This is a genomic window from Giesbergeria giesbergeri, from assembly GCF_054779375.1.
This window is the reverse complement of sequence record NZ_BAAGYJ010000008.1, coordinates 1-115,343: the sequence shown is the minus strand read 5'-3', so window position 1 is coordinate 115,343 and position 115,343 is coordinate 1. Positions and strand designations below refer to the sequence as shown.

The following is a 115,343-nucleotide window of genomic DNA, read 5'->3' as shown; positions in this document are numbered from 1 at the left end:
CCCCCGGCCACTCCTGTAAAAACCATGCGGGTAACACCAAAGCGTTCAATCAGAGCTGTGGCGGTGGTAGCTGCTGCCACCTTGCCAATGCCTGACAAGGCCAACACCACCGGCTGCCCATAAAGATAGCCCTGCCAAAAAGTCCGGCCTGCATGGGTCAGGCGCACTGGCTGCTCCAGGGTATGGTGCAGGCCTGATTGCTCTTCAGGCAGTGCGCTGAGAATCGCGGTGGTCATGGTGCAGTGGGTTCAACGGGCGGGGAGGGCTAACGGAAAGGCAGGAAACACCAACCGCTGATCCACCCTGGCTACGGCCTGGCGCACGGCCATACGCAACTGCTTGGCCCAAGCACGGCCCAATTCACCCGAGCGCAAATAGTCGGCATTGTTGCCCCGATTGGGCAAGAGCAAGCGTTCGTCTACTAGCGCGGTGACTTGTACATAAGCCCCGCCCGCCGTGGCATAACGGTAGCTGATATGGGCGTAAGGCTGTGGCAGTCCAGGCTGTACGGTCTGTAACCACTGTTGCAATGCGGGATGGTTCTGCGCCATCCAATGTTCGCTGCGGTTGGCCGCACGTTTGAAGCGGAGGCAATCGATGCGCACTGGGCTGCCCGCCGCATCGTCTTGCACCCATACATCGGGCTGTGTGGGGCAGGGGTCTGTCCAAAGGGTGGGGTCTAGTGCAGGGGGGCTACGATGGTGGGTGGTTTGCAACCAAACCACCGCCTGCCAAGTGTTGTCGTGGCGCAGCGCCAGCGTGCGGGTTTGCAACGGCAGGGTGGCACCCAGGTCAGGTAACAAAGGCCAGCTTTGTGCAGACGGCCCCAGATCTTGCCAATCACCCCATGGCAGGGCCAATTGCATATCACCCACAGCATGCCCACTCTGGCCGGGCTGCAAAGGAGCACAGGCAGCCAAAGTGACCGACAGCCCCAAACAACCAGCCCACCCCCACCAGGGGCGGGCCACAGTGGACTGGCCTTTGGTGGAACACACCACAGGCACCGCTAGGGTGGGGGTAGTCTCAGGCAATCAGTTCACCACTTGGGCCAGTTCACCAGCGGCGTAGCGGGCGGCCATCACTTGCAGGTTGTGGCCCTTGATCTTCGCGCCTTGGCCTTCGCATCCAAATTCCAGATAGCGTTGCTTGCAGATTTGTTTAGCCGCTTCACGGGCAGGCTTGAGCCACTCGCGGGCATCAAACTTGTCGGGGTTCTCGGCCATGAACTTGCGCACCGCGCCCGTCATGGCCAAACGGATGTCCGTGTCGATATTGATCTTGCGCACACCAAACTGGATGGCCTTCTGGATTTCTTCCACGGGCACGCCGTAGGTCTCTTTCATCTTGCCACCATACTGGTTGATGATAGCCAGCAGGTCTTGTGGCACGCTGGAGGAGCCATGCATCACCAAATGGGTGTTGGGGATACGGGCATTGATCGCCTGCACACGGCTGATAGCCAGAATGTCGCCTGTGGGCTTGCGCGTGAACTTGTAAGCGCCGTGGCTTGTACCAATAGCAATAGCCAGTGCGTCCAGTTGCGTGGCCTTGACAAAGGCTGCGGCCTCTTCAGGGTCGGTCAGCATTTGGCTGTGGTCGAGCTTGCCCACAGCACCCACACCGTCTTCTTCACCAGCTTCGCCCGTTTCCAGCGATCCTAGGCAGCCCAGTTCGCCCTCTACGGTAGCGCCAATTTGGTGGGCCATTGCCACCACTTGGCGTGTCACTTCGACGTTGTAGTCAAACGAGGCAGGGGTTTTCCCATCTTCACGCAAGGAGCCATCCATCATCACCGAGCCAAAGCCCAGATCCAAAGCGCCTTGGCAGATGGCAGGAGAGGTGCCGTGGTCTTGGTGCATCACCAGCGGGATGTGTGGGTACATCTCGGCAGCCGCTTGGATCAGGTGCTTGATGAAGGACTCCCCTGCGTACTTGCGGGCACCAGCACTGGCTTGCAAGATAACGGGCGCGCCTACTTCATCGGCGGCAGCCATCACGGCCTGCACCTGCTCCAGGTTGTTGACGTTGAAAGCGGGAATGCCATAGCGGTTTTCAGCAGCATGGTCGAGCAGTTCGCGCATCGAGACGAGGGGCATGGTCGTAGTCCGTTCTGAGGATAGAAGAGGGGCCGCAAGGGCCAGGCGCAGCGGCTGTAACCGCTTGGTAACTGCCGATTTTAGCGGGCCTATGCGCTGGCCGATAGAGGAAAATCCAGCCGGTAGCAGGTGGTCAATGGTGCGGGTGCCGGGACCATGCCAAATGCCGCCCCATGTACTTGGGCCACCCGCGCAATGATTTCGTGGCCCAAATGCAAGCTGTCCACTGGCTTGGCAGGCATGGGCGCCCCCCCCGCCGAGGGGCGCGCACCGTCATCACACACTTGCAACCACGGGCCCGCCTGTGCATCGGTGGCCTCGCCACATTGCACCTCGATGTGGGTGGCAGGGGGTGTGTGGCGCAAGGCGTTTTCAATCAGGTTGCGCAGTGCCATCTCCAACAACACGGTGTGGCCCTGCACCATCAACGCTTCTGGCCCCTGCACAGCCAGTGTGTCTTGGCGCTGCCAAACGGCTTGGGCATAGTCGGCAGCCACCGTGCGGGCCAAAGCGGCCAAATCAACAGCACTGGCCGTACCATGCCACTGGCCCCGACTGGTGCGGGCCAGTGCCAACAACTGCTGCAGCACATGACCAGCCCGCAACGCATCGGTGCGTATCGACTCCAGTGCCTGCGCTTGGGCAGCTGAGGGCAACCCCCCTCCCAATGCCTGGGCCTGCAATACGATGGCTGCCAACGGGGTACGCAACTCGTGGGCCACCTCGTTGGCCAATTGGCGCTCACGGGCCAACGCTTCTTGCTGGCGGGTGAGCAAAGTATTGATGGAATCGACCACCGCATCAAACTCCTGCCAGTCGTGGCGCTGTTCTAGGCGCTTGGCCCCCTGCACATCGAGCTGCGCCACCTCCTGTGATAACTGGTGCAGCGGGCGCAGGCCACGCCCAATTGCCAGCCCCAGCGCCAACGCCACGACAGGCAGTAACCACAGCCCCGGCTCCACCATCTGTCCGGCAATGTCATGGGCCAGCCTGTCCCGGTCATCCAAGCGCAATAACACGGTAATTTTGTATGCCCGGGCCTCATCCCAACGAGAAAAGCTGCGCCAGTGCTGAGCCTGTGGCCCCAGTTGTAAATTGGCATAGCCCTCGTTGGAGTCAAAAGGGGGCACAGGTGCCTCGCCCACATGCCAGCGCACACGGCCAGCGGCATCCCACTGCACCACACTCAAAGGTTGCTGATAATCGTGGTGCCTTGGCGGCAACAACAGATTGTCTTTGGTCGCCAAGGCAGGCATTACCGCCGCCTGCACCTGCACTTGGGTGCGCAAATTCAGCAACAGCGCCGACACAGAGGCCAACTGCCCATCGGTGAGTTCATCGGCCTCATGCACTCCGGTGCGGTAGGCCAGTGCCACAAAGCAGCCCCAAACCAGCGCCAGCACCCCCAAACTCCACAGCAACAGGCGCTGACTCAGGGAGCGTTGGCTGTTCACGGCAACTCCTGTGGCATGAAATAGCCCACGCCCCGCATCGTCTGAATGCACTGGCTGCCCAGTTTGCGCCGCAGATGGTGGATATGGACTTCAATCGCATTGCTATCCACAATCGATTCCCAGTCGTATAAGCGTTCTTCCAACTGGCGCCGCGACAGCACCCGTCCTGGCGACTCCATCAGCAAGCGCAGCACAGCAAACTCACGCGGAGAAATCTCGACCCTCTGACCATGCAATTGCACGGTGCGGGTTGCCGGATTGAGTTCAATAGCACCATGTCGCACCAATGGTTGTGCCCGCCCGCCCGCCCGGCGCAACAGGGCGCGCAAGCGCGCCTCCAACTCATCCATATCAAAAGGTTTGGTCAAATAATCGTCTGCCCCTTGGTCTAGCCCCGCAATGCGCGCTTGTACCCCGTCGCGGGCCGTCATGATCAGCACCGGCATGGCTGGATCGGGCAAAGCCCCCTGACTGGAGCGCAAACGCTGCAACAAGGTGCTGCCATCACCATCGGCCAGCCCTAGATCCAACAACACGGCATCAAAACTCTCGGCCCGCAAAGCGGCCCAGGCCACTGCGACACCATCACACACATCCACGGCATAACCGCGCTGGCGCAAATTGGTGCGCAAGCCTTGGGCAATGCCCACATCGTCTTCAACCACAAGAATTCGCATGGCTGGATTGTCGCTGTGCTGGCCTGTGCCGGTTAAGACCGGGTTAAGTGGCGGTGCTTATGGTGAGCCCCCATGCCAATACCTGTACGGGCTTACGCACCACCACTCCACTCTGATACCCGCCGCTTGGCTACGATGACTTTGGGCATGTTGCTGTGCCTATTGCTCTGGGATGCAGCAGGCCAAGACCGCTGGTTGGCCTCTGTTTTTGGCAGCAGAACGGGCTTTGCACTGCGCGACCACTGGTTTTTGCTACAAATCATGCACGAAGGCGCACGCCGGATGGCTTGGTTACTGATGCTGGCACTGATTGTGGGCATCTGGTGGCCTTTTGGGGTCTTACGGTATGCACACAGCCGCCAGCGACTGCAACTGGCAACCAGCACACTGGTATCGTTGGCGGCCATTAGCCTGCTCAAATATGGCAGCACGACCAGTTGTCCGTGGGATTTGCAAGAGTTTGGTGGTATAGCCCGCTATGTCTCCCACTGGGCATGGAACAGTATGGACGGCGGGGTGGGCCACTGCTTCCCCGCAGGCCATGCCAGTGCCGGATTTGCCTTTGTAGGTGGTTTTTTTGCGCTGCGCCATACCCAACCCCAAGCAGCCTACCGATGGTTGCTGTGGGCCTTGGCTGCTGGATTGACACTGGGCTTGGCACAGCAGGCGCGCGGCGCCCACTTCATGAGCCACACGCTCTGGACTGGCTGGCTGTGCTGGTGTGTGGGTTGGCTGTGCGATGTGTTAGCACACCAAATACCGCACAGCACGGCAGATTGATCAGGGCACCCGGCAAATCTTGAGCATGTTGGTGCCCCCAGGCGCTCCCATCGGTTCACCACAGGTGATGGCATACACATCACCTCTTTGCACAATACCGCGCTCTTTCAGGTGGCGTTCGGCTTGCTCCAGTGCGGTGTCGCGGTCGGCGCTGGTGTCCATCAACAGGGGGCGCACATTGCGAAACAGTGCCATACGCCGCTGCGTGGCTACCTTGGGCGTCAGGGCATAAATCGGGATATGGATACGGTGGCGACTCATCCACAGGGCAGTAGCTCCACTATCGGTCATGGCGACAATGGCTTTGGCGCCCAAATGGTGTGCGGTGAACAAAGCCCCCATGGCAATCGATTGGTCAATGCTAGAGAATGTCCGCCCCGAAAAATCGGCATCCAATTGCACATCTTCTGCGGCCTCGGCAGCAGTGCAGATAGTGGCCATTTCTTGCACCGTCTGCAATGGAAAACGCCCGGCGGCGGTTTCGGCGCTCAGCATCACCGCGTCAGTACCATCCAACACGGCATTGGCTACGTCACTGACCTCGGCGCGGGTAGGCACGGGGTTGGTGATCATGCTCTCCATCATCTGCGTTGCAGTAATCACCACCTTGTCCATATCGCGTGCCATGCGGATCATCTTTTTCTGTAACGCAGGCACCACGGCATTACCCACCTCCACCGCCAAATCGCCCCGCGCCACCATGATGCCATCGCTAGCGCGCAAAATTTCTTCCAACCGGGGGATGGCTTCAGCACGTTCAATTTTGGCAATCAGGCTGGGGCGATGGTTCAAGCCTGCGGCAGCCACATGGCACAGTTGGCGGGCCATCTCCATGTCGGTGGCGTTTTTCGGAAAGCTCACAGCCACATAGTCAGCTTGGAATGACATTGCCGTCTTGATGTCATCCATGTCCTTGGCGGTCAGGGCTGGTGCCGTCAGGCCACCGCCCTTTTTGTTGATCCCCTTGTTGTTGGACAGCTCGCCGCCCAGATGCACGGTGGTATGCACCTGCTCGCCACGCACGGCATCGACGGCAAGCACGATCAGGCCATCGTTGAGCAGCAGCAGATCGCCGGGCTTGACGTCGCGTGGCAGCTCTTTGTAATCTAACCCAACGCCGCCAATATCACCCAGTTCGGTGCGCGAGGCATCCAGCACAAAACTGGCACCCGGCACCAACTCCACCTTGCCTTCGGCAAACTTGCCAACACGGATTTTGGGGCCTTGCAGGTCGGCCATGATGGCTACCTCGCGCCCAGCACGGCGGGCCGCCTCGCGCACAGCGGCAGCACGGTCAATATGGTCTTGGGCCTTGCCATGGCTGAAATTCAGCCGCACAACATTGACCCCAGCGATGATCATCTCTTCCAGCATGGCCACCTCGCTAGAGGCGGGGCCCAGGGTGGCTACGATTTTGGTGGCACGGCGCAACATGGTCAAAAGTCTTTCAGGATACGGGGCAGGGGCGTTGCCACCCCAAAAGAAAGGCCGTCCAAGGACGGCCTGCAAGGGAGAAATGCCAGCCCCTGGTCAACAGGGGCAGTGCCACCGCAGGTCAGCGCGGCACTTGCAGCAGACGCTGCACATCGCGGTCGTTGGGCAAGGCGTAGTCGTGGCCCCGAATAATCCGGCTGTCTTCGGTACGCACCAGCTTCAGGCTGACATAGGTAAAGTTGGCCGCTGCCGAGTAGGTACCCACGAGCACCATCGAGGCATTATGGCTGCGGGCAATGTCTTTGATCTCACGCGAGAGCAACAGCTCACCCGCACCCTCACGCACAAACACATCACCACGCAGTTTGATCTCTTTGACGTTGAAGCCTGTGGCCGCCATGTGCGACGCATACTGCTCCGACAGGGTGCGCCCCAGCGGTGCCGAACGGCTCAGATCATTGACGTTGACCACCGTGGCCACCAACACCGGGCCTTGACCAATGCTGCTGAGGTCAAACCCCTCAGTCAGCTTGGCTACCGCCTCGCGGTTGCTTTGGAGGAACGGACTCACCGCCGCCTCTTGGTATGTGGGGCCAACCCGCACAGGCACTGTGCCATTGAAACAACCGGTCAGCAGCGCCGAAGCGCCCGCCAGCAAAACCACGGAAGAGAAAGCAGACAGCTTCATTGCGAGACCACCTTCATGTTAACGCTACGGTAGGAAGGGCGCATGAACAACGGTGTATCCACGTTTTCAAGGTAATAGACATCGGTTTTGCGCACCAAGTACTGCCCACCCTGGGTCACGGTGGTGGTCAGAATCATCTCGGTGTTGGTCGGGCCACCCGAATTGATGCTGGCACCATAGTCGGCAGCCGCCGTGAGGCCCAAGCCTGCGAGCAACTGCATGTCAATGTGCTCGTGGCGCAAGCCGTAGGCGGCCATCAAGCCGCCTGCAATCATGGTGAACTGGCCGGGGATGAAATGGGGCCGATCACTGTTGTGGCGCACCACCTGGGTGTGGTAGCTGACGTCCAACGCCTGTCCGGGCGACTGCATGACCGCTGCGCCACTTTGCACCAGCTCCGTAATCAGAAAATCGCGAAACGCCAAATCGAAGGCGCTGGCATTGGCCGGGGCCGACACATGCAGGGGTGTGGACGGCGGCATTCCCAGGCGCTCCAAAGAGCTCAACGTCTGTGCCACCACATCGCGCGACAGCAGATCCCAATGGCCAGCCGAACGCACCTTGGGCTGCACTGTCAATTCAAAATTCTCTGCCAGAGGGATCGGCGATTTCGCAGCGCACCCCACCAAAGCAGCCACAGCACCCGCCACCAAGGCAGCACCGATTGCTCTTGCAAACACCATGATTCCCTCCTGCTGATAGGTTGGGGCTAGGCTCGCAGCGCCCAGCACCCACCTGATGAAAAAACGATTCTGGGTGTGAAGGCCAGGAAAAACAAGAAAAATGTTGTTTTTGCCCCAGCCCACCCCAATGACTCACACCTGTGCAGCGCGTTGTTGCAAGATGTCAAATGCGGGCAGCAACTTGCCTTCGAGCACTTCCAAGAAGGCACCGCCGCCGGTGGAGATATAGCCCACCTGTTGCTCAATGCCGTACTTGGCAATGGCTGCCAAGGTGTCACCCCCCCCCGCAATGCTAAAGGCGGGCGATTCGGCAATTGCCTGCGCAATGGTTTGGGTGCCATTGGCAAAAGCATCAAACTCAAACACACCCACCGGGCCGTTCCACACAATCGTGCCTGCTGCCTTGAGCTGCGCAGCCAGCTTGGCGGCTGTCTCGGGGCCGATGTCCAAAATCAGGTCGTCTTCGGCCACATCGGTGGCCGCCTTGACAGTGGCTGGCGCATCGGCAGCAAAGGTTTTGGCTACCACCACATCGGTGGGCACTGGCACCTCGGCACCACGGGCCTTCATGGCATCCATCACGGCACGGGCTTGCTCCACCAAGTCTGGCTCGGCCAAGCTCTTGCCAATCGGCAGGCCCGCTGCCAGCATGAAGGTGTTAGCAATACCGCCCCCCACAATCAGCTGATCGACCTTGTCGGCCAAACTTTGCAAAATGGTGAGTTTGGTACTGACCTTGCTACCGGCCACGATGGCTGCCAGTGGACGCTGGGGCTGGGCCAAGGCTTTGGTCAAGGCGTCAATCTCTGCCGACAACAGCGGGCCAGCACAGGCAATAGGGGCAAATTGTGCAATACCGTAGGTAGTGCCTTCAGCACGGTGCGCAGTGCCAAAGGCGTCATTGACAAAAATGTCGCACAGCGCGGCCATTTTGCGGGCCAGTTCTTCTTTGTTCTTCTTTTCGCCCACATTGAGGCGGCAGTTTTCTAGCAGCACCACCTGACCGGGCTGCACTTGCACACCCTCTACCCAATCGGCAACCAGAGGCACTTCACGGCCCAGCAACTCGGACAGGCGTGCAGCCACAGGAGCCAACGAATCCTCAGGCTTGAAAGCGCCTTCGGTAGGACGCCCCAAATGGCTGGTAACCATGACAGCGGCACCAGCGTCTAGCGCCTGCTGGATGCAGGGCACCGAGGCACGGATACGGGTATCTTCGGTGATGCGGCCCGTGTCGTCCTGCGGCACGTTCAGATCGGCACGGATAAACACACGTTGACCACGGACTTTGCCTTGGGCGCACAGGTCGGAAAAGCGAAGAATGTTCATGGGACAGTCAGCGAGAAGAATCTGTTGTAAGCGGGCCACATTGTAGGGGTGGCCCTGCCGATTCCTGCACTACCAGCCCAGCAGAATATGCAACGGTAAGTACACAGCCATGCCCACACTGATGGTGCCCAGAATGCCTCGGCGCCAGAAGTAGTAGCCTGCCGCACACAACACGGCAGGCAAACGCGCATCCTGCCAAGTGACAATCAAGGCCCCTTGGCTCATGACAATCTCAGGAGCCACTACTGCACTCAAGGCTGCCAAGGGTGCGTATTTCAGACCACGCCGAAGCCAAGGTGGCAGGGGCAGCTCCTGCTCCGGAATCATAAAAAAAGCCCGGGATACCATGGTGATAACGGCCAACCCACCAATAGCCAGTGCCCAATCGAGCCAAGTCCAGCCCATCAATCAGACTCCTGGTGCCGCTGCAATGCCTCGGCCGTCAACCCCGCCGCCACAGCCGCAGCAATAGCCACCAAAATATTGAGTTTGAGTGGCAAGGCAAATGCCGCCACCGCCGCTGTGGCGGCCACGCCAGTGGCCAGCCAAGTAGCCCGGTCATGGAGCATGGAAAACAACACACCCAACAGCGCCAGCACCCCAGCAAAGCCCAGCCCCCAAGACAATGGCACCTCATTGGCTAGCAAAATACCCACCACCGATGGCACCTGCCACGCGACCCAGTTGGTGCAGGCAGCGCCCCAAAAATAGGGCAGCTGCTCGGGCAGGGGCCGCTGCTCTGGGTAACGCTTCATGAAGGCCACAAAGATCACATCGCCACTGAAATAACCAATGGTCAACCGCTGACGCAGCGGCAAATGGGCAAAGTAACTGCGCCAGAGGTTGCTAAAGATGACAAAGCGCAAATTGACGCAGATGGCTGTCAACCAAACCACCCACAGTGGTGCCCCCACTGCCAGCAAAGGCAACACCGCCAATTGGGCACTGCCAGCATAGACCAAGAAGGACACGGCCAAAGCCAATGGCACCGACAGCCCGCCCTTGACCATCGCCACCCCCGTGACCAAACCCCAGGCCGCCATGCCCACCCCTGCGCTGGCCATATCGCGCACCCCGAGGCGATACGCCGGGTGGGTCAGGGTGTCAGTGAGGGCCATCCAGAATATCAGCCCCTAGCACCATGCCCGGCTGCAAGGGAAAGCCACGTAAAAAGTCCGCTACCGGCAAACGCTTGCCACCGGCACGTTGCAGCACCGTGAGGCGCAAAACGCCATCACCACAAGCCACCCACACCCCTTGATCGTCTACCTGCACGATCTGCCCCGCCCGCACACCTGCCGTGGGCAGCACATCGGCCACTGTGGCGGCCCAGAGTTTGATGGTCTCACCCTGCGCTAGCGTGCTGGCCCCAGGAAAAGGATCAAAGGCACGGATACGCTGCCCAATCACTGGGGCCGCGAGTTGCCAGTCGATGTGGCTTTCGGCCTTTTCAATCTTGTGCGCATAGGTCACGCCAGCCACAGGCTGGGGTGTGGGCTGCAAAGATGCCGTACTGGCTTGTTGCAGAGCTTGAACGATCAGCCCCCCACCCAAGGAGGCCAACTTGTCATGCAAACTGGTTGTGGTGTCATCTGCGGCAATCGGCAAACGCTCCATCAGCAGCATAGCGCCTGTGTCCAGACCGGCATCCATCTGCATGATGGTCACGCCCGTTTCGGGATCTCCAGCCTCGATGGCACGGTGGATGGGTGCGGCCCCACGCCAACGCGGCAACAAGCTGGCATGGATATTGAGGCAGCCCAGACGGGGTAAATCCAACGTCCATTGCGGCAAAATCAGACCATAGGCGGCCACCACCATCACGTCGGCCTGAGCAGCCTCCAGCATGGCACGGGCCTCGGCGGCTTCTGCTGGAAACTTGCCATCCAAGCGCAGGCTGTGCGGCTGGGCTACTGCAATGCCATGCGCCAGCGCACACTGTTTGACGGGAGATGCCTGCAACTTCATACCCCGTCCGGCAGGCCGGTCAGGCTGGGTCAGTACCAATGGCACTGTGTAGCCAGCCTGCAACAACTGCTCCAATGCCACACGGGCAAACTCCGGCGTACCGGCAAAAACAACGCGCATCCCAAACTCCCCTTTGATCGCTTAAAAGTGCAGATGCCCCATCACATCAGCGGTACTTGTCTTGGCGGGGGTCCGTTGGATCGTCGATCAATTGCACTGTCTCTGCCAAACCTGCCACATTGAACTGGATGCTGGCCAAACGATAACGCCCTTGGTCGTACCAGCGATAGATCCAGACAACCGTTTTGCGCTGCTCGTCTTGCCCATCCATTTGCACCCGCTGCTGGGTTGGTGGCCCCAAGCGTTGCAATACTTCTTGGGTGCGTAGCGGCGGCTGCACTACGCTGCTCAACGATGACAAGGTCAACACCTCTTGGCTGCGCAAAAGACGGCCTTGGGCATCAAAGTCCAGCGCCAAACGCTGGGTGCCATCGCGCTGGCGGTCATAAAACAGACGCTGTGGCCCTTCGGGCAAATCGTAGCTGGCCTGCGGCTCACCCCACACAGCGGCTACGGCATCGCGGGACATGCCAGGCACCACCCCTACCGGACTGGCACAGGCCTGCAACAGCAGCGCCAGCGACACAGCACCCAGATGCAGCCTCATGCTCTGGCCTCACGCTGGCGTTTGACCATCTTGGATTTGATACGGTTGCGCTTGAGTGGCGACAGGTATTCCACAAACACCTTGCCCAACAGGTGATCCATCTCGTGTTGGATACAAACCGCCAGCAGCCCCTCCGCCTCTATCACCCGCGAAGCCCCGTGGGCATCCAGCGCCCGCACCTGCACAGCCACCGAGCGGGCCACACCGTCATAAATACCGGGCACCGACAAGCAACCCTCATCGCCCACCACGGTGTCTGGGCTGGCCCAGACCAGCTCGGGGTTGATAAGCACTTGAGGCTGGTTGCGCTCTTCGGACGTATCAATCACCACCACCCGTTCATGTACGTTGATCTGCGTGGCTGCCAAGCCAATGCCGTGGGCATCGTACATGGTGTCCAACATGTCGGCTACCAGTTGGCGCACGCGCTCATCCACCACAGCCACAGGCTTGGCTACCGTGTGAAGTTGGGGATCGGGATAGCAAAGAATCGGGAGGATGGCCATTGTGTCAGAAGGAAATAGTGCCGTATTTTCGCTACTTTTGCGGCACCGCAGCGCGAGGGCGGCCAATAATCATTGTCCAATGCAGGGCTTGGACAGAGAATCGCTGTTCATTTGTCACATCCATCCACCGCTGGCCTAGACCTGGGGCGCAGGGTGGTTTCAGCGACGGAGCGTATCGCCAATGCATCACCAGAAAGAAGACATGCCCCTTTCCAACCGCACACCTTCAGGGATGCCCTGGCGCATGGTCTTGGCACTAGGCGCCGCACTGACGGGGTTATCCGCCCAAGCACAAACCCCTGCAGCCATCAGCACCAGCACACCCGCCACCACGCAAGCAGTTACCCCACCAGGGATTGCCGTGGCCGAACTGGCACCCAATGCCCCCGATCGCTATGTCGTCCAACGCGGTGACACGCTCTGGGGTATCTCCGGCATGTACCTGCAAAAGCCTTGGCGCTGGCCCGACTTATGGGGCATGAACCGGCAAGAAATCGCCAACCCCCACCTGATTTTTCCTGGCCAAACACTGTATCTCGACCAGCAAGGTGGCTATGCCCGCCTGCGCACCCGTGCCACACAGAACAGCGCCCCCGACACGGTGCGCCTCTCTCCACGCACCCGCAGCGAAACCCTGGCCGACACGGCACTGCCCACACTCAAGCCCCACCTGATCGAACCCTTTCTGGCAGAGCCATTGGTGGTCGATGAGCAAGAACTGCTGCAAGCCCCTCGGATCATTGCCACCACCGAAGACCGCGTGTTGATGAGTACAGGCGACCGCGTCTATGCCCGAGGCGATGCCACCAACCCTTTACGCACTGACACGGATGAGACTCGGCACTACCGGGTTTTTCGCAATGCTCTCCCGCTCAAACACCCGGTCACGGGCGAGGTATTGGGCTACGAAGCCCAATACCTGGGCAAAGCTGAGTTGCTGCGTGGCGAAGGCAGCGAAATCAGCACCAATGACCGGGGCGAACGCATCGAAGAATACATCCCTGCTACCCTGAGCATCACCGCCATCCGCGAAGAAATTCGCGCGGGCGACCGTCTGTTGCCAGCCCCCGCACGCTCCTTTGTCAACTACACCCCCCACGCGCCACAGCACGAGATTGATGCCCGTGTAGTGTCTATCTACAACAGCTCGGCACTGGCCAATGCGGCACAGAACCAAGTCATTGCCATCAGTGCCGGCGAACACGATGGGCTGCAAACGGGCCATGTGCTGCATTTGATGACCAAAGGCGCCCATATCCAAGATAAAACCGACCCATCTCGCCCCACCCTCAAACTACCCAGCGAAAGCAACGGCGTAGCGATGGTGTTTCGCACCTTCGAGCGGGCCTCCTATGCCCTGATCCTGAATGTGCAAACCACCGTGCGTGTCGGGGATCGTTTGGTCAATCCACAGTAAATCTTCTCGCATCGGCATGGAGTACGATGAACTGGCCGCTTGGCTGCGGCTGACCCTGACTCCGGGGGTAGGCCATACCACGGCGCGTCGGCTGCTACGCCACTTTGGGCTGCCGGCGCAAATATTTGCCCAAACCCCACAGGCGCTGCAAGCCTGCGTCAGTGCCGCTCAGAGCGAAGCACTGCAGGTGGTGCCCCCCACGTTGGCGCCTTTGTTGGAGCAGACATGGCAATGGCTGCAATCGTCCAACACCGAGCAGATCAAAGCGATTGCTCCTTTGGGACACCCGCTGTATCCGGCAGCACTGCTCGACAGTGATGATCCGCCATTGCTCCTCTACCTGATGGGGGCTGCTCGTTTTCTGGGCCCACAGGGCATCGGTTTGACAACGCACCACTGTCTAGCCATCGTGGGCAGCCGCAACCCCACTGCGCAGGGCCAAGAAAATGCCCGCGCCTTTGCGCAATCGCTGCGGAGCAGTGGATTGAGCATTGTGTCGGGGTTGGCACTGGGCATTGATGCCGCCGCCCACGAAGGCGCCTTGATGGCCGCTAGCACCGCAGACACCACACCGGCCACGATTGCGGTGGTGGGCACCGGCCTAGACCGTGTCTACCCAGCCCGCCACCGAGAGCTGGCACACCGCATTGCTGCCCACGGCCTATTGCTGAGTGAATACCCGCTGGGCACGGCCCCGTTGGCTGCCCACTTTCCCCAGCGCAACCGCATCATTGCAGGCCTGTGCCAAGGGTTACTGGTGGTAGAAGCGGCCCCGGCATCAGGCTCCCTGATCACGGCTAAGCTGGCAGCCAACCAAGGTCGTGAGGTCTTTGCCATTCCTGGCTCCATTCATGCTCCCCAGTCGCGGGGCTGCCATGCCCTGATACGGCAGGGGGCCAAACTGGTTGAATCTGCCCAAGACGTCTTGGAAGACCTGCACCTGCCCTTATCCTGCTGCGCTGACCGGGCTGCACCAGCTTCGGCGCCCTCTGCCCCCCAGACCGAAGAGGCCACAGCCGAATCTGCTTTGCTAAAAGCACTGGGCTTTGACCCAGTGGGGCTAGATGCCCTGGTAGCCCGCACCGGGCTGGAAACCGCCAGCCTGCTCGTGCAACTACTGGAGCTAGAACTGGCCGGACAGGTAGCACGCCTGCCCGGTGGGCTGTTTCAGCGGGTGGCCTTGGCCTGAGGTTGCCAGTGCCACCGCTATTGCAGTAGACGCTCGGGGTTGGCATCGAGCTTGGCCAACGCATCGCGGGCGGCACGCACTGTCAGCCCTTCTTCGTCTTGCACCGTTAGCAAGCCCGTTTGCAAATAGGCTGCCAGACGACGCAACTGCAACAAATAATTGCGCCCATCAGGGGCAGCAAACAGATGCAACTGTTGGCGCTGGCTGTGCCAAACATACTGCACCTGGGCCGTGCTGCCATTGTGGTCAATCGTGAACCAAGCCCCCACCTGCAACTGGCGCGCCCATTCCACTACGGCTTCTTCCACTGGGGCATCATTGTCGGCAATGACCGCCAAGCCCGACACATCAATGCCCAGCATCATCTCGATGGCCTCGGCATCCAGCGGCATGTCGCCCAACACCGCTTCGCTGATGCAGTCTTCCAGATTTTCTAACCGCTGGGCCAAAATCTCGATCTGCTCGTGGGCAATGGGCTCCGTTTTGGACACAAATGCTTGGGCCAGCACATCGGTCAGAACCTTGATCTGAGCCTCTTGTGGCTCGCCCACCATACCTAACAGGGCCAGCCCCTGACGCAAGCGATCGAGCAGGCCCGGCAGGCTCTGGATGACCCTGGTGCGGTCACTGCGGTGGGGCTTGGCCCCCGCCGCCCACACCAAATCCGCAGCCGTGCGCTTAAAGGCCAAAGTATCGGCATGCTGGGCACCCGCCCGTACGGCAGACAGTGCCAACACTTCGGCCCAGGTTTTGAACAAAAAGTCGCGAATCTCATCACGCACCGGCATGTCTTTGAGCAGAGTGCGCAACTCAATGGTGTATTGAATGGTCAAGGTCTCACGTTGTTCGACCTGCTGCGCCACCGTCACCACCCTGGCGGTGGATTGCTTTTGCGTCAAGAACTTGGCCAGAAAAGCCTCAAACTCTTCACGCACCAGTTGGAAGACCTTACGCCCTGTTTCTGGGTATTGTTCAATCACCTGCACCACGCGACGGATTTCGGCCTCCAGCGCACTGCCGTCAATGGCCGTGGCATCAAACCCCATCACGCAGGCGCCCATACGATCAATCAATAGACGGGCAGGATGGCTCAGATCACTAAAGAAGTCCGGCTCGGCCAACGCCACACGCAGCACTGGTACCTGCAAACGGGCAAACAACACCCGTACCGCTGGCGGAATCCGGTCTTCGGACAAAATGCTCTGAAACATCAGCGCCACCACCTCAATGATGGCTTTTTCGCTGTCGGTGCTGGCCTTTTTCTTCAGCTCGGCCGAGCGTTCACGCACCGCCCCCACCAGTTGCACCACCGCCACAGGCCCAGCTTGGGATGCCATGGCAGCCATGCTGCTGTAAAAGGTTTGCGCATGGCTTTGTTGCTGCGCCAGTGCCTGTGCCAAGGCAGCAGAAGCAGGCGGCGCTTGTATGCTGGCAGCCCCTGGCCCAGCGCCGCCCATGACCGAATGCAAACTGGTAGGCACCCCCATCATCATCGAAGTGCCCGCCTGAGGCGGTGCCGGCATGGCCGGGGCCATCCCAGGCCACATCAGGCGACGCAACTGCCCCATCACCCCATAGGCCCGCTGGCGCGCACGCATCAGTGGCGTCATGGCAGACATGGCTAAGTTCTCTGCCGACACAGGTGCCAGTTGTGATGGCCTAGAAGCGGCTGCGGGCATCTGCGTCTGTGGCCCCCCTAATGCAGCCATCCGAGAGCCATCAGCCGCCCCAACGCCCGGCGCTGCCCCCCCAGGAGGACGACTCACACGCAGACGAATATCGGGCTGTGCCACGCCTTGGCGCCCCAAGAAATCATTGCATTGCTGGTAGGCAGTCTGCGCCCGGATAGCCAGCTCACGCTGCAAAGCATCCACCACTGCTTGCAAATTAGCGCGTGGCAACCCCACAGCGACCCATTGCTCCACCAACAACAGGCAAAAGGTTTCGGGGCGCAACAAGTCACTGCCAACCAGCTCTTGCCCTTCCATGGCCTGCATGCGTCGACGCAAAGCATCAAAGCTGCCACTGACAGCCTCCAACACCGTCAGGGCAATGCGTGAGGCAACAATTTTGTTTTCTACTACATCGTCACTGAGCAACTCCAAGCTCAAGCCTGTGGCCGCTGGTGTGGGCGCCGTGCGCAAGGCTGTAGCAGCCCCCACAGGGCGGGGAATGCTAGCCTGCGCCCAAGCCTCACGGGTGGCTCGCACCCAGTCGGCACGGCGCTGACCATAGAGCTGCCAAGCATCACGACGGTCTTGCATTTCACGCTGAGTACCCGTCTGGTTCAGCAAAGTGGTGAGGAAATCCAGAACGACCTGATCTACCTCGACCAACCCTGCCGCCAGCGCCTCCACAAACTGTTGACGCACCTGACGGGCCAGATCACGTTGTGGGGAGAGCGGCACAGACATGGCACTATCCTAATCGGAAAAACCGGGCTGCACTCACACTGCAGCGCCAGCATTGGGATCATTGGGATCACTGCCCGGCTTGGGGCTGGCCTTGACCAAATCCTCGCGCTTGACACCCAGCCACATGGCAATGGCCGCAGCCACAAACACCGATGAATAAATGCCAAACAAAATGCCAATGGTCAGGGCCAGTGCAAAGTAGTGCAGGCTGGGGCCACCAAAAAAGAACATCGACAGCACCATCGCCTCGGTAGAGGCATGGGTGATGATGGTACGGCTCATGGTGCTGGTGATAGCGTGGTCAATCACCTCGTGCGTTGTCATCTTGCGGTACTTGCGGAAGGCTTCGCGGATGCGGTCAAAAATCACCACCGACTCGTTGACCGAGTAGCCCAACACCGCCAGCACACCGGCCAACACCGAGAGGGAGAACTCCCACTGGAAAAAGGCAAAAAAGCCCAAAATGATGACCACATCGTGCAAGTTGGCAATGATGGCGGCCACGCCAAACTTCCATTCAAAACGGAAGGCCAGGTAAATCACGATGCCCAGCACCACCATGCCCAGCGCCATCAGGCCGCCATGCACCAACTCCTCGCCCACCTGAGGCCCCACAAACTCGGTGCGGCGCAGGGTGACACCCGCATCGGCCACCTTCAGGGCAGCCAACACCTGCTCACTTTGTTGGGCAGAGGTCACGCCCTTTTGCACCGGCAGGCGGATCATGACATCGCGCGAGGTGCCAAAGTTTTGCACTGTGACGTCGGCATAGCCCAGTTGCGCTACCGTGTCGCGCACCTTTCCAATATCAGCCGTTTGCTGATAGGCCACCTCCATCACCGTGCCACCGGTAAACTCCACGGACAGATGCAATCCGCGTGAAAACAGGAAGAACACTGCCAGCGCAAAGGTGATGAAGGAGATCGCGTTGAACACCAACGCGTGCTTCATGAACGGGATATCTTTTCTGATACGGAAAAATTCCATGACCGCAGTCCTTTAATTGCTGGGAGCCACCGTAGTGCCTGTTGCCTCGGGCTTCCATACCTGTCCGATAGACACGCTCTTGAGCTTTTTACGACCGCCGTACCAAAGGTTGACCAGGCCGCGCGAAACAAACACTGCTGAGAACATGCTGGTCAAAATGCCAATGCAATGCACCACGGCAAAGCCACGCACGGGGCCAGAACCAAAGGCCAACAGCGCCAAGCCAGCGATCAGGGTGGTCACGTTGGAGTCCAAAATGGTGGCCCAAGCGCGTTCATAACCAGCATGGATAGCCATTTGTGGTGATACGCCCTCGCGCAGCTCTTCACGAATACGCTCATTGATGAGCACGTTGGAGTCAATGGCCACCCCCAGCGCCAATGCCATCGCTGCAATGCCGGGCAGGGTCAGGGTGGCTTGCAACATCGACAAGATGGCAATCAACATCAGCACATTGACACCCAATGCCAGCGTGGAGAACACACCAAACAACAGGTAGTACAGGCACATGAACACGGCAATTGCCACCATGCCCCACACCACAGAGTTGATGCCCCGCTCAATATTGTCTGCCCCCAAGCTAGGGCCAATGGTGTATTCCTCGATGATTTCCATAGGGGCTGCCAATGAGCCAGCGCGCAGCAGCAGCGCCGTGTCGGTGGCCTCTACGGTTGTCATGCTGCCAGAGATTTGCACCCGACCACCACCAATCTCGGCACGAATCACGGGGGCCGTAACCACTTCACCCTTGCCCTTTTCAAACAACACAATCGCCATGCGCTTGCCCACATTTTCGCGGGTGATATCTTTGAAAATGCGCGAGCCCTTGGCGTCCAGCGTCAAATTGACCGTAGGCTCTTGTGTCTGACCATCAAAGCCGGGTTGGGCATCGGTCAGGTTTTCACCCGTAAGCACCACCTGCTTTTTCACAATCACGGGGCGGGCGTTGCGGTCGAGGTAACGCTCGGCACCAAAGGGCACGGGGCCAGTGCCCAACTCGGCAGAGCGGGCCTCGGCGCTCTCATCGACCATGCGCACTTCTAGCGTGGCCGTGCGACCCAAAATGTCTTTGGCCTTGGCGGTGTCTTGCACCCCTGGCAATTGCACCACGATGCGGTCTAAGCCCTGCTGCTGAATCACTGGCTCGGCCACGCCCAGCTCATTGATGCGGTTGTGCAAGGTGGTGATGTTTTGCTTGAGCGCCTGCTCCTGCACACGGCGCAGAGCCTCGGGCTTGATGCTGGCCTGTAAGTTGAACTCGCCATTCTGGCCGGCAGGGCTGGTTTGCAGATCTGGGAACTGATCTGCAATCAGATTGCGTGCTGCCGTTTGCGTAGCCTCATCACGCAATTTGATGCTGATGCTCTGGCCGTCGCGACTGATGCCACTGTGGCGGATGCTCTTGTCACGCAACGCCGTACGAATATCACCCGCATACGATTCGGCCTTTTTCAGTAAGGCGGCCTGCATATCCACTTGCAGCATGAAATGCACGCCACCACGCAAGTCCAGCCCCAAATACATAGGGGCCGCATGCAGCGAGGTCAGCCAAGCGGGAGAGCGCGACACCAAATTCAGCGCCACGATGTACATCGGGTCGGCTGGATCGGGCACCAGGGCTTTTTGTATGAGATCCTTGGCCTTGAGCTGGGTGTCGGGCGTGTCAAAACGCGCCCGCACCGAACTGCCCTCTAAGCGCAACAGATCGGGTTTGACATCGGCAGCATCCAAGGCGGCTTGCACACGCGCCAACACGGCGGCATCGACCTTGACAGTGGCCTTGGCCGATGACACCTGCACCGCAGGTGCTTCACCAAAGAAATTGGGCAGGGTATAGAGCACCCCCACCAACAGCGCGACCACCAGGATCGCGTACTTCCAGACCGGGTAACGGTTCATCGCGCTTGGACCTCTAGGACAATAGGTTCAGCCCGCGCGCAGATGCCCAGGCTGACAGAACAACAGCCAGCCAGGCTTTACTTGAGGGAGCCCTTGGGCAGAACCTGAGAGATGGCCATGCGCTGCACTTGGATTTCAACGCCATTGGCCACTTCAATGTGCAGGATCTGGTCTGACAGCTTGGACACCTTGCCCAACAAACCACCACCAATCACCACTTCGTCACCCTTGGCCAAGGCATCGACCATCGCACGATGCTCTTTTTGGCGCTTCATTTGTGGGCGGATCATGACGAAGTAGAGCACCACAAACATCAGCACCAGCGGCAACATGCTTTGCAGCGTGGACATGATGTCGCCACCGCCAGCAGCAGCGGCAGGAGCGGTTTGGGCGAAAGCAGAAGAGATGAACACGGAAACTCCCAGAGAAACCAGAAAATACAGGACTGCCCGGCCCAGACGCAACCAGAACGCCTATCGGGGGGACAAAGGCGCGATTGTATGCGGCAGGACATCAGCCCCTACACTCTGTAGGCTGTCAGGTGGAGCCAAACAACCAGCCCAAAAAGCGCCGTATCCAGAACCAGTAAAACAGGCAGGCCATCAGGAGCCAGTAGAACATCCAAACCCAACGGCTAGGCACCAGCCGGGTGCCGTGGCCAGACCAAACCTCCCAGCCACCACCACGCAGCAAAGGCTTGCCAGTGGCATCAAACACATTGAATTTTTTCATGGAGGGCAACGACCGGGCATAAAGCTGGTCTACATCACCATCCATCTTGACGATGAGCACCAAGCTCAGGCAGTAGCCTGCCACCCCAATGATCAAAAACTCCCAGAAACCCGTACTACCAATGGCCAGCCACAGGCCCATCATGGTGCAAAAAATGGCTAAACAAACCCACACCAGATGCATCCGGGCGTAATTGAACTTCATCTGTTGGGCACATTTGATAATCAAGGTGCGTGATTCTTGACCGTGGGGAGAGTTATAGACCTCACTGCCTATGGCTTGCAACGCATCACGGTTGTGGGCAATAGACACAAATCGCTGTATGACTTTTTGTGGGGTTTTGTAATCGGTCAAGAAAAGCTGGTGGTGATCAATTTGTTTGCCCACCTTGCGCAACTCCTCAAAGTCGGCCTCGACCAAATTTTCTACAATGCCGCCCTGCGTGAGCCATTTACGCTCTTTGCCATAAGCCACCGCCTTGAATTTTTTTCCATTGCAGGCGATGTCAATGGATTCAATATCTATATGCCCACCATAGACAACTTGGAGCATGCGGTGGTTATCCAACCCACGCCAGCCAACATACTCTTGTTGCACCACCGCAGAGGAGATATTGGCAATTTTTATCGGGTCTTTTTCTAGCTCAAAAATCTTTTTGGCATACTCAGACGACTGTGCTGGCAGCTTGGTTTGGTGGTGTATTTTGAGGTCAATCGACCCCTCGTACATCAGCCCAGTTTCATGCGAACCTGCACATTGCGGACAACTGAGCTTGCCGGTTTTCTTGCATTTTTCGCAGGGGCAGGCCCCCTTACCAGCACAACGCTCGCAAGGCACAAAGGCATTGCCCCGGCAAGCCAAACAGGGCACTGTGCCCTTCACGCACTCGGCATTGGGGCAAGGAATCATCTCCTTGACCGTTTGGTACTTGACCTTTTGTGGCCCACCATCCTTGCCCCCCCCACTGAACTCGTAGGGCACATCTTTTTCCTGCACCACTTCGCCATTGCCTAGGCAAGTCATGCACATGGTGCGACCTTGGTCGCAACCGGGTGCCCGACAAGGAAGCTTCTGATTGCCGTGGCACTGGGGGCAGACATATTCGCGGTTGCCACCACAGCTGTCGCAAACTACCTCACCTTCCTTGTTGCAGGTTTGGCATTTCTGCAAACTCCAGAAGCGGGTGCTCGTGCCCAGATAGATACCCTCCTCCAAGTCCAGAGGCAAGGTAGGATTGTTCTTGATTTTGTCGTCCAGCCTTTTTTCGGCATCGGCCTCGAGCTTTTCGATCAGCGCCACCATGCCTGTCTGGGCCAGCTCGTCTGCAGGGGCGCGATGGTCTTTGGATTGGGGCTTGAAATATCCGTTGACCGGTGTGACCTTGATATTTTTGTATAGAACAAAAGAAGCACTCAGGGTGAAATCTTGGTCAAACACCTTCTCCTGTATGGGCACCACATCAGCGGCCTTGAAGCTGGTTTTTTCGGCCACCATTCTCTGAATCTGTTGCAGTAAGGCACTACGCGGCCCCGATCCAGCAACGGGCGCCTTGGCGGACTGGGACTCAGGAGGAACAGGATTCGCAGAAGGGTTGTTCATTGCAGGCAGGACAAAAATTGACGGGTTTCAAGCAGCACAAAGATCCCGTAGTGGACATCTACGCTGCCTTCAAAGGCAACGATTCCTGCGGCCAAACGGCCATGCACCGCCGCGAAAATGTTCCGCACAGCTTTCAGATTGCGGTTGTGTGTTGTCTCGCAAACGTTGCACGTCGATGGCCATACCACCTTGGCCGATACTTTGCCGAGCAAAAAGCACGCCAAACCTCGTCTTGCAGGGCGGGGAAGAACAGCGCAAACACCGCAGGCGTCCTACCAGTGCTCAAGGTATTATTTTGCCATGCAGCGTCTGCCATTCTTTCCGTTTGCATTGTGGCCCAACAGCGTTGTAGCAGGCCCATACACCCGCCCGTGGCAAGCCCCTGGGCACGCTTGACGGATGCGTGCAGGGGCATGGGGACATGTTCTGCACGTTAGGGCGGACTTGCGCACAATAGGGCGGATGCCGTCTGCTTCACCCCCTCCTGATCGCACGGTTGCTGTGCCAGTAGCCGCGCCGCCGCCCAAGCCTTCTCACAACACACCCGATGGCGATGCCGCGCCCAGTGCCAGCACTGCACCACCCGCTCGGCTGGCAGCTCTGGCGCCTTTGAGCCTGCCGGTGTTTCGGATGCTGTGGCTCACTTGGGTGGTGGCCAATACCTGCATGTGGATGAATGATGTAGCCACTGCATGGCTCATGACCACCCTGACGACCTCGCCCGTATTGGTTGCACTGGTGCAGTCGGCGTCTACATTGCCGGTTTTTCTGCTGGGACTGCCCAGCGGGGCCTTGGCCGATATTTTGGATCGGCGGCGCTACTTCATAGTGACGCAGTTTTGGGTGGCGGGTGTGGCACTGGTGTTGTGCACGGCGATTTTGCTTGAGGGCATGACGGCACCACTGCTGTTGGCCCTGACTTTCGCCAACGGGATCGGGCTGGCCATGCGCTGGCCGGTGTTTTCAGCCATTGTGCCGGAGCTGGTCAGCCGGGCACAGTTGCCCGCCGCCTTGGCACTCAATGGCGTAGCCATGAATGCCTCACGAATCATCGGGCCACTGCTGGCTGGGGCCATCATTGCCAGTTTGGGCAGCGCCTGGGTATTTGTGCTCAACGCAGTGTTGTCGGTGCTGGCCGGGTTGGTCATCATGCGTTGGCAACGCACCCATGTTCCCAGCCCACTGGGGCGCGAGCGTCTGCCCAGTGCCATGCGGGTGGGTTTGCAGTTTGTGCGCCAGTCGCCCCGGCTCCAAGCGGTGTTGTGGCGTATTTCATTGTTTTTCCTCAATGGCACGGCGCTGATGGCGCTGTTGCCCTTGGTTGCCAAAGGACTAGACGGCGGCGGTGCAGGCACCTTTACCGTATTGCTGGCCAGCATGGGAGCGGGTGCCATTGGTGCCGCCCTGTGGTTGCCACGCCTGCGCCAAGCCTTTGCCCGCGACACCTTGGTGATGGGGGGCACTACCGTACAAGCCGCGGGCATGGCGTTGGTGGCGGTGGCTCCTTCGGTGTGGTTGGCGGTACCCGCCATGCTGATCAGTGGCATGGCTTGGATCACAGCGGCCAACTCGCTGAGCGTATCGGCCCAATTGGCATTGCCCAACTGGGTACGTGCGCGTGGTATGTCCATCTTTCAGATGGCAATCATGGGCAGCACAGCATTGGGTGCCGCACTGTGGGGGCAGGTAGCCACACTGACTTCTGTGAACACCAGCATGTTGCTGGCGGCAGGCACTGGGGTGTTGGCTATGGTGTTGGTGCAACGTCTGGCACAAGACCGTCATGCCGAAGAAGACCTGAGCCCCTCCCAAGCTTGGCAGCCCCCCCAAGCAGCTATTGCCCCAGAAGCCGGACGGGTGCTGACCACGATTGAGTATTGGATTGACCCCGCACGGGCGGTAGATTTTCTGGCTCTGATGCAAGAGAGCAAACGCAGCCGACTGCGCCAAGGCGCCCTGTCATGGCAATTGCAGCACGACATTGCCGACCCCCGACGCTATGTGGAGCAAATCGTGGACGAGTCTTGGACAGAACACCTGCGCCGCTTTGACCGCGTGACAGCCTCAGACGTGGCCTTGCGTGAGCGCAAGCTGGCGTTTCATGTGGCTGAAACGCCCCCGGTGATCGCGCGCTACCTGGTCGAACGTTGAGGCGGCCCGTGGCTCAGTAATAGCGGTTAGGTGCTGCCAACACGGCCATCGTGACACGCGAGATGCAAACGAGCTTGTCTTGCTCGTTGCAGATGCGTACTTCCCAGACATGGCTGCTGCGGCCCAAATGAACGGGCTTGGCAATGCCATACACCCAGCCCTCAGCAACAGCGCGGACATGGTTGGCATTGATTTCTTGGCCTACACAGTGGAACTGGGCTGGATCGACCACATGGGCAGCAGCCCACGAAGCCAAGGTCTCAGCAAACAACACCGACGCGCCGCCGTGCAATACACCGGCGGGCTGGCGTGTGCGTGCATCCACAGGCATACGGCCTTTGAGGTAGTCGTCACCGGCCTCAAGCAGCTCAATGCCTAAATTGCCGTTGGCACATTGCACGCCTTTTTCATTGATGGTGTCCAGTGGCACGCCAGAAAACCAAATCGCCATTCATGTCTCCTTCAGGTAGTGGGGGGAATGCTCAGTGCTTGGTGGCACCAAGATAAGCTTCTACCACCTTAGGGTTTTTGGCCAAGTCTGTAGCCTTGCCCTCTAGGGTGATGTCACCTACCTCCAGAACATAGCCGTAATCCGATACCTGTAGCGCAGCACGGGAATTTTGTTCGATCAGCAGCGTAGCCACGCCGGTTTCGCGCAGGCGCGAAATCACTTGGAACACCTCGGCCATCACGCGCGGGGCCAGCCCCAGTGATGGCTCATCGAGCATCAGCACCTTGGGGTCGCTCATCAAGGCACGGCCCAAGGCGATCATTTGGCGCTCACCGCCGGACATGGTGCCCGCCAATTGCAGGCGGCGCTCTTTCAGGCGCGGAAAGGTGGTGTAGATGCCCTCTAGCCCGTCACGGTACGACCAACCCGGTTTGCGCCGCCGGTAGGCTCCTAGCACCAAGTTGTCTTCTACCGTCATGGTGGAGAACAGCTCGCGCTTTTCGGGCACCAAGGCCAGCCCCTGGCCCAAGCGTTGCTCTACGCTGTCGTGCGAGACATCGCGGCCTTGGTATTGGATTTGGCCTTCGGCATGACCGGGTGCGGGCAGCACGCCCATGATGGAATTCAGCAGCGTGGATTTGCCTGCACCATTGGGGCCAATCACGGTCACGATTTGCCCAGCACGCACTTGGATGTTGGCATTGCGCAAGGCTTCGACCTTGCCATAGCGGGCGCTCAGACCGTGGGTACTGAGCACAACGGGGTGTTTGTCCTTGCTCATTCGATGCCTCCGAGGTAGGCGGCCAGCACGGCCTCGTTGTTTTGGATTTCGGTGGGCAAGCCTTCGGCAATCTTGCTGCCAAACTCCATCACCACCAGACGGTCGGTAATGCCCATAACAAAGTCCATGTCGTGCTCTACCAGCAGCACCGACATGCCTTCGGCCTTGAGCTGCTTGAGCAACTCGGACAGGGCTTGCTTTTCTTTCAGGCGCAAACCGGCAGCAGGCTCGTCCAACAGCAGCAACACCGGGTCGGTACACAGGGCGCGGGCAATTTCCAAAATGCGTTGTTGCCCCAAGGCCAAGCTGCCTGCGGGGGTGTGCATAAACTCACCCAAGCCAACGCGCTTGATTTGCTCAGCCGCCAAATAGAGCAGACGGGCTTCTTCGGCCCGGTCGAGGCGCAGAGCGGCACGCACGGGGTCCATGTGGCCGCGCAGGTGTGTGCCCATGGCGACGTTCTCTAGCACTGACAGGTGCGGAATCAAATGCACATGCTGGAAGCTGCGGCCAATGCCACGCTGCACAATGCGGCGCGAATCCAGCGTATCGATGCGCTCGCCACAGAAACGGATTTCGCCGCTGGTGACGGGCAGCACACCCGTCACCAAGTTGAACATGGTGGATTTACCCGCACCGTTGGGGCCAATCAAGCCAACGATTTCACCGGCACGCAGGTCAAACTGCATGTCTTTCACGGCCACCAAGCCACCAAACTGCTTGCGGGCCTCGTTCACTTCCAAAATGGTGCTGCCGGGGGTGGGCTTGGCGCGGCGGGGCATGTCGCTGTAGCCCTCCGGGGCAATCTCTGGGGCCACCACTTCTGGCTCGGGCGGATGCACATGCGCCCACAGCGCCGTGACGTTGGGCCAAATGCCATAGCGTGCGTGGTGCAACAGCAAAATCACCATGATGCCGAAGAACAGCATTTCGTAGTTGCCATTGCTGCCCAGCAGCAGCGGCAGCCAGTCTTGCAACTGGCTTTTCAGGCCTGTGAGCAAGCCCGCCCCCAAAATAGCGCCCCAGACATGGCCGACACCACCCACCACCGCCATGAACAGGTATTCAATGCCCATGTTCAGGCCAAACGGCGTCGCACTGACCGAACGCTGCAAATGGGCATACAGCCAACCCGACAAGCTGGCCATCAGGGCCGCCAAGACAAATACCAGCACCTTGTATTGCGCCGTGTGGATGCCCATCGCCTCGGGCATGGTCTTGCCCTTAGCCAGCGCATGGATGGCACGGCCCGGACGCGAATTGAGCAGGTTCAGCACCAGCCAAACACAGCCGCCCAAACAGAACCAAATCAGGCCGTACATGACACGCGGGTTGGACAGATCGATGCCAAACACCGTCAGGGGCGGAATGCCCGAGATACCGTCGTACTTGCCCAAAAATTCGAGCGTGCCAAACAGGTAATACAGCGACAAACTCCACGCAATGGTCGCCAACGGCAGATAGTGACCGGATAGGCGCACTGTCATGGCACCAATGGCCAAAGCGGCGGCACCAGACACCAGCAAGCCCATCGGCAGGCCCAGCCAAGGCGACCAACCCATAGTGGTGGACAGGTAGGCCGTGGTGTAAGCACCCAAGCCGACAAAGGCGGCTTGGCCAAAGGAGGTGAGGCCACCCACGCCGGTGAGCAGCACCAAGCCTAAAGCGGCAATCGAGTACAAACCGATGTAGTTGCCCAAGGTGACCCAAAAGCTGGGCACGGGCAGAAATGGAAACAGAAAGAACCACGCAAACAAAAGCCATTGCAGCTTTTTGGTGGAGAGAGAGGCAAGCAGGCGCATGGGAATCGGGCTTAAAGTTGGAGGGGTGGCATCAAGACAGTCCGCATGACCATCACTCTTCATCGCTGTGCGGCGAGCGCCACGAGCGCCAAGCCAACACGGGCAGAATCAAGGTGAAGACAATCACCTCCTTGTAGTCACTGGCCCAGAACGAGGAGTAGCTCTCGAGCAAGCCAACCATTACTGCGCCCACAGCGGCCAGTGGGTAACTGGCCAAGCCACCAATGATGGCGGCCACAAAGCCCTTCAAGGCCACGACAAAGCCGGTGTCGTATTGCACAGTGTTCATGGGGCCAATCAACACACCTGCCAAAGAACCCAGCCCCGCCGACAAGCCAAAGGCCAAACGCCCAGCCTGGTTGGTGCCAATGCCCACCAGCCGCGCCCCGTTGCGGTTGACCGCCGTGGCCCGCAGCGCCTTGCCCAGCAAGGTACGGTCAAAGAACAGATAGAGCAGCGCAATCAAGGACAGCGACACCAAAATCACCAACGCACTTTGACCCGAGATGAGCAAGGCGCCGACCGAGGTGCTCCACTCGGTAAAGGGCAGGGTGCGCGAGCCTTCGGGGCCAAACACCAACAGGCCCAAACTCAACAAGGCAAAATGCACTGCCACCGAGACAATCAACAGCACCAGCACCGAAGCCTCAGCCACCGGCTGGTAAGCCAAGCGGTAGATCATCAATCCCAATGGCACGGTGATGCCCAACACAAACATAATCTGGAACACCATGGGCAGCGTATGCCAAGGCAGTGCCGAAGCCAGTGCCCACACCAGCAAGGGGTAGAGCAGGTTTTCTGCCGCACTCCAGCCCAGCAGCCGAGGCGACAAGGGCTTGTAACGGCGCTCACGCAGAGCGGTCACCCACTCCATCAAAAAAGTAGCGATCCCCATCGCCAGCAGCAGGCCGACCAAACGGGGAAACTGCTCCGTCTGCAACGCAGCCAGAGTCAGGGCACCAAAACCCACAAATTCGCCTTGTGGCAAAAAGATCACCCGTGTCACTGAAAACACCAACACCAGCGCCATGGCCAGCAAGGCATAAACAGCGCCGTTAGTGATGCCATCTTGGGCCAAGATGGCGGCAATACTTAAATCCATGTTGTCTCCTGGTTCAGCCCGGCACAAAACCGGGCTGATACGGTGGTTTGGCAGCGGGGGCGTCAGGCCGTGTTGATGACAAAGGCGTCGCAGTAGAAATGCGTTGCGGGCAGCCCCGCCTGCGTGGTGAAGGCATCACGGGCGGCGTCGATCATCAGAGGGTTGCCACAGGCATACACCTCGTGGCCCGACAGGTCGGGCAGGTCTTGCAACACAGCGGCATGCACTAGGCCCGTGCGGCCCTGCCAATCGGCGGCGGCCTCTGAGAGCACAGGTACCAGCTGCACACCAGGAAATTGCGCTTGCCAAGCGGCTACGGACTCCACCGCATACAAGTCGCTCCAACGCCGCCCCCCCCAGTACAGCACCGCGCCGCGCTGGGCAATGGCGGCACCGTGGGTGCGCAGCAAGGCAGCAATGGGCGCATAGCCCGTGCCCGAAGCCAACAGTACGATGGGGGCCGTGCCCTCGTGCAACACAAAAGTGCCATACGGCCCTTGGATACGCAGCAGGTCACGGGGCTTGAGCTTGTCGTAGGCATGGGGCGAGAAGCGCCCGCCGTCCATGCGGCGCACATGCAGCTCCAGCAAGCCTTCGGCATTGGGCACATTGGCTAAGCTGTAGCTGCGCCGAGCACCATCTTTGAGCAATACGTCGATGTACTGGCCTGCCTGAAAATGCAAGCCCGAGGCCGCTGGCACCTGCAATTGCACTATCGCCACATCGGCAGAGGGGCGCTGCACCTCCAGCACCCGAGCCCCCACCGTGACCACCCGCTGGCCTGGCTCTCGGGGCACATCGGGTGCTTGCAGCACCAGATCGATCAAAGGAAAGGCCTGACAGGTACGACATTGGCCCACAGGCACTGGCTCGGCTCCGGCAGGCACTGGCTCGGCATGACGCACACTACCGGCATTCAGCGCCAAATGGCAACTGTTGCAAGTGCCAGCACGACAGCTGTGCGGCAACCAATAACCAGCGGCAATGGCTGCATCCAGCACCGTCTGATGGGGTGCGCAAGCAAAGCTGCCGCCGTGGGGCTCCAGCCGGATCTGAAAGGTCTCAGACATAGTGGATCAGCCCGCTTCGCTCATGGTGGGAATGGCATGGATGCGGTCGTGCTCTTGGGCTTTGAGCAAATCGAGTGCCACGTCCACGATCATGTCTTCCTGACCGCCAACCATACGCCGTTGGCCCAGCTCGACCAAAATGTCGACTGTCTTGAGGCCGTACTTCTTGGCCGCTGCCTCGCTGTGGCGCAAGAAACTGCTGTACACCCCGGCATAGCCCAGCGCCAATGTCTCGCGATCCACCCGCACTGGTCGATCTTGCAAGGGACGCACGATGTCGTCAGCAGCATCCATCAACTTATACAGATCGGTGCCGTGATTCCAGCCCAAACGTGCCGCCGCAGCAATGAACACTTCCAGCGGTGCATTGCCTGCACCGGCACCCATGCCTGCCAAGCTGGCATCCACGCGGTCGCAGCCTTCTTCGACCGCCACGATGCTGTTGGCTACGCCCAAACTCAGGTTGTGGTGGGCATGAATGCCCGTTTGCGTTTCGGGCTGCAAAGTGTCTTTGAAGGCACGGAAGCGGTCGCGCACGTCATTCATGTTCAGCGCACCGCCCGAGTCCACCACATAGCAGCAGGTGGCACCGTAGCTCTCCATCAGCTTGGCCTGTTGGGCCAACCCTTGGGGGGTTTGCATGTGGCTCATCATCAAAAAGCCCACGGCTTCCATGCCCAAATGGCGGGCGTATTCGATGTGTTGGCGCGAGATGTCGGCTTCGGTGCAGTGGGTGGCAACGCGCACAATGCGTGCCCCAGCATCGTAGGCGGCCTTGAGGTCGTGCACGGTGCCAATGCCTGGCAGCAGCAGGGTGGCAATTTTGGCGTGTTGCACCACGCTGGCCACGGCCTCAATCCACTCGATGTCGGTGTGTGCGCCAAAGCCATAGTTGAAACTGCCACCTTGCAAGCCATCACCGTGGGCCACTTCAATCGAATCGACTTTGGCTTCGTCCAGCGCCTTGGCAATCTGCTTGGCCTGCGCGACGCTGTATTGGTGGCGGATAGCGTGGCTGCCATCGCGCAGCGTGACGTCAGAGATGTAGATTTTCTTGTTCATAAGATGCTCTCCTGGTTCAGGCTGCGGCCAACATGCGCTCGGCCATCTTCTCGGCGGTGCGCAAACCGGCGCTGGTCATGATGTCAAGGTTGCCTGCGTAGGCGGGCAGGTAGTGGGCAGCGCCCTCCACCTCCAAGAACACCGAGGTTTTCAGGCCGCTCATGCGCGCCCCCACACCGGGGATGTTGATGGGGTGAGAAGCCTCGATACGGTCAAATTGCACTTTTTGCTTGAGGCGGTAACCGGGCACATAAGACTGCACATCAGCGGCCATCTGTTCGACCGAGGCGGCGATCTTGTCTTCATCGACAAACTCGCTCAAGGTGTAGACGGTGTCACGCATGATCAGCGGCGGCTCGGCCGGATTGAGCACAATGATGGCCTTGCCCTTGGCAGCGCCTCCCACCACTTCAATGGCTTTGGAGGTGGTTTCAGTGAACTCATCAATGTTGGCACGGGTGCCAGGGCCAGCACTCTTGCTAGAGATGGAGGCGACTATCTCGCCATAGTGGACTTTGGCCACACGCGACACCGCAGCGACCATCGGGATAGTGGCCTGACCACCACAAGTCACCATATTGACGTTGAGTGCATCCAGGTGGGTCTCGCCATTGACCACGGGGATACAGTAGGGGCCAATGGCCGCTGGTGTCAGGTCAATCATGCGGATGCCTGGCTTGAGGGTGCGCAGAAACGCATCGTTTTGCACATGGGCACCGGCACTGGTGGCGTCAAAGACAAAGTCAATGTCCTTGAATACGTCAAGGCGCGTCAAACCCTCAACCCCCTCGTGGGTAGTTGCTACGCCCATGCGGGCCGCACGGGCCAAACCATCCGAGGCAGGATCAATACCCACCATGGCCCCCATCTCGATGTGCTTGCCGTGGCGCAGAATCTTGATCATCAAGTCTGTGCCAATGTTGCCGCTGCCAATAATGGCTGCCTTGAGTTTCTTGGTCATAGAGATTTCAAAAAATTGCGCGCTGCGGCCCATAGCAGCCACCAGCGCGCAGGGGTTGCTATAGGGTCAGCCGCAAACAATCACAGCTTCGGGGCGTGGCTTGCTGTGCAACAGTTGCACCTGCTCGGCGCGACGCTTGAGCACGGCACGCTGGTTGATGTAGCCCTTGTCGGTGATTTCGCCTTCGTCCATGCTGGGAGGCTCGTCCAGCACCAGCGCCCGCTGGGCACTTTGCGAAGAGCCACCGCCTTCGGCCTTGAGCTTGCGCAAGCCCGTTTGGATGTGGGCAGCCAACTCTTGCGCCGACAGCCCCTTGGCGGCGGCGCTGGGAAACACCAACAGCCCCACTTCATCGGCATCGTGGCCCGTGACCACCACATCCTGTGCCCACGGGGCCAGTGCTGTCACGGCCTTGACGCGCAAGGTGCCCACCGACACCCAAGTGCCCGTGGTCAACTTGAAGTCTTCGGCCACACGGCCATTGAACAACACGCCTTTTTCGGGATGCTCGGGGTCTACCAACAGGCCCGCATCACCAATGATGTAGTAGCCTTCTTCGTCAAAGGCTTTGGCCGTCTGTTCAGGGTTGCGCAGGTATTCATCAAACACCTGTGGCCCCTTGACGCGCATTTCCAATTTGCCGTTGTTGGGCAAGAATTTCAGGCTAGTACCGGGCACGGGCAGGCCAATGCAGCCGGGGCCGTCGAGCTTCCAATGCACATTGGTGATCAGGGGCGAGGTTTCGGTGGCGCCCCAAGCGGCGGTAAACCAGACAGACTCGCCCAGCACGCTCTTGGCGCTGCGCTCTAGCCTGTCCCAAGTGGCTTGGGGCAGGGCTGCCGCCGCATAGAACACACCACGCAAACGGCCAAAGAAGTCGCGGGCAAAGCTCTCGTCTTCTTCCAAAAAGGCAATCAAGGCATCAAAGCCCTTGGGCACATTGAAGTACAAGTTGGGCTGTACTTCGCGCAGGTTGCGCACTGATTTTTCCATCAAACCCGGCACTGGGCGGCCTTCGTCAATGTAGAAGCTGCCGCCGTTGCACAGCGCCATGTTCAGGTTGTGGTTGGTGCCAAAGGTGTGGCTCCAAGGCAACCACGAAACGATGACTGGCTTTTCTTCGCGCAAAAAAGTCCAGGTCTGGCGGATTTGTTCTTGGTTGGCGCACAACATACGGTGCGTGTTCACGGCAATTTTGGGTTTGCCGGTGGAGCCTGAAGTGAGCAGGTATTTGGCGTGGGTCTCGGGCGTGATGCGGGCAAACGCGTCCATCACAGCCGGTGTTTCTTTGGCGCGGGTTAACTCGGCAAACGAGCGCCCCACCGACACACTGTAGGCATTGTGGCTAAGCACCACCGGGCAATCCAGACCTGCGGCACGGATGGCAGGGCCATACACCGCCCCATCCGAGGCGTAAATCAGCCCCGGCTGCAACTCGTGCAGGATGCCAGAGATCTTGCTGTACTCTTTGGCGAGGCGTGAATAAGCACTGGTAATGGCCGTGAACGGGCGGCCAATGTGCATGGTGGCAAACATCAGCAGTGCCTGATCCAAGCTGTTGTCCGACAGGCACACCACGGGTGCATTTTCTGCCAGCCCCAAATCCAGCAGGCTCTGGGCAATGGCTCCGATCTTGTCACGGGTCTGGGCATAGGTCAGCTTGACCCACTCGCCATCAGGGCCACGCTCTGCCAAGAACAAGGCATTGGGCGTGGTACGCGCCCAATGCTCCAGCCAATCGCCAATGCAGCGGGTCACATCGCCCAACGGTTCTGGCGATGTCAGGATAAAACCACCCTCGGGCAGGTCTTGCTTGAGCACCGCTGGCGTAGCCAGCATGGCGGGGTTGGTAAAAAACGAACTACTCATGGTGTGCGGTTCCTGCGCGGTATTACTTCAAGAGCTTCCAGGCGTTCTTTTCAATCGTCACCAGCACGCGGCCATCGGTACCAAAGCCGGAGTGGTCGGTCGGGCTCATGGTGATCACGCCGTGGGTCACGGGCAGCTTGTTGGTTTTTTCCACAGCATCGCGCAGCGCAGCGCGGAACTCGGGTGTGCCGGGTTTCGCTTGCTTGGCCACGGTGGTCACGGCCTTGTCCAGCACCAAATAGGCATCGTGGGCATAAGCACCAAAGGGGCTGCGCGAGCCGGCACCGTGCTTGCCTTCATAGGCTTTCAGGTAATCCAAACCGGGCTTTTTGCTGGGGTGGCTGTCGGGCAGTTGCTCGCTGACCAGCACATTGCCCGTGGGCAGCACCACGCCTTCATCGGCGGTGCCCGAGACGCGCAAAAAGTCGTTGTTGGCGACGCCGTGGGTTTGGTAGAACTGGCCCTTGTAACCCCGGTCACGCAGAGCACGCATGGGCAAGGCAGCCGGTGTGCCACTGGCGGCAATGAACACGGCTTGCGGGTTGCTTTGCATCAGCTTGAGCGTTTGGGCCGTGACGCTTTGGTCGCTGCGGGCATAACGCTCTACCGCCGTCACTTTGATACCGTGCTGGGCCGCACCCTTTTGCACATCTTGCAACCAGCCTTCACCATAGGCATCGCTAAAGCCCATAAAGGCAATGTTCTGGACGTTGTGGGCCTTCATGTGCTCAAACAGAGCCGAAGACATCACGCTGATGGACTGGGGCAGCGGAAACACCCATTCAATCTGCTTGGGCTGAAACGGTGCCAAGGCCAATTGGGGCGTTTTGCTGGCGGTAGCGGCTTCGGCAATCGCCAACGAGGTGGGCACGGTGGTGGAGCCAATGATGGCGTCTACCTTGTCCGAGTCGATAAAGCGGCGTGCATTCTTGGCGGCTTGGCTGGGGTCGGAGGCATCGTCCAAGACGATATAGTTCACCGGCAACCCCCCCAAGGTTTTGGGCAACAGCTCAATGCTGTTCTTTTCGGCAATGCCCAACGAGGCGGCGGGGCCAGTGGTGCTCAGCGACACCCCCACATTGATGGTTTGTGCCTGGGCCATAGCGGGCAATACCAGACTGGTGGCGATAGCCAGGGCAGTCAGTGCGTGACGACGTTGCATGGATTTGTCTCCTGTTAAAAATCGTGAAAGAAAAAGCTGGCCGAAGTGGCCCCAACTCAGTCGTCGTACAGATCAGTGGCTGTGGGCCTTGGCGGCATAACGTGGCAGCAAAGCGGCCAGATCCTGCTGCTCACGCACCAAGGTCTCGGCATATCCGGCCTGCAGCTCGGCCACCACCTCTGCCACTTGGGCCACGCGGTCAATACCACCCACTCCATGACCGGCCGACCACACCGATTTCCAAGCTTTGGGGGCCGCGACGATGTCGCCAGAAAAATCGATCTTTTTCTCTTCCTTGAGCTGCTCTGGCGTAAAGCCGGCCTGCTCCAGCGTGGGCTTGAGCCAATTGGCCAACACCCCCGACACCGCCTTGGTCTGCACCAAGTCTTCCAAATAGCTGCGCACCAGCAAATCACGGTAGGCTGGTTCTGCCAGACTCTCTTCGGTGGCAATGAAACGGGTGCCCGCCAACACAAAGTCGGCCCCCAACAATTGGGCAGCGCGAATATCCAACCCCGTAGTAATGGCCCCAGCCAGACCCACCGGCCCCTGCCAGAAGCGGCGCACTTCGGCCAGAAGTGCAAAGGGGTGGTAAGTGCCCGTATGGCCGCCCGCACCGTGGGTCACCAGCACCAGCACATCGGCGCCAGCGTCGGCGGCCTTGCGGGCCAGCGTGGGGTTGATCACATCGGCCATGACGATGCCGCCATAGCCATGCACCGTCTCTAATACACGCTTGGGGCTGCCCAATGCGGTAGACACCACCTTGGGCTGGTACTTGGCAACCAGTGCCAGCTCGGCAGCAAATCGGTCGTAGCTGCTGTGGACAATCATGTTCAGCGCCCAGGCCGCCGCCGCATTGCCCTGCTGCACCCCCTCGCGGGTCTGGGCCATCCACTGCTCCAACACCTCGATATTGCGAGCGTTGGCGGCAGGGTAAGAGCCAATGATGCCGGCACGGGCACAGGCCACCACCAACTCTGGCCCACTGACCAAAAACATGGGGGCTGCCATCAGCGGCAAGGTACTGGCGGCCAGCAAATCCATGAAAGATTGCTGGGCTGGCGTGAAATGGCGAGAAATCGTCATGGGGGTCTCGTCTCTTGTTTCAGCGCATGGGCCGGATTTCCCAGCCACCATCGCTCTGGATAATTGCTGCCGTGGTGGCGCGGCTGTTGGCCTTGGACGCCAGCAGCACATAGTGGCCGGTGTGGTCTTCGGGCTGGGCAATGAACTTGAGCGGCATGGCGTTGGCCACGCTGTCTTCAAAGCCCGGAATTTCGGACAGGCGCTTTTCTTGTTTGCCCAAACTGGCGGGGCCGCGCAGCGGCGTCACGGTGCCACCGGGAGCGACGCCATTGACGCGCACATCGGGGGCAAACTCATAGGCCAACTGCTTGATCAAACCCACCCCGGCGTGCTTGGAGGCCACATAGAGCGGGCCACCGCCACCGGCATAAAAGGCTGAGTTGGACAGGGTAAAAATCATGCTGCCGCCACTGGCACGCAGGTGTGGTGCAGCGGCACTGGCGGCCAGCACATAGCCTTTCACATTGACGCCAAAAATTTCGTCAAAGCTCTCAGCCACCTGCTCGGTGCTCATCTTTTCCAGCCGGGCAAAGAAGTCCCACACGCCCGCATTGCCAACCAAAGTATCAAGCTTGCCAAAGCGGGCCACGGTCGCTTCTACAGCCGCCACGTTGTCGGCGGGCGAGCGCACGTCGCCCACAGAGACCACCACCTTGTCACCAAACTCGGCCACCAAGCCATCGACTTGCTCGGCGCTACGCACCATCACACCCACACCGGTGCAGCCTTCGGCAATAAAACGCTTCACCACAGCCCGGCCTATGCCCGAAGCTCCGCCTGTGACCAAGGCCACATACCCATCTAGCCAACCCATAGCACTTCCTTGTTCGTATGCAGAAAAACAACCCCGGCTGCAAGCCGGGGCATGAGGACAAGGCGCCGTGGCGCCCCGGCCTTACAGGAAGGTGTTGAGGTTTTTCGACATGAACACCGATTGGGTGATCAAGATCTTGCGCTTGGCAATCTGGAAGCTGTCTCCCACAGCGCGGATCACATCCTCACGGCGGCCCACCAGCAAGTCGTTGTCTTTTTCGACCCGGCTGCGGTAGTTGACAAAGCTCGAATGCACGATGAACTCACCGGGCTGCTCGCCTTGGTAGACCTCAATGCCACTGACCACATGGGCGTGGCGTGTGGCCGGGTCTTCAGCCCAGGCGCTGGGCTGCTTGAAGCGGGTGATGCGGCGTGTCAAATCCAGCAGGCTGTCGTTGTAGAGCGCCCCACCATCGATTTGATAAGCCCCCTTTTTGTCATAGCGGCGGCGGTTTTCCATCGTCGGCATCCAGTAGTGGATGTCTGGGGCCAGCAGGGCCAGCCAATCGTCCCAACGCTCGTTGTCCAACAGGCGGGCTTCGCGGTACAGGAATTGCTCAATGCGGCGCTGGGTTTCAGCGTCCACAGACATTTCGGCTTGGGGTGTGGCGACGGCGTTCATGCGGCCTCCTTGGTGCTGGTAGTGGGCAGGGTGGGAACGTCACGCTGGGGCACGTCTTGCCATTCCTGCGCCTTCATCAGATCGAGCCATCGCTGGTAGAACGCGCGCTGGTTGGCCTCATTGATCTGACCACGGTAGACATTGCACGGCAGGTCGGTGTCGGTGATGCGGGTGTTTTGGCCCAAGCCCAAATACAGGTCTTGCTGGCGCGTGACAAAACCGGCATTGGTCTTGGTGCTGTATTCCCAGTTCTCGCCGTCGTCCATCTCGAACACGCCCGAGGGGCTGAAGGTCATCATGGTGCCCTTGCGCCACTTGTCCTTGATCTCTTGTGGAGCGTTCTTGTTGACAAACGTCCATGTGTGCAGCTCGATTTGGCCGGGGCCGCGTGGATGCCAAGTGCGGAAAGTGTTCTGGCCGGGCAAAAACGAGGTGTTGGGAAACAGCGTACACGACGAGATAGCACCAATCATCTTGGAGCGCACTTCACCCAAACGCTCTTGCACCTTGGGTTGCAGCACATACAGGTACTTCATCAACTCCTTGTCGCCCAGCGTGGCGCAGTTGCCCACGATGTCTTGGTTGAACTCCCAGCCGTGGCCGTTGAAGTTCACTTGGTAAGACTGCTCGGGGAACTTGTGCACTTCGGCCACCGAGCCGCCCACCATCGCTTTGGCGCCAGAGTCGTGCGTCCAGCCGGCGTGCAGGATGTCGCCGACAAAGTTTTCCGAGGCGTATTTCCAGTTGCACTGGATGACGGACTTGACGCAACCACCCACAAACTCGGTGCCGCCTTCGTCCATGTCAAAGATGGCATCGAGGTAGTAGCGGAAATCGCCCAAGTATTCAGCCAGCGAGGGGGCGTTGGGGTCGAGCGTGGCAAATATCAGGCCCTTGTAGCTGTCAATCTGTGCCACGGGGTGCAGGCTGTGCTCGTTTTTGTCCATCCCGGTGGCTTCATAAGCCTCGGAGGCGTGCATGCCCTTGAGCGCACCGTCAATACCAAAGGCCCAGCCGTGGTAGTTGCAAACAAATTGGCGCGCGTTGCCCAAGTCGGCAAACGTGACCTTGTTGCCACGGTGGGGGCAGGTGTTCAAGAAGCCACGGATGCTGTTGTCCTTTTGGCGCACGATGATGACGTTGTCTTCACCCATATAGGTCGAGACAAAATCGCCCGACTTGGGGATTTGCGATTCATGGCCGACAAACAGCCAGCAGCGGGCAAAGATTTTTTCCAGTTCCTGCTCGTAGATGTCGCGATCCCAAAAGATGTCGCGCGACATGCGACCCTTGTCCAGATCCATCATGCGATCCAGACGGGCAATGGCCTCGGCCACGGGCCGACGCTTGAGCCGCTCGGGCAGGGATGTGTTGTGTTGACTCACGTTGTTTGCTCCTTAAATGCCGCCAGCCGCTTCGTCGGCTTCCTGGCTCAAATCGACCAGTACATCGTCACCTTGCGTTGTCACCTTGTAAGTGCGCAACGCCACTTCGCAGGGCCAGCCCATAGGCTGGCCGCTGGGAATATGGAAAGTCCCGTCATGCACGGGGCAGGCAATCAGATCGCCATCGACGATCTCGCCCTCCGCCAGCGAGGCAGTGGCGTGGGTGCAACCGTCTTGGGTGGCATAAAAAGTGCCATCGACGTTGTAAACCGCCAACTCACAAGCGCCTACCACCTGCTTGCGCACCTGACCGGCGGGCAGCTCGCCCTTCTTGAACAAATAAATCGGTTGTTCGCTCATGGACACTCTTTCAGGCGTGCAACTGCACAAAGCCCAAGCCCGTCACCCATTCGGGCACGGCGGCGTAATCAATGATTTCGCCCTTGGCACCGGGCATGGCACCCATCGCACAGGCCCATTGGCGGATTTCCATGCCACCGTTGCCACCGTTGGCGAGGATGTAGTCGTCGCTCAGGGCACCGATACCGGCCAGATCACCACGCACGGCGTAGTCCATGATTTCGCGGTCAAAGGCTTCGTTGACCTTGCCCATTTCGGGCACACCCACCCAGTGGCTGATACCACCGCTGCCAATCACCACCACGCGCTCATCGTCGGGGCTGGCTTCAATGGCGGCCTTGATGGCACCGCCCACCTGAATGGCCCGCTGCATCTTGATAAAGGGATCGACCCCCGAGGCCAAATACACCGGAATCGTGCCGATTTTCTGGCCCTTGGCGCGCACCGGCTCAATGATGAGCTGGTTCGGAATCGCCACCGCATGGTCTACCGTAAAGGCGCGACCCACCGCCCAGTCAAAGCCGTTGGCATGACCATGCTCGGCAATAAAGCCTGCCAGCTTTTGGGTGTCAGGAATCACGCCCCGGCGCAAGCCAGGCAGGGGGTCAATCGGGCCATCCACATCGCCCGTACCAATCAGGTACTGCGGCAGGCAACCTGTGCCAAACAGCATGTAGTGGTCTGCACCAATCACCACCACGCTGGTGGCGTTCAGGCCCGCCAAACGCTCGGCACAGATGGCAAAAGCCCCCCACATGCGCTGCGCCACCGCTTCTTGCGGCGCGTTGGGTGCAATGAACATCACCGGATCGTGCGGCACCAAAAAGCCGCCAACAATTTTTCCCACAGCCAGTCCTTGGTTTATTGTTTGAGGGCAGCAGAGAACACCGGCTCTGTTGCGCTGGATTCGGGGCGCAGTGCCTGCATGTAGGCCACTGGCGAGCGATTGGGGGCGTTTTCTTGCCAAAAGCCCATCGTCAGCATCGGATGTACGCCGTGCTTTTGCAGGGCCGCCACATCAAAGGTTTGCACCCAATGGCGCTCTTGCTCGGTCAGGGCATAGCGGTCGAGCAGCTTGTCGCCCTCTTCCTTGAAGCGTTGCTTGATGCTGCGGTCAATACACAGTTGGTACAGCAGCTTTTCCACCACGTTACGGCTCATGGGGCGGCTCCTCTTACGCGCAGAAATCGCGCACCAGTTGCAAAAAGCGGGCGCGGTGCTCGGTTTGCACCCAGTGGCCGCACTGGCCAAACAGATGGAACTCAGCCTTGGGGATGGCATGGGCCAGCAACCAACCGCATTGCACTGGCACCACCTTGTCTTCGCGGCCATGCAGCACCAGCGTGGGCGCTTGCACCTTGGCCAGCACGGCTTCGGGGAAGCCCTTGAGGATGGTGGGGCCGTCGGGGTTGGGCTTAGGGATCAGCTGGCTCAAAGCCTCTTGGGCACCGGGGCGGGCGCTGGCCTCGTAGCGGGTGCGAACCATCTCTTCGGTGATGATGGATTGGTCAAACGGGAACAGGCGCATGGTGCGCTCCATGTTCTCCATCGACGGCTCATATTCGGTGGCCGAGCGCAGGCCGGGGGTTTGCTCAAACTCGCCCGCAGGTGTACCCAGCAGCACCAGTTTTTCGACGCGGTCGGGGGCAAAGGTAGCCAAACCAATCGCCAGCGCACCACCAAACGAGTTGCCCACAAACGAAGCCTTGTCGATGCCCAGCGCATCCAGAATGCCCAGCAGGTGACGCACCCACAGTTTCATGTCGTACTTGCTACCGGACTTGAACTCGGTAAAGCCAAAGCCAGCAATGTCAGGCGCAATCACGCGGAACTGGTCTGCCAAGTCGGGCATGACCTTGCTCCAGTTGGTCCAAGCCGACACGCCGGGGCCGGAGCCGTGCAACAGAAACAACGGATTGCCCGCGCCTGCCTCAAGGTAGTTGGTCTGGTGGTCAGCGGCAACGAGTGTCTTGCCAATGCCGGGATGCTGGCTCATGGGGTGTTTTCCTCCATACAGATGTGTATGTGTATGGAGCGTGATTTTGATTTATCTCAATATCGCGTCCTCTAGGGTTTTCCCTTATTCCCAAGCAAATAAATAACAAACACTTTATAAATCAATAACTTATAAATAAATTATCCGTATGGTTGAGCAAAGCCGTACACTACTGTTTGGATCGTTCGGGCTGTGTGTAATACCCCTAAAGGTCGGAGGCATCCCTAGAATGGCGCCCCGCTCCGCTCCTTGTTCCACAGACCCCATGCGCGCCATTTCTACCGAACCCCCCGAGGTGCCCGCCCCGCCGGCCAAAAGCCAGCTCACCCCTGCCGACTGGATTGCAGCGGCCACCCATGTGTTGCGCGACAAAAGCATTGATGCCGTGCGCGTGGATGTGCTGGCCAAAGTGCTGAACGTGACCCGTGGCAGCTTTTACTGGCATTTCAAAGACCGCAATGACCTCCTGGAGCGCGTGCTCAAGAGCTGGCGCGATGCGGCTACCGAACAAATCATCCATCGCTTTGAAAAAAGCGGTGCCACCCCCGAAACCCTGATCAAAGAGCTGCTGTCGCTGCCCTTTCGAGGCCAGTCGGCCCAAGACTCCGCATCGATTGAACTGGCTATTCGCGGATGGGCGCGGCGCGACGATCTGGCCCGCCAAGCACTAGAGGCCGTGGATGCACAGCGTCTGTCGTACATCACCCGCTGTTTTGAAGCCATGAGTCTGCCCCGGTCTGAAGCCCAGTTGCGGGCCTTCATGCTGTACAGCTACATGTTGAGCGAGTCGCTGCTGCGCACCCAAGGAACAGAAGACGAACGCCAAGCCCGCCGGGCCTTTGTCGAACACACGGTGCTGGCACGTTGCTGCCCTTGCTCCGAGACCGACGCCTCAAGCTCGCCCCAGGCTTAACCGGCTCGCCACGCTGGCCTGCAACTTGCTTGCCTCTGGGCCTCTTTACAGGCCCAAGCAATGCACACCATGAAACCCTTGCTGATCGTCAAGACAGGCAGCACTTTTGCGGAGTTGGTTCCGCAGATGGGCGATTTTGAGGATTGGATATGCCGTACCACTGCCAACATCCCCCGGCCCGTGGTCACTTGGGATGCCCAGCGGCAACCCTCTCTGCCTGATCCACTGGCTTTTGCTGGCATGGTCATCACTGGCTCCCATGCGATGGTGACAGACCAAGCACCGTGGAGCGAGGCATTGGTGCCATGGCTGCGCCATGTGGTGGCGCTGGAGCGGCCTGTGCTGGGGATTTGTTACGGCCATCAACTACTGGCCCATGCCTTGGGGGGAGAGGTGAGCTTTCACCCTGCGGGGACAGAAATTGGCACAACCTCGATTACCACGACTGCCGAGGCAGCTTTAGACCCTCTGTTTGGTGCTTTACCGCCCTCCTTTGCTGCGCACACAGTACACAGCCAATCCGTTGTGCGCCTGCCCAAGGCGGCGGTGCTGCTGGCCCACAATGACTTCGAACCCCACCATGCCTTCCGCGTTGGTGCCTGTGCTTGGGGGGTGCAGTTTCACCCAGAATTTGATGCCGCTGCCATGCAGGGCTACATCCGGCAAATGGCTGCCCCATTGAGTGCCCAAGGGTTGGACCCGGTCGCCCTGTGGGAACGCGTGCGCCCCACCCCAGAAGCCCAGGCTCTGTTGACTCGTTTTTGCCAACAACTGGCGGCCCACTCCCCGTGCCCCGGCCAGCCTTTTAGCGCGGCCACAACACCCACAGGCGCAGGTTCTGTTTGAGCCGTCCGGCAATGTCGCCCGCCTGCGTGCCCCAACCCGTGAAATAGTCGGCCCGTACCGCACCCACAATGGCACTGCCAGTATCTTGGGCCATCACCAACCGCTGGATATGGCCGGTAGGGCCACTGGAGGCCATCCACACCGGCGTGCCATAAGGGATGCTCTGGCGGTCTACCGCAATGGAGCGCCCCGGCGTCAGGGCAACCCCTTGGGCACCACGCGGGCCAAACTCCACATCCAACCCCTGCAAAGGCTCCTCTTTGAAAAACACATAGCGGGGGTTGCTCCAGAGCAACTCCTGCACACGCTGTGGGTTTTGTCCAATCCAAGCCCGAATACCGGGCCAAGAGGCATCACGGATCAGCCCTTGGTCTAAGAGCCAGCGGCCCACACTGCGGTAAGGGTGATCATTGGTGCCCGCAAAGGCCAAGCGCACCAGCCGCACCCGGCCATCGGGCTCGGTAATGCGCAAACGCCCTGAGCCTTGAATATGCAGTACCAAAGCCTCTATCGGATCAGCCACCCACGCAATGGCCCGCCCTTGCAAGGCAGCCTGTGCTTCGGGCAAGGTGTCAATTTGCTGGCGCGAATACCACGGCTTGCGCGTGCCCAAGGTGGCCGGGGGGCTGTACAGGGGCACACTGTAGCCCGCGCTGGGCAAGCGCGTGGCATTGAGTTCAGGCTCGTAATAGCCCGTCAGCAGGCCATCCACATTGCCACCATTGGCTTCCACCCGGTAAGGCTGCAAGCGTTCAAACAGAAAGGCGCGTTGCTCTTGTGGAGTGCCAATGCTCAGGCGGCGCACCTGTGGGCACAGGGTTTGAAAAGCCGGATGGGGCCGTTCACAACTGCGCACCCAGGCATTCCAGGCTTCGTGCAGGGCGTCCTCGTTCAGGCCGGGCAATTCTTGCCAAGGCACTGGCACCCAGCGGCTGCCGGGTTGGGCAATGGGGGGCACGCCCGGCAGGGCAGACGGTGCCATTGGCAAAGGGGCGGGCACCTGGTAGGGCGGCTCGGGTGGCGTGGTGGAGCAGGCCGTCAGCACGGCGGCCACCACAGCGGCCATGCCAAGGCGCAGGGATGCGATTGTCATGGGGGGCGATTGTGCTTGAACGCCTGCTCAATGGCTGTTGCGCAGCAAATTGGCTAATTCCACCGCCGATTTGACCTGCATTTTGTCAAACACCCGCGCCCGATGCACTTCTACCGTGCGCACGCTGATATCCAACTGGTCGGCAATCAGCTTGTTGGGCAGCCCCTCCACCACGCACTGCATCACTGCCCGCTCACGCTCGGTCAGATCAGCCAAGCGGCAATGCAGGCGTTGACGCTGGTGCAACTGTGCCAAGTGTTGCGCCGACTGGGCCAGCGCCTGCTCAATGCGGTCTACCAAGGCATTGTCAGAGAAGGGTTTTTCACAAAAATCAAAGGCACCACGCTTGACGGTATCTACTGCCGTGGGCACATCGGCATGGCCGGTCAGAAAAATCACTGGCATGGCCGCTACGGCACCACGGGCCAAGAGGACGTCAAACAAGGCCAGCCCGCTCATGCCCGGCATACGCACATCCAGCAACAAGCAGCAGGGCTGGGGGGCACCAGTGCGTTGGGCGAGCGCGGCCTCAAAAGCCTCGGCGCTGGCGAAGGTCTCGCTGGGCAGGCGGCGCGAGCGCAGCAACCAGGCCAGCGCCTCGCGTACGCTGGCATCGTCATCCACGATATAGACGGTGGCATTGGCAACAGGCTCCATAGTCTTAGGTGCTTTCTGGTTCGATCGCAGCGGTGGGCAGGGTAAAGGTGAATACCGTACCACGGGGCTGGTTGGGGGCAAAAGCCAGTGCGCCACCGTGTTGCTCTACCACGGTGCGGCACAGGCTCAAACCCAAGCCCATGCCCTCGGGCCGGGTGGTAAAAAAAGGCGTGAACAGGCGTTGGGCCACTTCGTCGCTCAGACCCACACCCATGTCGGCCACGGCAAACTCTAGCCAACTGCTGCCTGCACGGTCGGGGGCATGCCCCACCCGCAGCAGCAACACACGGGTCTCGATGTCGGGCGCATCCATGGCCTGCATGGCATTGCGGGTCAGGTTGAGCAGCACCTGCTCTACCATGGTGCGGTCACACCACAAGGGCCGCAAGCCGGGCTCCACATCCACCTGCACGCGCACTCCCAGTTTACGGGCCTGCAATTGCACCAGCGGCAGCACGGCATCCAACACCGTCTGTGCCGCCACACGCTCGCGCGATTGGTCACGACGGCGGACAAAATCGTGCACACTCTTGATGACACGGCCTGCCCGCTCGGCCTGGTTGGCAATGCGCTGCATGGCCATGTGGATATCTTGCAAATCATTCTGGGCCTGTGGTGGCAAAGTGGCACCCACTTCGGTCTGGACGGATTGCAGCAGGTTGAGTGAGCCATTGGCATAGCTGGCAATAGCGGCCAACGGTTGGTTAAGCTCATGGCTCAACAGTGAGGCCATCTCGCCCACCGTAGCCAGCCGGGCTGTAGCTTGCAGGCGCTCCTGTGAGGCACGGGATATCTCCTCCACGCGCTTTTGTTCACTGATGTCGAGAAAGGCACTCATCCAACCCGTATGCTTACCCACCGCATTGATGAGCGGTGCTTCAATGATCAGCACCGGAAAACGCCTACCGTCCTTGTGCATGAACACCGATTCAAAACCCTCACGCGGCGGTATGAGTCCGGCAGAACGGCCCGCTTGGCGCTGACGGTACTCCTCCACCAACTCAGGCGGCCAATAAGGCGCAGAAATGCTCTGACCCAGCAGCTCTTGGGCCTCAAAGCCCACCATCTCACAAAAGGCCGGATTCACATAGGTGATACGCCCTTGCAGATCGCGGGCGCGCAGGCCCGTAATGAGGGAGTCCTCCATTGCCTTGCGAAAGGCCAACGCATCGCCCAAATCACTCTCGGCCCGCAGGCGGCGGCGGTTGTCGCGCACCAGCACCACCAACACCGTGACCAGCGCAATCGACATGGCCGTCACCAAGGCGGTGAGCACATTTGGAAAAACGCTGGGCGGGGTGTGCCAGCGGTCCATGCGCAGCACCAAGGTGTTGCCAGGCAGATCCAGCAACTGCTGGGCCGTAAAAGCCCGACTGCCCCGGCGAGCAGCCCCCACCATTGCCAAACGGGTGCCATCGGCCTCGGTGAATGAAACCTCCTGGCGCCGGGCCAAGGAGTGGCCCACCAGCTCGGCCAATACCGCCTGCAAACGGTAGGTTGCCACCAAATAACCCACCTCCTGCCCTGCGGAGGTCAGGGGCAGGCACAGCTCAATCACTTCCGAGCCCAACCCATCACCGTGGGGCAAAAAATAACTGCTCGAATAGGCTGGGCCGTTCATGCGCCGGGCATTGGCACAGGCCAGTGCCATATCAGAATGGCTGTCTTCGCGTTGGCCCTGCGGCCATTGCAAAAACACAAAAGGCGACTCGGCATGGCCGTACAGCCTCAGGTCAGACGCCCGCCACTCAAGGCGCACCAGTTCACGGCGGTCACGCAACAAGGCTTGGCCTTGGACTTGCCACTCTGACATTGCCAATAACCCCGTCTGTAAGGCCAGCAAACTTTGCAGGTTGCGCGCCAAACCTGCCCGAATGTCGACCACGGCATCGGCGGCATCGCGTTCGAGCTGGCTTTGCACCACACTGGCCTCATAGCGACCGGCCAGCCACACCAGCGTGACCAGCATAGAGGCCACCAATCCCACCAGCAGAGTCCACAGCGACCAGCGCCGCCAAGTGCTGTGCCAATGGCACCAACGCCAACGGGCCATGATGGCTGTCAGTGCTGCCACAGGCCGAGGGGGCAAGGCAGGGCCGTCCACAGGGGGTGGATTGGGGCTCATGGGGCAGGCGAGGCCGTGGTGCCAGCAGCCTCGGCAGTGGCTGGGGCCGTGGACAAGGTGCCATCGGCCGCTGCTGCACGGCCACTGCGCGGCAAGCGGCTGACTTGGGGATCGGCCCAAGAGCCATCCACACGAAACTCCTGTGTGGCTACCGCCATCAAAGGGCCGCGCAAAAACATCTGGGCCAAAAAGCTGCCCAACCCCACTACTGGATTGATGGCGGTAGCCACCAACGAGGCGGTCATGGCATTGATCTCGGGCACCACCACCACATGCAGGTCTTGGGTTTCACGCTGGATGTCGGCCCGGCCCTCCATGAGCACAGCAGCATTCACGCCTTTCATTTGCAAGTTGTTGCTCATCGCCACACCTTGCTCAATGCGCACATCCCCCCGGACAAAGTCGAAGGCAAAGCCTTCGCTAAAGACATCCCGAAAATCCAAACTCAGACGGCGAGGCAACGATTGCAAACTAAGCACACTGAGCAGCTTGGCCAGCCCCGGATCGGCCTTGAGAAACTGCCCAGTCTGCACCTCCAAATGGATTTGCCCAGTCATAGAAGGATAGTCTGGCAACGAGGGGGCACCACGCCAAGACACTTGCCCCGCCATGCGCCCCTGGCCCCGGCGCACCACATCGGCCATGCCCAAGCGAGTCAACAGCTGACCCGCATCACGGATGTCCAGCGTGAAGTTGAGGGCGGTGCGCCGCAATGGCCCAGGCGAGGTGTGGCGTGCAGCTTCGGCAGCCCCCAGCAAGGCCCAGTTGCCACTGGCACTGAAAGTGGCTTCGGGCATGGTCAAGGCCAACTGTTGCAAGCGCCATTCACTTTGCGCGCCACTGTTGCCCCGGTTGCTGGCCTGCACCTGCAAACGCCCCAAGTGGCGTTCGCGCAGTTCAAAGTCATCCACCACAATATCCAACGCAGGCAAATGGCCCGGTTGTGCATCCAACAAAGACTCCACCTGGGTTGATGTGCTTTGGGGCAACTTCAGACGGGCCAAACGGGCAAACAAACGACCGTCTGCCCCCTGACTACCGCCAGGGGGATGGTATTCGACATAGCCACTGAGCTGTTCTGCATCCAGATTGAACTGCCACACGCCGCCCTGCTGTGAGCCACCAGCCACCACATCGTGCAGCGTGCGCCCTTGCATGGTGAGTTCACGGGCGCGCAGTGCCACCGTCTGCGGCCAATAGTCCAGCCCCGTTGCAACCGCCCCCCCCGAGGATGCACTCGGTGTGGCTGCCCAAACGGCCTCCCAAGCATCTGTATCTATTTGGGACAGCCGCACATTGGCTACCACCCCTTGGGCGGGCAAGGGGGGCACTTCATCACTGGGTAAACCCAAGGCGATCATGCCGCGCAGTACCTTGGGCTGTGGCCCGCTGATGTCACGCACATATTGCACCTGCCCCAGCGGCCCCCATTGCAGGGAGAGCTGTTCGTGCAGAGGGGCCGAAGGCTCCAGCGAGGCGGCGGGCAGCACAGTTTCTAGGCGCAACGGCACCGCCGTATCTGCAGGTTTGCCCAAGGGGGTGGGCAGGTTCAGGGCCATGCCTTGCAGACTGCTCTCAATCTGGAACTGGGGCGTGTTTCGGCGCAAAGTCATGGCCAAGGTATAGGGGGCCGTGCCGCTGGCGTGCTGCGCCAGTTGCGACAGCAACCCCAATTCTGGCGCCTGTTGCAAGCCTTGGGCTGACACGGTGCCTTGGGCGCGCAACTGAAAGGCCGACTCACTGACAGCCATGCCCTCAGCCGGCGGGCGCATACCCCCTTCGAGCCGCACCTCCCCTCCCAGTGTCTTGGCCTGCACCCCGCGCAAGGCAAAACTGTTCTCTGTGAATTCCACCGCACCCCGTGCGCGGGACAGCACAGGGGTGTGGGGGGTTATACGCACCTCGTTGCCTGCCAAAATCACCCGGCCCTGCACCTTGGTTTGGTGCAAGGCACTGATGGGCAGACCCAGCTTGAGGTGCAGATCGGCAGCACCACTGCCGCTGGCCTGGGCCAACGCATTGCCCATCAGCGCCTGCACAGGAGAGCCACGCAAAAACCCCAACAGTTCAGGCAATGGCCCCCGGGCCTGAGCCCCCACAGCCACCACGGTATGGCTCAGGTCGGGGATATGGGCTTGCACCTGGGTCAAGCGGGTCTGTTGCAATCCGGCAAAGCCACCGCTGGCCCCCTGCACCCGCATAGATGAACGCTCAAACACCAATTCACCTGCCAACCCTGTCAGCGCAGGCCAAGGCAACTCCCCCTCGGTTTGCAAGTGGGCAGGCACATAGGCATAGGTCACATCCTGAACACGCGCCGCAATGCGAAACTCGCCCTGCCGTGGGTCATTGAAGGGCATGTCATGCAAATCGCCCCGCACACGAAACTCCACATGGTTGGACGAACCTGCCACCACCGCATCGCGCACATAGTGGCGTGCCTCCTGTGGAATAGCCAAGGGCAGGTAGCGGTGCACTCTGGTGCCATCGGCCCGGCTCAGGTTGCCACTGAGGTCTAGCACCCCCGGAAAGCGCGACCGGCTGCCCGAAGTGGCCGGATCACTGGTGTGCCAACTGGCTTGCAAGGTGCCCTGTGCATCGGCGTTGGCAAAGCGGGTGTTGTCTACCTGCACAGCCAATTGGTTGTTGGCCACCTGCCAGCGCACCGTGCTGCTGAGTTGCTGCAATGGCAGCCAAGGGTCTTCAAACACGCCCGGCAATACCAGTGCGCCATCGCTCATCAGCACCGAGGCCTTGCCACCAGCTTGGGTCATCTCCACATCCACCGTGGCACCACGCAGGCCCAAAGGGGCATTGGGTGCCAGCACCTGCCCTGGTGCTGGCGGCGTGCCTGCCAACGCCAGCCCCCGCACCCGCCCACGCAATTGGTAGCTGTGCAACGCCTCAGGGTTGCCCTGCCAGCGGGCCTGCACCACTTCCACCAGCCCCTCAGGGGCATAGGTTTGCAATCCGGTATGCACCGGGCCGGGCAAGGGTAAACGGCTGGCAATACGGGCCAGAGCGGCCAAATCCAGCCGGTCGGCCTGAAACTCTCCCAGCGCCTGCTGGGCAGCGCCTGCCTGCACATAACGCAGGCGCACATTGCCACCCGGCCACCGCAAGCCCTCATCGGTGACAAATTGCAGGTTTTGGGTATGCAACTCCAAACCACCGTCGAGTTGACGCCCCCCCAAACGACCTTGCACCATCGGCAACACCAAAGGCATCAGCCCTGGCGCCGTGGTGGCACGCACATCTGCCAGTGCCACATCGGCCACACCGCCCACCACTTGGCCACGCTCTACATCCAGCCAAGCCCGTAAGGCTCCCCGGCCTTGGCTGACATCCATGCCCAAATCGGCGTGGTGGCGCAGACGTGAGACATCGACCCGCGCAAAATCTGCAAATACTTGCCCACTCCACTGCCGCCAGCGCCCACTGTGGCCCAACAAAAAAGGCTGCCGAAAGCGCCCCACCACGCTGAAACGCTGGCCCCATTCGGGCGGTGGCGTGGCATCCAACCGCAGCTGGTGACGCCAAGCACCGTTGCGCAGCACCACACTGATGTCGTGCAGGGCCAGTGGGGGAGCCCCGCGCCACTCATCGTGCCAATGGAGGCTGCCGCCCTGCACCACCACTTCGGGCTGAGAAAACAGCCAATCGGCCCCAGCACTGTCGTCTGCGGTGGTGTCAGGCAAAGCCAACCCTGCCACCCACAGGCGGCCATCTACCGCACGGCGCACATGCAGCTCGGGCTGCTCAATGTAGAGTTGTTCAAACCCCAGTCGCCACAGCGAGCGCGGCGACAGTGCCACCACCACACGCGGCAAATGCAGGGCTGGATGCTCCTGATCGTCCAGCAGCACCACCTCGCGCAACTCGATGGAGGGCACCAACAGCCCCCGGCTATGGGCGGCCACCGTCCCTATCTGCACCGTGGTGCCCAACATCCGGCTAGCCTGTTCTTGCAGCAGCAGACGATAGTCGCCAATTCGCGGCACAATCCAGCCGTGCAGCACGGCCCAGGCCAGCGCCAACAACAGCACTGCCAACAGACACAGACGTAGCGACCACCGCGCCAATCCAGCCATCCAGCGGATTAGGCGTGTGGGGGGCAAAGCTGGGTCATTCATGGCGGGCCGGGCAGAGGTGGCGGGAATTATGGCCCGCAGCCACCACAAGACTGCACCGTAAGCCCATTCAACCCTGTGTCGTTTTACCTGCGGCGCTTGCCCGCTGCCTCTACGCCATGCCACTGCATTTGACCGACAACGCCGACGCTAGCCCCGCCAACCACTCGCGTTTTTTCCAGCGGCTGCACCGTCGCTATGGTGCGCAGATGGCTGCGCTGCCCCCAGGCGCCCCTGTGCGGGCCAGCATGGAGCAAACGCTGACTACCCTGCGCGCCCAAGGCAGCGATACCGGCACGGCCCTACGCACCCTGCGCCAATTGGTGATGGAACGCCTGATGCGCCTGGACTGCGAGACCCAGGCACCACTGGACGTAGTTACCCGCGCCGTGACAGAACTGGCCGAAGTGGCACTCGACCATGCCTGCCGCCAAGCCCGCCAAGAACTCGACGAGCGCCACGGTGCCCCCTGTGGCCCCGAGGGTCAGCCAGTGCAGCTATGGATCATTGGCATGGGCAAACTGGGGGCGCGCGAACTCAATGTCTCCAGTGACATTGACCTCATCTATGTTTACGAGCACGACGGAGAGACCGCAGGCACCGCTGATGGGCGCGGGCGTATCTCCAACCACGAATACTTTGGCCGTGCCGTCAAAATCATCTACAGCTTGGTGGGCGACACCACCGAGCATGGCATGGTGTTTCGTGTCGATCTGGCGCTGCGCCCACATGGCAACTCGGGGCCGCCCGCCGTATCACTGGCGGCACTGGAAGAGTATTTGCAGATTCAGGGTCGCGAATGGGAGCGATTTGCCTGGCTCAAGAGCCGAGTGGTAGCCCCGTTCGATTGCATTGGCAGCCCCCAAGTGCAAGCCTTGCGCTCGGTCGTGTTGCCCTTTGTATTCCGGCGCTACCTCGACTACAACGTGTTTGAATCCTTGCGCAACCTGCACCGCCAAATTCGCGACCATGCTGCTCGGCGCAGCGCAGGCCACCCCGAGCGTGCCAACGACGTCAAACTGTCGCGCGGGGGCATCCGCGAAATCGAATTCACGGTGCAATTGCTGCAGGTGGTGCGCGGGGGCCAGTTCCCAGAGTTGCGCCGCCGCCCCACACTGGATGCCTTGCAGCGGGTAGCCCAAGCGGGCCTGATGCCCCCAGAAACGGCCGATGCGCTGGCACGGGCTTATGTGTTTTTGCGCCGTGTAGAACACCGCATTCAATACCTGGACGACCAACAAACCCACATCCTGCCAACCCGTGACGATGATCTGGCCTGGATTGCACAGACCATGGGCTACACCAGCTGCGCCAGCTTTTTGCACGAACTCGATGCCCATCGTGAACTGGTAGCACAAGAATTTGACACCCTGCTGGGCGGAGACACCAAAAAGCCCTGCGCGGGCAACTGTGCTGGCCCCCATGCCAACACCCCCGCAGCCCCGGAGCTAGACAATTTGCTAGAAGACCTGCCCCCCGCCTTGAGAGAGCGGGTGGCCGAATGGCGCAACCACCCACGGGTGGGGGCGCTGCGAGAAGAGGCACGCGCCCGACTGTTTAGGCTGGTACAACGCACCGCACAATGGCTGCGCGATGGCCGCGCCAGCGACGAGGCAGCAGTGCGCCTGATCAATTGGTTTGAATCCCTGCTGCGCCGCGAAAGCTATCTGGCCCTGCTGCTGGAGCGCCCCGCCGTGCATGAGCAGCTGTTGCACCTGTTGGGGGCAGCCCGCTGGCCCGCCCGCTACCTGCTGCAACACCCCGGCGTGATTGACGAGCTGGCAGGCAGTGCCCTCTTGCAAGAACGATTTGTCCCAGCAGACTTTGAACGCGATTTAGCCCGGCGTTTGGCCTCGTTGCGCTCGACCAAAGAAGACGACGACGAAACCCTGCTCAACCTATTGCGCCGGGCCCACCATGCCGAAACCTTTCGCACGCTGGCCCGCGATGTGGGCGAACGCCTCACGGTAGAGCAAGTGGCAGACGACCTGAGTGCCTTGGCCGACAGTGTGCTGCGCGTCACGGCCCAATGGTGCTGGGAACGCCTCAAAAACCGCCACCGCGAAGTGCCGCAATTTGCCATCATTGGTTACGGCAAACTCGGCGGCAAGGAGCTGGGCTACGGCAGCGATCTCGACATTGTTTTTGTCTTTGACGACGACGACGACCGCGCCCCAGAGGTCTATACCGCCTTTGTACGCAAGCTGATCAACTGGCTCACCGTCAAGACCGGCGAGGGTGACTTGTTCGAGATCGACACCGCACTTCGCCCCAATGGCAACTCGGGCCTGCTCGTGACCAGCTTCCTGTCTTACGCCAACTACCAACAGCAGCGCGGCAGCAACACCGCTTGGACATGGGAACACCAAGCCATGACACGCGCACGTTTTGTGCTGGGCAGCGAAGATCTGCGCACCCGCTTTGACGCCGTACGCCAAGCCGTGATCAGTGCCCCCCGCGACGCCGTGGCCTTGGCTCAAGAAATCACCGCCATGCGGGCGCGGGTGCTGGGTGCCCACCGCCCGCCCCCCGAGCAGTTCGACATCAAATACAGCCCCGGTGGCATGGTGGATGCCGAGTTTGCCATGCAATATCTGGTGCTGCTGCACTCAGGCGCCCACCCCCAACTCATGGACAACGTGGGCAATATCGCCCTGCTGCAACGGGCGGAAGATGCAGGCCTGCTACCAACGGGTGTGGGCCAAGCGGCTGCCAGCGCCTACCGCGAGTTGCGCCGGGTGCAACACCGCGCCCGCCTCGATGAGGTGCCCACCCAAGTCACCTCGCCCGCGCTACAAGCCGAACGGGCCGCAATCCAAGCACTGTGGCAGGCCGTATTTGGACAAAACTGAAGCAGCCCCGCCACAGGCAAGGCCAACACGCCCGAATGGGCGGTGTCTGTCCGCATAATGGATAGGCCATGAACCTGCTTACCCTGAACATCGACACCATCCCGCTGGGGCAGCCCCTAAGTTTTGTCTTGCGCAGTGCCAGTGGGGCAGTGCTGGCACAAAAAGGCTATGTGATTCGCAACCGGGCCGAGCTAGACCTGTTGGTACAGCGCGGCGTGCATCTGTGTGTAGACACCGAGGAGTCCGACGACAGCCACCGCGCCTACATGGGGCAATTGCAACGCATGTTGCTGTCAGAAAAGCCCCTGAGCGAAATTGCCAAAGCCCGAATGGAAATGGTGGCCCAAGGCACACAAGGCGAAACCCACAACGGCCCCCCCAACTGGCCCGACCTGCAACACCGCGCCACCCAACTGCTGCGCTCTCCCCCGGCCCACGAGTTTGGCACCCGCTTCATGGAGTTGCAAGCCGACCTGTCGCGCTACTGCGTGCTCACCCCCGATGCCACCTTGCTGGCGCTGGTGCGCATTTCAGGGCAAGAAACCCGGATGTACAGCGCCACGCACAGCATGTTGGTGGCCTGTGTCTGTATGGTGGTGGCTCGGGCCACCCTGCGCTGGGACGAGGAGCAAATTTTGCGCATTGGTTGTGCCGCCTTGAGCATGAACTGCGCCATGACCGAACTGCAAGACCACTTGGCCTTGCAGACCACGCCACTGAGCGCCGAACAGATCAGTGCCATTGAAAACCACCCCGAACGCAGCGAGACACTACTGCGCAGCCTAGGTATCCACGACCCCATCTGGCTAGAGGCAGTGCGCCAACACCACCACCGCACCCCCGGCCCGCTGGCCCACAAAACCGAAGCACAGCAAATGGCCCGCCTGATCCAACGGGCGGATATTTTTTCGGCCCGTTTGGCCCCCCGCGTAGGACGCCACCCCATGCCCGTCACGGCGGCTATGCAGTCCTGTTATTACGACGAGGAGCACCAAGTAGACGAGGCCGGCGCAGCCATCGTCAAAACACTGGGCGTCTACCCCCCTGGCACCTTCGTGCGGCTGGTCAGCCAAGAAGTGGGCATGGTGGTGCGCCGAGGCGTCACAGCCACTACCCCGCGTGTTGCCGTGGTGCTCAACCGCCAAGGCATGCCCACTGGCGAGCTGATTCCGCGCGATACCGCCATGCCCCACTGGAAGATCACGGGCGTCGTGGCACACAAAGATGTGTTGCGCATCCAAGTACCGCTGGAGCGGCTGCTGGCCGTGGTTTGAGCCAGAACAGACACCACCCAGACCCTATGCAAAAATTTACCTGCATGGGTCTTGGAACTTTCACCACCCGCCCTTACTCTAGTGTGTATGCCACGCAAAAGTATTGCGGGGCGCTGGTTGCTTTTATGGTTGCGAAGCCTTTCAGGCCCGGTGGGTCTGACTGCAATCCCGGAGCGCACCTCCTCCCTCCCTCTCTTCTTCGTTCAGGGGCGCTTCGCAACCTTTTTCTTTTTGTGCCGCCAATGTGCGTGGCTTACTTGAGCCAGCCACGCTTGCGGAAATACCACATAGGCACCAAGGCGCTGGCAACCATCAGCACCAACGCATAGGGGTAGCCCCATTTTTGCGACAACTCGGGCATGTACTGAAAATTCATGCCATACACGCTGGCAATCAGCGTCGGGGGCAGCAGTGCCACACTGGCCACCGAGAACATTTTGATGATCTTGTTCTGGTTGATATTGATAAAACCAACCGTGGCATCCATCAGGAAGTTGATTTTGTCGAACAAAAACGCCGTGTGGCTATCGAGCGAGTCGATGTCGCGCAAAATCTGGCGGGCATCCTCAAACTGCTCGGCATTGAGCATTTTGCTGCGCATCATGAAGCTGACTGCACGGCGCGTATCCATCACATTGCGCCGGATGCGTCCGTTCAAGTCTTCTTGGCGGGCAATGGCCGACAACACTTCACTGGCACGGGCGTCCGTCACACTGCCCGAAAGCACCTGGCTACTGACCTTTTCCAAGTCGTCATAAATGCCCTCTAGCGTGTCGGCAGAATATTCAGCATCGGTATCAAACAGCCGCAGCAGCACCTCGCGTGCATCCTCAATCAGCCCAGTAGCCCGGCGGGCGCGCAAGCGCAGCAGACGAAAAACCGGAATATCTTCTTCATGGATGGAAAACAGCACCCCCTTGCTGCGCAGATCGGGGTTGATGAGGTTCAGAATAAAAGCCACCCGAACCGAGCGGGGGTCTTCATCATCATCGATCAAGAAGTCGCTACGGATGTGCAACTCGCCGTTGTCTTCTTCGTAGAAGCGGGCAGACTCCTCAATATCCTCGTCCATCGCATCTTCAGGAATGGACAGGCCATAGTGCTGCTTGACCCAGCGTTTTTCTTCAATGGTGGGAGATTCCAGATCGACCCAGATCGGACGAAAGTGCGACAGGTCTTCCAGCGCCTCGATTTCTTGCTGCACAAGACGCCCATTGGCAAGCGTAAAAATATTGAGCATGGCTCGCTCCCAGAGTAGACAGGCAGGGGGGGGGTGAATAGGAGGCGCTTTCAGCCCCGGCACCTGGCCTGAGAGCTGAAAGCTACCGACTCGGGTAGGCTTCCATGGGCAATATCTCCATCTACAACATGCGAGGGGTCAATTATCGCACTGGGCTGTGACTGGCACATGACCAAACGGCGGCCAGACGAGTCGCGTCCACCCCGTCCCAAATGGCTCAATAGTGGGGCGGTAATTCATCGCGCGGGCTGTGGCGCACCGCCCCCCGCTCTTCAGGCATCTGCTGGCCCAGGCGGCGTACCTCCTGCAACAGCCCATCAATTTGCTGCTGTTGGCGATAGAGCACCAGATGCAGCTGGTCGAGCGCATCCTCCTGAAAGCTCAACTTGGTTTCGAGATCCATCAAACGTTGGTCGGTGTCGGATTGGGAGAGCATGGGTTGGTTGCAGAGACATAAAAAAGAGGCGCAAGTGCTGTAGCCACTTGCGCCTTCAGGGGGGAGCGAAATCAGGCCGTAGGGCTACAGCCTGTGTGCCTTACTCCGCGTCTTGCAAATGTGCTCCGATGGTGTCGCGGGCGTGGCGGGCCTTGGCCCGGCCCAAATCAGCATCCAAGGCGTGGATCAATTTGTCCACAGCACTCACAAAAGCCACTGCCACCTTGTCACCATCGGCAGTGACGGTCACGGGCTGGCGCCCAGCGGGACGTGCCTCCAGACGGCAACGCTTGTCATTGGCACCGGATTTGCCGGCGTCCACATCGGTCAGGAACACTTCGACGCGGGTGATGTGCTCGCGAAAACGGGCCAGCCGCTCAAGAGCTTCGGCCTGAATCCATTGGGCCAGGGATTCACCGCCTTGAATGTGGTCGTTGGCGTGTACCTGCACTTGCATGTTGATCTCCTTTTCGAACTGCGGTCGGCTTGGTGCCGACAACACCACTGTAAACCAGGAGTTGGGGGTCTTGGGCCAAGCTTGACAGATTTTTGGTGCTCAGCAGGGTAATCACAGCGGCACAGCTCTGGTCGTGCCAGAATGCCTGTTGCCGCAGCATGGCCCGGTGCAGACTGGGTATTTTCCTTCCCATCCAACGAGCAAAACCATGAAGATACGGGTTCTGGGCTGTTCTGGCGCCATTGCGCAACATGCCCGCACCACCTCCTTTCTGCTCGACGAGCACATCCTGCTCGATGCTGGCACTGGTGTGGCCGATCTACCGCTGGGCGAGATGGTGCGCATTGACCATGTGCTGCTCACCCATTCGCACCTAGACCATCTGGCAGCCTTGCCACTGATGCTCGATGCCGTGGCGGGGTTGCGCAGCCAACCATTGCGGGTGCATGCCCTGCCTGCCACCATTGCGGCGTTGCGACACCACATTTTTAATGGGGTTATCTGGCCCGATTTTTCAGTGATTCCATCGCCACAGCGGCCCATGGTGCAGTTTCATCCGATTGAAGTTGGGCAGGTGCTCACACTGAACGGCTTGCACATTGAAGTGCTGCCTGCCCACCACACCGTGCCTGCCGTGGGTTTTGCCGTGGCTACCCCCCAAGGGCATTGGGTTTTTACTGGCGACACGGAGCGCAACCCTCCCTTTTGGCAACGGCTGCGCCAACTGCCCTTGGCAATGCTGGTGATTGAGTTGACTTTCAGCCAACGTGCCAGTGCCCTGGCCCACGCCAGCGGCCACCTGTGCCCGCAAGTGCTGGCCGAAGAATTGGCCCAACTGCAAGCCCCACGGCAACCGGGCTGGCGTCTGGGACTGACACACACCAAGCCGCTGGAGGCAGCCTTGCTGCACGCTGAAGTAGAAGCCTTGGGACTGGCCCAACAATATCCACTGTTCTGGCTGGAGGCCGGTCAGATTTTTGAGTTCTGAACAATCCATCATGGGCCAACCTATCACCGCCAATATCGATGAGGCCGCCTTCTTTCGTGCCCTGCAACACCTGAGCAATCGCATCCACAACACCGACCGTATTGAACAAATCATGGTCGATTTGGCGCAGTCTATCTGCGACCTGTTTGGTGCAGATCGCATCACCATCTACACAGTGGCCGATGATGGTGATTACATCGTCTCGCGCATCAAGACCGGGCTGCAAACCATCCGCAGCATTCGCCTGCGCATCAATAACAACAGCGTGGCCGGTTATGTGGCACTCAAACGGCGCTTGGTCAATGTGGCCGACGCCCACGACGCCGTGGCCTTGCAGCACATTGCCCCCGACCTGAACTTTCAGCCCGAGGTCGACCGCCGCTCGGGGTATCTCACGCGCCAATTGCTCACGGCCCCCATTGTCCAAGATGGCACCCTGTACGGTGTGCTACAACTGATCAACACCCGCAGCGGCGAACCCTTTGGTACTGCCGCCGAACAGGGGGCAGCCGAACTCTGCAAAACCTTGGCTATTGCCTTCAAGCACCGTGGGCTACCACTGAGCATGCAAGCCCTCAGCGAGGCCGAAGCCAGTGCCCCACCCGCCGCTCCCAGCCGCCCGTCCGCCGCGCCCCCCGGCAGCATGCGCTACCAGTGGCTGGTGCAACAAGGCCACATCACAGCCCCCGACCTCACCCAGTGTTTGCAACAGGCCCGGGAAAATGGCCTGTCAGGCGAGGCCATGCTGTTGCAGCAGGGGGTGGCTGTGGCGGCCATCGGGGCCAGTCTGGCGGCTTTCTTTGGCGTGCCCTATGTGGGTTTTCAGCCGCAGCGCCTGCGCATCGAATCCTTGCATGGCGCCCTGAAACGGGATTTCTTGCTCACCCAAGGCTGGGTGCCTCTGGAAGAGGGCCGCAGCGGCTTACAAATCATGTGCCTCGACCCAGAGGCTGTGCAAAGCGCGCGGATTGTGGGGCAGGTTTTTCCACAGGCCCACCCCATTGAATATGTGGTGACCACCCGGCAGGATTTTCTGCAAACCCTCGATCAACTCTACCCGGCCCAAACCGACACCAGCGTAGACCGCATGTTGGCCGACTTGACCGATACCGTGCCAGATGACAGCATGGACGACTCCACCCTGGTCTCGGCGGCAGCCGACAACGAGCTGGTCAAACTGGTCAACCGCATCATCCTAGACGCACACCAGCAAGGCGCCTCCGACATCCACATTGAACCCCTGCCCGGCAAAGAAAAAACCCAAATCCGCTTTCGGATCGATGGGGGCTTGCGCCCCTACATCGAGATTCCGGCAGCCTACCGGGCACCGCTGGTCACGCGCATCAAAATCATGTGCGATTTAGACATCTCGGAGCGGCGCAAGCCCCAAGATGGGAAAATCCAATTTCGGCGCTTTGGCCCCTTAGACATTGAGCTGCGCGTGGCTACCATCGCCTCGATGGGGGGCGTAGAAGACGTGGTGATGCGCCTGTTGCGTGGCGGCGAACCACTGCCGCTAGAGCAGCTCAACCTCAGCCCGCACAACCTGCAACGGCTCACCGACACCATCACCAAGCCCTATGGTCTGTTTTATGTCTGTGGCCCCACCGGCTCGGGCAAAACCACGACGCTGCATTCCATCCTCAAACACCTCAACACCCCTGAGGCCAAAATCTGGACAGCAGAAGACCCGGTAGAAATCACCCAGCGCGGCCTGCGCCAAGTGCAAGTCAACAAAAAAGCCGGGGTGGACTTTGCCACCGTGATGCGCGCCTTTTTACGCCTAGACCCCGACATCATCATGGTGGGCGAGTCGCGCGACTTAGAAACCGTGAGCATGGGCATCGAAGCCTCGCTCACTGGGCATTTGGTGTTCTCTACCCTGCACACCAACTCGGCCCCCGAATCCATCGTGCGCCTGCTCGACATGGGCATGGACCCCTTCAATTTTGCCGATGCACTGCTGGGGGTATTGGCGCAGCGGTTGGCGCGAAAATTGTGCAGTTGCAAGCAAAGCTACCGGCCCGACGAGGCCGAATTGACCGCCTGTGCCCATGAATACCTGCACACCTCTACCCAAGTGCAACCTACGCCGCAGCAGTGCGAGGCTTTGCTGCAAAGCTGGCGCAGCCAATACGGCGACGCCCAAGGCGATTTGCATTTATACCGTCCTGTGGGCTGCGACACATGCCAAGGCAGTGGCTACAAGGGCCGCGTAGCTCTGCACGAATTGCTGGTGGCCGACGATGCCATCAAAGAGCACATCCAACTGCGTTCTCGGGTAGCGCAATTGCTGCAATCGTGTTTGGTCAGTGGGATGCACACCCTCAAAATGGACGGCATAGAAAAGGCCTTGCAAGGCCTGACGGATCTGCGCCAAGTCCGGCTGGTATGTATCAATTGACATCCTCCCCGCTCTAAAGGACGGGAATTCCTACTGCTAGACGGCGATGCCCCGCCGCGAGAATGTTGCGTGCTGCATTCACATCGCGGTCGTGTTCCGCTGCGCAGTCGCTGCACTTCCACTCTCTTATTCGCAAACCCGCTCTACCTTTCGGACTACTGGCAGGGATGGCCCCGCAGCACGAGCAAGTCTGGGTTGTGTAGCTTTCATTCACTACTTCAAAGACGACACCGGCCTGATGGCTCTTGTATTCCAACATCGTCTTGAGCATGGCCCAGCCCGCATCCAGCGTGGACTTGGCCATCTTGGTTTTGACCAGCTTGGCGCTGCTCACATCACCGACAAAAATAGCGGCGTTTTGTTTCACCAGTTCCGTGCTGAACTTATGCAGCACATCTTTGCGCTGGTTGGCAATTTTTGCGTGGATGGCTTTGATCCGGTGCTTTTGGTGCGCCCGCTGTGCAATACCGAGTTTGCATTCGAGCTTGCGGTAAAAACGCCCTTCAATGCGTTCGCCGGTAGAAGTGACCGCCGCCTCTTTCAAACCCAAGTCGATACCGACACTGGCTGCGCCCGCGCTGGCTTGGACTTGCACCTTCACCACCACATTCAAGTACCAGCGCCCGCGTGTATCTTGGCTGAAGCTGCCAGCGCGCAACTCGTAGTCCGCCAGACCGTAGCTGTCCCAGAGGCTCAATTTCTGACCTGCAAAAGCGATTTGCCCCGCCTTGTATTGCACAGCACGCGCTTTGAACGGAATCCAGCCCAGACTGTATTTGCTGCTCTGGGGGTTGGAGACGCGCCAGCGCAGTTTGGCTTTTTTGAATTGCTTGCGGGCCTTGGCGTAGTCCTCGCACACCTGTTGCACAGTGGGCGAACCGATGTGTATGCCATCGCACTGGCTGAAACCGTTGGTCAGCTTTTGCAGGTCGTAGCCCGCGAGCCATTGGTGGCGCTCGCGGATGGCGCGGTGGCTGGTTTCGTTGCAAAAATTCCAGACCTGATTGACCTCACGCGCCATCAACGCCAGCACTTTGGCGTGCTTGTCTTTGATGCGCAGACGCAGGGTTTTGGTGCAGTCCATGATGTAGATTATGGATTGCTAATCCCTATTAGCACGCCTACGGCGTGCGCGCTCTCAACCCCGGACTGAAGAACTTCGGGGCTTCCCGCGCATCGGTGATGGCACTGGCCTAGCAGTCCATCTGCTCTGGGGCCAAAAATGCCTGTGCATACTGGCGGTACACCTGCTGGCGCACAAACACTTCATACAGATCCGGATCAATATGGCCCCGATCTTTAAAGCCCTGCAAAACCTCCAGTGCCTGCGATAACGGCATGGCCCGCTTATAGGGGCGGTCGTGGGCCGTCAAGGCCTCAAAAATATCGGCAATGCCCATCATGCGCGCCTGCCAACTCATCTGCTCACGCTTGAGGCCACGCGGGTAGCCGCCCCCATCCATGCGCTCGTGGTGGCCTCCGGCATATTCGGGCACGTTTTGCAAGTGTTTAGGCCAAGGCAGGCTTTGCAACATCTTGATGGTGGCCACAATATGGTGGTTAATGATCTCGCGTTCGGCCCCATTGAGCGTGCCAGCGCGCACCATCAGATTGTCCATCTCCTCGTCAGTCAGCAGTGGCGCTTGGGCACCCGAGGGGGTTTGCCAATGGTAGCTACGGCCAATCTGGCGCACCCGTTCCACGTCCGCATCCAGCATGCGCTCACCGCCAATGTTGGCGCGGCGTATAAAGTCACGGTCGGCATCGCATTGCACACAAAAGGCAGCATATTCGGCTTGGGCCTGGGCCGCATCCGCACCTTGGGCCATCGCCTGCCATTGCCGCACCAGTGCATCGCGCTTAATCACTTCCCAGCGGGTATCCACCTCGTGGATACGGTCGTGCAGGGTTTGCAGCTTGGTGGCTTTGTCCACCACATGCACAGGGGTGGTCACTTTGCCGCAGTCGTGCAGCAGTGCGGCAATGCGTAGCTCATAAAAATCTTTATCGCTCAAGTGCACCTGCGCCAGCGGCCCTTCTTGCGTGGCATTGACGGCCTGGGCCAACATCATGGTGAGCTCGGGCACGCGCTGGCAGTGACCGCCGGTGTAGGGCGATTTGTCATCAATGGCCAAGTTGATGGCCTGAATAAAACCTTCAAACAACGCTTCCAGTTGGTGCAACAGCTGGCGGTTGTTGAGCACGATGGCCGCCTGTGAGGCCAACGATTCGGCCAGACGCTGGTCAGCCTGCGAGAACACGCAGACCCCACCACTGGCGGGGTCTAGGGCGTTGAGCAGCTGCAACACCCCAATCAAGGCACCCTCGTGGTTTTTCATGGGCACCGTCAAGAACGATTGCGAGCGGTAGCCGGTGCGCTGGTCAAAGGCGCGGGTGCCAGAAAAGTCGAATCCTTCAGCCGCATAGGCATCAGGAATGTTGACCGTTTGGCCGGTATTGGCCGCAAAGGCCGCTACCAAGTGGTTGTTGGGCGAACCATCGGCCTTTTGCAGCGGCAAGTCGTGAAACAGCCCCGAGATGGGTTGGCCCGTGGTTCCCCCCAGCGCAATCTTGAGCGAATCGGTGCGAACAATCTCAAAATGCAGATGCTGCCCATCTTGGGTCAGCAGGTAGAGGGTGCCACCATCGGCATGGGTAATCGCCTTGGCCGCCAACAAGATTTTTTCCAGCAGGCGATTGAGGTCGCGCTCGCTAGACAAGGCTGCGCCTATCTCGTTGAGCTGCTCAAAACGTCGGAACAGGGTGTCTGTTGTTTCCATTGCTGCCACCTCATCGCCTTTTTTCATGCAGGCCAAGCCTGTTGCTGCACAGCAGCCCCGACTTCAGTGCTGGTGGCCGTGGGCACCATGCACATGGCGATGTGCAATCTCGGGGGCAGTAGCAGCCCGCACTTCAGTCACAGTGCAGTGAAAGCGCAACGCCTGCCCAGCCAGTGGGTGGTTGCCATCCAGATGCACTTCGGCCCCTTTGATTTTCACTACATTGAACACCCTGGGTTGGCCATCGGCCCCTGGGCCTTGCAACTGGCCGCCCACCTTCACCCCCGGCGGAAATTCGCTCTTGGCAATGGTGCGCACCAAAGACTCATCGCGCTCACCAAATGCATCGGCCACCGATAAATCCAGCGTGGTGCTAAAGCCGACGGCCTGCCCATCCAGCGCGGCTTCTACCTTGGGAAAAATACCCTCGTAGCCACCGTGCAGATACGCCAGCGTACCGTTGTCGAGGGGTTTACCTTGGGCGCTGGTCACTTGGTAGCGGAGCGTGACGGCAGTATCTGGAGCAATGAGCATGGTGCGCTTTCGTAGCGTTGCAGAAAAAAGGAAATGCCACGATTGTCCACCGTTGGCATGACCTTGCAGCCCAACCTGCCATCCCGAGTCTTGACGCAGCTATCTGCCGGTTGTATCGCCCACAGAGGCAGGGTGGGTGTAACCGATTGATTCCATGCAGTGGCTGTAGGGATAATATATTTCACACATTTTTAACAGATTGATACACTCATTCAGCCCGTGTCTATACAAGCTGTGCACAGGCTCTGCAATCCATGCGGGGGCAAAGCAGAATATGAAACCAGACTCCAGTTTTGAAGCCAAGGTGCTTGCAGCATTTACGGCCTTGGTGTTGGTGGTCGCAGTGCTTTCGGTCATCACCTGGAAGAGTGCTGATGACGCCACCCATGCAGTGCATCGGGTAGCACATACCCATGATGTGCTGAACCACATTGCGCACACCAGAAGCGACACCCTGCGGATCGAGCTGACCACGCAAAGTTTTCGGGTGTCTGGAGATCCCGCCCATCTGGTAGAGCGTGACGCCACGATTGCCCACCGTGAAGAGGTGCTGGCGCGTTTGGCCGTCTTGACCGCCGACAACGCCCCGCAACAAGATCGTTGGCAGCGGCTACGCACCGTGCTGAATGAACGGTTGCAAATTTCCCGACAGGTTGAATTACTGAGAAAAACCCAAGGCCAGACCGCTGCCGCTGCTTTTGTAGCCACTGCACCTTTGCGCGAGACGCGCGAGCGCACCTACCGCGTGCTGCATGAGATGGAAGCCGAGGAGACCCGGCTGTTGGCCCAGCGCAATGCTGAACAGGCGCGTACCCACCAAACCATGATTGCCTTTGGCCTGCTGGTCGCTGTGCTACTGGTAGTGTTGCTGACGGCCACCTACGTTTTGATTCGGCGGCAATTGCAGGCCACCAGGGCCAGCCAACAAGCACTGGCCCAAAGTGAAGAAAGCCTGTCCACCACATTGCACTCTATTGGTGATGCTGTGTTGGCTACCGATGTGGAAGGGCGCATCACCCGCATGAATCCAGTGGCCGAGCGGTTGACCGGATGGCCCTTGGATGAGGCCCGTGGTCGCCCTATTGACGAGGTGTTTTGCATTATCAATGAACAAACCCGGATACCAGCGGTCATTCCTGTGGCCCAGGTGCTGGCTACCGGCCAGATGCAAGATCTTGCCAACCACACCTCATTGATCAGCCGTGATGGCCGTGAATGGCCCATTGCAGACAGTGCGGCCCCTATACGCAATATGGCCGGAGAGCTAACCGGTGTGGTGCTGGTGTTTCGGGATGAGACCGTGGTGCGGCAAGCACAACGTACCATCCGTGAGCAAAACGAACAACTCGAACAGCGCGTACGCGAGCGTACCGCCCAATTGCACGAAAGTGAGGAGCACCTGCGCAGCGTGATCAGCAGTGTGCCTGCTCTGATTGCCTATGTGGATGCACAACAGCACTACGTCTATGTCAATCGCCAATACCAAGAACGCTTTGCCCCAGACCAGCCCGATATTGCGGGTTGCGCGGTGCGTGATATTTTGGGGCCAGCCCGCTATGCGATTGCAGCGCCCCTGATCCATCAGGTATTACAGGGGGAGGCCCAAAGCTACGACTGGCAACCCTTCCCCGGTGTCTGGCAGGTCATTAACTACCTGCCCAAGCGCGACCCCACCGCAGGCGTGGTGGGCTACTACGTGTTGGGCACGGACATCACCGAGCGCAAAAACGCAGAAGAAAAAATCAAAACGCTGAACACGGCCCTGGAACAGCATGTCCACCAACTTGAACATGTGAGCCGCGCACTCAAAACCCTGAGTGCTGGCAACCGCGCCATGTTGCGGGCCACCAACGAGCAGTCCTTGCTTGACAACATGTGCCAATCCATCGTCGAGGTGGGTGGTTATCACATGGCGATTGTGTGGTACTGCCAAGACGATGATGCCCAATCGCTGCGGCCAATGGCGCAAAGTGGCTTTGCCGGGGGCTTGGCCGAACTGCGCCAACTCCCACTCAGCTGGGCCGACAATGAACGGGGCCAAGGCGCTGCGGCCAGAGCCATCCGCACCGGCAAACCTGTGGTGATTGGGAACGTACACAGCCATCCGGGTTGTGTGCAGTTGTTGTCTTACTTGCACGACAAGGCATCAGCCCTCGCCTGCCCGCTGCACATGGGCGGGAAAATCATGGGCGCGCTGTCTATTTACCACACTGACCCGGATATTTTTGGTGCCGATGAGGTGGCGTTGCTGTCTGAATCGGCGGACGACTTGGCGTTTGGCATTGCCACACTGCGCGTGAGTGCCGAACAGCAAAAAAACCAAGAGGAAGTCAATCGCCTCATGCGCTACGACGCCCTGACTGGTTTGCCCAATGCCACCCAATTCACCGAGTGCCTTACTGCGGCCATTGCCACCGGACAGCATTCGGGCCAACCTTTTGCGGTGTTGCAAACCAACATTGAGCGCCTGAGCGAGATCAACGATGCGTTGGGCTTCCACCACGGCGATCAAATGTTGCGTGAGTTTGGCCTGCGGCTGCGCGCTGCCGCTCCAGCAACGGCGGTGGTGGCACGCCTGCGTGGGGACGAGTTTGCCGTGCTGTTGCCCAACAGTGACACCACTGCGGCAGTTGCCACGGTAGAAAGCCTCCAGCAGGCCATGGCCCAACCCTTTCCGCTGGCCGACATCTTCTTGGATGTCTCGGCCAAAACCGGGGTTGCGTTGTTTCCTGCACATGGCTGCACTACGCATGACTTGTACCGCCACATGGACATTGCGCTGCACCAAGCCAAAAAGAAAGAAGAAGACTACGTTGTTTTTGATGTCAGCCAGAACCGCGTCCGATCAAGCCACCTGAGTTTGGCCGGAGAACTGCGCCGGGCCATTGAGGGCGGACATCTTTCCTTGTATTTACAGCCCAAGGTCGAGATGACCACAGGCCGGGTTTGTGGGGCCGAGGGCTTGGTGCGCTGGAACCACGCCGAGCGCGGCCTGATCATGCCCAGCGAATTCATTGGCCTGTCTGAACATACCGGACTGATCAAGCCACTGACCGAGTGGGTGATTGAGACCAGTCTGCAACTGAATCGGGCATGGACACACAGCGGATGCAGCCTGCCAATTGCGGTCAACCTCTCAGCACGCAATCTGCGCGATGTGCACCTGCTAGAGAAAATCCTCCACTTGCAAACCCTGTCGGGTGTTGCCACGGGTTTGCTGGAGCTGGAGATTACCGAAAGCACCGTGATGGAGGACGCCGAATTTGCACTTCGGGTACTGCACGGCTTGCGCGATGCCGGCATTGCACTCTATATCGATGATTTTGGCACGGGATATTCCTCCCTGAGCTATTTGCAAAAGCTGCCGGTGGAGTACATCAAGATCGATCAGTCTTTTGTGCGCGATATGTCGGTCAATAAAGACTCTGCACTGATTGTGCGCTCCACCATCGATTTGGCCCACGATCTGGGCCGCAAAGTGGTGGCCGAAGGCGTAGAGACGCAAGAGCACTGGGAGCAACTGGCCGCATTTGGTTGTGATTTGGCCCAAGGTTATTGGCTTGCCAAACCCATGCCTGCCGATCAATTCCAAGGGTGGCTGGAGCAATTCCAGCCACCAGCCAGCAGCCAACGGGAGTGGTGGATATAAGCTTGCTCAGTGGTTGGACGGGGCCATCGTGGGCTGCAATGGCGGCGAATCCATACCACGCAAGCTCACGCCACCCGACTGGCGCATATTGCGATCGCCCAGCACCGGCTTGTTGTAGGCCGTGCCCAGCATTTGCCGCCACGGCTCTAGTTTGCTGCGCAGCTCGTCGGCGTTGATGATTTCAGCCTCGTAGCGTTGCAACACCCGCCAGGCAGTCTCAATCAGCTTGGCATTCAAACTGGCTACCCCTTGGGCCAACAAGGTTTCCACCGTCTTTTGTGGCTCACCATTGCGGCTGGGTGCCAAGGCCTGCTCCAACAAACGCAACACCTGGGTATTGCTGGCCGTCAGAATCTCCGACATCACTGGATGCTTCTTGGCAGCCCCTACCAGCAATTCGGCCATCGCCATCGAGGTGGCAAAACGCATGCCTAGAGTGCGCACCATGCCATCTACTTCGGATGGGGCAATATTGCGTGTGGACAGCAGGGCGAGCACCGACAACAAATTGCAGGCGGCCTCAAAGTCAAAATCGGGCTCCAAAATCGCTTTGGTCAACAATTCGAGTGCCTGCAAGGTTTCTGCTTCGCCCTGCTGCATACAGGCATCCAACACGCGCAGCGCCTGCACCATGCGTTGCAAACGCACCGACTCGGGATGGCGGTCGGTCATCTGTTGCAACTCTTGCAAAAAGCCGCGCACCTGCTTAGGTTCATCAATCTCAAAACGCTGCATACCCAGCAGCGCCAGCGTCTGACCATCAAACATTTTCGAGCCCAGCCCCAAACGCCGGGCGCGCTCCAGCAAGTTGAGCGCCTTCTCTTTATCGCCCAAATAAATAGCCAACATGCCGTGGCGCTGCAAACGGGCAATGGATGTGGGCGTGAGGTCGGTAGCGGCTTGGTGGGCCTTGAGCGCCTCTTCAAACTGCCCCATCTCCATCAAGGTGCGGGCCAAGTTATCGTAGGCATCGGCATAGCCGTGCTCTTCTTCGACCAGCTTTTCCAGCAGTGGTTTGGCCTTGTGGGCTTGGCCCATTTCCAACTGCACCCGCGCCAAGCCCAAACGCGCCCAAGAGGGGTTGTCAATGGCAATCACATCTTCGTACAGATGCTGTGCCTGCTCAAACTTAGCCAGCCGCAGCAATAGCTCGGCCCCCACACGGGCTGCAAACATGTGGTACTGCCCCCGTTCGTAAAAGCGCGTCAGGCACAGTTGCAAAGTACGCTCAAAGTCTTGGGTATCGATGGCTTGGTAAATGTCTTGCAGGGCCACCTTGCGCTTACGGGCCTGCGAGATACGCTCTTGCAACCGGGCTGCCGTAAAGGGCTTGAGCAGATAACAGTCCAGCATCGACTCGGCTGCTTCCGACACCTTGCTATACGATGCCTCAGAAGTCACCATCACAAAAATGGTGGCCAGCGGCAACATGCCTCCACGGCGCAAATCGTCCAGCAAGTCTTGCCCAGTGACAGACTCCTGCGGAAAGTTTTGCTCGCACAGCACGATATCGAAAGTTTGCGCCTCTAGGTGCTTGCGGGCATCACTGGCGCGCGAGACCTGTCGGATGGATTTAACGCCCAGCTCGCGCAACTGCGCGCCCATCACGCTACGGGTAGTGGTGTTGGCATCAGCAACCAAGGCCGTAGCCTGGCTGAAGTCATTGGTCAGGGATTTGGAAGGCCAGCTCATAGCCTCATTTTGCCCCGGTATGGGCCAGCATAGTGTGAATAAGAATGAATGGCATCATCCACCACGCCGTGCAGCGGTATACAGCCCCTGCACTTTGGGCACATTTTCTTCCAGTTCCCGGATGCGTTGCGGGCCACTGGGATGGGTGGATAGAAAGGCCAGCCCCCCTGTCTTGCCCCCGGTGGCCTGCCCCATCTTGCGCCACAAACTCACAGCAGCCGTGGGTACATAGGCCGCACGGGCGGCTATTTCCAGCCCGACCAGATCGGCATCACTCTCGTCGCTGCGGCTAAATTGCAACGTGAGCAACTGCCCCCCCAAGTTGGCAGCCAAAGTGCCCAAGTCACCCAGCCCCAGCAGTTGTGCCCCTAGGCGCAAGCCGATATTGGTGGCTTGGGTTTTGGCAATGCGTTCGCGGGCATGTTCACGCAGGGCATGGGCCATTTCATGGCCCATGACCATTGCGGCCTCATCGTCAGTCAGTTGCAGTTTGTCCAAAATGCCGGTGTAGAACGCAATCTTGCCGCCGGGCATACAGAAAGCATTGATCTGTGGGCTGGCAATCAAATGGACTTCCCAGCGCCAACTGCGCGCCCGTGGGTTCCACGGTGCCGTAAAAGGCAGCAGCCGTTGACCGATGGCCCGCAGGCGTTGCAATTGCGGATGGTGATCAGGTGCTAGTGCGCGTTGGGCGCGGGCCTGCGCCAACATTTGGCCGTATTGTTGGACTGCGGCAGCCTCCAGCGTGTCGGCGGGCACCAGCTTGCGCATGGCCGAGGCATTGCCCACATCCACCTGGGCCAAAGCTGGCGTGGCAACACTGGCCCCGGCTGCCAGCAAAAAGGCACGGCGTGGAGACCAAGGACTGTGGGCAGCCAAGGGGGGATGCAAAGAATCAGGGCAGAACAGGCACATGCGCCAATAATAGGCAAAAAGGACGCTTTCGATGTCAGACCACCCCGCAGCCACCCCTTCAGCCTCCCCTGCTGCGCATACTGCCCCCTCTGCCGCCCCTCTGCCTTGGCACCAAACTCTGCGGGTGTATCTGGAACCCGCCAGCCTGCGCATGTTGACCTTGGGCTTCAGTGCCGGGCTACCGCTGCTGCTGGTGCTGGGCACCTTGAGTTTTTGGCTGCGCGAGGCGGGCATAGACCGCACCACCATCGGTTATTTGAGCTGGGTAGGGCTGGCCTATGCCTTCAAGTGGGCTTGGTCGCCACTGGTCGATCGCCTGCCCCTGCCCCTGCTGACGCGCCGCTTAGGACGCCGCCGCAGTTGGCTGTTGCTGTCGCAGGGGTTGATCATGGCCGGGCTGGTGGGAATGGCATTCAACGATCCACAGCAAGCCTTGGAGCCTGTGGTTTGGTGTGCCTTGGCCGTGGCTTTCGGCTCGGCCACACAAGATATTGCCTTAGATGCGTTTCGTATCGAGTCTGCCGACACCAAACACCAAGCTGCCTTGGCTGCCACTTACCAAACCGGCTACCGGCTGGCCATGATTTGGGCCGGAGCCGGGGTGCTCTGGTTGGCGGCGCGGGCCCAAACACCCGATGCCAACGGCTACCAGCACCATGCTTGGCAAGTGGCCTATCTGGTCATGGCCGCCTCCATGCTGGTGGGCACTGTCACGGTGCTGCTATCGCGCGAGCCATTGCAAAGGCCATTGCCCCCGTCACGCAATGCCATAGAATGGCTGCGCGGGGCGCTGGTCGAGCCATTTGCTGATTTTTTGCGCCGCCACCGCTGGCAGGCTGTGTTGGTGCTGGCACTGATCGGCATTTACCGCATCAGCGATGTGGTGATGGGCATCATGGCCAACCCCTTTTATGTAGACATGGGCTACACCAAAGATGAGGTCGCAGCCGTTACCAAGGTGTTTGGCGTCATCATGACGCTGCTGGGTGCCTTTGTGGGCGGGGTGCTGTCGCTCAGGTGGGGGGTGATGCGGGTGCTGATGCTGGGTGCCATGCTGTCGGCAGCCAGCAACCTGTTGTTCGCTTGGCTGGGCACGCGCGGTCATGACCTGAGCGGGCTGGTCTGGGTGGTCAGTGCCGACAACCTGTCGGGCGGGATTGCCTCTGCCGCCTTTATTGCCTATTTGTCTGGGCTGACCAATGTGCAATATTCGGCCACGCAGTATGCGCTGTTCAGCTCCATGATGCTGCTGGCACCCAAATGGCTGGCGGGGTTTTCGGGACAGTTCGTCGATGCCCACGGCTACACCTCTTTTTTTGTGGGCACCGCCCTGCTGGGCGTACCAGTGTTGCTGCTGGTGGCGCTGGTCTCAAGGCTGCCTTTGACAGCCCCCCCCCGATAAACCTCCCCGCTGTCTCAGTTTTACCGCTGCTTTACCCAGGCTTCAACACTGGGGCATGTGCCAGGACCACCATATCACTGTTTTCTACCCTATTGCCACCGCCATGAATGCACAGTTGCTGATGATTGAAGACGATGCCCGCTTGGCCCAAATGGTGGGCGAATATTTAGGGCAGGCAGCCATGCAAATGACACACTGCGCCGACGGCCACAGTGGGCTGGCACAGTTGTCTGGCAGCACACGCCTGCCCGACCTGATCATCCTAGACCTGATGCTGCCAGACATGGACGGGCTGGACGTGTGCCGCGCCATCCGCAGCTTGCCAGGTGCAGCGGCACGGGTGCCCGTATTGATGCTCACGGCCAAAGGTGATCCGATGGACCGTGTGATTGGTCTGGAGTTGGGGGCCGATGACTACCTGCCCAAGCCGTTTGAGCCGCGTGAACTGCTGGCACGCATCCGTGCCATTCTGCGCCGACGCAGCGAAGGCCCAGCGCCCAGCACAGAACCCCTGCGCTTTGGCACACTGGAAATCGACCGGGATGCCCGTACCGTCATGGTGGCAGGCCAAGCCTGTGAGTTGACTTCCTACCAATTTGATCTGCTGGTGACGCTGGCCGAACGGGCTGGGCGGGTACTGACCCGCGAGCAAATCATGGAGGCCGTGCGTGGGCGTGAGCTAGAGGCCTTTGACCGCTCTATCGACGTCCACATGGGCCGCATTCGAGCGGCCATCGAGCAAGACGCCAAGAACCCGCGCCGCATCCTGACGGTACGGGGCGTAGGCTATGTCTTTGCCAAACAACAAGACTAAGGGCCAGGCCATGCCCCAACCATCGATGTCGCTGCTGCATCTGTTCTCGCAGCGCATGTACCTGCGCATTTGGTTGGCCGTGGTCAGCATGGTAGCCATACTGACCCTGCTGGTGGGTTGGGCTTGGCGTGTGGCAGCAGAGCACCACCTGCAAAACGCCACCCCAGTCACCCGCGATATTGTGCTGCGCGATACCCAAGGCGCGCTGGTCGGGCGCGGCGTCTCCCAACGCTTGCCAGGCCAGCCCCCAGTCTTTCAGTTGCAACTAGACAACGGCCAATCCTATCGGCTAGAGATGGCTCCACACCCCGGCCGCCCCTATCCACCGCCCCCCCCCGAGAAGGGCGCCGCCTTCTGGCTGCGCCCCCCCTTGGGTTTTGTCTGGATGCTGGGGGTGGTGGGCATCGCCGTTGCGCTGGGTGCCTTTCCAGTAGTGCGTCGGCTGCTGAAGCGGCTGGAGGTATTGCAGCGCAGTGTGCAGCGGTTTGGCGAAGGCAACCTGAGCATCCGAGTGCCTGTGCAAGGCCATGATGAGGTGGCCGACCTGTCACGCCAGTTCAATGCGGCAGCCAGTCGCATTGAGGCCTTGGTGCAATCGCATAAATCTCTGCTAGCCAATGCCTCCCACGAGTTGCGCTCTCCATTAACACGTATCCGCATGGGTCTGGAATTGATGGGCACTGGGCAACCAGCACCTGCTTTTCGGGCAGAAATCTTGCACAACATTGCCGAGCTGGATCAATTGGTCGATGAAATTCTGCTGGCCAGCCGCCTGGATGCGTTGGAAGCAGATATTGGCACGGTTGAATTGGTAGACCTGGTTGGGCTGGCTGCCGAAGAGTGTGCCCGCGTAGGGGCCGATCTGGAAGCCGGTAGTGACACCCTGGAGGTGGCCGGTGTCGCCAAACTGCTGCGCCGGGCACTGCGCAATCTGCTGGAAAACGCCCGCCGCTACAGCCAAGGCCAGATCACGGTAGTGCTGCACCGCGACGGCAACATGGCCGAGGTGCATGTCTGCGACCAAGGCCCAGGCGTGCCAGAGGCCTTGCGTGAGCGCATTTTTGAGCCTTTTTTTCGGCTGCCGGGGGCGAGCGAGCGGGCCGGTGGTGTAGGGCTAGGGTTGGCGCTGGTGCGCTCTATTGCAGCCCGCCACCAAGGCAGTGTGCATTGCCAAGGCCACGGCACGGGCACGGGCGCCGTGTTTGTACTGCGTCTGCCACTGCAAGCACCTTCCTTGCACTAGAACTAGGCTCAGCTCAGGCACATGCCAGTGCAACATCGGCCACTTCCACCCGGTTGCGGCCTGCCCGCTTGGCCGCATACATGGCCTGATCGGCCCGATCAATCAGCGCCTGTGCATCCTGCACCCCATCAGGAATGCACCCATAAACCCCCACGCTGATAGTGACAGCAATGGATTGCCCCTCCCAAGGCACCACCATCTGTTCAACGCTGTAACGCAGATGCTGGGCCAATGTGCGCGCCCCAGCCATCGGCGTGTCGGGTAACAGCACCAGAAACTCTTCACCGCCATAACGGCCCAGGGTATCTTGGGCGCGCAAACCAGATTGCAGGCGCTGTGCCACAGCCCTGAGCACCGCATCTCCGGCCAAATGGCCGTAGGTATCGTTGATGACCTTGAACTTGTCTATATCAGCCATCAACAATGACACCGGCCAGCGCCCTCGGGCAGCTTGGGCCAGCACATGCTGGAAGGTGTCAAGAAAGGCGCTGCGGTTGGGCACCCCGGTCAGTGCATCAAGCCGTGCATTTTGGCGAAACTCGGCATCGGCCCGCTCCTTGGTCATGAGCACATAACCCAAGGTCAAAAACACCAACCCGGCCAGCCCAGCAAAGTGCGTGAGCACCTGGGGCAGCTGCGAGAGCAGCAATTGATCAATCTGGCTCCAGCCCATGACCTGGCTCCACAGGCGCCCCAGATAAACCACCCCCATCAGGCTAGCGCCCAAGAGTAACAGCCAGCGCCCCCGCTCTAAAGGCCCAGTCTGGCAGCGAAAGACACTGGCAGCCACAATGCACCATTGCCCCAGCAACACCATGTCCACAGCAGGCACCCGCCACTGTGGTTGGTGCAAAAACCCCCAAGACAGCAGGGCCACCAGCCACACCGGCCCGGCCAACATCCACGGCGAGCAGCGCCGCTGGTGAAAATGCTCCAGTGCCAACAAGACCAAGGCGTACGAGAGCGACAGCAACACATTGCCCAGCCACAGCAGCCAAGGCATATCCAGCCAACCATGCAGCCCAAACAGCACAAACCCTAGCGCCAACAGCAGCAAACCCACGCCCCAGAGCGCCAATCCATCTGGGCGTGGCAAACGCCACCCAGACACCAAGACTGCCGATCCCATGGAACAAGCCACCACCACAATGGCCAATAACACGGTCGGCATATCAACGGGCATGGGCTTCGTCCTTTCCTCAGAGGCTGTTGAGCCAACAACCATATCCAATGGGCACCACATCTTAGGGGTTGTAGCACCGCCCCAAGCCGCAGAACAAGACCCTCTTCACCGCTCTGACACCAGCCCCGCCATTACCCACAGGTGGGCAACCGGGCAAGGCCCCACTACACCGCGCCCCACATCTCGGCCTCGCGCGCTTGCAAGGCCGCTAACACCAGCATCAACATGAACAGATAGAACATGTTGCCGCTGTTGTGCATCAAAAACGCCTGTGTGAGACCAAAACCAGCGTAAAGCATGGGCAAGGCCAACCCCGTCAACCGCAACGCCAAGGCCGTGGTGTCCAGCAAGCGGGCACCCCGACGCAAGCGCCTGCGTGTAGGCCAGAAAATCAACACGGGCACGACATACAACAACAGCAACGCCAGCACCCCCAGCAAGCCCCGCTTGGCCCACAGGTCTAGCACTTCATTGTGTCCATGATCAAACGCCAACACAAACGGGTGGGCTTGCCCAGCCGCCACGCGGCGCTGTTTTTCGGCAGCGTAGCCTGCACGGCCCCAGCCCGTCCAAGGACGATCTAAGCCCATCGCCCACGCCAGACGCCAGTGGTCTAGGCGCTGCCCCACAGAAGAGTCGGCTTTGCCATGTTGGAGGTAGTCTTGCACCTCGGTGTTGGCCTGCACCCACCGCTGATGCAACTGTGGCCCCTGCAAAGCCAGTGTGGCCAACAGGCCCAACACACACAGCACGGCCGCACGAACCAGCATGGGCCGGTAAGCCCAGCGCCACAACAGCCAGGCCCACAGAGGCAAAGTCAACAGCAGCGCCAACCACCCCCCCCGTGACAGAGACAGCAGCGAGCCCAGCAAGCCCAGCCCCATAGCTACCGCCAGCCCCACCGCCTGCCAAAAGCGCAAGGTTGCCCCCAATGCGCACCAAACCAGCGCGCATATCACCCCTAAGGTCAGGCTCAAATTGCCGTATTGGATGGCATTGGTAAACCCGGCTGCCCGCTCCATGTCTTGCACCACAATCTGGAACAGGGCCAGCAACCCACTGCCAATGGCCCCCAATGCGACCCCCCACCACAGGCTGCGCGGATGAGGAGGACAAGCCAACAGGTAAAACAGACAAGGCAAGGCCATCCAGTATTTGGCGGCCCGGTCAAGGTTGCGCAAACCACCAGGGCCATCCATATCCAACACCCAGACCAAGCCCATCAACGCAAAAGCCCCGGCCAGTGCGACAGCACGCCCTGCACCCGCCCCCAATGGACGGCGCCACCAAGTTGTCACCCCCAGCAGGCTGCACAACAACAAAAGCACGGCCCCCCAAGAGTAACCTGAGGGCAACCACAGGGCCAACCCCGGCACCATGAAGGCGCCCAAGGTAGACAGGCGCTGCCACAGCAAGCCATCCACTCTCAACGGCCAGCCCTGTCGGTCAAAATGTCACGGTCGTACAGCAGCGCGGCATAACGGAAAAAGGCTTCCAGCGCCACAAATAGGCAGTAGAGAAAACCCGCGCCACCGCACAAAAAGCCCAGCCGCACTACATACAAACGAATGAACATGGTGCTGGCGGCCAGCAAGCCACGCACCACCCCACCGCCCTGTTGACCTTGTGCGGCCCGCTTGGCAGCCCCCAGCGCCGCATACTGGGTCAGTTTTTCCAAACTGGCCCGTACACTCTGGCGCGAATGGTGCAGCAACGGTGTGTGCATCACCTGGCGTGGAACATGGGCATCACGCAGCAGCGCCTGTTCGTGTACCACCCCAGTCCAACCTTGGATCTGGTCGCGTTGGAACAAACGCTCGACCAGCGTATTGGCACGAAAATGGCGCAGCTCATGACCAAACGCCATCATGCGCCAGCGGATCTGCCAAACCGCCGTCGAGCCCGAACGCACAATCGCCTGCAATTCTTGCTGAAAATCTGCCGACATGATCTCGTCGGCATCCAGAAAGAACACATAGTCGCAGCGCGCATGTTGAAGCTGGCGCGTGCGCTGCACAGCAAAGCCTTGCCAATCGGCATGAATAAAGACTTCGGCTCCAGCAGCGCGGGCGCGCTCCACCGTGTCATCGGTGCTGCCACTATCAACCACCAACAACTGATCTGCCCAAGCAGCACTGCGCAGGCAGGCATCAATACAGCGGGCCTCGTTGTGCGTCAGCACCGCCACTGTCAGCGTGGGCACCGGCCCAGCATCAGCCACTGGCGATGGCATCAGTGGCCGTGGTGGACGTGCTCCCCCGCCTTCAGACGGTACACGGTGCCGCAATAGGGGCACTTGGCCTCACCCGTACGGGCCACATCCACATACACCTTAGGGTGGGTATTCCAGAGGGTCATACCAGCCTTGGGGTTAGGGCAGAAAACGCCGCCTTGGCCGTTCAGATCCTTGGCCAGCAGTTCAACAGCAGCTTGGGACATGGCAATCAAACCTTGGTGAGCCAGTGGGCGTATTGGGGGTTGCGGCCATTGACGATGTCAAAGAACGCCGTCTGGATTTTTTCGGTAATGGGGCCGCGGCTACCACAGCCAACCTCCAAGCGGTCAAGCTCGCGAATCGGCGTTACTTCAGCGGCGGTGCCGGTAAAGAAAGCTTCGTCGGCGATATAAACTTCATCGCGCGTGATGCGTTTTTGCACAATCTCCAACCCCAAATCCTTGGCGATGTGGAAGATAGTGTTGCGGGTAATGCCATTGAGCGCACCGGCAGACAAATCGGGGGTGTAAATCACGCCATTTTTGATGACGAAAACATTCTCACCGGCACCTTCAGACACAAAACCGGCGCTGTCGAGCAACAAAGCCTCGTCGTAGCCATCGTCGGTGGCTTCCATGTTGGCCAAAATGGAATTGCTGTAGTTGCTCACCGCCTTGGCCTGCGTCATGGTGATATTGACGTGGTGGCGCGTATAGCTAGAAGTCTTGACGCGGATACCGCGCTTCATGCCTTCTTCGCCCAAATAAGCACCCCAAGCCCAAGCAGCGGCCATCACATGAATGGTGTTGCCCTTGGGCGAAACGCCCAGCTTTTTGTCGCCAATCCAGACCAAGGGACGAATGTAGCCGCTCTCGAGCTTGTTTTCACGAATGACGGCCTTTTGTGCCTCATTGACCTCTTCTTTGCTGAAGGGCAACTTCATGCGCAAAATTTTGGCACTGTTGAACAGGCGGTCGGTGTGCTCTTCCAAGCGGAAGATGGCTGTACCGTTGACCGTGTTGTAGGCGCGCACGCCCTCAAAAACGCCGCAGCCATAGTGCAGGGTGTGTGTCAGCACGTGGATTTTGGCATCGCGCCAATCCACCATCTGGCCGTCCATCCAGATTTTGCCGTCACGGTCGGCCATCGAGGGAATCACGGGGCTCATGGGTATCCTTTGGGGGTTGCAGGGATTCGCAAAACCCAAGATTTTACGGCGTGGGGGCCGCCGTGGCAGCATCTGTGCCCGTCTCAGACACACTGGGGCGCTGCAATTGCCACTGCACCAGCTTGCCATGCTGGAATTCGCACTCCACCCACGAGCCGCTGGCATCCGTCCAACGGTAAATTTCGGGCTGCGTCTCGGCGGGCGATTGCAGTTGCCCCAACGACCGTGTCATGGCAATCACATGCAGCAAACTGACACCAGCGCGCAGCTTGGCATGGAGCATGACCGCACTGCCCACATGGCCGATGGGGCGATCGGCCGCCTTTTTCAGCACATTCATCAAGCGGGTGAAATGCAGCAGCAGCCACATCAACACGCCCCCCCCTACGGCGGCCACCCCCGGCCAACCATAAGAGCGATAGCCCACCCACAGCAGACCCACCACCAATATGGGCACCAGAATATTGCGCAAGTTCATGGCGCGATTGTCGTATGGCCCAAGGGCTGTGGCACTTGTGGAGAGTGCGTAGGGCGGGCGCTGCTGTTCAGCCCATGCTGCGCACCACTTCCATGGCCTCATCCACCCGCTCCACCGCATGAATCGTCAAGCCTTCTATGGGCTTTTTGGGTGCGTTGGCTTTGGGCACCACCGCGACGCTAAAACCCAACTTGGCCGCTTCTCTGAGGCGCTCTTGACCGCGCGGTGCTGGGCGTACCTCACCGGCCAGGCCCACTTCACCAAACGCCAAAAAGCCTTTGGGTAAGGGCTTGCCACGCAAGCTGGAAGTAATGGCCAGCATCACGGCCAAATCGGCGGCGGGTTCGCTGATTCGCACCCCCCCCACGGCATTGACAAACACATCCTGATCCGCACAGGCCACCCCGGCATGGCGGTGCAACACCGCCAGCAGCATGGCCAATCGGTCACGCTCCAAGCCCACCGATAAACGGCGCGGGCTGACGCCCCCCCCATCGACCAAGGCCTGAATTTCCACCAGCAATGGGCGCGACCCTTCCAAAGTCACCAACACACAACTGCCAGGCACCGGCTCGCTGTGTTGGCTGAGAAAGATTGCACTGGGGTTAGCCACCCCCTTGAGTCCCTTTTCAGTCATGGCAAAAACGCCAATTTCGTTCACGGCACCAAAGCGGTTTTTGATAGCACGCACCAACCGAAAGCTGCTGTGCGTGTCGCCCTCAAAGTAAAGTACGGTGTCGACCATGTGCTCCAACACGCGCGGCCCGGCCAGTGCCCCCTCCTTGGTCACATGGCCCACCAACACCACCGTCACCCCCGAGGATTTAGCCATGCGCGTCAGGTGTGCCGCACATTCACGCACCTGAGCCACCGACCCCGGTGCCGAGCTGAGTTGGTCAGAGTACACCGTTTGAATGGAATCAATCACTGCCACCGCTGGCTGCACAGCCTCTATGGTGGCCAGGATTTTTTCTAGCTGAATTTCTGCCAACACCTGCACTTGGCTGTGATCGACCCCGAGGCGACGCGCACGCAAAGCCACTTGGGCACCGCTTTCTTCGCCTGTCACATAGAGCGTGGGCAGCCCCACCCGCTGCAAGGCATCTAGCGCCTGCAATAGCAAAGTCGATTTGCCAATGCCAGGGTCTCCACCAATCAGCACCACACCGCCCTCGACAATACCGCCGCCGAGCACACGATCGAGCTCCTCAATGCCGCTGGGGGTACGGGCCATGTCGGTGGCCTCGATGGCCACCAACGGTGTCACGGGCTGGGCCGCAGCCAGCCCAGCATGGAGCGAGCCACCATACCTGTTTTTGGACGGGGCCATATTGGCGGCTACTGATTCGGTCAAGGTGTTCCAGGCACCACAACCAGGGCATTTGCCCAACCAGCGCGGGCTGGTGCCACCACATTCATGGCAGGTGAAGATGGTTTTTTCCTTGGCCATAGGGCGCTCCAAAAAGAAACCCGCCACCAGGGCGGGTTGAATGTACTTGAACCGTGCAGCAATCAGGCGGCGGCCAGCCAATAGCCCGCATTGAAGGGGCTGCTCATGCGCAGTGCCAACGGCGAAATATCCACCAATCTGTCCGTAGGCAACGCCTCATCGGCCGATGCCTGTATGTCTATGCCCAACACCGTGACGGGGGCATCAGCGGCCTCGATGGCCCGTTCCACTTGGCCAAGGGATGCAGAACGGGCTACAGAAAAGAATAGAAGCAGCGGAAAGATATCTTACGATCAGCCCAATATTCGGCTGCCTCGCGGAACACATCCAGCAATTGCTCGCGGGCTTCTTTGTCAAATTTGGCGGTGGCCGGAATCTGTTCGAGCACCACCACAAAGCCAGGCTGTGGGCCAGAGCGATGCAGCGGATCGGTCATGCCATCGTGCAGCGTGTCAAAGTTTTTGCCACATTGCGCCGGAAAGGTGAACTGTTGTGCGATCAGATCCAGCACATCCTGTTTGGACTGCGCATGGGCGAGGTTGGCGTAAAGAAAATGGTGCCCCAGTGCAATAGCCGCCTCCTGCAAATCCTGCACGCGAAAAGCACGAATGGATTGCACAATGTTGGCGCGCACGCTGCGCAGGGGATTGTCTTGATCTTTACGAAGTGGCATGTCCATCTCCGCTTCTCTTTCTTAAAGTCCAAAAACTGGGGGCGCCCCGGCCCGCTGCAAGCGGCTGCGTCCGGGACGGATGGCTTAGACAGACCAAGCCAACGCCGCAGGGCGGGGCGGGCCGGTACACGATCTGACAAAAACAGGCGTAGTGGTCACTGCTGGTAGTCACACACTGAAAGAGTCTGGGGCAGGCCCACGGGCCAAGGAGGTGGCGCCATCCGGGTGGCAACGCCAGAGAAGATACCTCCGGCAGTGTGGATGCACATACGAACACAGCGCCCAGAACGCTGGCAAACTTCCGCTTTGCACAACTGCCCGGCGATGGCCTTCAGCATGGATACACCTTTCAGAAACTGCGGGTTTACCCGAAATTTCAAACTGGTAGTGTGACGCAAACCCCCCTAAAAAGCAAGAGCCTGCCCAATATTTAGGCAGGCCCAAAGAGGTCAATGGCCGAGGCAGATCATGGCCTGCGGCCAACAGCTTCAGCGTTGCACGTTGGCATCGGCCACCGTCAGGGCCGTCATGTTAACGATGCGACGCACTGTGGCACTGGCCGTCAAAATATGCACCGGCTGGGCCGCTCCGAGCAGCACCGGGCCAATGGCAATATTGCCGCCAGCAGCGGTTTTAAGCAAGTTGTAGGCAATGTTGGCTGCATCAATATTGGGCAGCACCAGCAAGTTGGCATCACCCACCAAAGTGCTGCTGGGCATCAGCGCAGCCCGTGCGGCACCATCGAGCGCCACATCACCGTGCATCTCGCCATCGACCTCCAGCCACGGGGCTTGCACACGCAACAAATCCAGTGTGTCACGCATCTTGATGGCGCTAGGCTGGTTGCTGGAGCCAAAGTTGGAGTGGCTCAACAGGGCCACCTTGGGTTTGATACCAAAGCGCACCATTTCTTCGGCAGCCATGATGGTGATTTCTGTCAGCTGCTCGGCACTCGGGTCGTAGTTGACATGGGTATCGACCAGAAACACTTGGCGATCGGGCAACAGCAGGCCGTTCATGCAGGCATAGGTGTTGACGCCAGCACGTTTGCCAATCACTTGGTCAATGTAGTTCAGGTGCATGGGATTGGTGCCCCAAGTACCACAGATCAGGCCATCGACTTCCCCTTTGTGCAGCAGCATGGCCCCAATCAGTGACAGACGCCGACGCAGCTCAATCTTGGCAATGGGCACCGTGATGCCCTTGCGCTCGGTCAGGCGGTGGTAGGTTTGCCAGAAGTCGTGGTAACGGTGGTCGTTTTCTACGTTGACCACGTCGTAATCGATGCCTTCTTTTAAGCGCAGGCCAAATTTTTCGATGCGTTGGGCAATCACTGGCGGACGACCAATCAGGGTCGGACGGGCCAGATTCTCATCCACCACAATTTGCGCGGCACGCAGCACGCGCTCTTCTTCGCCCTCGGCATAGGCCACGCGCTTGCGCTGGGCCTTTTTTGCGGCCTGGAAAATCGGCTTCATGGTCGTGCCCGAAGCGTAGACGAAGGTTTGCAGATGGTCGCTGTAAGCGACCATATCGGCAATCGGGCGCAGCGCCACACCGCTATCGGCAGCAGCCTGGGCCACGGCAGGTGCAATCTTCATCATCAAGCGCGGATCAAAGGGCTTGGGGATGAGGTACTCTGGGCCAAAAGCCAACGGCTCACCCACATAGGCAGCCGCCACCACTTCGCTTTGCTCTGCCTGTGCCAGTTCGGCAATCGCATGCACAGCGGCAATCTCCATCTCCAGGGTGATGGTGGTAGCTCCGCAGTCCAACGCCCCCCGGAAAATGTACGGAAAGCACAGAACGTTGTTAACTTGGTTGGGATAGTCAGAACGCCCCGTGGCCATGATGGCATCGTCGCGCACCGCCTTTACGTCTTCAGGCAGGATTTCGGGATTGGGGTTGGCCAAGGCAAAAATCAAGGGTCGAGCGGCCATTTTGGCCACCATGTCTTTCTTGAGCACACCACCGGCCGACAGCCCCAAGAACACATCCGCACCTTCAATCACTTCGCTCAGAGTGCGGGCACTGGTTTTTTGTGCAAAGACAATTTTGTCTTCGTCCATCAGCTCAGTACGGCCTTCATAAACCACCCCAGCCAAGTCTGTGACCCAGATGTTCTCGCGCGGGATGCCCAGCTTGACCAACAGCCCCAAGCAGGCCAGTGCGGCTGCGCCTGCGCCCGAAGTGACCAGTTTGATGGTTTTGGGGTCTTTGCCTGCCACCTTCAAGCCGTTGAGGATGGCGGCACCCACCACAATCGCCGTGCCGTGCTGGTCATCGTGGAAGACCGGAATCTTCATGCGCTCGCGCAGCTTGCGCTCAATGTAGAAGCAATCGGGCGCCTTGATGTCTTCCAGATTGATACCACCAAAGGTGGGCTCTAGTGCGGCAATGATTTCGACCAGTTTTTCGGGGTCTTTCTCGTTGATCTCGATGTCAAAGACATCAATGCCCGAGAACTTCTTGAACAGTACGCCCTTGCCCTCCATCACTGGTTTGCCGGCCAAAGGGCCAATATCGCCCAAGCCCAGCACGGCGGTGCCGTTGGTGACCACACCCACCAGGTTGCCCCGGCTGGTGTACTTGAAGGCCGCTGCCGGGTCTTTGACGATTTCTTCGCAAGGGGCTGCCACACCAGGAGAGTAGGCCAAGGCCAGATCATGCTGGTTGACCATTTGCTTGGTGGCAGCAATGGCGATTTTGCCTGGCTTGGGAAACTCGTGGTACTCCAAGGCAGCGCGGCGCAACTGGGCTTTTTTGTCGGGCGTATTGGCCGACGTGGATTCAGGCATGGTGCTTCTCCAGCGGGTAGTGGAGCAGCGGTGCGCTGGTGGATTGCCAAGGAGGCACCGTTGGCTCCTGTGAGGGGAGGGCGATTGTAGACCTGTGCCTGCGCCACGGACGACACCACCGCACAAGCCACACTGCACAGTGCTGTATTGACTTGCCAAACATCAAATTGCCAAATTCGACGTTTCTGTTAGAACCATAGGCAGCAGCAGCCCAACAATGGCTCGAACATCTGCTGTGATGCCCATCCATGCCATAGAGACAAACCGTTTCTCCCCAATTTATGAAAACCATCCAACAGATGTTTCGGGTGTTGCTGCTCACGATTGCAGCCACGGCCTGCGTTTTGGCTTTTGCGCTGTACCGCTTGGGGGCAGCCAATACCCAATTGGCCAATATCAACCACAACCGATATGCCTCTTATCTACTGGCCGATGAGTTGCGCCAAAGTTCGGACGATCTGACCCGTCTGGCCCGCACCTATGTGGTGTCGGGCGATGCAGCCTACGAGCGCCAGTATTTTGAGATTCTGGACATTCGCAACGGCAAACAGCCGCGGCCCCAACACTACGACAAAATCTACTGGGACTTCCGTGCGGCGGGTCTGGAAGTGCCCCAAGGCACGGATGCGGCCACCTCATTACAAACACTGATGAAGCAAGCTGGCTTTACCGAAGCGGAGTTTGCCAAGCTCAAAGAAGCCGAGAACAACTCCAACGAACTGGTGCAGACCGAGACCATCGCCATGAATTTGGTCAAAGGCCAATTGGCTGATGGCAAGGGTGGCTTTACCTTAGAAGGTGCTCCCGACCTAGAAAGGGCGCGGGCCATGATGCACGACAAGAACTACCACCTGTTCAAAGCCAAGATCATGAAGCCGGTGAACGAATTTCTCTACCTGCTTGACCAACGCACTGCCGCTGCCGTAACCCAAGCCGAGAGCGACAAAAATTTCTGGTATGGCGTTTTGCTGCTGATTGCGTTGGTCAATGTGTTAGTGGCCGCTTTGGGTCTGTGGCTGTTCAAAAACCAAATCATGCGCCTGATCGGTGCTGAACCCGCAGTGGTGCGCCAGGCCGCCGAAGCCGTGCGGGCGGGCAATCTGGCACAGCACATTTCTGTGGCTGCCACAGACAGCGGCAGTGTGATGGCGGCCATGAAGACAATGCAGGATCAACTGGCCACGATGGTGGCCCATGTGCGCAGCAATGCCGAAAACGTGGCCACCTCTAGCGCAGAAATTGCCCAAGGCAACCAAGACCTGTCGGCGCGCACCGAGCAGCAAGCCAGCGCACTCGAAGAAACGGCAGCCTCCATGGCCCAATTGGGTGCTACCGTGCAGCAAAACGCCGAAAACGTCAAAACGGCCAATGCGTTGGCTGTTCATGCCTCTGAAATTGCGGGCGAAGGCGGCCAGGTGGTTGCCCAGGTGGTTCACACCATGCAGGGTATCAATACCGCCTCACGCCAAATTGCCGACATCATCGGCGTGATCGACGGCATCGCCTTCCAGACCAATATTTTGGCCCTCAATGCAGCGGTAGAAGCGGCACGGGCGGGTGAACAGGGCCGAGGGTTTGCGGTGGTGGCCTCCGAGGTGCGCAGTCTGGCGGGGCGCTCGGCTGCGGCGGCCAAAGAAATCAAGGCGCTGATCGACAACAGTGTGGCCCAAGTCAGCCAAGGCTCAGCCTTGGTAGATCAGGCGGGTCTGAAAATGCAGGACGTAGTGCAAAGTATTCAACGCGTCACCGACCTGATGGGCCAGATCAACAGCGCCACCAGTGAGCAAAGCCTAGGTATCCGGCAGGTGGCAGAAGCCGTGACGCAAATGGACCACACCACCCAGCAAAACGCCGCCTTGGTGGAGGAAAGTGCCGCCGCCTCGGCCAGTCTGCGTGAACAGGCCATGCGCTTGACGGGGCTGGTCAGCCAGTTCCAGCTTGGCGAGCCCCCACACCACCCCGCGCAAAAGCAGCCCTTGCTACGCTAAGTCAGGCCTTGGTATACACCGCCGCAGAAACGGAACACAATTCACCAAGCACCCATCCCCCACCTCCTACACCTTGGACAGGATCGCAACCATGTCTTCCCTTGCTTCGATTGGCAGCTCCGGTATGCGGGCAGCCCAAATGCGTTTGGACGCTTCGGCCCACAATGTGGCCAATGCCAACACCCCCCACTACCGGCGTACGGCGGTAGAGCAAGAGGCGGCCCCAGACAACGCCGGAGTGCGGGCGCGTATGGAGCGTGAAAGCAACGAAAAGGTCGCACTGGAAAAAGAGGCAGTAGAGCAAATTTCGGCCACCTACTCCTTTGCTGCCAACCTGCTGTCGGTCAAGACCGAAAGCCGTCTGATGGGCTCCTTACTGGACGAACGGGCCTAAACAGCCCCCACCCTGCGGTGGGCTCGAGCCAACCCAAGCACCTTGGCCGGGCGCTATGATGGTTGTTCCTTTTGCATTTTTCTACCTCTGACGCCACCGGGAGCAAGCATGGCCCTCTTTGATTTCATCAAGAAGCAGTTCATTGACATCCTGCAATGGACAGAAGAAAGCGACGGCACGCTGGCTTGGCGTTTTCCGATGGAGGGCATGGAAATTCAGAACGGCGGCACGCTGGTGGTGCGCGAGTCGCAAATGGCGGTGTTTGTCAACGAAGGACAGGTGGCCGATGTGTTTGGCCCCGGCACCTACAAGCTGACCACGCAAACCCTGCCCGTGCTGACTTACCTGAAGAACTGGGACAAGCTGTTTCAATCGCCGTTCAAAAGCGATGTTTATTTCTTCAGCACCCGCCAGCAAATTGACCAAAAATGGGGCACGCCCCAACCCATCACCATTCGCGACAAAGATTTTGGTGCCGTGCGTCTGCGCGCCTTTGGCAACTACGCCTACCGTGTGGCCGACCCCAAACTGTTCCACACCGAGATTTCCGGCACCCGCGAGGCCTACACCGTGGCCGAGGTGGATGGTCAGTTGCGCGGTTTGGTGCTGCAAAACATCAGCAACGCCATTGCCAGCAGTGGCGTACCTTTTCTGGACTTGGCAGCCAACCAACTGATGTTTGCCAATGCCCTGTCCAAAGAGCTAGAACCCGCCTTTGCCAAGATTGGGCTCAAATTAGAGACCCTGACGGTACAAAACCTGTCACTGCCCGAAGAGTTGCAAAAACTACTCGACCAGAAAATTGGCATGGGCATGATCGGCAACGACATGGCCAAGTTCATGCAGTACCAAACGGCACAGGCCATTCCGCAATTTGCTGCGGCTGCTGGGCAAGCGGGTGGCGGTGGGGGCAGCATTGCCGGTGATGCGATGGGCTTGGGTGCGGGCATGGCGATGGGCCAATTACTGGCGCAAAACCTGCAATCGGGCTTGGGCGGGGTTCATGCTGCGCCAGCACCTACTGCACCCGCCAATGCCACGCCAGCGCCAGCGGCTGCGCCTGTAGGCATTTCGCCCGATGAGGTGATGTCCACCCTTGAAAAACTGGCCGACCTTAAAGCCAAGGGCATCCTGACACAGGAAGAGTTCGACGCCAAAAAGGCCGAACTGCTGAAAAAACTGGTCTAAGCGGCCCGGATGGCCACCGATACCCCCCAACGCAGCTACCGTGCGCCCTGCCCCGGCTGTGGCGCGCCGGTGGAGTTTAGAAGTGCGCAGTCCACACATGCGGTTTGTGGCTACTGCCAAAGCACCGTGGTGCGCAGTGGCGATGTGCTCACGCGGCTGGGCAAGATGGCCGAGCTGTTTGACGACCACAGCCCCTTACAACTCATGGCCAGCGGGCGCATCCAGTTGGATGGGCAGCATGTGCCATTCACGCTGATTGGGCGCCTGCAATACAAGGCCGACACTGGCACTTGGACAGAATGGGTGGCTTTCCTCAACGATGGCAGCACGGCCACATTGGGCGAAGACAACGGCGCCTATGTTTTTACCCGCCCAGTAGATCCGGGGCGCAACCTGCCAGCGGCCAGCCAGTTTCGCGTGGGCATTACCACTGCCATCAATGGCAAGCCCTACAGTGTGGCTGCCAACGTACAAGCGGCACTGATGTCTGCCCAGGGCGAACTGCCCAAGCTGCCCGCGCTGGGAGAGCCATTTGGCATCGTTGAGTTGCGCAGCGAGGACGGCGAGGTGCTGTCCATAGACTATGGCAGCCAGCCCCCCAAGGTAGAACGTGGCCGGGCCATCCAACTGGAAGACCTGCACTTGCAGGGGCTGAAAGAAGAATCGGTCAAAGAAGAAAAAGGCCGCCAGTTCAACTGCCCCCACTGCGGGGCGCCCGTGACTGTGCAACTCAGCAGCACCAAAAGCGTGACCTGCCCCTCCTGTGCCAGCATCATCACCCTGGATGCTGGGGTGGGCGCAGAGTTGCACCACGCCCTGCAAAATGAGCCTGTGCAGCCGCTGATTGCACTGGGCAGCTTGGGCCAGTTGGAGGGGGTGCATTGGCAGGTGGTGGGCTTCCAGCACCGTATGGGCCAAGAGCCAGACGACGACGAACAGTTTGGCTGGAGCGAATACCTGCTGTTTCACCGCAAGCGTGGCTTTTGCTTTTTGGTCGATGCCGAAGATGGTTGGAGCTTGGTACGCCCCACTACCGGTGCCCCCAAAGTAGCGGGCGGGGGTAAGACAGCCAGCTATCTGGGCAGCAGCTACGAACTGCAATACAGCTACAACGCCGAGACCACTTATGTGCTGGGTGAGTTCTACTGGCCCGTAGTGCGCGGCCAAAAAACTTTTAACCGTGACTTTGCTGGCCCCAAAGGCCTGCTGTCCATGGAGCAAACACCCCAAGAGGTGACTTGGTCGCACGGCAACAAGCTCAGCAGCGACAAGGTAGCCGCAGCCTTTAAGCTCGATGGCAACAAAAACCTGTTCAAACGCGAAGATGCAGCCCCGCTGTCCAGCAGCTCGGGCATAGGCTGTGGCACCCTCATTCTGATTGCCATCGTCATCATCATCATCTTGGTACTGTTGAGCAACTGCTCCAACAACTCCAGTGGCTCGGGGGGTAGCTACCGCAGTTCAGGTGGCTCGTTTGGCGGCTTCTCCACCGGCGGTGGTCATAAATAAACTTTTTTCCGGAGATCATCATGGGACTTGAATGGCTGCGACCTGCTGCATTTTTTGGCTCAATCCTGTTTGCACTGGTGGGCGTGCTGGTGTTCTGGATCAGCTTCATCATCATTGACAAAATCACCCCCTACGATCTGTGGGGCGAAATTGTCGAGAAACACAACAAGGCACTGGCAATGGTCGTGGCCGCCATGTGTCTGGGCATCAGCATCATTGTGGCGGCAGCTATCCACGGCGGTTAAGCCACCCCCTGATGGCTGGCTGCTGCGTCAGCCACCCCACCCCTCAGCACATGCGGGCCTGGTATGGCCCGCACGTCTTTTGCTTTCTAAAAACTCCTCTGATTTCATCCATGTCTAGCCCCCTGACACCCCCCACCCCAGCCACGTCCGCCTCTGAGACCCTGCAATGGAGCGATGCCTTCTTGTTGGGCTTTACGCCGATGGATGACATTCACCACGAGTTTGTCACACTGGTCGGCCAATTGCAGACGGCTCCTGAGACTGAACTGCCTGCTTTGCTCGAGGCTTTTATCGTCCACGCCCAAAAACACTTTGACGAAGAAAAGACCTGGATGGTGGAGACGGAGTTTCCCGCCCGTGACTGCCATATTGATGAACATGCAGCCGTGATGAACTCGGTGCTGGAAGTTCGCGGCCTGCTGGCCCAAGGCAACACCACCGTCTGCCGCGAGTTGGCCGATGAGCTGGCCCGGTGGTTTCCGGGCCATGCCGACTATCTGGATTCGGCCTTATCGCACTGGATGTGTCAAAAACGCTTGGGTGGCAAGCCCGTGGTACTGCGGCGCAATGTGGCTTCGGCCTGACGGTGCCTGAGTCCACACCATGACACCACACAGCCCCCGCCCCATCGACATTGCCCTGCTGGCCAGCGTGTTTGTGGTGGCGGCTTGCGGGCTACTGTATGAACTGGCTGCCGGGGCGTTGGCGTCTTATCTGCTGGGCGATTCGGTCTTGCAGTTTTCTACCATCATCGGCACCTATTTGTTTGCGATGGGGGTGGGCTCTTGGTTGTCGCGCTACCTAGAGCGCCAGCTGCCTGCACACTTTCTGCGCATCGAGCTGCTGGTGGCGCTGGTAGGAGGCACCTTGCCCGCAGTGCTGTTTATTGCCAATGCCTATGTGCCAGGGGCTTTTCGTCTGTTGCTCTACAGCATGGTGCTGCTGGTGGGCACCTTGGTGGGGTTGGAGATTCCGTTGGTCATGCGGATTCTCAAACGCAATGTGGCGCTCAAAGATTTGGTCTCGCAGGTGCTCACATTTGATTATTTGGGCGCACTGGCGGTATCGCTGGCCTTTCCGTTGTGGTTAGTGCCCCAATTGGGGCTGATTCGCACTGGCTTGCTGTTTGGTCTGCTCAATGCCGCCGTGGGGCTGTGGGCGCTGTGGCTGTTTCGCCATGAGCTGCGTCATCTGTTGGCCCACACCTTGGCCTGCCTGTTGGTGTTGCTGACCTTGCTTGCCGCCTTGTGGGGTGCGGAACACATCACCACTTTTGCTGAAGACAAGTTCTACCAAGATCGCATCGTTTTTACCGCGGCCTCACCCTACCAGCGCATCGTGGTCACACATGGCAAGGCCGGACATCGGCTTTACCTCAATGGCAATTTGCAATTTGCCCAGCGGGACGAATACCGCTACCACGAGGCCTTGGTGCATCCGGCCATGTCTGCCCACGGTGCCCCACGCAAAGTAGCGGTGCTGGGTGGCGGCGATGGCATGGCCGTGCGCGAAATCCTCAAATACCCCTCGGTGGAGTCGGTCACGCTGGTGGAGCTAGATCCTGCAATGACACGGCTATTTAGCCAACACCCAACACTCGCACAACTCAACAGCCATGCCTTGAGCAACCCCAAGGTACACATTATCAACACCGATGCCTTTCAGTGGCTGCAAGACACGACCGAGATGTTTGATGTGGTGGTGGTGGATTTTCCTGACCCCACCAATTTTGCGATTGGCAAGCTCTATACCCACAGTTTTTATGCGCTGCTAGAACAACGCTTAGCGGCCAGCGGCTATGCCGTGGTGCAAACCACCTCGCCACTGGTAGCGCGGCGCAGCTTCTGGACGGTGGTGCAAACCATTGAATCGGTGGGGCTGCAAACCATGCCCTACCATGCCCATGTGCCCAGCTTTGGCGAGTGGGGCTTTGTGATTGCAAGCCGCAGGCCTTGGCGCATGCCCGAGGCGCTGCCCGCCGGCTTGCAATTTCTCAATCTGCCCACCCTAGAGTTGCTGCGGGATTTTCCGCTGGATATGGCGCGTGTGCCCACTGAGGTTCACCGGCTATCCAATCAGGTGCTGGTGCATACCTACGAACAGGAATGGGGACTGGTTGGGCACTGATGGCACATTTCGTTCAGAATGTTCTGTCCTTGTCCCGCTGCTTTGGTGCCCATTGTTCATGCTTGATTCGTTTTTTTTGAGCGGTGCGGACCGTCCTGCCCTGCTGTGGCAGCAACATGATCCGCAACTGGTGGCGCTGTCCATCTTGTTAGCCATCTTGGCATCGGTCATGGCGTTGCACATGGCTGCGCTGGCGCAGCGGGCGCAGGGCCGCATGGCCCGGCACACGGCCCTGCTGACTGGTGCCCTGGCTCTGGGCAGCGGCATTTGGGGTATGCATTTTGTGGGGATGCTGGCCTTTGATTTGTGCGCCAGTGGCCATTTCGATGCCCTGCTCACCCTGCTGTCCATCGTACCGGGCGTGCTGGCATCGTGGGCCGCATTGGCTCTGCTGACCCGCTCCGAACTCACAGGGCGGGCCTTGGTGGGAGGGGGTATCGTGGTGGGTGCCGGCATTGGCACCATGCACTACTTGGGCATGGCCGCCTCCGAAATGGCCCCACTGACGCGCTACGACCCCTGGGGTTTTGCCCTGTCTATTGTGCTGGCGGTGCTTTTTGCCATTTTGGCGCTATGGGTGCGCTTCGGGCTACAGCGCCGTGTGCGCTGGCAGCCGTGGCAAGGCAATTTACTGGCGGGCAGCGTCATGGGGCTGGCCATTTCAGCCATGCACTACACCGGCATGAATGCTTTGCGCTTTACCAGTCCGACGAGCGTGGACGGATCTGGCGATTCGACCAGTCAGATCCTGCTGGCACTGGCCGTTGCAGTGGTCACAGTGTTTGCGGGGGCACTGGTGGTAGCCATCAACGTAGGCTTGCGTTTTAGGCAACTGTTTCTAGAGGCGCAGCGCAGCGAGTCACGCCTGCGCGCTGTGATGGATACCGCCGTAGACGGCATCATCATGATTGATGCACATGGCACCGTGCAGTCCTACAACAGCGCCGCGCAGCGCACCTTGGGCTGGAGTGCCGCAGAAGTGCTCGGGCGCAATGTCCACATGCTCATGCCCGATCCACACCACAGCGCACACGATGGCTACCTGCGCCACCATCTGGATACCGGGGAAGCGCGCATCATTGGCACCGGACGCGAAGTGGAGGCGCTGCACAAAGATGGCACATTGGTGCCCATTCACTTGGCGGTGGGGCGGGTGCAACTGCCGGGGCCACCACTGTTTGTGGGCTTTCTGACCGATATCCGCCAGCGCCGCGAGATGGAGGCCTCGCTGCGCGACAGCGAAGAGAAATTCCGGTCGCTGATCAGCAACATCCCTGGCGTTACCTTCCGAGGCCAAATCAGTGGCACTTGGCGTTTGCTGTTCATCAGTGAGGCCGTACACACCCTGACGGGCTGGGCCGCAGAGGACTTTCTGGCGGGGCGTATCCGGCTTGCCCATCTGGTGCCCCCCGACGACTGGCAAACTGTACAAACTGCGGTGGCCCAAGCTGTAGCGCAAGGCCGGGCTTTTCAGGTGGAATGCCGGTTGCGCCACCGCGATGGCTCGCTGCGCTGGGTATCGAGCACAGGCAGGGGCGTGGCCGATAGCCATGGGCAGATGCAATGGGTGGATGGCGTGCTGTTAGACACGACCGACCGACACGCCCGCAATGCAGAATTTGAAAGCACTGTGCGTGCTATCTGGCGATCGCAGGCCGTGGTGGAATTTGACCTGCAAGGTCGGGTGCTGACGGCCAATACCAACTTTCTCAACCTGACGGGCTATAGCTTGGCCGAAATTCAGGGCCAGCACCACCGCATTTTCTGCACACCCAGCTATGTGCAAGATCCGTCGTATGGAGCCTTATGGGCACAACTGGCCGGTGGCGAAATTGCGGCGGGCGAGTTTTTGCGTTTGGGCAAACATGGGCGCGAGGTGTGGATCTATGCCACCTACAACCCGATTTTTGATGCCGAAGGCCAGCCGTTCAAAATCATCAAATTTGCTACCGACCTGAGCCTGCGCCGGGCAATGGAACAAGAATTACGCCAAGCCAAAGAACGGGCCGAACAGGCTGCTGCCGCACGCAGCATGTTCTTGGCTAACATGAGCCATGAGATTCGCACCCCGATGAACGCCATCATTGGCTTTACCGAGGCTCTGCAAGACTCACCACTCAATGCCGTGCAGCGGCGCCACCTAGGCACCGTACACCATGCAGCACGCTCCATGCTGCGGCTGCTCAACGATATTCTGGATACGGCCAAACTGGAAAAAGGTGCAGTAGAACTGGAACTGGCCGATTTTTCACTGCGTGAGCTGTGCGCACAGATTTTGGCCTCCTTGCGCATCACAGCCCAACGCAAAGCACTGGCGCTGGTGTTGGACTATCCAGATAGCGTGCCCGACATGCTGCACGGCGATGCGTTGCGGGTGCAACAGATTTTGGTCAACCTGTTGGGCAATGCTCTCAAGTTCACCGAACAAGGCCATGTCACGCTGCATGTGGCCTACCACGAAGGCGTACTGGCCCTGGACGTGCAAGACACCGGCATTGGCATTGCCCCCGACAAGCTCGAGCGCATTTTTGACCCCTTTGCACAGGCCGATGCCTCCACCACGCGCCGCTTTGGTGGCACCGGGTTGGGCACCACCATCTCACGCCAACTCAGTGAGCTCATGCAAGGCAGCATCAGCGTTACCAGCACGGTGGGCCAGGGCAGCACCTTCTGTGTGCGCCTGCCGTTGCCGTTGGGCAAAACCACCACGCCAGCCCCTATCGCTCCCACCAGCAGTTTGCGCCCTCTGCGCATTTTGGCCGCAGACGATGTAGCACACAACCTAGAGCTGCTGCAACTGACGCTGACCCGCAGCAACCACCAAGTCGTGCTGGCCCACAGTGGCGAGGAGGCCGTGGCACTGTTCATGCAAGATCCGTTCGATCTGGTGCTGATGGACTTGCAGATGCCCGGCATTGATGGCTTAGAAGCCACCCGGCGCATTCGTACCTTTGAACAGGCAGAACAACGCCGTCCAGTGCCCATCATTGCCTTGTCGGCCAGTGTGCTGGAACAAGATAGGCGCAACGCCTTGGCCGCAGGGATGGACGGCTTTGCCGACAAACCATTGGAGCCCGCCCGCCTGCAAATGGAAATGGCCCGGGTGCTGGGCATCCGCCCTGTCTCCAGCCCTATGGTGGCTGCCCCCCCTGCGCTCTTGTGGGCTCCTGGGCCAGAGCCTGCCATTGATTGGGAAAAGGGTCTGCGCCTATGGACACGGATGGATTTGCTGCGCAATGCGCTGGAGCGTTTCCTGCAAGACCACCAAAACACACCGGCCACCGTGTCAATCTTGCTGGCACAAGAAGACTGGGCCGGACTGCTGGCTGCGGCCCACCGATTGGGCGGGGCCGCAGGCAATCTGGCCTTGGGGCCACTGCACAGCTTGGCCCAACAGCTAGAGCAAGCAGCACACCATGCCGATGGCACACGCGCCCAAACGCTGGCACAAGCCTTGTCTGGTGCCCTCGCAGCTGCTAGCCAATGCTTGGAAGCAACGCAAACCAACGCCACGGCACCCGCCGTTGACCTGACAGCCCCTGCACGGCTGGATGCGCAGCAACAGACGCAGGTAGCGATGGCGCTGGGGCATTTGCGCACGGCACTGGCACAGGCAGAGCTTCCAGAAGCCCCTCTGCAAGCCCTCGCGCAACTGCCACCCGCCCTCATGCTGGAGCCCTTGCAACAAGCCATAGACCACTTCGATTTTGACCGGGCACAGCAGTGCCTAGCAACCTTGCAGGCACAAATGGCGCCTGCTGCTGGTAAGGAGCCCGCCTGATGTATCCACCCCAAGACCACCGACCACGACTCCTGCTGGTGGACGATGAGCCCACCAACCTGCAAGTGCTACGCCACTTGTTGCAGGCCGACTACCGCCTGCTGTTTGCCACCGACGGCAACCGCGCTCTTGAAGTGGCACGCCAGCAGCACCCCGACCTGATCTTGCTGGATGTGATGATGCCGCAATTGGATGGGCATGGCGTGTGCCGTGCCCTCAAGCAAGACCCATGCACCGCCACCATTCCGGTGATCTTCATCACGGCACTGACCGACCACGATGACGAAGCCCGTGGGCTAGAGATGGGCGCCGTGGACTACATCACCAAACCCGTCAGTGGCCCGGTGGTGCGCGCACGCGTGCGCACACACCTATCGCTGGTTCACATGGACGAGCTGCGCGAGACACGCTTGCAAATTGTGCAACGTTTGGGCCGTGCAGCCGAGTACAAAGACAACGAAACCGGGATGCACGTCATCCGCATGAGCCACTATGCCCAGCAACTGGCACTGGCCGCTGGCTATAGCCCGGCATGGGCCGAAGATCTACTCAATGCGGCACCTATGCACGATGTGGGCAAAATTGGCATTCCAGACGCCATTTTGCGCAAACCCGGCAAACTCGATGCCTCCGAGTGGGACGTCATGCGCCGCCATCCCGAGATCGGCGCCCAAATCATCGGGGAGCACACCTCTGGGCTACTGCAACTGGCCCACTCCATCGCCCTAAACCACCACGAAAAATGGGATGGCAGTGGTTACCCCCGCGGCTTGGCAGCAGACGCCATTCCCATAGAAGCCCGTATGGTGGCGCTGGCCGATGTGTTTGATGCCCTGACTGCACGGCGCCCCTACAAAGAACCCTGGAGCCTGGAGAGCACGCTGGCCCACATCCAAGCCCAAGCAGGCCAGCACTTTGACCCAGAGTTGGTGCCCCTGTTTGTAGCACTGGTACCGCAGCTGTTAGAAATCCAACGGCGCTGGGCCGATTGAGCACCGATGCAGCGGCGCCACTTCATCGCCAGCACAACCACCCTGGTGAGCACGGGGCTGGTGGGCTGCCAGCCCGCCCCCCCTCCTGATCTTCCCGGAGGTTTTACAGGGATCAACCTGATGCGCGGCCATGCCCTGCGTGAACGCCTAGGCACCGGCCCACTGCCCACACCCCACACCGTGCGCCACACACGGGTGGTCATTGCAGGAGCCGGGGTAGCCGGGCTGGCAGCCGCACGAGGGCTGCAACTGGCAGGCCTGCATGACTTTGTGCTGCTAGAACTGGAAGACCAACCCGGTGGCAACAGCCGCGGGGGCAAGGTGGGCGGCATGGCCTGCCCACTGGGTGCCCACTACCTGCCCTTGCCCGGAGACGATGCCCCAGAAGTGCAAGACTTGCTTGAGGAGCTGGGTCTGCGCCAACGCGTAGCTGGGCGCTGGCAATACGACGAGCGCCACCTGTGCCACAGCCCACAAGAACGGCTCTTTTTTCAAGGCCACTGGCAGGAAGGGCTGCTGCCAACGCAAGACATAGGAGCCAACACACAGGCCCAATACCGCCAATTTTCTCAGGCAGTCGAGCGCCTGCACCAACAAGCGCACTTTGCCATGCCTGCGCTCAAGACCTGGCAGGCACGCCAGCGCCTGCACCCTACCCACCAACAACTCGATGCCTTGCCTTTTGCCCAATGGCTAGAACAGCAAGGGCTGAACGATCCCTATCTGCGCTGGTATCTGGACTACTGTTGCCGTGACGACTATGGTGCCAGCACAACACAGGTCTCCGCCTGGGCAGGCATCCACTACTTTGCCAGCCGACATGGCTTTCATGCTCCGGGCGACAGTGCCCATGGCGAGCGTGAAGGCGTGCTCACTTGGCCCGAAGGCAATGGCTGGATCACCCAGCGGCTGGCCACACCACTGCAAACAGACGGCCGATTGCAGCCTGCCACCTCGGTGCTGCGCATTGCGCAAGAGCGCCACAATGTTCAGGTAGATGTGTTTAACCATGCCACGCACACCTTAGAACGCTGGCAAGCGCAACGTTGCATTGTGGCACTGCCAGTATTTATCGCTGCCCGAGTCGTACAACCCACGCCCCCATTTTTGCGCGAGGCAGCCCAACGCCTGCGCTGGGCCCCTTGGCTGGTAGCCAATATCCAGATAGTGGCACCACTGCAAGACCGCCCCGGCGCAGCCCCCGCTTGGGACAACGTGCTGTATGGCGATACCAACCTGGGGGGGCTGGGCTATGTCGATGCCGGGCACCAGCGGCTAGACCCCCGCACCGCACCCACCGTTCTGAGCTACTACCAGGCCTTGGGTGATCTGCCAGATGGCCGCGCTCAACTGCTACAACGCCCGTGGACACATTGGCGCGATGCCATCCTGTCCACACTGGATACACCACACCCCGACTTGCGCCAGCGTGCCGTACGGATGGACATCACCCGTTACGGCCACGCCATGAGCATTCCGGTGCCCGGCACGCAACAGTTCCTGAGTCAGATTGGTCTATCGACCCCTGCAAACCAAGGCCCATACCGGGCCAACGGAGAACGCACCGCACTGCGCCCGCTCCCCGCGACGGCCCGACTGGCTTTTGCCCACAGCGACTGGGCAGGCTACTCGGTGTTAGAAGAAGCCTTTACACGCGGGCACCATGCCGGACTGTGGGCTAGCACCGCCCTTTGAAGTTCCCCCGTTGCACTCAAGGCAGACAGTGGGTCAGCTCTATGGGCACTATCTGGGCAGTCAGCTGGCCCGCACTATCGCGTAACAGTGGACACAAGGCCATATCAATGCCCTGTAGCGTGTGCAAAGCCACCACGAGGTATTGCTGACGCCCATCGGGCTGGAACACCGGCGTGCTCCCCTCCAAAGGCGTGACCTGCTCCTGCACAGCCAGTGCCGCCGGAAACACATGCACCGCCAGCACCACAGGCCCAATTTGCGCCTGCAACGCCGCATACTCGCGGGTCGATGAGGTCAGGCTGGCCCGGATAAAAGTCGCGAGCTTGCCAGCAGCCTCTTCCGACCCATGAAAAGCGCGCATGGCCTGGGCACCAGCGCCAGCCAAACGGCAACTTTGAAAATCCTGCCCCTGCGCAGGCTGGCCAATCAGAAACAACGCTGGGTCAAATTGACCATCACGGGCCAACATAGAACTGGCCATGCCAGCACAATGGGCATAGGCAGCCTGCAACAAGGCGGAGGAGGGTTGAAAAATCGAGTTCATGGGGAGAACCTTACTACAAGCCCGCCCCCACGTTGGTGAATGGCTCAACCCGGCCCTGGCCGCGTGCCATCACAGTCGGGCGAGTGCACACAACCCCAAAACCGCTGACCAGCCTGTGGGCCTCTGCGGGCCAGACGCAACAGCATAGGTGCGGCACACACTGGGCATGGGGGTGGCGCGTCCACAGCATGGCTGTGGGCCGATGCGCGCCCCGCCTCTATAGAGCCAGCGGCTGGCCCCGACCTAGGCTGGGCGGCCACTGGAGCGCCCACAGGGACAGGCCGTGGCGCGGGTGGCGGCACACGCCGAGAAGTGGGTGGCACTGGGGCGGGTGTGGGGGGCGTCTGCGCCACCGGCACCGGTCGTGCCGACTTGTGCCGGAAGATCTCCTTGGCTTGGGTCTGGTGCAGCCACTGCAATAACGCTGGGCCATCAATCAGCGACAAATTGCGCCCTTGGGCAAACTCACGCGCTGGCTTGGTAAAACGCCCAGACGTGACCACAAAGCCGCCATCGGCACCTTTGGCCGTCATCAAGCCAAACATCTCGCGCACCACCTCCACACTGACGCGAAAGGCTTTCCACTGCTTGCACTGCACCAAAAATTTTTCGCCGTTGCGGCGCAAAATCAGGTCGATGCCCCCATCGGCACCGCCACCGCCGGTCTCTTCCACTTGGTAGCCCAAACGGCGAAACACCTCACCCACCAGCACTTCAAACTCTTGCCAGGTGATGTCGTCCAACGCATCGACAGCTGGGTTGGCCGTCACTTGTTGCAGCAGTTGCGTGCGCTTGCGCTGCTCACTCCAGGCCAGCCACGACCCAGCCAAACACAGTGCGGGCAACACATACTGGCCAATGGTGGCCAACCCACGCACCAACAAGGTGCCCAAATGCTGGTACAAACTGACCAAGCTATGAACTTCAGGGCGGGGCTGGCTGGCAACGTAGTGCAAACCCACATAAAACGCCACAGCCAACAAGGCCCCCAGCCACCAAGGCAACCAAGCTGCCACGCCAATGGCGCTGCGGGTCAGTGCCTGCAACTCGCCCATCACGGTGGGATCTTCTTGCTTACGACGTGCCATCACCCGCCCTCCGCAGCATCAGCCCAAGTGCTTCCCAACAATACCCGCCAACTCAAACATGGTGATTTGGGGCTTGCCAAATACCGGCAGCAGCTTGGCATCGGCATTGATAGCCCGCTTGTTGCTGGCGTCCTGCAAATCGTGTGCGCGCACATACTCCCAAATCTTCTTGATGACCTCGGTATGGGCCACGGCACCTTCACCAATCACTGCGGCCAGTGCTGCACTGGGCAGTTTGCCTGCTGCGGGCTGGCGCGGGGCTTTGGCGGCTTTGGCCGCTTTGTTGGCCGCTGGCTTGGTGGTTTTGGCAGCCACTCCGGCTTTGGCCGGGTACTTGGATTCGCGCGGCTCAAACTCAAAGTTAACCTTGCCAGCAGCTTTGTCCCAAACCAAAAATGCCTTAAAGGCCCGGCGGGTGCGCTGGCTGACAAACTTGTCGAGCAGGTCGGTTTTGCCCACCGTCAGCAGCTTGTGCATTTGCTCACGCTCCACCGGCTGTTGCAGAATGACCGTGCCACTCTTAAAGTTGCAGGTCGCCGCCGGTTGCGCTGTCGTGGCTACGGCATGGCTACACACATAGTGGCTGCCATGCTCATACACAGGCGCCCCACACTGGGGGCAAGCACCCAGCGACTGCTGGCCCGCAAAGCTCACTACCTCACCGCTGTCAATGGCGTTCTTGTCTTCGCCAAAATCAAACTCTAGCTTGTAGTTGTGTGCCTCCTCATCGTAGGCCAACACAATCTCAGCCACAAAAGGCCAGCCCGCCTTGGAGCGAAACCCCTCCAGCGGCCCAATACGGCGCTGGGCCAGCAACTGCTCTGCCTCTACCGGCTCAAAAGTACGCCCAGCAGGCGATTTACCAAATGAGAATCCGCATGACTCTGCCCCCGACTTGCCCACGCAGGCATAGCGGCGGTAGTTTTCTTTTACCGCACCACCACAATTAGGGCATGGGGCTTGCAACTGCACATAGTCGCCGGGGATGGTATCTCGGTCGTACTCTTTGGCTTTTTTGACCATGCGCTCGGTCATGGTGGCAATCTCGGTCATAAAGCTGTCGCGGCTCAGTTGGCCCTTTTCCATCTGCGCCAACTTGTATTCCCATTCGCCGGTCAAGTCGGCACGCGAGAGCTCCTGCACCCCCAGCCCGCGCAACAGCGTCATCAACTGAAACGCCTTGGCCGTAGGAATCATCTCGCGCCCTTCGCGCAGCATGTATTTCTCGGTCAACAAGCCCTCAATGATGGCCGCCCGAGTGGCTGGCGTGCCCAAACCCTTTTCGCGCATGGCCTCACGCATGGTTTCGTCTTCTACCTGCTTGCCCGCGCTTTCCATCGCCCCCAGCAGGGTGGCTTCAGAATAGCGCGCTGGGGGGCGGGTTTTGAGCGCCTTGGGGTCGGCCTGCTGGGCCAGTGGCTGCTCACCGGGTTGCACTGGCACCAGATTTTGGCCCTTATCGCCTTCTTTGGCATCTTGCACCTCGCTGGCAGCATCTTTGCCATAGATAGCCAACCAGCCCGGCTTGACTAGCACCTTGCCCTCGGTTTTGAAGTGGTGGCTCTGCCCCGCATGCTCCACTTTGCTGATGCGCGTGGTCACCAAGTATTCAGCACTGGGGAAAAACACCGCCATGAAACGGCGCACAACCAAATCGTAGAGTTTTTGTTCAGCCTCACTCAAATCGCCCGGTGCTTGCAGGGTGGGGATGATGGCAAAGTGGTCTGACACCTTGGTATTGTCAAAAATACGCTTGTTGGGCCGGATATAGCCTTGGCTCAACGCCATTTGGGCATAGGGAGCCAAGTGCGCCATACCGCTGCCTGCCAGCATGGCAAAGGTCTGCTGGGCCACTGGCACATAGTCTTCGGGCAAAGCGCGCGAATCGGTACGTGGATAGGTCAGGGCTTTGTGGCGCTCGTACAGGCTTTGTGCCAGTGCCAATGTGGTCTTGGCCGAAAAGCCAAACTTGCTGTTGGCCTCGCGTTGCAGGCTGGTCAGATCAAACAGCAAACCACTGGCCTGCGTGCTGGGCTTGCTTTCTTCACTGACCTGGGCCGGGCGTCCGCGCACCGCATCGGCAATGGCTTGGGCCTGTGGTGCCGACCACACCCGGTCGGCACGCTGTTCGGGGTCGTCGGTTTTTTTCCACTGCGGATCAAACCAGCGCCCCAGATAGTCCCCCGCTTGGGCAGCAAAGCTGGCATGGATTTCCCAATAATCACGGCTGATAAATTTGCGGATTTTTTCTTCGCGCTCCACCACCAGCGACAGGGTTGGCGTTTGCACCCGACCCACCGTGGTCAGAAAAAAGCCGCCATCGCGCGAGTTAAATGCCGTCATGGCACGGGTACCATTGATACCCACCAACCAGTCTGCCTCGGAGCGGCTGCGGGCTGCATCGGCCAGCCCCTGCATCTGGGCATCACTGCGCAACTGCTGAAAGCCATCGCGAATCGCCTGTGGCGTCATCGACTGCAACCACAGCCGCTGCACTGGCTTGCCCAAAGGCTTGTTGCCACCAGCGTACTGCTCAATCAACCGAAAAATCAGCTCGCCCTCGCGCCCGGCATCGCAGGCATTGACCAATTGGGTCACATCCTTGCGTTTGGCTTGCTTGACCACCGCCGCCAAACGGCTTTTGGTTTTGTCTACCGGTTTGAGGTCGAAATACGGCGGAATCACTGGCAAATGGGCAAAGCTCCACTTACCGCGCTTGACATCAAACGCCTCCGGCGCTTGGATTTCTACCAAATGGCCCACGGCGCTGGTGACCACGTAGCGTTCATTCTCAAAATGGTCGTCGTACTTGTCAAACTTGCCCACCACTGGGGTAAGGGCACGCACAATGTCTTGGGCTACCGAAGGCTTTTCTGCAATGACCAGGGTCTTGCTCATGGGGCAATTTCTCTCTATGGGGAATTTGTGCATCCGGCGTGTCTGGCCGGGCGCTCCTACAATCTGTGTTCTTCGCGCGTACACGCGCACGCGCATGTGTGCCCATTGAAGTTAACAGAGTTTTGCCATGCCCCGCACCGCGCCTTCCATCACCCCTTCCGGGGGCCGCCGCATCCAGACCCGCCGCTCGGGGGTTCATGGCAAAGGCGTCTTTGCCCTGCAAGACATTGCCGAGGGCGAAGTCATCATCGAGTACACCGGCCAGATCATCAGTTGGGAGGAGGCACAAAACCGCCACCCACACGATCCGCTGCAACCCCAGCATACCTTCTACTTCCATGTGGATGAAGACCGCGTCATTGATGCCTTCTTTGGCGGCAACTCCTCACGCTGGATCAACCACAGTTGCGCCCCCAACTGCTACGCCGACGAGCGCGAAGGCCGCATCTTCATCACCGCCCTGCGCAACATTGCCGCCGGAGAAGAGCTGAACTACGACTACGGCCTGATGCTGCAAGAGCGATACACCGCCAAACTCAAGGCCCAATACCCTTGCTGGTGCGGCAGCAGCACATGCCGCGGCACCTTGCTGGCCCCCAAACGCGGCTGGAGGCCTCCCATGCCATCCTCACCCGTTTCCCCCATCCAGTCCACCACCCAAGAGCGTTCCGCATGACTGCTGCCTTGCATTGGCCCGCCGAGGCACTGTGGGAAACCATCTCTGCCCAATGGCCGCGCTTTACCGTCGAAGTGCTACCCCGCATCGACTCCACCAACACCGAGCTTATGCGCCGCGCCCGTGCAGGCCAGTGCGATCCCATTTTGCTGGTAGCCGAGGCACAAACTGCCGGGCGGGGTCGGCTGGGCCGCCAGTGGCAAGGCCAGCCCGGCGACTCATTGATGTTCTCACTGGGTTTGCCACTGACACCACCAGACTGGTCGGGTCTGTCACTGGCCGTGGGCGTGAGCGTTGCCGAAAGCCTGCAACCCGTGCTGCCACCACCAAACAGCCCACAACCCCGCTTAGGCCTCAAATGGCCCAACGATTTGTGGCTTTGTGATCAGCACAGCGATCGCAAACTCGGCGGCATTCTGGTAGAAACCGCCAACTTCATAGCCCCCCAGACCCCCGCCACCGCCACCAGTACCCGCTATGTGGTCATCGGTATCGGCATCAACGTGCGCCCGCAAGACAGCACTGGGCTGTCTCTGCCTGCCGCCTGCCTGCAAGAAATTGATGCCCACATCGACGCCCCGACCGCCCTGATGCAGACAGTGCCTGCATTGGTCTGCATGCTTCAGGCCTTTGAACATTATGGTTTTGGCCCAGTGCAAGCCCGCTTCGATCTGCGTGACGTACTACAAAACCGCCCCGTGGTACTCAGCGATGGTCAAACGGGCACCGCACATGGCATTGGTGAAGATGGCGCACTGCGCGTCATGACCGCCTCGGGCATGCAACACATCACCAGCTCCGAAATTAGCGTGCGTCCTGCCCATGCAGCCGCAACCCTGCCAGCCTGAACCGTTTTTGTTGTCATGTTACGTTTTACCGTTCTTGTCTTGGCACTGGCCAATGCTGGCTATTACGCTTGGTCTCATGGGCTACTTCCCATAGGCCAAAGCACCTCAGGTGAAGAGGCAGAACCCCAACGCCTCAGCCAGCAACTCCACCCCGAAGCCTTGCGTATCCTGCCCAAAACAGGCTCTACAGCGCCGCCAAGCACAGACGAGACAACTCGCCCCACCACTACGCCCCCCACGGCGCCAACCACTGCGCCCCCCGAGCCAGTGCCTCCACCCTCCCCCCCACCGCCGGCAGTGCCAGTCCTTAGCACCCCAGAGCCTGTGGTAACACCGCCAGTCGCGGCCTTGGCTGCCCCGCCACCAAAACAAAAACCCGACACCGACAAAGCAGACCACAGCAAACCAGAAACCAAACCAGACGCCAAAACAGCAGTCAAACCTGAACCGAGCACAGTCTGCCTACAAGCGGGTGCTTTCGATACGGCACAAGCCGATGTGCTGCGCAAAGCCTTGGGCAGCCTACCTGCCAACAGTTGGAACCTCAATAGCGCCACCTTGCCTGGGCGCTGGATGGTCTACATGGGGCGCTTCCCCGATTTGGACACATTAAACAAGAAACGCAACGAATTGCGCGAACGCAATGTCGCCTACGACCGCCCACGTATCCAAGCACTGGAGCCGGGCCTATCGCTAGGGCGCTACTCCACCGAAGAAGCGGCCCAACGTGCCTTGGCCCAATTGGGAACCAAAGGTGTACGCAGTGCCCGCGTAGTGCAAGAGCGCACCGAAACCCCAGCCTTTGTTTTACGCCTGCCCGCCATAGCTGCCGACGCACGCCAGCGCATCACCAACACCCTGCGCCCAGCACTCGCCGGTAAGACCCTGCGGCCTTGCAGCAACGACTGATGCTGCGCAGCACGGCACAACCGTGTGCTAAGCCTCTTCGTTTGGCACCGGCAAAGCAGTAAAACCAACGGTGAACAAGGCACCGGGGTGCATGTGTCCTGGATGCGCATCTTCAAGGCTCACTTGGGCACCGTGCTGGCGTGCAATCTCCAGCACAATTGGCAGCCCCAACCCAGAGCCATCGGCCTCCGTACCCAACGCACGATAGAACGGCTGAAACACCAGCTCCCGTTCAGCTTCTGGCACGCCCGGCCCCGAATCCTCCACCTGCAACACCACACTTTGGTTCTCCAGATCCGTCAGCACCCTGGCAGTCACCACACCCGGCTGCTCTGCAGTAGAGGGGGTGTAATGGATGGCGTTATCCACCAAATTGCGTACCAACTCCATGATCAAAGTCGGGTTGGCATCAATCCGCACCCCCGGATCACCAGGTTCGGCACCGTCATAACCCAAGTCAATGCGCTTGTCCAACGCTCTGGGCACCGAATCACGCACCACCTCAATCACCAACCGTGCCAAATCGCAGGGCTGGCGGGGCATTACTGCACCACTGCCCTCGGCACGGGCCAATGCCAACAGTTGGTTCACTGTGTGGGTGGCCCGAATGCTCGAGCGCCCAATCTGCTGCAACGAGCGTTTGAGCTCCTCGGTACTGGTGCCTTCGCGCTGGGCCAAATCCGCCTGCATCCGCAACCCTGCCAAAGGCGTCTTGAGTTGGTGGGCGGCATCGGCCAAAAAGCGTTTTTGTGTAGCCAGCGAGTCATGCAAGCGGTTGAGCAGGTCGTTCACCGCATCCACCAAAGGCGCTACCTCCAACGGCACGGCCTTGTGGTCTAGTGGACTCAAATCATCTGGGCTGCGCGCCCGAATACGCTCTTCCAGCAGGTGCAAAGGCCGAATGCCATGCGCCAGTGCCAACCAGACCAGCAACACCGCCAACGGCAAAATGATGAACTGCGGCAGCATCACTCCCTTGATGATCTCGGTAGCCAGCACACTGCGCTTTTCCCGCGTCTCAGCCACCTGCACTAAAGCCAGCCCCTTGCCCGTCATGGGCAAACGCACCCAGATGTAGGCCACCCGGATATCGATGCCACGCAGCTCTGCATCTCGCAAGCGCACCTCCGAAGTGCTGGGCGATTCGTCCTGTGGCGGCGTTGGCAAATCACGCTCCCCAGACAACCATTCACCACGCGGGCCAGTGACTTGGTAGTAGACGATGTCCGAGTCATCGGCGCGCAGAATCTCGCTGGCAGGCTGTGGCAAATTGAACTGCACCTTGCCCCGGTACACCGTCACCAATTGGGCCAGCGCATGGGCGTTGTACTCCAGTGCTCGATCGAACGGCTTGTTGGCAATCCCTTGAGCCACGAGCCAAGTCAGCGCCAAACTCACTGGCCACAGCAGCAGCAAGGGTGTGAGCATCCAGTCTAGGATCTCACCAAACAGGGAGCGTTGTTCACGCTGGAAAATTTTCAAGGCAAAGACCACGCAAAAAAGAAACCGCTGCCCATGTCAGCCCGGAATCTTTTCCAGACAGTAACCCAAACCACGCACCGTAGCAATGCGGATCGGGCCTTTCTCAATCTTCTTGCGCAAGCGGTGGATATAAACCTCAATGGCATTGTTGCTCACCTCCTCGCCCCACTCGCACAGGCGCTCCACCAGCTGGTCTTTGCTCACCAGACGCCCAGCACGCTGCAACAACACCTCCAAGAGGCCCAACTCACGCGCAGACAGCTCCACCATCTTGCCGTCAATCGTCGCCACCCGTCCGGCTTGGTCATAAACCAATGGCCCGTGACGAATCGTGGCACTACCCCCACCAGCCCCCCGGCGCACCAATGCACGCACCCTGGCCTCCAACTCTTGCAAGCTGAACGGTTTTGCCATGTAGTCGTCAGCACCAAAGTCCAGTCCCTTCACGCGCTCCTCCACACTGTCGGCAGCCGTCAAGATCAGCACAGGCAAGGTTGCACCTCGGCTGCGCAAACGTTTGAGCACTTCAAGGCCATGCACCTTGGGCAGGCCCAAATCAAGAATGAGCAGATCGAACTCATGGTTGGTCATCAAGGCAGCATCGGCTTCGCTACCACTGGCTACATGGTCTACCACAGCCCCCGAACTGCGCAAGGTACGCAGCAGACCATCGGCCAGCACTTGGTCATCTTCGGCAATCAAAATGCGCATGGAAAAAATCCTGTGTCAGGTCGGTGAAAGGCGCCAATTCTAGGAGCGTGCCAACCACTCTCGCCCAGACTCAAGGCACATAACTGCCTGCGTAGGCCTCCAACCCCAAGGCCACCACCGTAGCGACCTCATCGCCCACCTCCGCCCGAAACTCGGTTTCAGCCTGCTCCACCGCCTCACGAAAGGCCTGCAACCATGCCAAACCCACCGGCGTAAAGCACACACGCCGCGCCCGCGCATCATGCACATCGGGCACACGCACCACCAGCCCCCAAGCCACACATTGATTGACCAAATCGGCCATCGCCTGTTTGCTCATGCCTGCACGGTGTGCCAGATCGGTCAGACGATCACCCTGCAAGGACAAATGGCGCGTGATATGGATATGGGCAGCACTGATCTGATCGCGGGCAGCCAAGTTCGACAGGGCCAGTGGCACCTCCAAATTGTGGGCCATCAACTGCAACACCCTCGCATCAAAACGGCGCAAGGCGTGGCCCATCAGACGGCCCAAATGGGTTTGGCGCCACCCCTCATCACGCAAAGAAAAAGCATCGGTTTTAGGCATCTTTTTTATCAGGCAAACTGACTAAAAAATGGTTTTTTTGATTTTAACCATCCGATAAACTTGCACCCAAGCCAGTCCACACATCCGTTTCCCTGGAACCCGGCTTACTAGCCAACCCATTGATTTTTCAGGAGATATTCCATGAGCACTCCCTCCAACCGCAGCATGCCCGCCGACAGCGACAAAGCCAAAGCTTTGGCCGCAGCATTGGCACAGATCGAAAAACAATTTGGCAAAGGCACCATCATGCGCCTGGATGAGGGCGAGGTGATTGAAGACATTCAAGTCGTATCCACCGGCTCCTTAGGGCTGGACATTGCCCTGGGAGTAGGTGGCCTGCCACGAGGCCGTGTGATCGAAATCTACGGCCCAGAATCCTCGGGCAAAACCACCCTGACACTGCAAGTCATTGCCGAAATGCAAAAAATTGGCGGTCAATGTGCTTTTGTGGATGCCGAGCATGCCCTCGATATCCAATATGCACAAAAACTGGGTGTACACCTCGAAGACTTGCTGATCAGCCAACCCGATACTGGCGAACAAGCCCTCGAAATCGTCGACAGCTTGGTACGCTCTGGCGCGGTTGATTTGATCGTAGTGGACTCGGTAGCCGCGCTCACCCCCAAAGCCGAGTTGGAAGGCGACATGGGCGACAGTCTGCCCGGCCTGCAAGCCCGCCTCATGAGCCAAGCACTGCGCAAACTCACCTCCAGCATCAAGAAAACCAACTGCACCGTCATCTTCATTAACCAAATCCGCATGAAGATCGGTGTCATGTTCGGCAGCCCCGAGACCACCACCGGCGGCAACGCACTCAAGTTTTATGCCTCGGTGCGCCTAGACATCCGCCGCACAGGCTCCATCAAAAAAGGCGAAGAAGTCATTGGCAACGAAACCAAAGTCAAGGTAGTCAAAAACAAGGTATCCCCCCCATTCAAAACCGCTGAATTCGACATCCTGTTTGGCGAAGGCATCTCGCGCGAGGGTGAAATCATTGACATGGGCGTAGCGGCCAAACTGATCGAGAAATCTGGTGCTTGGTATGCCTACGGTGGGGAAAAAATCGGCCAAGGCCGCGACAACGCCCGCGAATTTCTGCGCGAAAACCCACCGCTGGCCCACGAAATTGAAAACAAAGTACGAGAGAGCCTGGGCATTGCCTTGTTGCCCCCTGGCCCAGCAACCCACCAAGAGGCGGCCAGCGACACCGTTGTGACCCCCAGCCCCCGAGGCCGCAAATCAGAACCCAAAGTCGACCCCGCAGTGCTGGACTGATTCCGCCGCATGGCACTGACCCGCCCACCGCTCTCGCTCAAAGGCCGTGCCTTGCGCTACCTGTCGGCACGCGAACACTCGCGTGCCGAGCTGGAACGCAAACTCACACCCCACGTCCAAGAGGGAGACAATCTCCAAAGTCTGTTAGACGATCTAGAAACCAAAGGCTTCATCAACGAAGCACGGGTCGTTGAATCGGTGCTGCACCAAAAAGCGGGGCGCATGGGTGCGATACGCCTGCGCCAAGAGTTGCGTACCAAGGGGGTGGATGACACCGCCATACAAGAAGCACTCACACAACTGCAAAACAGCACCTCTGGTAGCGAACAAGAACGTGCCCAGTCACTCTGGCAGCGGCGCTTTGGCAGCGCCCCCTCCAACCCACGCGAACGCCTGCGCCAAATGCGCTTCCTGGCTGCGCGCGGCTTTGCCGCCGACACCATCCGCCGCGTTGTCCCCTGACCGCCCCCCCCCAGCAGCCCCGCGGTCATCAACTCAAGAAATCCATATCTTCAACGGCAATCCCATTGGTGCGCACACCCAGCAGCATCACCGATGCCTGATCCCCCATTTCCAGCACCAAATCATCACCCTGCCAACGCAGATCTGTCAGCCGCTGCACCAAATCCTCCAAGGACTGCACGCCTTGGCCCATATCAAACACCAGCCGATCCTGTTGATGGTGGTGAAAATCACCAATCACCACATGCCCCCATTCACGCACCACAAAGGTGTCTGACCCTTGTCCACCCAACGCAGGGTCTTGGCCTGGGCGCACGGCCAGATGGTCATCCGTATCACCACCACGGCTATACAGGGTTTGGGTCGTGACGGGCGTCATACCCCCGGTGGCGTTGGTAGCGGGCAACCACTGCTCAGAAAACTTGGCATACAAGCCGTCCCCCTCAGGATCGACATACCGTGTCACCTCCCGACCATAGGTTTCGATCTCTGTTTTAATGACATCGGTGCCTTCAAGCGTGTACACCTCATCGGCATCCATACGCTCGCTCTTCCAACGCCCCTCATCCCATTCCTGAACACGCACCACTGCACCATTTTGAATGTCAAAGCGGTACAGATCTTGGTCATTACGGCCCGTGCCGTGGGTGTAGCTGTCGTCGTTATGGGACATGGGGTACTCCTAATGCAATCCGCAAAAGCCCTGCGGTACGGGCATTTCTCTATGCCCGCTATCTTGCAAACAGGAGCTTAAGACTGGATGAACAGCCGTGGCTCTCACCAACCCAGCATCAGTCCCAAATTCTGTACGGCTGCACCACTGGCCCCTTTCCCCAGATTGTCCAAACGCGCAATCAACACCGCCTGGCGATGGGCTTCATTGGCAAACACGCGCAATTCCAACGCGTTCGTACCTGCCAGCGTATCGGCAGCCAATTTCAGATCCTCAGTAGGAGGCAACACTTTCACCCACTGTGCAGGCGTATTGGTACGGGCATAGTGCGCTGCCAAAGCATCATGCAAATCAGCAGCTTTGGGTGCTCCGGGCAAATCATCCAAATGCAACGGTAACTGCACCAACATGCCTTGGGCAAAATTGCCCACAGCCGGAATAAACACTGGACGGCGTGTCATGCCGGTGTAGTGCAAAATTTCTGGAATGTGCTTATGCGCCAGCCCCAACGCATAGGCCTCATACGGAGCAGCCTTGCCCGCTTCATAGGCTTCGATCATAGGCCGGCCACCACCGCTATAACCACTGACCGATGGCAACGCCACCGCAAAGTCCGCTGGCAGCCATCCGGCATCGACCAAGGGACGCAACAAAGCAATAGCGCCCGTAGCGTAGCAACCCGGATTAGCCACCCTGTCCGCCACCCGAATGGCATCGGCCTGCCCCAAACACAGCTCTGGGAAACCATAGACCCAACCGGGCGTAGTGCGGTGCGCAGTAGAGGCATCCACGATTTTGATCGTACGACCCGTCTCGGCCGTAATCGCATCGACCATGGCCACCGTCTCGCGGGCCGCATCGTCGTGCAAACACAAAACCACCAAATCCACCCCCGCTATCAGGTCACGCTTGGCAGCCGGATCTTTGCGCCGCTGCGGATCAATGCTGACCAACTCCACCTGCGCCAAATCTTGCAGCCGCTCGCGGATCTGCAACCCTGTGGTACCTGCTTCACCATCAATAAAAACGGTAGCCATCGTCACGCTCCTACAAAAAAATGATGCGCAGCAGCACATGCCACCGCTTATATGTAAGTTCGCCATAAGATATGACGCCTCACAGCATGATACATTTGGCAGTTGACATGTCCCCAGCCCGCCGCCAGACATACCGCCCGGCAGGCGGGTGAAATCCCTTTCCTGAGAGAGACGAGACCTCATGAAGATTCACGAATACCAAGGCAAGGAAATCTTGCGTCAGTTCGGCGTGCCCGTTCCTCGCGGCATTCCTGCTTTCACCGTACAAGAAGCGGTCGAAGCGGCACAAAAACTCGGCGGCCCCGTGTGGGTTGTCAAGGCCCAGATCCACGCTGGTGGCCGTGGCAAGGGCGGCGGTGTCAAGGTAGCCAAGAGCATTGATGACGTCAAACGTCTGGCAGGCGAAATCTTGGGCATGCAGCTCAAGACCCACCAAACTGGCCCCGAAGGCCAAAAGGTACGTCGCCTCTATATCGAAGACGGCGCAGACATCCAGAAGGAATACTACGTCTCCATCGTCACCGACCGCGCCACACAAAAGTTGGCTTTCATCGCTTCGAGCGAAGGCGGTATGGACATTGAAGAAGTGGCCCACTCCACCCCCGAAAAGATCGTCACCGAGTTCATCGACCCGCTGACGGGCTTGGGCGAAGAACAAGCCGCCAAGATCGCCAACGGCATCGGCCTGCCTGCCGAGTCCACCGCCCAAGCAGTAGAGATCTTCCAAAAGCTCTACAAGTGCTACATGGACACCGATGCATCGTTGGTCGAAATCAACCCGCTCAACCGCGACAGCAAAAACAACCTGATCGCTCTGGACGCCAAGTTCAACTTTGACGCCAACGCACTCTTCCGTCACCCCGAAATCGTGGCCTTCCGCGATCTGGACGAAGAAGATCCCGCTGAAGTCGAAGCCTCCAAATTCGATCTGGCCTACATCAGCCTCGATGGCAACATCGGCTGCTTGGTCAACGGTGCTGGTCTGGCCATGGCCACTATGGACACCATCAAGCTGTTCGGTGGCGAGCCCGCCAACTTCTTGGACGTCGGCGGTGGCGCTACCGCTGAGAAGGTCACTGAAGCCTTCAAGATCATGCTCAAGAACGAAAACGTCAAGGGCATCTTGGTCAACATCTTCGGCGGCATCATGAAGTGCGACACCATCGCCACTGGTGTGATCACCGCTTGCAAGGCAGTGAACCTGTCCGTACCGCTGGTGGTGCGCATGAAGGGTACCAACGAAGAACTGGGCAAGAAACTGCTGGCCGAGTCGGGTCTGCCCATCATCGCCGCCGACACCATGGCCGAAGCCGCGACCAAAATCGTCGCCGCCGTCAAGTAAGCCCGCAGAGGAAAGAACATGTCGATCTATATCAACAAAGACACCAAGGTCATCACCCAAGGTATCACGGGCAAAACTGGTCAGTTCCACACCGAGAAGTGCCAGGAATACGCCAACGGCCAAAACTGCTTCGTCGCGGGCGTGAACCCCAAGAAGGCTGGCGAGTCGATTTTCAACATCCCAATCTACGCCTCCGTTAAAGAAGCGGCTACCCAAACCGGCGCAACCGTGTCGGTGATTTACGTGCCCCCAGCCGGTGCTGCCGCTGCCATCTGGGAAGCCGTAGAGGCCGATCTGGACTTGGCTATCTGTATCACTGAAGGCATTCCGGTCAAGGACATGCTGGAAGTGCGCAACAAGATGAAGGCCAAAGAAGCCGCTGGTGGCAAGAAAACCCTGCTGCTCGGCCCCAACTGCCCCGGCATCATCACCCCCGAAGAAATCAAGATCGGCATCATGCCCGGTCACATCCACCGCAAGGGCCGCATTGGTGTGGTCTCGCGTTCGGGCACCCTGACTTATGAAGCTGTGGCCATGCTGACCGAAGTGGGTCTGGGCCAATCGACTGCCGTCGGTATCGGTGGCGACCCCATCAACGGCTTGAAGCACATCGACGTGATGCGCGCTTTCAACGACGATCCCGACACCGACGCCGTGATCATGATCGGTGAAATCGGTGGCCCCGACGAAGCCGAAGCTGCTCGCTGGTGCAAAGACAACATGAAAAAGCCAATCGTTGGCTTTATCGCTGGCGTCACAGCCCCTCCCGGCAAGCGCATGGGCCACGCAGGCGCGTTGATCTCTGGTGGCGCTGATACCGCCGATGCCAAGCTGGCCATCATGGAAGAATGCGGTTTCGTCATCACCCGCAATCCTTCTGAATTGGGCAAGCTGCTCAAGGCTCAACTGAAGTAAGCGGGGCCTTTGCCTGATCCTGGTCACAAACCAGGTCTGCACCACCAAAGCGTCTGTGGCCTGCGTGCCCCAGACGCTTTGTACCTTTTGAGCGCCAGATCCGTATCAGCCTAGTCTATGATTTCACCTGCTTGCGTTTCTACAGACCGCATGGGAGACTTTTCGTAGCCGTGGATAGCTCCCGGTTGCCATACCACCACCTTCGGCCTCGCCTGAACCTTGGGCAACAGTACACAAAAATGAAATACGCGTTCAGTGCCTGCACCGACCAAGGTCGCGTGCGCAGCAATAATGAAGATGCCGTCAGTATCGACCACCAAGCCCAAGTGGTCGTACTGGCCGATGGCATGGGAGGCTACAACGCCGGAGAAGTAGCCAGCCACATGGCCACCGAGCTGATCCGCACAGAAATGGCCCGATGGTTAGCAGAGACACGCCAGCCCCCCCCAGGCCCGCAGATGCGCCAAGCACTCGAGTCCTGCGTAGAACATGCCAACCAAGCTATTTTCCATGCAGCACAGAGCAACACACAATATTCAGGCATGGGTACCACCGTGGTCGCCAGCGTATTGTGGGATGACAAACTGATGCTGGCCCATGTAGGTGACTCACGTTGCTATCGGCTGCGGGCAGGCCGTTTGGTTCAAATCACCCGCGATCACTCATGGCTACAAGAACAAATCGATGCGGGCCTGATTACCCCAGAACAAGCAGCACAATCAGGTCAGCGCAATCTGGTAACACGGGCACTGGGAGTAGAAGAAGATGTGCAAGTAGAAAGCAATGAATTTTCTGTTGAAGCCCAAGACCTCTATTTACTGTGCTCTGACGGCCTCAGTGAAATGGTCAACGACTCGGACTTGAGCAGCATTCTGAGCACCGATGCCACGCTGGAAGAAAAAACCCAGCGACTGGTTGATACGGCCAACGCCCACGGAGGCCGCGACAATATCAGTGTAGTGCTGATTTATGCAGATGGCCCAGTGCCTGCCCGTAAGCGCAGCCTGGTTTCTCGTCTGCTGGGTACGGCATAAGGGCCATGACACCCGTTTTCATGGCACATTGCATGCTTTTCCTCCCATCCATGACCCACCAACCCACCAACCGCAGGAATAGGCCATGCCAAAACTGATCGTCTCGATCGACGGCGTAGTCATCAAGGAATTGCAGCTCACCAAAGAGCGCACCGCGCTCGGTCGGCGGCCCTACAACGACATCGTGATCGACAACCTCGCCATCAGTGGCGAACATGCCGTATTGCACATGCACCATAGCGGTGTCGAAGTCGAAGACTTAGACAGTACCAATGGCACCTATGTCAACGGCAAGGCCGTACAACGCCAATGGTTGCACGGCGGTGATGTCATCGAATTGGGTAAATACAAAATTCGTTTCTTAGACGAAAACGAAGCAGAGGACTATGCCAAAACGATGGTATTCAAGCCTGGCATGGTTCCGCCACCCTTACCACCACGCAACCGCACCACGCCCGTCACAGCTCCTATCGCGCACGCAAACAATCCCACCACCGATGGTGGCAATGCTTGCATACGGGTCTTGTCTGGTGCAGCAGTAGGCAGAGAAGTGCCTTTGACCAAGGTAGTAACCACCATTGGTAAACCAGGTATTGCCGTAGCGGCCATCACGCGACGCCAGCACGGTTACGTGCTAGCCCATGTAGAAGGGCCAGACACCCCCACACACAATGGCATGCACATTGGCATTGAGCCAGTACCACTGCACCATGGAGACCTGTTGGAACTGGCAGGCACAGAGATGCAATTCCTACAGAATTGATCTGGCAAAAAACAGAAAATTTGGTAGGCCGTGTTGGACTTGAACCAACGACCAAAGGATTCAGGTTGGCACAGGTTTCCCTGTTCCCCGGACTATCTCATCACCCTGACCCATCAGAACACATCTGATAGGTTGAGGGTGTCGGGCGCTCTGGGGATGCTTATTGGATTGGCTCCGCACATCCTAGTCTCTGCACCTTCCCACCTACCGATCGAATAACGACCTGCCTTCGGTGGACTTGGCTCAGGATTGCCGGGTCAGACAACTGACTGACGGTTTCCCTGAATTCACCCGATTTTTCCACTGCTGCTTTCACAACAGGGTCACCATTTTGATGAGTCCTCTGCTCTAACCAACTGAGCTAACGGCCCCCGGTTGCCATTGTACCTAGAAAGCAGAGGTTTCACCCTCAAGCATTCAATTGCACCCAAAGAGATTTAATACTTCTACAGAATATCTATCGTAAAAAAGCGAACCCCCTCTGACCGTAGAGATCAGAGGGGGTAGCTTGAATAATGAGCCTGACGATGACCTACTTTCACACGGGAACCCGCACTATCATCGGCGCGAAGTCGTTTCACTGTCCTGTTCG

99 protein-coding genes (1 of these 99 running past the window's edge) are annotated in these 115,343 nt (G+C 59.4%); 33 read left to right on the top strand and 66 right to left on the bottom strand.

Going from position 1 to position 115,343, the window contains the following annotated elements:
• The 5 genes from ACYVB2_RS12635 to ACYVB2_RS12615 all read right to left on the bottom strand — a co-directional run.
• A protein-coding gene (locus ACYVB2_RS12635; protein WP_382433337.1) for a 5'-methylthioadenosine/adenosylhomocysteine nucleosidase crosses the window boundary here: on the bottom strand, positions 1-236 show its beginning. The gene continues 520 nt to the left of window position 1, outside the view; 236 of the gene's 756 nt are visible here — the first part of the coding sequence; the start codon lies at positions 234-236; the stop codon falls past the left edge of the window.
• A 12-nt stretch (positions 237-248) separates the two neighbouring features.
• Positions 249-1,034, bottom strand: coding sequence for a hypothetical protein (locus tag ACYVB2_RS12630; RefSeq protein WP_382433339.1), 786 nt, complete (start codon positions 1,032-1,034; stop codon positions 249-251).
• The gene (gene fba, locus ACYVB2_RS12625) at positions 1,035-2,099 is read right to left on the bottom strand and encodes a class II fructose-bisphosphate aldolase (RefSeq protein WP_382433341.1); all 1,065 of its coding nucleotides are present in this window, start codon (positions 2,097-2,099) and stop codon (positions 1,035-1,037) included.
• An 89-nt stretch (positions 2,100-2,188) separates the two neighbouring features.
• A complete protein-coding gene (locus ACYVB2_RS12620) occupies positions 2,189-3,553 on the bottom strand; it encodes a histidine kinase dimerization/phospho-acceptor domain-containing protein (protein WP_382433343.1) in 1,365 nt (454 codons plus the stop codon).
• Positions 3,550-4,230: a response regulator gene (locus ACYVB2_RS12615; protein ID WP_382433345.1), complete on the bottom strand. Its 681-nt coding sequence runs from the start codon at positions 4,228-4,230 to the stop codon at positions 3,550-3,552. Before ACYVB2_RS12615 ends, ACYVB2_RS12620 begins: the two co-directional genes overlap by 4 nt.
• Before the next feature lie 72 nt (positions 4,231-4,302).
• Between ACYVB2_RS12615 and ACYVB2_RS12610 the strand changes: the two genes are divergently transcribed.
• Entirely contained in the window at positions 4,303-5,010 is a 708-nt protein-coding gene (locus tag ACYVB2_RS12610; RefSeq protein ID WP_382433347.1) for a phosphatase PAP2 family protein, read from the top strand.
• On the opposite strand, the gene pyk is transcribed toward ACYVB2_RS12610, so the two are convergent.
• The 9 genes from pyk to def form a co-directional block, all read right to left on the bottom strand.
• On the bottom strand, positions 5,011-6,444 hold the full coding sequence (gene pyk / locus ACYVB2_RS12605; RefSeq protein ID WP_382433349.1) for a pyruvate kinase: 1,434 nt from the start codon (positions 6,442-6,444) through the stop codon (positions 5,011-5,013).
• A 121-nt stretch (positions 6,445-6,565) separates the two neighbouring features.
• The gene (locus ACYVB2_RS12600; protein ID WP_382433351.1) at positions 6,566-7,132 is read right to left on the bottom strand and encodes a FlgO family outer membrane protein; all 567 of its coding nucleotides are present in this window, start codon (positions 7,130-7,132) and stop codon (positions 6,566-6,568) included.
• Positions 7,129-7,815, bottom strand: coding sequence for a hypothetical protein (locus tag ACYVB2_RS12595; protein WP_382433353.1), 687 nt, complete (start codon positions 7,813-7,815; stop codon positions 7,129-7,131). The genes ACYVB2_RS12600 and ACYVB2_RS12595 overlap by 4 nt, the downstream gene beginning before the upstream one ends.
• A gap of 132 nt (positions 7,816-7,947) precedes the next feature.
• Entirely contained in the window at positions 7,948-9,144 is a 1,197-nt protein-coding gene (locus ACYVB2_RS12590) for a phosphoglycerate kinase (RefSeq protein WP_382433355.1), read from the bottom strand.
• Positions 9,145-9,213: 69 nt separating this feature from the next.
• Positions 9,214-9,549: an AzlD domain-containing protein gene (locus ACYVB2_RS12585; protein WP_382433357.1), complete on the bottom strand. Its 336-nt coding sequence runs from the start codon at positions 9,547-9,549 to the stop codon at positions 9,214-9,216.
• Positions 9,549-10,262 carry an AzlC family ABC transporter permease gene (locus ACYVB2_RS12580; RefSeq protein WP_382433359.1) on the bottom strand — a complete coding sequence of 238 codons (714 nt, stop codon included), beginning with the start codon at positions 10,260-10,262 and terminating at the stop codon, positions 9,549-9,551. The genes ACYVB2_RS12585 and ACYVB2_RS12580 overlap by 1 nt, the downstream gene beginning before the upstream one ends.
• The gene (gene fmt, locus ACYVB2_RS12575) at positions 10,249-11,232 is read right to left on the bottom strand and encodes a methionyl-tRNA formyltransferase (RefSeq protein WP_382433361.1); all 984 of its coding nucleotides are present in this window, start codon (positions 11,230-11,232) and stop codon (positions 10,249-10,251) included. The genes ACYVB2_RS12580 and fmt overlap by 14 nt, the downstream gene beginning before the upstream one ends.
• 46 nt (positions 11,233-11,278) lie before the next feature.
• Positions 11,279-11,779: a hypothetical protein gene (locus ACYVB2_RS12570; RefSeq protein ID WP_382433363.1), complete on the bottom strand. Its 501-nt coding sequence runs from the start codon at positions 11,777-11,779 to the stop codon at positions 11,279-11,281.
• Positions 11,776-12,285, bottom strand: a complete 510-nt coding sequence (gene def, locus ACYVB2_RS12565; protein WP_382433365.1) for a peptide deformylase — start codon at positions 12,283-12,285, stop codon at positions 11,776-11,778. The genes ACYVB2_RS12570 and def overlap by 4 nt, the downstream gene beginning before the upstream one ends.
• A gap of 202 nt (positions 12,286-12,487) precedes the next feature.
• Here def and ACYVB2_RS12560 point away from each other — a divergent pair, with 202 nt between their 5' ends.
• Both ACYVB2_RS12560 and dprA read left to right on the top strand, forming a co-directional pair.
• A complete protein-coding gene (locus ACYVB2_RS12560; RefSeq protein ID WP_382433367.1) occupies positions 12,488-13,702 on the top strand; it encodes a LysM peptidoglycan-binding domain-containing protein in 1,215 nt (404 codons plus the stop codon).
• Between the two features lie 16 nt (positions 13,703-13,718).
• Positions 13,719-14,891 (top strand): DNA-processing protein DprA, encoded by a 1,173-nt coding sequence (gene dprA, locus ACYVB2_RS12555; RefSeq protein WP_382433534.1) that lies wholly within the window; start codon positions 13,719-13,721, stop codon positions 14,889-14,891.
• Between the two features lie 17 nt (positions 14,892-14,908).
• Here dprA and ACYVB2_RS12550 read toward each other — a convergent pair whose 3' ends face one another.
• From ACYVB2_RS12550 to ACYVB2_RS12530, 5 genes are all read right to left on the bottom strand, one after another.
• Positions 14,909-17,305 carry a DUF1631 family protein gene (locus ACYVB2_RS12550; protein ID WP_382433369.1) on the bottom strand — a complete coding sequence of 799 codons (2,397 nt, stop codon included), beginning with the start codon at positions 17,303-17,305 and terminating at the stop codon, positions 14,909-14,911.
• A gap of 33 nt (positions 17,306-17,338) precedes the next feature.
• Entirely contained in the window at positions 17,339-18,292 is a 954-nt protein-coding gene (gene secF, locus ACYVB2_RS12545; protein WP_382433371.1) for a protein translocase subunit SecF, read from the bottom strand.
• Positions 18,293-18,304: 12 nt separating this feature from the next.
• A complete protein-coding gene (gene secD / locus ACYVB2_RS12540) occupies positions 18,305-20,191 on the bottom strand; it encodes a protein translocase subunit SecD (protein ID WP_382433373.1) in 1,887 nt (628 codons plus the stop codon).
• Between the two features lie 77 nt (positions 20,192-20,268).
• Positions 20,269-20,604 (bottom strand): preprotein translocase subunit YajC, encoded by a 336-nt coding sequence (gene yajC / locus ACYVB2_RS12535; RefSeq protein WP_382433374.1) that lies wholly within the window; start codon positions 20,602-20,604, stop codon positions 20,269-20,271.
• Positions 20,605-20,728: 124 nt separating this feature from the next.
• A complete protein-coding gene (locus tag ACYVB2_RS12530; RefSeq protein WP_382433376.1) occupies positions 20,729-22,522 on the bottom strand; it encodes a DnaJ-like cysteine-rich domain-containing protein in 1,794 nt (597 codons plus the stop codon).
• Positions 22,523-22,984: 462 nt separating this feature from the next.
• Between ACYVB2_RS12530 and ACYVB2_RS12525 the strand changes: the two genes are divergently transcribed.
• On the top strand, positions 22,985-24,673 hold the full coding sequence (locus tag ACYVB2_RS12525) for an MFS transporter (RefSeq protein WP_382433378.1): 1,689 nt from the start codon (positions 22,985-22,987) through the stop codon (positions 24,671-24,673).
• 13 nt (positions 24,674-24,686) lie between these two features.
• Here ACYVB2_RS12525 and ACYVB2_RS12520 read toward each other — a convergent pair whose 3' ends face one another.
• The 17 genes from ACYVB2_RS12520 to ACYVB2_RS12440 all read right to left on the bottom strand — a co-directional run bounded on the left by ACYVB2_RS12520 (position 24,687) and on the right by ACYVB2_RS12440 (position 41,198).
• On the bottom strand, positions 24,687-25,124 hold the full coding sequence (locus ACYVB2_RS12520; RefSeq protein WP_382433380.1) for a hotdog fold thioesterase: 438 nt from the start codon (positions 25,122-25,124) through the stop codon (positions 24,687-24,689).
• 31 nt (positions 25,125-25,155) lie between these two features.
• Entirely contained in the window at positions 25,156-25,905 is a 750-nt protein-coding gene (locus ACYVB2_RS12515) for an ABC transporter ATP-binding protein (protein ID WP_382433382.1), read from the bottom strand.
• Positions 25,902-27,707, bottom strand: coding sequence for a branched-chain amino acid ABC transporter ATP-binding protein/permease (locus ACYVB2_RS12510; protein ID WP_382433384.1), 1,806 nt, complete (start codon positions 27,705-27,707; stop codon positions 25,902-25,904). Before ACYVB2_RS12510 ends, ACYVB2_RS12515 begins: the two co-directional genes overlap by 4 nt.
• Positions 27,708-27,759: 52 nt before the next feature.
• Complete coding sequence (locus ACYVB2_RS12505) at positions 27,760-28,809, bottom strand: branched-chain amino acid ABC transporter permease (protein ID WP_382433386.1); 1,050 nt, start codon at positions 28,807-28,809, stop codon at positions 27,760-27,762.
• A 62-nt stretch (positions 28,810-28,871) separates the two neighbouring features.
• Entirely contained in the window at positions 28,872-29,879 is a 1,008-nt protein-coding gene (locus ACYVB2_RS12500; RefSeq protein ID WP_382433388.1) for an FAD-binding oxidoreductase, read from the bottom strand.
• 6 nt (positions 29,880-29,885) lie between these two features.
• Positions 29,886-30,941 carry a 4-hydroxy-2-oxovalerate aldolase gene (gene dmpG, locus ACYVB2_RS12495; RefSeq protein ID WP_382433390.1) on the bottom strand — a complete coding sequence of 352 codons (1,056 nt, stop codon included), beginning with the start codon at positions 30,939-30,941 and terminating at the stop codon, positions 29,886-29,888.
• A 16-nt stretch (positions 30,942-30,957) separates the two neighbouring features.
• Positions 30,958-31,902, bottom strand: coding sequence for an acetaldehyde dehydrogenase (acetylating) (locus ACYVB2_RS12490; protein ID WP_382433392.1), 945 nt, complete (start codon positions 31,900-31,902; stop codon positions 30,958-30,960).
• A 66-nt stretch (positions 31,903-31,968) separates the two neighbouring features.
• A complete protein-coding gene (locus ACYVB2_RS12485) occupies positions 31,969-33,771 on the bottom strand; it encodes a feruloyl-CoA synthase (RefSeq protein WP_382433394.1) in 1,803 nt (600 codons plus the stop codon).
• 22 nt (positions 33,772-33,793) lie between these two features.
• The gene (locus ACYVB2_RS12480) at positions 33,794-34,933 is read right to left on the bottom strand and encodes an ABC transporter substrate-binding protein (RefSeq protein ID WP_382433396.1); all 1,140 of its coding nucleotides are present in this window, start codon (positions 34,931-34,933) and stop codon (positions 33,794-33,796) included.
• Between the two features lie 72 nt (positions 34,934-35,005).
• Positions 35,006-36,022, bottom strand: coding sequence for an NAD(P)H-dependent flavin oxidoreductase (locus ACYVB2_RS12475; protein WP_382433398.1), 1,017 nt, complete (start codon positions 36,020-36,022; stop codon positions 35,006-35,008).
• 19 nt (positions 36,023-36,041) lie between these two features.
• The gene (gene hcaB, locus ACYVB2_RS12470) at positions 36,042-36,836 is read right to left on the bottom strand and encodes a 3-(cis-5,6-dihydroxycyclohexa-1,3-dien-1-yl)propanoate dehydrogenase (protein WP_382433400.1); all 795 of its coding nucleotides are present in this window, start codon (positions 36,834-36,836) and stop codon (positions 36,042-36,044) included.
• An 81-nt stretch (positions 36,837-36,917) separates the two neighbouring features.
• On the bottom strand, positions 36,918-37,457 hold the full coding sequence (locus ACYVB2_RS12465) for a 3-phenylpropionate/cinnamic acid dioxygenase subunit beta (RefSeq protein WP_382433402.1): 540 nt from the start codon (positions 37,455-37,457) through the stop codon (positions 36,918-36,920).
• Positions 37,454-38,842 (bottom strand): SRPBCC family protein, encoded by a 1,389-nt coding sequence (locus ACYVB2_RS12460; protein WP_382433404.1) that lies wholly within the window; start codon positions 38,840-38,842, stop codon positions 37,454-37,456. The genes ACYVB2_RS12465 and ACYVB2_RS12460 overlap by 4 nt, the downstream gene beginning before the upstream one ends.
• Positions 38,843-38,854: 12 nt before the next feature.
• Positions 38,855-39,202 carry a non-heme iron oxygenase ferredoxin subunit gene (locus ACYVB2_RS12455; RefSeq protein WP_300077967.1) on the bottom strand — a complete coding sequence of 116 codons (348 nt, stop codon included), beginning with the start codon at positions 39,200-39,202 and terminating at the stop codon, positions 38,855-38,857.
• Positions 39,203-39,212: 10 nt separating this feature from the next.
• The gene (locus ACYVB2_RS12450; protein ID WP_382433406.1) at positions 39,213-40,049 is read right to left on the bottom strand and encodes a DODA-type extradiol aromatic ring-opening family dioxygenase; all 837 of its coding nucleotides are present in this window, start codon (positions 40,047-40,049) and stop codon (positions 39,213-39,215) included.
• Between the two features lie 14 nt (positions 40,050-40,063).
• Positions 40,064-40,363, bottom strand: coding sequence for a hypothetical protein (locus tag ACYVB2_RS12445; RefSeq protein WP_382433408.1), 300 nt, complete (start codon positions 40,361-40,363; stop codon positions 40,064-40,066).
• A 13-nt stretch (positions 40,364-40,376) separates the two neighbouring features.
• Positions 40,377-41,198: an alpha/beta fold hydrolase gene (locus tag ACYVB2_RS12440; RefSeq protein ID WP_382433410.1), complete on the bottom strand. Its 822-nt coding sequence runs from the start codon at positions 41,196-41,198 to the stop codon at positions 40,377-40,379.
• Positions 41,199-41,463: 265 nt separating this feature from the next.
• On the opposite strand from ACYVB2_RS12440, the gene ACYVB2_RS12435 reads away from it, so the two are divergent.
• Both ACYVB2_RS12435 and ACYVB2_RS12430 read left to right on the top strand, forming a co-directional pair.
• Entirely contained in the window at positions 41,464-42,111 is a 648-nt protein-coding gene (locus ACYVB2_RS12435) for a TetR/AcrR family transcriptional regulator (protein ID WP_382433412.1), read from the top strand.
• A 69-nt stretch (positions 42,112-42,180) separates the two neighbouring features.
• Positions 42,181-42,957 carry a glutamine amidotransferase gene (locus tag ACYVB2_RS12430; RefSeq protein ID WP_382433414.1) on the top strand — a complete coding sequence of 259 codons (777 nt, stop codon included), beginning with the start codon at positions 42,181-42,183 and terminating at the stop codon, positions 42,955-42,957.
• Here the strand turns inward: ACYVB2_RS12430 and mltA are convergent.
• From mltA to ACYVB2_RS12410, 4 genes are read right to left on the bottom strand one after another with little or no spacing between them, the layout of a single operon-like run.
• On the bottom strand, positions 42,917-44,050 hold the full coding sequence (gene mltA, locus ACYVB2_RS12425) for a murein transglycosylase A (RefSeq protein ID WP_382433416.1): 1,134 nt from the start codon (positions 44,048-44,050) through the stop codon (positions 42,917-42,919). The two genes, ACYVB2_RS12430 and mltA, sit on opposite strands and share 41 nt — an antisense overlap.
• A 27-nt stretch (positions 44,051-44,077) precedes the next feature.
• Complete coding sequence (locus ACYVB2_RS12420) at positions 44,078-44,707, bottom strand: response regulator transcription factor (protein ID WP_382433418.1); 630 nt, start codon at positions 44,705-44,707, stop codon at positions 44,078-44,080.
• A 4-nt stretch (positions 44,708-44,711) separates the two neighbouring features.
• Positions 44,712-46,832 (bottom strand): two-component system sensor histidine kinase NtrB, encoded by a 2,121-nt coding sequence (locus tag ACYVB2_RS12415; protein WP_382433420.1) that lies wholly within the window; start codon positions 46,830-46,832, stop codon positions 44,712-44,714.
• On the bottom strand, positions 46,829-50,965 hold the full coding sequence (locus ACYVB2_RS12410) for a YhdP family protein (protein ID WP_382433422.1): 4,137 nt from the start codon (positions 50,963-50,965) through the stop codon (positions 46,829-46,831). The genes ACYVB2_RS12415 and ACYVB2_RS12410 overlap by 4 nt, the downstream gene beginning before the upstream one ends.
• A 116-nt stretch (positions 50,966-51,081) precedes the next feature.
• Here ACYVB2_RS12410 and glnE point away from each other — a divergent pair, with 116 nt between their 5' ends.
• Entirely contained in the window at positions 51,082-53,814 is a 2,733-nt protein-coding gene (gene glnE, locus ACYVB2_RS12405; RefSeq protein ID WP_382433424.1) for a bifunctional [glutamate--ammonia ligase]-adenylyl-L-tyrosine phosphorylase/[glutamate--ammonia-ligase] adenylyltransferase, read from the top strand.
• A 68-nt stretch (positions 53,815-53,882) separates the two neighbouring features.
• Positions 53,883-55,088 carry an HD-GYP domain-containing protein gene (locus ACYVB2_RS12400; RefSeq protein WP_382433426.1) on the top strand — a complete coding sequence of 402 codons (1,206 nt, stop codon included), beginning with the start codon at positions 53,883-53,885 and terminating at the stop codon, positions 55,086-55,088.
• Between the two features lie 253 nt (positions 55,089-55,341).
• Here ACYVB2_RS12400 and corA read toward each other — a convergent pair whose 3' ends face one another.
• The 3 genes from corA to ACYVB2_RS12385 all read right to left on the bottom strand — a co-directional run bounded on the left by corA (position 55,342) and on the right by ACYVB2_RS12385 (position 57,221).
• Positions 55,342-56,328, bottom strand: a complete 987-nt coding sequence (gene corA / locus ACYVB2_RS12395; RefSeq protein ID WP_382433428.1) for a magnesium/cobalt transporter CorA — start codon at positions 56,326-56,328, stop codon at positions 55,342-55,344.
• Between the two features lie 217 nt (positions 56,329-56,545).
• Positions 56,546-56,764, bottom strand: coding sequence for a SlyX family protein (locus ACYVB2_RS12390; RefSeq protein WP_382433430.1), 219 nt, complete (start codon positions 56,762-56,764; stop codon positions 56,546-56,548).
• A gap of 100 nt (positions 56,765-56,864) precedes the next feature.
• Positions 56,865-57,221, bottom strand: a complete 357-nt coding sequence (locus tag ACYVB2_RS12385) for an HPF/RaiA family ribosome-associated protein (RefSeq protein WP_382433432.1) — start codon at positions 57,219-57,221, stop codon at positions 56,865-56,867.
• 208 nt (positions 57,222-57,429) lie between these two features.
• On the opposite strand from ACYVB2_RS12385, the gene ACYVB2_RS12380 reads away from it, so the two are divergent.
• The gene (locus tag ACYVB2_RS12380; RefSeq protein ID WP_382433434.1) at positions 57,430-58,209 is read left to right on the top strand and encodes a 3',5'-cyclic-nucleotide phosphodiesterase; all 780 of its coding nucleotides are present in this window, start codon (positions 57,430-57,432) and stop codon (positions 58,207-58,209) included.
• A complete protein-coding gene (locus ACYVB2_RS12375; protein WP_382433436.1) occupies positions 58,199-60,613 on the top strand; it encodes a GspE/PulE family protein in 2,415 nt (804 codons plus the stop codon). The genes ACYVB2_RS12380 and ACYVB2_RS12375 overlap by 11 nt, the downstream gene beginning before the upstream one ends.
• A gap of 13 nt (positions 60,614-60,626) precedes the next feature.
• On the opposite strand, the gene ACYVB2_RS12370 is transcribed toward ACYVB2_RS12375, so the two are convergent.
• From ACYVB2_RS12370 to ACYVB2_RS12360, 3 genes are all read right to left on the bottom strand, one after another.
• Complete coding sequence (locus ACYVB2_RS12370; RefSeq protein WP_382433438.1) at positions 60,627-61,697, bottom strand: RNA-guided endonuclease InsQ/TnpB family protein; 1,071 nt, start codon at positions 61,695-61,697, stop codon at positions 60,627-60,629.
• Between the two features lie 109 nt (positions 61,698-61,806).
• A complete protein-coding gene (locus ACYVB2_RS12365; RefSeq protein WP_382433440.1) occupies positions 61,807-63,420 on the bottom strand; it encodes an HD domain-containing phosphohydrolase in 1,614 nt (537 codons plus the stop codon).
• Positions 63,421-63,456: 36 nt separating this feature from the next.
• The gene (locus ACYVB2_RS12360; RefSeq protein WP_460536762.1) at positions 63,457-63,927 is read right to left on the bottom strand and encodes an FKBP-type peptidyl-prolyl cis-trans isomerase; all 471 of its coding nucleotides are present in this window, start codon (positions 63,925-63,927) and stop codon (positions 63,457-63,459) included.
• A gap of 274 nt (positions 63,928-64,201) precedes the next feature.
• Here ACYVB2_RS12360 and ACYVB2_RS12355 point away from each other — a divergent pair, with 274 nt between their 5' ends.
• On the top strand, positions 64,202-67,576 hold the full coding sequence (locus ACYVB2_RS12355) for an EAL domain-containing protein (protein ID WP_382433444.1): 3,375 nt from the start codon (positions 64,202-64,204) through the stop codon (positions 67,574-67,576).
• 6 nt (positions 67,577-67,582) lie between these two features.
• Here the strand turns inward: ACYVB2_RS12355 and ACYVB2_RS12350 are convergent, their stop codons facing one another.
• A complete protein-coding gene (locus ACYVB2_RS12350; protein WP_382433446.1) occupies positions 67,583-69,268 on the bottom strand; it encodes a response regulator in 1,686 nt (561 codons plus the stop codon).
• A 54-nt stretch (positions 69,269-69,322) separates the two neighbouring features.
• Complete coding sequence (locus ACYVB2_RS12345; protein WP_382433448.1) at positions 69,323-70,183, bottom strand: M48 family metallopeptidase; 861 nt, start codon at positions 70,181-70,183, stop codon at positions 69,323-69,325.
• 31 nt (positions 70,184-70,214) lie between these two features.
• Between ACYVB2_RS12345 and ACYVB2_RS12340 the strand changes: the two genes are divergently transcribed.
• From ACYVB2_RS12340 to ACYVB2_RS12330, 3 genes are all read left to right on the top strand, one after another.
• Positions 70,215-71,585 (top strand): AmpG family muropeptide MFS transporter, encoded by a 1,371-nt coding sequence (locus ACYVB2_RS12340; RefSeq protein WP_382433450.1) that lies wholly within the window; start codon positions 70,215-70,217, stop codon positions 71,583-71,585.
• Between the two features lie 103 nt (positions 71,586-71,688).
• A complete protein-coding gene (locus tag ACYVB2_RS12335; RefSeq protein WP_382433452.1) occupies positions 71,689-72,399 on the top strand; it encodes a response regulator in 711 nt (236 codons plus the stop codon).
• Positions 72,400-72,424: 25 nt separating this feature from the next.
• Positions 72,425-73,642 carry an ATP-binding protein gene (locus tag ACYVB2_RS12330; protein WP_382433536.1) on the top strand — a complete coding sequence of 406 codons (1,218 nt, stop codon included), beginning with the start codon at positions 72,425-72,427 and terminating at the stop codon, positions 73,640-73,642.
• Positions 73,643-73,655: 13 nt separating this feature from the next.
• On the opposite strand, the gene ACYVB2_RS12325 is transcribed toward ACYVB2_RS12330, so the two are convergent.
• The 10 genes from ACYVB2_RS12325 to ACYVB2_RS12280 all read right to left on the bottom strand — a co-directional run bounded on the left by ACYVB2_RS12325 (position 73,656) and on the right by ACYVB2_RS12280 (position 83,607).
• Complete coding sequence (locus ACYVB2_RS12325) at positions 73,656-74,825, bottom strand: GGDEF domain-containing protein (protein ID WP_382433454.1); 1,170 nt, start codon at positions 74,823-74,825, stop codon at positions 73,656-73,658.
• Between the two features lie 164 nt (positions 74,826-74,989).
• Entirely contained in the window at positions 74,990-76,249 is a 1,260-nt protein-coding gene (locus tag ACYVB2_RS12320; RefSeq protein WP_382433456.1) for an O-antigen ligase family protein, read from the bottom strand.
• Positions 76,250-76,251: 2 nt separating this feature from the next.
• Positions 76,252-77,058 (bottom strand): glycosyltransferase family 2 protein, encoded by an 807-nt coding sequence (locus ACYVB2_RS12315; RefSeq protein WP_382433458.1) that lies wholly within the window; start codon positions 77,056-77,058, stop codon positions 76,252-76,254.
• On the bottom strand, positions 77,058-77,264 hold the full coding sequence (locus ACYVB2_RS12310; protein ID WP_382433460.1) for a zinc-finger domain-containing protein: 207 nt from the start codon (positions 77,262-77,264) through the stop codon (positions 77,058-77,060). Before ACYVB2_RS12310 ends, ACYVB2_RS12315 begins: the two co-directional genes overlap by 1 nt.
• A 5-nt stretch (positions 77,265-77,269) precedes the next feature.
• Positions 77,270-78,208 carry a branched-chain amino acid transaminase gene (locus ACYVB2_RS12305; protein WP_382433462.1) on the bottom strand — a complete coding sequence of 313 codons (939 nt, stop codon included), beginning with the start codon at positions 78,206-78,208 and terminating at the stop codon, positions 77,270-77,272.
• Between the two features lie 43 nt (positions 78,209-78,251).
• Positions 78,252-78,686 carry a glycerate kinase gene (locus tag ACYVB2_RS12300; RefSeq protein WP_382433464.1) on the bottom strand — a complete coding sequence of 145 codons (435 nt, stop codon included), beginning with the start codon at positions 78,684-78,686 and terminating at the stop codon, positions 78,252-78,254.
• A gap of 67 nt (positions 78,687-78,753) precedes the next feature.
• On the bottom strand, positions 78,754-80,136 hold the full coding sequence (gene radA / locus ACYVB2_RS12295; RefSeq protein ID WP_382433466.1) for a DNA repair protein RadA: 1,383 nt from the start codon (positions 80,134-80,136) through the stop codon (positions 78,754-78,756).
• A gap of 62 nt (positions 80,137-80,198) precedes the next feature.
• Positions 80,199-80,366, bottom strand: a complete 168-nt coding sequence (locus tag ACYVB2_RS12290) for a hypothetical protein (RefSeq protein WP_382433468.1) — start codon at positions 80,364-80,366, stop codon at positions 80,199-80,201.
• 23 nt (positions 80,367-80,389) lie between these two features.
• The gene (locus tag ACYVB2_RS12285; protein WP_382433470.1) at positions 80,390-80,815 is read right to left on the bottom strand and encodes a barstar family protein; all 426 of its coding nucleotides are present in this window, start codon (positions 80,813-80,815) and stop codon (positions 80,390-80,392) included.
• Between the two features lie 482 nt (positions 80,816-81,297).
• Positions 81,298-83,607, bottom strand: a complete 2,310-nt coding sequence (locus ACYVB2_RS12280) for an NADP-dependent malic enzyme (RefSeq protein ID WP_382433472.1) — start codon at positions 83,605-83,607, stop codon at positions 81,298-81,300.
• Between the two features lie 281 nt (positions 83,608-83,888).
• Between ACYVB2_RS12280 and ACYVB2_RS12275 the strand changes: the two genes are divergently transcribed.
• The 10 genes from ACYVB2_RS12275 (at position 83,889) to ACYVB2_RS12230 (ending at position 97,526) form a co-directional block, all read left to right on the top strand.
• Positions 83,889-85,595: a methyl-accepting chemotaxis protein gene (locus ACYVB2_RS12275; RefSeq protein ID WP_382433474.1), complete on the top strand. Its 1,707-nt coding sequence runs from the start codon at positions 83,889-83,891 to the stop codon at positions 85,593-85,595.
• A gap of 91 nt (positions 85,596-85,686) precedes the next feature.
• Positions 85,687-85,989: a flagellar basal body protein gene (locus ACYVB2_RS12270; RefSeq protein WP_382433476.1), complete on the top strand. Its 303-nt coding sequence runs from the start codon at positions 85,687-85,689 to the stop codon at positions 85,987-85,989.
• 108 nt (positions 85,990-86,097) lie between these two features.
• Positions 86,098-87,177 carry an SPFH domain-containing protein gene (locus ACYVB2_RS12265; RefSeq protein WP_382433478.1) on the top strand — a complete coding sequence of 360 codons (1,080 nt, stop codon included), beginning with the start codon at positions 86,098-86,100 and terminating at the stop codon, positions 87,175-87,177.
• A 9-nt stretch (positions 87,178-87,186) separates the two neighbouring features.
• Positions 87,187-88,686: a DUF4178 domain-containing protein gene (locus ACYVB2_RS12260; RefSeq protein ID WP_382433480.1), complete on the top strand. Its 1,500-nt coding sequence runs from the start codon at positions 87,187-87,189 to the stop codon at positions 88,684-88,686.
• Between the two features lie 20 nt (positions 88,687-88,706).
• On the top strand, positions 88,707-88,931 hold the full coding sequence (locus ACYVB2_RS12255) for a DUF350 domain-containing protein (protein ID WP_382433482.1): 225 nt from the start codon (positions 88,707-88,709) through the stop codon (positions 88,929-88,931).
• Between the two features lie 110 nt (positions 88,932-89,041).
• On the top strand, positions 89,042-89,515 hold the full coding sequence (locus ACYVB2_RS12250; protein ID WP_382433484.1) for a bacteriohemerythrin: 474 nt from the start codon (positions 89,042-89,044) through the stop codon (positions 89,513-89,515).
• A 19-nt stretch (positions 89,516-89,534) separates the two neighbouring features.
• Positions 89,535-91,058: a polyamine aminopropyltransferase gene (locus tag ACYVB2_RS12245; RefSeq protein WP_382433486.1), complete on the top strand. Its 1,524-nt coding sequence runs from the start codon at positions 89,535-89,537 to the stop codon at positions 91,056-91,058.
• A gap of 58 nt (positions 91,059-91,116) precedes the next feature.
• Positions 91,117-94,839 carry a PAS domain S-box protein gene (locus ACYVB2_RS12240; RefSeq protein WP_460536745.1) on the top strand — a complete coding sequence of 1,241 codons (3,723 nt, stop codon included), beginning with the start codon at positions 91,117-91,119 and terminating at the stop codon, positions 94,837-94,839.
• The gene (locus ACYVB2_RS12235) at positions 94,839-95,831 is read left to right on the top strand and encodes a response regulator (RefSeq protein WP_382433490.1); all 993 of its coding nucleotides are present in this window, start codon (positions 94,839-94,841) and stop codon (positions 95,829-95,831) included. The genes ACYVB2_RS12240 and ACYVB2_RS12235 overlap by 1 nt, the downstream gene beginning before the upstream one ends.
• Positions 95,832-95,837: 6 nt before the next feature.
• Positions 95,838-97,526, top strand: coding sequence for an FAD-dependent oxidoreductase (locus ACYVB2_RS12230; protein WP_382433492.1), 1,689 nt, complete (start codon positions 95,838-95,840; stop codon positions 97,524-97,526).
• Between the two features lie 16 nt (positions 97,527-97,542).
• Here the strand turns inward: ACYVB2_RS12230 and ACYVB2_RS12225 are convergent, their stop codons facing one another.
• Genes ACYVB2_RS12225 through ACYVB2_RS12215 form a run of 3 tightly spaced genes read right to left on the bottom strand, consistent with a single transcriptional unit; the run spans position 97,543 to position 102,056 of the window.
• Positions 97,543-98,070 carry a hypothetical protein gene (locus ACYVB2_RS12225; protein WP_382433494.1) on the bottom strand — a complete coding sequence of 176 codons (528 nt, stop codon included), beginning with the start codon at positions 98,068-98,070 and terminating at the stop codon, positions 97,543-97,545.
• 44 nt (positions 98,071-98,114) lie between these two features.
• Positions 98,115-99,158 carry a restriction endonuclease gene (locus ACYVB2_RS12220; protein WP_382433496.1) on the bottom strand — a complete coding sequence of 348 codons (1,044 nt, stop codon included), beginning with the start codon at positions 99,156-99,158 and terminating at the stop codon, positions 98,115-98,117.
• A gap of 18 nt (positions 99,159-99,176) precedes the next feature.
• Positions 99,177-102,056, bottom strand: coding sequence for a DNA topoisomerase III (locus tag ACYVB2_RS12215; RefSeq protein WP_382433498.1), 2,880 nt, complete (start codon positions 102,054-102,056; stop codon positions 99,177-99,179).
• A gap of 127 nt (positions 102,057-102,183) precedes the next feature.
• Between ACYVB2_RS12215 and ACYVB2_RS12210 the strand changes: the two genes are divergently transcribed.
• From ACYVB2_RS12210 to ACYVB2_RS12200, 3 genes are read left to right on the top strand one after another with little or no spacing between them, the layout of a single operon-like run.
• The gene (locus tag ACYVB2_RS12210) at positions 102,184-102,732 is read left to right on the top strand and encodes an SET domain-containing protein (RefSeq protein WP_382433500.1); all 549 of its coding nucleotides are present in this window, start codon (positions 102,184-102,186) and stop codon (positions 102,730-102,732) included.
• Positions 102,729-103,580, top strand: coding sequence for a biotin--[acetyl-CoA-carboxylase] ligase (locus tag ACYVB2_RS12205; protein ID WP_382433502.1), 852 nt, complete (start codon positions 102,729-102,731; stop codon positions 103,578-103,580). Before ACYVB2_RS12210 ends, ACYVB2_RS12205 begins: the two co-directional genes overlap by 4 nt.
• Before the next feature lie 15 nt (positions 103,581-103,595).
• Positions 103,596-104,489: an SPOR domain-containing protein gene (locus ACYVB2_RS12200; protein WP_382433504.1), complete on the top strand. Its 894-nt coding sequence runs from the start codon at positions 103,596-103,598 to the stop codon at positions 104,487-104,489.
• Between the two features lie 27 nt (positions 104,490-104,516).
• Here the strand turns inward: ACYVB2_RS12200 and ACYVB2_RS12195 are convergent, their stop codons facing one another.
• From ACYVB2_RS12195 to ACYVB2_RS12185, 3 genes are all read right to left on the bottom strand, one after another.
• Entirely contained in the window at positions 104,517-105,971 is a 1,455-nt protein-coding gene (locus ACYVB2_RS12195; RefSeq protein WP_460536737.1) for a sensor histidine kinase N-terminal domain-containing protein, read from the bottom strand.
• 36 nt (positions 105,972-106,007) lie between these two features.
• Positions 106,008-106,682: a response regulator gene (locus tag ACYVB2_RS12190; protein ID WP_460536734.1), complete on the bottom strand. Its 675-nt coding sequence runs from the start codon at positions 106,680-106,682 to the stop codon at positions 106,008-106,010.
• A gap of 70 nt (positions 106,683-106,752) precedes the next feature.
• Complete coding sequence (locus ACYVB2_RS12185) at positions 106,753-107,250, bottom strand: MarR family winged helix-turn-helix transcriptional regulator (RefSeq protein WP_382433510.1); 498 nt, start codon at positions 107,248-107,250, stop codon at positions 106,753-106,755.
• Positions 107,251-107,391: 141 nt separating this feature from the next.
• On the opposite strand from ACYVB2_RS12185, the gene recA reads away from it, so the two are divergent.
• Entirely contained in the window at positions 107,392-108,525 is a 1,134-nt protein-coding gene (recA, locus tag ACYVB2_RS12180; RefSeq protein WP_382433512.1) for a recombinase RecA, read from the top strand.
• Between the two features lie 9 nt (positions 108,526-108,534).
• Entirely contained in the window at positions 108,535-108,987 is a 453-nt protein-coding gene (gene recX, locus ACYVB2_RS12175) for a recombination regulator RecX (RefSeq protein ID WP_382433514.1), read from the top strand.
• 28 nt (positions 108,988-109,015) lie between these two features.
• Here recX and ACYVB2_RS12170 read toward each other — a convergent pair whose 3' ends face one another.
• Both ACYVB2_RS12170 and argC read right to left on the bottom strand, forming a co-directional pair.
• Entirely contained in the window at positions 109,016-109,660 is a 645-nt protein-coding gene (locus tag ACYVB2_RS12170) for a hypothetical protein (RefSeq protein WP_382433516.1), read from the bottom strand.
• A gap of 104 nt (positions 109,661-109,764) precedes the next feature.
• Entirely contained in the window at positions 109,765-110,697 is a 933-nt protein-coding gene (argC, locus tag ACYVB2_RS12165) for an N-acetyl-gamma-glutamyl-phosphate reductase (RefSeq protein WP_382433518.1), read from the bottom strand.
• Positions 110,698-110,878: 181 nt separating this feature from the next.
• Between argC and sucC the strand changes: the two genes are divergently transcribed.
• The 4 genes from sucC to ACYVB2_RS12145 all read left to right on the top strand — a co-directional run bounded on the left by sucC (position 110,879) and on the right by ACYVB2_RS12145 (position 114,751).
• A complete protein-coding gene (gene sucC / locus ACYVB2_RS12160) occupies positions 110,879-112,039 on the top strand; it encodes an ADP-forming succinate--CoA ligase subunit beta (protein WP_382433520.1) in 1,161 nt (386 codons plus the stop codon).
• A gap of 18 nt (positions 112,040-112,057) precedes the next feature.
• Entirely contained in the window at positions 112,058-112,954 is an 897-nt protein-coding gene (gene sucD / locus ACYVB2_RS12155; RefSeq protein WP_382433522.1) for a succinate--CoA ligase subunit alpha, read from the top strand.
• 239 nt (positions 112,955-113,193) lie between these two features.
• Complete coding sequence (locus tag ACYVB2_RS12150) at positions 113,194-113,988, top strand: Stp1/IreP family PP2C-type Ser/Thr phosphatase (protein ID WP_382433524.1); 795 nt, start codon at positions 113,194-113,196, stop codon at positions 113,986-113,988.
• An 85-nt stretch (positions 113,989-114,073) separates the two neighbouring features.
• Positions 114,074-114,751, top strand: a complete 678-nt coding sequence (locus ACYVB2_RS12145; RefSeq protein ID WP_382433526.1) for an FHA domain-containing protein — start codon at positions 114,074-114,076, stop codon at positions 114,749-114,751.
• Positions 114,752-115,343: the final 592 nt, after the last annotated feature.

Coding starts and splice junctions, on each gene's coding strand:
- fba (WP_382433341.1), bottom strand. CDS start 2,099: ATGCCCCTCGTCTCGATGCGCGAACTGCTCGACCATGCTGCTGAAAAC.
- ACYVB2_RS12615 (WP_382433345.1), bottom strand. CDS start 4,230: ATGCGAATTCTTGTGGTTGAAGACGATGTGGGCATTGCCCAAGGCTTG.
- ACYVB2_RS12610 (WP_382433347.1), top strand. CDS start 4,303: ATGCCAATACCTGTACGGGCTTACGCACCACCACTCCACTCTGATACC.
- pyk (WP_382433349.1), bottom strand. CDS start 6,444: ATGTTGCGCCGTGCCACCAAAATCGTAGCCACCCTGGGCCCCGCCTCT.
- ACYVB2_RS12600 (WP_382433351.1), bottom strand. CDS start 7,132: ATGAAGCTGTCTGCTTTCTCTTCCGTGGTTTTGCTGGCGGGCGCTTCG.
- ACYVB2_RS12595 (WP_382433353.1), bottom strand. CDS start 7,815: ATGGTGTTTGCAAGAGCAATCGGTGCTGCCTTGGTGGCGGGTGCTGTG.
- ACYVB2_RS12590 (WP_382433355.1), bottom strand. CDS start 9,144: ATGAACATTCTTCGCTTTTCCGACCTGTGCGCCCAAGGCAAAGTCCGT.
- ACYVB2_RS12585 (WP_382433357.1), bottom strand. CDS start 9,549: ATGGGCTGGACTTGGCTCGATTGGGCACTGGCTATTGGTGGGTTGGCC.
- ACYVB2_RS12580 (WP_382433359.1), bottom strand. CDS start 10,262: ATGGCCCTCACTGACACCCTGACCCACCCGGCGTATCGCCTCGGGGTG.
- fmt (WP_382433361.1), bottom strand. CDS start 11,232: ATGCGCGTTGTTTTTGCCGGTACGCCGGAGTTTGCCCGTGTGGCATTG.
- ACYVB2_RS12570 (WP_382433363.1), bottom strand. CDS start 11,779: ATGAGGCTGCATCTGGGTGCTGTGTCGCTGGCGCTGCTGTTGCAGGCC.
- def (WP_382433365.1), bottom strand. CDS start 12,285: ATGGCCATCCTCCCGATTCTTTGCTATCCCGATCCCCAACTTCACACG.
- ACYVB2_RS12560 (WP_382433367.1), top strand. CDS start 12,488: ATGCCCCTTTCCAACCGCACACCTTCAGGGATGCCCTGGCGCATGGTC.
- dprA (WP_382433534.1), top strand. CDS start 13,719: ATGGAGTACGATGAACTGGCCGCTTGGCTGCGGCTGACCCTGACTCCG.
- ACYVB2_RS12550 (WP_382433369.1), bottom strand. CDS start 17,305: ATGTCTGTGCCGCTCTCCCCACAACGTGATCTGGCCCGTCAGGTGCGT.
- secF (WP_382433371.1), bottom strand. CDS start 18,292: ATGGAATTTTTCCGTATCAGAAAAGATATCCCGTTCATGAAGCACGCG.
- secD (WP_382433373.1), bottom strand. CDS start 20,191: ATGAACCGTTACCCGGTCTGGAAGTACGCGATCCTGGTGGTCGCGCTG.
- ACYVB2_RS12530 (WP_382433376.1), bottom strand. CDS start 22,522: ATGAACAACCCTTCTGCGAATCCTGTTCCTCCTGAGTCCCAGTCCGCC.
- ACYVB2_RS12525 (WP_382433378.1), top strand. CDS start 22,985: ATGCCGTCTGCTTCACCCCCTCCTGATCGCACGGTTGCTGTGCCAGTA.
- ACYVB2_RS12520 (WP_382433380.1), bottom strand. CDS start 25,124: ATGGCGATTTGGTTTTCTGGCGTGCCACTGGACACCATCAATGAAAAA.
- ACYVB2_RS12515 (WP_382433382.1), bottom strand. CDS start 25,905: ATGAGCAAGGACAAACACCCCGTTGTGCTCAGTACCCACGGTCTGAGC.
- ACYVB2_RS12510 (WP_382433384.1), bottom strand. CDS start 27,707: ATGCGCCTGCTTGCCTCTCTCTCCACCAAAAAGCTGCAATGGCTTTTG.
- ACYVB2_RS12505 (WP_382433386.1), bottom strand. CDS start 28,809: ATGGATTTAAGTATTGCCGCCATCTTGGCCCAAGATGGCATCACTAAC.
- ACYVB2_RS12500 (WP_382433388.1), bottom strand. CDS start 29,879: ATGTCTGAGACCTTTCAGATCCGGCTGGAGCCCCACGGCGGCAGCTTT.
- dmpG (WP_382433390.1), bottom strand. CDS start 30,941: ATGAACAAGAAAATCTACATCTCTGACGTCACGCTGCGCGATGGCAGC.
- ACYVB2_RS12490 (WP_382433392.1), bottom strand. CDS start 31,902: ATGACCAAGAAACTCAAGGCAGCCATTATTGGCAGCGGCAACATTGGC.
- ACYVB2_RS12485 (WP_382433394.1), bottom strand. CDS start 33,771: ATGAGTAGTTCGTTTTTTACCAACCCCGCCATGCTGGCTACGCCAGCG.
- ACYVB2_RS12480 (WP_382433396.1), bottom strand. CDS start 34,933: ATGCAACGTCGTCACGCACTGACTGCCCTGGCTATCGCCACCAGTCTG.
- ACYVB2_RS12475 (WP_382433398.1), bottom strand. CDS start 36,022: ATGACGATTTCTCGCCATTTCACGCCAGCCCAGCAATCTTTCATGGAT.
- hcaB (WP_382433400.1), bottom strand. CDS start 36,836: ATGGGTTGGCTAGATGGGTATGTGGCCTTGGTCACAGGCGGAGCTTCG.
- ACYVB2_RS12465 (WP_382433402.1), bottom strand. CDS start 37,457: ATGAACGCCGTCGCCACACCCCAAGCCGAAATGTCTGTGGACGCTGAA.
- ACYVB2_RS12455 (WP_300077967.1), bottom strand. CDS start 39,202: ATGAGCGAACAACCGATTTATTTGTTCAAGAAGGGCGAGCTGCCCGCC.
- ACYVB2_RS12445 (WP_382433408.1), bottom strand. CDS start 40,363: ATGAGCCGTAACGTGGTGGAAAAGCTGCTGTACCAACTGTGTATTGAC.
- ACYVB2_RS12440 (WP_382433410.1), bottom strand. CDS start 41,198: ATGAGCCAGCATCCCGGCATTGGCAAGACACTCGTTGCCGCTGACCAC.
- ACYVB2_RS12435 (WP_382433412.1), top strand. CDS start 41,464: ATGCGCGCCATTTCTACCGAACCCCCCGAGGTGCCCGCCCCGCCGGCC.
- ACYVB2_RS12430 (WP_382433414.1), top strand. CDS start 42,181: ATGAAACCCTTGCTGATCGTCAAGACAGGCAGCACTTTTGCGGAGTTG.
- mltA (WP_382433416.1), bottom strand. CDS start 44,050: ATGACAATCGCATCCCTGCGCCTTGGCATGGCCGCTGTGGTGGCCGCC.
- ACYVB2_RS12420 (WP_382433418.1), bottom strand. CDS start 44,707: ATGGAGCCTGTTGCCAATGCCACCGTCTATATCGTGGATGACGATGCC.
- ACYVB2_RS12415 (WP_382433420.1), bottom strand. CDS start 46,832: ATGAGCCCCAATCCACCCCCTGTGGACGGCCCTGCCTTGCCCCCTCGG.
- ACYVB2_RS12410 (WP_382433422.1), bottom strand. CDS start 50,965: ATGAATGACCCAGCTTTGCCCCCCACACGCCTAATCCGCTGGATGGCT.
- glnE (WP_382433424.1), top strand. CDS start 51,082: ATGCCACTGCATTTGACCGACAACGCCGACGCTAGCCCCGCCAACCAC.
- ACYVB2_RS12400 (WP_382433426.1), top strand. CDS start 53,883: ATGAACCTGCTTACCCTGAACATCGACACCATCCCGCTGGGGCAGCCC.
- corA (WP_382433428.1), bottom strand. CDS start 56,328: ATGCTCAATATTTTTACGCTTGCCAATGGGCGTCTTGTGCAGCAAGAA.
- ACYVB2_RS12390 (WP_382433430.1), bottom strand. CDS start 56,764: ATGCTCTCCCAATCCGACACCGACCAACGTTTGATGGATCTCGAAACC.
- ACYVB2_RS12385 (WP_382433432.1), bottom strand. CDS start 57,221: ATGCAAGTGCAGGTACACGCCAACGACCACATTCAAGGCGGTGAATCC.
- ACYVB2_RS12380 (WP_382433434.1), top strand. CDS start 57,430: ATGAAGATACGGGTTCTGGGCTGTTCTGGCGCCATTGCGCAACATGCC.
- ACYVB2_RS12370 (WP_382433438.1), bottom strand. CDS start 61,697: ATGGACTGCACCAAAACCCTGCGTCTGCGCATCAAAGACAAGCACGCC.
- ACYVB2_RS12365 (WP_382433440.1), bottom strand. CDS start 63,420: ATGAAAAAAGGCGATGAGGTGGCAGCAATGGAAACAACAGACACCCTG.
- ACYVB2_RS12360 (WP_460536762.1), bottom strand. CDS start 63,927: ATGCTCATTGCTCCAGATACTGCCGTCACGCTCCGCTACCAAGTGACC.
- ACYVB2_RS12355 (WP_382433444.1), top strand. CDS start 64,202: ATGAAACCAGACTCCAGTTTTGAAGCCAAGGTGCTTGCAGCATTTACG.
- ACYVB2_RS12350 (WP_382433446.1), bottom strand. CDS start 69,268: ATGAGCTGGCCTTCCAAATCCCTGACCAATGACTTCAGCCAGGCTACG.
- ACYVB2_RS12345 (WP_382433448.1), bottom strand. CDS start 70,183: ATGTGCCTGTTCTGCCCTGATTCTTTGCATCCCCCCTTGGCTGCCCAC.
- ACYVB2_RS12340 (WP_382433450.1), top strand. CDS start 70,215: ATGTCAGACCACCCCGCAGCCACCCCTTCAGCCTCCCCTGCTGCGCAT.
- ACYVB2_RS12335 (WP_382433452.1), top strand. CDS start 71,689: ATGAATGCACAGTTGCTGATGATTGAAGACGATGCCCGCTTGGCCCAA.
- ACYVB2_RS12330 (WP_382433536.1), top strand. CDS start 72,425: ATGTCGCTGCTGCATCTGTTCTCGCAGCGCATGTACCTGCGCATTTGG.
- ACYVB2_RS12325 (WP_382433454.1), bottom strand. CDS start 74,825: ATGCCCGTTGATATGCCGACCGTGTTATTGGCCATTGTGGTGGTGGCT.
- ACYVB2_RS12315 (WP_382433458.1), bottom strand. CDS start 77,058: ATGCCATCGCCAGTGGCTGATGCTGGGCCGGTGCCCACGCTGACAGTG.
- ACYVB2_RS12310 (WP_382433460.1), bottom strand. CDS start 77,264: ATGTCCCAAGCTGCTGTTGAACTGCTGGCCAAGGATCTGAACGGCCAA.
- ACYVB2_RS12305 (WP_382433462.1), bottom strand. CDS start 78,208: ATGAGCCCCGTGATTCCCTCGATGGCCGACCGTGACGGCAAAATCTGG.
- ACYVB2_RS12300 (WP_382433464.1), bottom strand. CDS start 78,686: ATGAACTTGCGCAATATTCTGGTGCCCATATTGGTGGTGGGTCTGCTG.
- radA (WP_382433466.1), bottom strand. CDS start 80,136: ATGGCCAAGGAAAAAACCATCTTCACCTGCCATGAATGTGGTGGCACC.
- ACYVB2_RS12285 (WP_382433470.1), bottom strand. CDS start 80,815: ATGGACATGCCACTTCGTAAAGATCAAGACAATCCCCTGCGCAGCGTG.
- ACYVB2_RS12280 (WP_382433472.1), bottom strand. CDS start 83,607: ATGCCTGAATCCACGTCGGCCAATACGCCCGACAAAAAAGCCCAGTTG.
- ACYVB2_RS12275 (WP_382433474.1), top strand. CDS start 83,889: ATGAAAACCATCCAACAGATGTTTCGGGTGTTGCTGCTCACGATTGCA.
- ACYVB2_RS12270 (WP_382433476.1), top strand. CDS start 85,687: ATGTCTTCCCTTGCTTCGATTGGCAGCTCCGGTATGCGGGCAGCCCAA.
- ACYVB2_RS12265 (WP_382433478.1), top strand. CDS start 86,098: ATGGCCCTCTTTGATTTCATCAAGAAGCAGTTCATTGACATCCTGCAA.
- ACYVB2_RS12260 (WP_382433480.1), top strand. CDS start 87,187: ATGGCCACCGATACCCCCCAACGCAGCTACCGTGCGCCCTGCCCCGGC.
- ACYVB2_RS12255 (WP_382433482.1), top strand. CDS start 88,707: ATGGGACTTGAATGGCTGCGACCTGCTGCATTTTTTGGCTCAATCCTG.
- ACYVB2_RS12250 (WP_382433484.1), top strand. CDS start 89,042: ATGTCTAGCCCCCTGACACCCCCCACCCCAGCCACGTCCGCCTCTGAG.
- ACYVB2_RS12245 (WP_382433486.1), top strand. CDS start 89,535: ATGACACCACACAGCCCCCGCCCCATCGACATTGCCCTGCTGGCCAGC.
- ACYVB2_RS12240 (WP_460536745.1), top strand. CDS start 91,117: ATGCTTGATTCGTTTTTTTTGAGCGGTGCGGACCGTCCTGCCCTGCTG.
- ACYVB2_RS12235 (WP_382433490.1), top strand. CDS start 94,839: ATGTATCCACCCCAAGACCACCGACCACGACTCCTGCTGGTGGACGAT.
- ACYVB2_RS12230 (WP_382433492.1), top strand. CDS start 95,838: ATGCAGCGGCGCCACTTCATCGCCAGCACAACCACCCTGGTGAGCACG.
- ACYVB2_RS12225 (WP_382433494.1), bottom strand. CDS start 98,070: ATGAACTCGATTTTTCAACCCTCCTCCGCCTTGTTGCAGGCTGCCTAT.
- ACYVB2_RS12220 (WP_382433496.1), bottom strand. CDS start 99,158: ATGGCACGTCGTAAGCAAGAAGATCCCACCGTGATGGGCGAGTTGCAG.
- ACYVB2_RS12215 (WP_382433498.1), bottom strand. CDS start 102,056: ATGAGCAAGACCCTGGTCATTGCAGAAAAGCCTTCGGTAGCCCAAGAC.
- ACYVB2_RS12210 (WP_382433500.1), top strand. CDS start 102,184: ATGCCCCGCACCGCGCCTTCCATCACCCCTTCCGGGGGCCGCCGCATC.
- ACYVB2_RS12205 (WP_382433502.1), top strand. CDS start 102,729: ATGACTGCTGCCTTGCATTGGCCCGCCGAGGCACTGTGGGAAACCATC.
- ACYVB2_RS12200 (WP_382433504.1), top strand. CDS start 103,596: ATGTTACGTTTTACCGTTCTTGTCTTGGCACTGGCCAATGCTGGCTAT.
- ACYVB2_RS12190 (WP_460536734.1), bottom strand. CDS start 106,682: ATGCGCATTTTGATTGCCGAAGATGACCAAGTGCTGGCCGATGGTCTG.
- ACYVB2_RS12185 (WP_382433510.1), bottom strand. CDS start 107,250: ATGCCTAAAACCGATGCTTTTTCTTTGCGTGATGAGGGGTGGCGCCAA.
- recA (WP_382433512.1), top strand. CDS start 107,392: ATGAGCACTCCCTCCAACCGCAGCATGCCCGCCGACAGCGACAAAGCC.
- recX (WP_382433514.1), top strand. CDS start 108,535: ATGGCACTGACCCGCCCACCGCTCTCGCTCAAAGGCCGTGCCTTGCGC.
- ACYVB2_RS12170 (WP_382433516.1), bottom strand. CDS start 109,660: ATGTCCCATAACGACGACAGCTACACCCACGGCACGGGCCGTAATGAC.
- argC (WP_382433518.1), bottom strand. CDS start 110,697: ATGGCTACCGTTTTTATTGATGGTGAAGCAGGTACCACAGGGTTGCAG.
- sucC (WP_382433520.1), top strand. CDS start 110,879: ATGAAGATTCACGAATACCAAGGCAAGGAAATCTTGCGTCAGTTCGGC.
- sucD (WP_382433522.1), top strand. CDS start 112,058: ATGTCGATCTATATCAACAAAGACACCAAGGTCATCACCCAAGGTATC.
- ACYVB2_RS12150 (WP_382433524.1), top strand. CDS start 113,194: ATGAAATACGCGTTCAGTGCCTGCACCGACCAAGGTCGCGTGCGCAGC.
- ACYVB2_RS12145 (WP_382433526.1), top strand. CDS start 114,074: ATGCCAAAACTGATCGTCTCGATCGACGGCGTAGTCATCAAGGAATTG.